The organism is Mangrovihabitans endophyticus (assembly GCF_014646155.1).
Classification (GTDB): domain Bacteria; phylum Actinomycetota; class Actinomycetes; order Mycobacteriales; family Micromonosporaceae; genus Actinoplanes; species Actinoplanes endophyticus.
The window spans coordinates 1-115,343 of sequence record NZ_BMMX01000009.1; the positions used below are offsets into that span (position 1 = coordinate 1).

The window sequence follows — 115,343 nt, forward strand, 5'->3', positions numbered from 1 at the left end:
CGCCCGCCCCGCCCCGCGCCGCGCCCGCCCCGCGCCGCGCCGTCGCGTCGTGTCCGCTCGTCCGCCCCGTTGCCCGCCACACCGCCTGCCACGCCGCGTCGCGCCGCGCCGGTTCGTCCGCCCCGCCGATCTTGAACTTTGGTGGCCCGAATAGTCCCTTCCACACCTTCTGTCGGCACGCAAATCTCAAGATCGGCGCGGGGCGCCCGGCGCGGGGGCGTTCGGCGCGGGGGTGCCCGGCGCGGGGGGTGCCCGGCGCCGGGGCGCGGGTGCGGGTGGATCGGCCGTGGTGTGCGGCTGTCATCGGTGCCGCGTGACGTCCGTGGGCTACGGCTGGCTGGGCGCGGTGTCCGTTCGCCACCTGTCAGCCGTCGATCTTGGTATTTCGGTGGCCGGAATACCACGCTTCGCCCAGTTATGCGCACACACTAAGTCCAAGATCGACGGGGTGGGTGGGGCCGGGCGGCCGGGCGGGGCGGGGGCGGCCGGACGGGGCGGGACGGGCGGGTGGGGCGGCGGCGGGGTGGGGCGGGGCGGGGCGGTTACCGGTAGTCGGCGGTGATGCGCTGCCTCGCGCCGTCCACGGTGATCGTGCCGCCGTGTGGCAGGATCCACTGGGGACGGGTGTGGCCGAAGGGTACGCCGACGCACACCACCGCCTCCGGATTGTACTGGTTTATCACCTCGGCCACCGTGTCCCGCTGCTCGGTGCGTAGGCGCTCGCGTTCCGCCGCGTCCGGGTGCCGGGTGTGGTCGGACACCGGTGGCCGGGCCACCAGCACCGCGTCGACCGCGCTCAGGATGCCGCGTTCGCCCAGCGCGCGGACGATCCACCCGACGGCGCGGGCGGGCAGCAACTCCTCCGACGTCTCGAGCAGCAGGACGCCGCCCCGCAGCGCGTCCGGCTCGTGCCGGAACCGGCCCGCCGTCAGGATCCACTGAATCACCTCCACGCAGCCGCCCCAGGTGCGGCCGGTGACCGACCGGCTCGGCCCGTACCAGCTCCACGGCCGGGTCGGCGCGCGCCGCCCGTACGATTCGAGCGCCCGCGGGTCTGCCCAGTCGATCCCGATGTCCTCCGACTCGCCCGGTTCGGTGACCTCAAGCCGTTCGCCGGTCAGCAGGGCCGCCCGCAGCGACCGCGCATGGATGTCGTCCACGCCCGGTCCGGGGCCGAGGTGCACCTGCGACGAACCACCGTAGAAGCTTGCCACCCCGGCGTCCCACAGCCAGTGGTGCAGGTTCGTGTTGTCGCTGGTGCCCAGGAACGGTTTCGGGTCGGCGCGGGCCAGCTCCTGGTCCAGGTGCGGGATGACGGTGATCTGGTCCTCGCCGCCGATCACCGCGAGCAGGGCGCGGATGCCGGGGTCGGCCAGGGCGGCGTTGATGTCCGCCGCTCGTTCTCGCGCGGTGGCGCCGATCTTGCGGGTGGTCGGATACTCGACCGGCACCAGGCCGGTCACTTCGGTCAGCCGTGTCATCGCCTGCTCGTGCACCCGCGGGTACGCTCCGGCCGCCGCGAACGACGGGGACAGCACCGCGACGCGGTCGCCGGGGCGGGCCTTGGCGGGCGGGACGAGTTCGCGTGTCATGCGCTGATGACACCAGGGCGCGCCCGGCGAGCGCATCCGCATTACCGGCGCGGGCGAGCGTTCCGGCGCGGGCCAAGCGTTCCGGCGCGGGCCAAGCGTTCCAGCGCGGGCCAAGCGTTCCAGCGCGGGCCGAGTGTTCCGGCGCGGGCGGGTGCCCGGCCTACCATCGGGCATGGTGACGTCAGCAGGGAACAGGGGCGCGTTCGCCGAGTCGATGCGGCGGGCCGCGGCGCGGCTCGTTCCCGGGGACGTGCTCTGGTACGTCGACACGGACGCGCCCCGGTTCGCCCTGACCTTCGACGACGGACCGGACCCACACACCACGCCCGGCCTGCTCGGTGTGCTCGCGCGGCACCGGGCACGGGCCACGTTCTTCCTGATCGGCGAGCGCGTCGCGGCGCACCCCGACCTGGCGCGCGCGATCGCCGGCGCGGGACATGAACTCGGCAACCATCTGCTGCGCGACGAGCGGTCGGCCCAGTCACCGCCGGAGAGGTTCGCCCGGGAGCTGGCGCGGACCGGCGCGCTGCTCGGAGCGTACGGCCCGGTGCGATGGTTCCGGCCTGGCGGGGGATGGTTCACGCCCGGCATGCTGCGCACGGCCGCCCGGCAGGACCTGCGCGCGGTGCTGGGCACGTGGGCGGCGGCGCACGACGGCGGGCCCGGCGACGCGCGGATCGCGGACCGTCTGGCGCCCGGGGTGTGCCCGGGGTCGATCGTGGTGCTGCACGAGGGCACCGCGGCCCGCCGCGGGGTGGTGGCGACGACCGACGACCTGCTGACCCGGCTCGCCGGGCGTGGCCTGTCCAGCGTGACCGTGTCGGAACTGGCGGCGTCCGCCCACCGCTGACGCCCGCCGGCTCAGGCCGGTGCGGCCCGGTCCACGATCGCCGCGGTGTCCGCCCGCGCGCCCAGCGTGCCGAACGCGTGACCCCAGTCGCCGCCCAGACGACTGGCGCAGAACGCGTCCGACACCGGCGCCGGCGCGTGCCGCACCAGCAGCGACGCCTGCAGCACCAGCGCCATCCGTTCCGCCGCACGCCGGGCCTGGCCCTCGCCGATCTCGCCGGTCAGCTCGCCCTTGAGCGCGGTGATCGCGTCGTCCAGGTGCCGGTCCGCGCCGGCGGCCGCGCCCGCCTCGGCCAGGAACGCGTCCCGGCTGTCCGGTTCGCGGCGCAGCGTGCGCAGCACGTCCAGGGCCTGCACGTTGCCCGAACCCTCCCAGATCGAGTTCAGTGGCGCGTCCCGGTACAGCCGGGGCATCCCGGACTCCTCCACGTATCCGTTGCCGCCCAGGCATTCCAGCGCCTCACCCACCACCGCAGGCTGCCGCTTGCACACCCAGAACTTGCCCACCGCGATCGCCAGCCGCGCCAGCGCACGCTCGTCGCGGTCCACCGCACCGGCCAGCCGCACCGCCAGCGCGGTCGCCGCCTCCGATTCCAGCGCCAGGTCGGCCAGCACCTGACGCATGGCGGCCTTGCCCGCCAGCGGGCCGCCGAACGCGTGCCGGTGCCGGGCGTGGTGGATCGCCTGCGTCAGCGCGGCCCGCATGCCCGCCGCGGAGCCGATCACACAGTCCAGCCGGGTCATCGCCACCATCTCGATGATGGTGCGCACGCCCTCGCCCTCGGTGCCGACCAGCCAGGCGTACGTGTCGTCGAACTCCGGCTCGCCGCTGGCGTTGCTGCGGTTGCCCAGCTTGTCCTTCAGGCGCTGGATCCGGAACGGGTTGCGGGCGCCGTCCGGGAGTATCCGCGGCACCAGGAAGCAGGACAGCCCGCCCGGCGCCTGGGCCAGCACCAGGAACAGGTCGCACATCGGGGCGCTGGTGAACCACTTGTGGCCGCGCAGCCGGTAGTCGCCGTCGCGCGACGGCGTCGCCGTGGTGGTGTTCGCGCGTACGTCGGAGCCGCCCTGCTTCTCCGTCATGCCCATCCCGGCGAGCAGCCCCCGCTTGGCCGGCGGGGGCCGCAGCCCCGGATCGTACGCGCGGGCGGCCAGCTTCGGCTCGAACTGCGCGGCCAGGTCGGGCGCATGCCGCAGCGCGGGCACCACCGCGTACGTCATGGAGACCGGGCAGGTGTGCCCGGCTTCGACCTGGCTCCACACGAACAGACCGGCCGCGCGGGCCACATGCGCCCCGGCCCGTGGCTCGCGCCACGGCGCACCGGCCAGCCCCGCGGACACCGCCGTGTCCATCAGCGCATGCCACGCCGGCCCGAACTCGACCTCGTCCACGCGGTGGCCGTACCGGTCGTGGGTGCGCAGCCGGGGCACGTCCCGGTTGGCGTCCTGCGCCCACCGCTGCGCCTGCTCGCCGCCGCCCAGCAGGCCGAGCCGGTGCAGGTCGCCGACCGCCCAGCCGGCGCCCTCCCGGGACACCGCCGCCAGCAGCGCGGCGTCCTGCGCGACATCATGTCCCACCAGCGGCGGCGGCTGGTTGCGGACCTCGTGCGTGCCGGTCATCCGTTCAACGTACGCGTTCTGGCCGGTACCAGGCGCAGGGCGTGCAGCTCGCGGTAGAACGGTTCATGGTGGGCGGCGAACGCGGCGAGTTTCTCGTTGTTCAGCGTCGTCTGCTCGTACGCGGAACTCTCCTGCGAGAAGCCGGACGTGCGCGCCACCTCGTCGTGCCACCCGGTGGTCTGCACCCATTCCTGGCGGGCGCCCGGCTGCCACGTCAGGGTGCGCTCGTCGAAGGGCAGGCCCACCGCGGCGCAGTACGCGGACACCATCGCCGTCGGGTTCGCCACCAGGTCCTGCGAGTCGATCACCACCGGTGCGGCGCCCAGGGCGGCCACCGTGGCGTGCATCTCGTGCAGGTTCTCCAGGCCGACGTCCTCGGCGATCATTCCCGGCTCGCGGGCGTAGAACGACGCCGCGATCTCGTCCGGGCGGCGGATGAGGAAGGTGTGCGCCATCTCCTTGAGCAGGTCGTCGTCGTCGAGCACCTGCGGGTGCCGCCGGTCGGTGGTGTCCTTGAAGAAGACGGTGTGGTCGGTGGCCAGGTCCCGGATCGCGGCGATGAGATCGGGGGTGCTGCGCACGGTGCGCCCGTGCACGTCGGTGTGCCCGTAATCCTGCATGTTCCGGAACGGCTCGTGCAGTGCCAACAGGTCGTCGCGCTCCACCATGCTGCGGAAAAAGGCGGTGGACCGCGATCGCGGCGCCGCCCACAGGGCAATGATCCGGTTGTTCGCCATGCCCCCACCGTACGGACTGACGGCGTCCCGGTTCCACCGTCGTTGCTGATCTCGCGTCGTCTCCGACGAGAGCGGCGCGCCGAGAGGGACGGTCGGCGCGGCGGTCGGAACGCAACGTCATGGCGCTGCCGTCGGCGCCGGCCCTATGGTGAGCCGGAGCCGACGGAGAGGCACCGCAGAGGGCATGCATGAGTGACCGGGAGCAGTCGGAGTCGCGCGGCGCGAAGCCGTGGGCGATCCTGGTGGACATCGACGGCACCATGGCGCTGATGTCCGGGCGTCGGCCACACGACTGGTCGCGCGTCGGCGAGGACCGGCCCAACACCGCGGTGATCGCGGCCGTCCGCGCGATGCACGCGGCCGGCAATGCGATCATTTTCTGCTCCGGACGGGACGAGAGCTGCCGGGACCAGACCGAGGAATGGCTGGCGGAGTTCGCCGGTGTCGACCATCACGCCCTGTTCCTGCGTCCCCGCGGTGATCAGCGCCGGGACACCGAGATCAAACGCGAGATCTTTGACCGCCACGTCCGTGATCACTGGCGGATCGCTGCCGTCTTCGAGGACCGCAGCCAGGTGGTGCGGATGTGGCGCGCCCTGGGGCTCACCGTCTTCCAGGTCGCCGACGGCGACTTCTGACGAAGGCTCAGGCCGCCAATTGCCGGTATTGCTTCGGCGCGCGGCCGGTCACTCTTTTGAAGGCGCGGCTGAATGTGCTGTCCGCGCTGTACCCGAATTGAGCGGCAACGGAACTCACCGTCCGGTCGGTCGACTGGAGCACTGCGGCGGCGCTGCGAATCCGCCACATCTCCAGATATTCCAGCGGCGGCATGCCGACGGCGGTCCGGAACCGCGCCGCGAAGACGCTCCGGGACATGTGCGCCGCCGCGGCGAGATTGGCGACCGTCCACCTTTTCGAGGGTTGCCGGTGAATGAGGTCGAGCGCGCATCGGATGCGCTCGTCCATCCGGGTGAGAAGCCGGTCGGGCGGCGCGGCGGCGCAACCGTCGGCGGTGCGCAGCGCGGTCCGGACGAGCTGGATCAGCAGGATCCGCGACAGATGCAGACGCATCAGATCCGCGTCGGGGATCTCCCAGGCATTCTCCCGGCTGAGCAGTTCGAGAATCGGCCGCGCCACCTGCGAGCGGTACGAACTGGACTTCATCTCCACGTATCCGGGGATCCGCGAGCGCAGCAGCGGCTCCGTGGCCTGATCGAGCCCCAACGAGCCGGTGAGCACGACACTGCTGATCGCGGCCGGATCCGCAGCCGCGGACCGCGCCGTCTCCAAGCCGCCGGTCTCCGCCGTCTCCGCGTCGCCGTCCGAGGCGGGCGCCGTCAGGTCCGAACCGATGACGTGCGGTTTGCCGTCGCCCAGCAGGTAACAGTCTCCTTCGGAGAGTCTGCGCGGTGCGCCGCCGTCGACGCGAAGCCATATGTCGCCGCGTAGAACGGCTCCGATCCGGAATTGCTGATATTCGTCGAAACGCACTGCCCATGACCCGGTCTTCTCGATCCGTGAAGGAGCTCCCATCTCGGCGTCGAGAATCGTGAGCATATTGTTCAGTGGGTCCACTGGTGACCTCTCCTCCACGAGGGCAGGCCATCATCGTGGAAGCGAACTTTTCGGCGAGTATCGGTACTCGCCGCCGTTACGTCCGGCAACGCGACTTTTGATGCGCGTGCGGTGCCCCAGGACACCGCACAAGCCGTAACGTCGGCGATCGCTGATGATCCGCCGAGTTCCGCGGGACGCCCGCGCCGCGAGATCGTCACCGCGATCAGCTTCCTGGTCCGCTACCGCTGTCCCTGCGTGGAGGGCCAGGTCAGGCACCCGATTCACGGAAATCTGAGTGACCCGCGATGCATCGTGCCCGGACGCTGGGCCAACGCATCGAGACGATCTGGCATGGGCTCAGCGATGCCGACGGCTCTTAGATTGGCTCAAACGTCTACGCATCAACAATTGAACTTCAACGTGGCGAGTCCGGCGGGTGCCGCCGCTGGGCAGCGGAGCAACGCCGACGGGCTTGATGCCAGGTTGAAGGTTCATTGCGGTGCTCATTCGGCTTCCCGCAACAATCGGCCACGACTTTACGCAGGTGCACGACACGGGCTGTGCCGATCCAACGGGGCTGCGCCGATCCGAGCGGCGGTCCTGGCGTTCGGATCGTTCGTGGCTGACGGAACTCACCCGGAGGACGGTGCTCGCATGATGGACAAAGTGCCTCAGCTGACCACGGACAACATGCCTTCGCGGAACGCGGCGGTGGGGTCGGACGGCGTGGATCTGCCGGGCGCGGCGATTCACTGTACGGATGCCGAGCCGTCCCTCAAGTCCATGATCACCAAGGTGGCACGGGGTCCTGAGGTCAATGTCGGTGGTCGCGCACCGGTTCTGCGGATGCTGCAGTCCGTGGCCCGGTCAAGCAGCCCCTATCTGTTCGTCGAGGACGCCTGCCACGACTGGCCGGGTGACGCGGCGGCGATCCGGACGGCCTGGAACACCGGAATGTTCAGCTCATTTCTCGCGGAGACTGCGGACCCGGACTTCATCAGTTTCGATCAGCGGTTGGGTTTGTTGCACGTGCGCGGCGCGCCCCTGCACACCGCCCTGGCGCGCACCGACTGGGATGAGGTCGAACGTCAATTTCCCCACCTGAACCTGTCGCAGGACTTCGTCTACGACGTGGCGGTATCGTTCGCGAAGGAGGAACGCCCTTACATCGAACTTCTGTTCGCCGGCCTCGTCCGGCTCGGGCACCCGGTGTTCTACGACTTCAACGAGCAGGACCGTCTCCTGGGATCGCGGTGCGACGATTATCTGGAGAGAGCCTTCCTACAGCAGAGCCGTTTCGTCGTGGTCATGCCGACGATCACCTATGGCACGCGTCGCTCGCACTTGTACGAGGTGGAGCTCTTCCGGGAGAAGCTCCCGCGAGATCGGCTTCTCCCCATCTTCGACATCTCCAAGCCACGCGGTCCGTTCGACAGCCTGTTCGACCAGGGGCATCTCTGGCTGGAACCGGACCAGGAACTGGCCCCGCAGGCGGCCCATCATGCCGAAGTGATTTCGAAGAAGATCGGCTCCGACGTCGCGGCGGTTCTCCGCCGCGGGCGCTGATCGACGGCGAGGGCGGGGAGCAGTGAACGAACTGGCGGAATACCGCAGCGGATCGCACAGCGGGCGCGCTAGCGGCACCGGACGATGCGCGTTCTGCAGCAACGACTTCCCGGCCGGGCAACGCTTGAACAGCATCGGCGATCTCAACGTCATGTCGCCGTTGGGCCAGGTCGTACCCCGGAGCCTGGTGGCCTTCCACTTCCCGACCACCGCTGAGGCAGATCGGTGCTTCGCGCCGTGCTCGCCGCAGCATGCCACCGACCTGGTGCGCTTCGAGCAAATCGCGGACGCCTTTCACCGCTCGCTCGGCGGCCGGATCACGATGTTCTACGAACAGGGCCGCGCCGGTGGCGGACGGGTTCTCGACCGTACTGGGTTCCGGCATCACGCGCATTACTGTTCCTGGCCCGCGACGGTGGACACCGTCGGCGCAATCCGCGGCCTCACTGCCGGTATCGACGTGGTGGATCTGGATGACCTGGCCTGCCTGGGGACGGCCGTGGACGGACGCCCATACGTGCTGGCGCGTACCTACAGCAACGGGCGGTGCGTGGAATCGCGGCTGGTGCTGCCCACCTCCGGCGCGGCATGGACCATGCTGGAGGACTTTCGCCTGAAATATCCGCTGGCCCAACAGTTGGGATACGGCGACTTCCGCGATTGGCGGACCCGGATGCCCGAGCGCACCCACCAGACGGCGCGCGAGTTTCGAGCTTTCGTGGCAGCGAGCGCTGCCTGCCCAGCGGGTGCCGGCGCGGTGATGTCGTCGACGCGTTCACCGTCGGGAGACGCATGATGGAGAAGTCCCTGCGGCCGTTTCTGGAAAGCATCGCCGATCGTGTCTTCCCGCCAGACGAATTGGGGCCGGGCGGATGCGATATCGGAGCCGCCGAGTACGTCCGGCGGCGGCTAGCAGGCCCGCGATCCGCCGACCGGCTCGCGGTGGCCGCCCTGCAGGACCACCTGGACGCCTCGGCGCGGGAGCACTGGGGCGCGCCCTTCTGTGACGTGGGCGCGCCGCACCAGGAACGGCTGATCGAGGCCATCCTCGCCGACGATGCCCAAGCCGACGTGGAAACGGTGGCGACCCTGCGGCTGTTGATCGACATGACGGTCGAGGGCCTGTTCGCCGACCCCGGTCACGGTGGAAACCGGAACGAAGCCGGCTGGCGGCTGCTGGCCGGGATGGCCTATCCACCGCGAGCCCGTTGATGCGCGAGGAAGCGGATGTGGTGCTCGTCGGGCTGGGAGCGGCCGGCGGTATCGCCGCTCACGTGCTGACGTCGGCCGGGCTCACGGTGCACGCAGTGGAAGCGGGGGAGTGGCTCCGAAACGAGGACTTCCGCGCGGACGAGATCAACGGCTCGTTCTACGACAACATCCGGGGACAGAAGTTCCGTCGGGAAACGCCGAACTGGGTCCACCCCGACGGCAGCACACAACGGGCGACGGCCTCACCCATCGGTCAGATGGTCAACGCGGTTGGCGGCTCAAGTCTGCATTTTGCGGGATGGTCGCGTCGCTTTCAGGCCGACGATTTCCGGGCGCGCTCGAACACGATCGATGCCTACGGTGCGCGAGCGGTCTCCGAGGATTGCACGATTGCCGACTGGCCGGTCGGCTACGACGAATTGGAGCCCTACTACACGAAGACCGAGAACCTGATCGGGGTCTCGGGTGTGGCTCACCACGTCGCGGGCCTGGGCCCGGCGGATGCCGGGAATCCCTTCGAGGGCGTCCGAGCCGGACAGTACCCGCTGCCGCCGATGCGCCCGTTCGCCTTCGGGGAGAGGTTCGCCGACGCCGCCAAGAGTCTCGGCTATCACCCGTATCCGCCGCCGGTGGCCATTCTGTCGGATGACTTCGACGGTCGTCCCGGCTGTAGCTACTGCGGCTGGTGTCTGGGGCAGGCCTGTCGATACGGCTCCAAGAGCAGCACCCTGGTCACCGCGATCCCGAAGGCATTCGCCACCGGTCGCCTCGTCATCCACAGCAACAAGCGGGTGACCCGGGTGCTTGTCGACGGCGACCGCGCCGTCGGAGTCCGATACGTCGATGCCGAGGGCCACGAATCGATGATCGAAGCCCGCACGGTCATGCTCGGCGCGTACACCTTCGAGAACATCCGGCTTCTCTTCCTGTCGCGTGACGGCCGTCATCCCGACGGGTTGGGCAACCGGTACGGACAGCTAGGCCGGAATTTCATCTGCCGCCAGGCCATCGAGGTTTCGGGCTTCTTCCCGGGCGAGGATCTGCAACTGGTCGACGGGCCAGCCGGGCAGGCGATGTGCGTCGATGACCTCAACGGCGACAACTTCGACCATCGGGGGCTTGGTTTCGTCCGCGGCGGCACGGTGGCGGTGGAGAACGAGCTGACACCGATCCGGGCGGCGAAGACGCTTCCCCCGTGGATTCCGCGCTGGGGACGCGAGTACAAGAAGTTCCTCCTGCGGCACTGGTCCGCGATCGGCGGCCTCCGGGCGATGCCCGAGGCCCTGCCCTACCGGGGCAACGCGCTCGAGGTGGACTGGTCCAGCAAGGAGGACGGACCCCTGGGGCTGCCCCGGTTGGCGGTGCGGTATTCGATGCGCGACAACGAGCGCCGGATGCGTGCGTTCCTGGCCGAACGGATGCTCGAACTGACCCGCGAAATGGGCGCGGCAGCGAGTTGGCGAGGGGATCTCGGTTTCAACGTCCTGTCGGCACACGATGTCGGCGGCGCTCGCATGGGCCGCGACCCGGTCACGTCGGTCGTTGACGAGTTCGGTCGCGTACACGATGTCGTCGACCTGTACGTCCTGGGTGGCGCCACCTTTCCGACCGCCACCGGAATCAATCCGACGCTTACCATCCAGGCCCTGGCCTGGCGTACCGCCGAGCATGTCGCCGGCGGAAAGTGAGACACGAGACCGTACCGCGGGAAGGAGAAACCATGCCATCACCTCGACCGATGGCCTACCCGGACGAGGTGCGCCGACGCGCGGAGGCCTGCCTTGTCTCCGGCGTGTCGCGAGGCTTCAACTTCCTTCCGGAATTCGGGCCGCTCTACTTCTCCTCCGGTACCGGATCACGCCTGCGCGACGTCGGGGGACACGACTATCTCGACCTGGTGATGGGCTGGGGCTCACTGCTACTCGGTCACAACCCTCCGGTCATCGCGGATGCCCTGCGACAAGCGGTCGAGACGGGGTCACTGTTCCAGCACGAGACCGTCGCGCACATCGAACTCGCCGAGTTCGTGGCCCGGCATGTTCCATGTGCGGAAAAGGTCCGGTTCACCGGATCCGGGCTGGAGGCCACGCTCTACGCGACGCGCGTCGCCCGGGCGCACACCGGGCGACGCAAGATTCTGAAGTTCGAGGGCCATTTCCACGGCATGCACGACGCCACGACGCTCGGGTTGAGCTCATCACCCCTGGGAGAACGGCGTCTGGACGGCACCGTGGAGCCGACAGCCGGATCCGCGGGCGTGCCCGACGTCGTCGCCGACCTGACGCTGGTAGTGCCGTACAACGATCTCTCGGCGCTGGAGTCCGCGTTCCGCGCCCACCGCGGCGACATCGCGGCCGTCATCATGGAGCCGATCGCCATGAACATGGGGTGTATCGCCCCGGCACCGGGTTATCTCGCCGGAGTCCGGCAGATCTGCGCTCAGGACGGCGCTGTGCTCATCTTCGACGAGGTGCTGACCGGCTTCCGGGTCGGGCTCGGCGGCGCGCAGGCCAAATACGGCGTGACCCCGGATCTGGCCTGTTTCAGCAAGGCATTCGGCTGCGGGCTGCCGATTGCGGCACTGGCGGGCCGAGCCGACCTGATGGCGCTGCTCGGTCCGCCCGGTCCGGTGCCGATGAGCGGTACCAACTCGGCGCGTCTGCTGGTCGTCGCCGGCGCGCTCGCTGCGATGCGGGAACTCGCACAGCCGGGCTTCTACGACGGGCTGGAGAAGCGTGGTCAGCAGATGGCGCAGGGGCTCGCCACGGTCGCGGCCGACGCCGGCATCGCGGCTTCGGCGGTGAGCTTCGGCGGTCGCACGTCGATCTTCTTCGGCTGCCCCGAACCGCCCGCGAATCTCCGCGATGTGGCTTCTGGCTGGGACGCGGACTTCCACACCCGCGTCTATCGCGAGCTGATGACGAGTCAGCACGTCTACGGCTTCATCCCGCTGCCGAACGCGCCGGACCCGATCAATGTGACCGCGGCGCACAGCGAAGCGGACATCGAGGAGGCCCTGGACAAGTTCGCCACGGCGGTCAGCAGTGCCCGGCGGAATCCCACGTGACGGTGAGGAGGGACGGTCCCCGGAACACCCGGCCCATCTTCCACGGCACATCGTCCGGTTCGACGGCCAGGCGCAGTCCGGGCAAGCGGCGCACCACGGTGGACACCGCCACCTGAAGCTCCATCTGGGCGAGCCTGGCGCCGAGGCATCGGTGGACGCCGTGCCCGTACCCGACATGGGGATTGACCTCGCGGGTGATGTCGAACAGATCCGGGTCGGCGAACACCCGGGGATCGCGGTTGGCAGCGATGAAATCGACGAAGACCGCGTCCCCGGCCCGGATCAGCACCCCGCCGAACTCCATGTCCTCAAGCGCGATGCGTGGATGATTGGCCGAAGCGCCGATCGGGACGTGCCGGGTGAGTTCCTCGACGGCCGACCCGATGAGCTCGGGCCGGTCGCGCAGCTTCGCCAGCTCATCGGGATGGGTCAGCAGGGTGTAGACGAAGTTGCCGAGCTGATTGGCCGGCGTCTCAAGACCGGCCATGAGAATTCCGAGGCTGAGTTCGACGAGTTCCTGGGCCGTGAGGCGATCGTCGTCGAAGCGAGCGCGGATCAGCGCCGAGATGATGTCGTCGTCGAGGCGCTCCTGTCGCTCGGTGACCAGGGCGGCGACGCCATCGCGCAGGTCGAGCCGGGCCTGGCGGATCTCGTCGGGCGGGAAAGCGTCGCGGCCGACGGACACGTCGATGAGACCGCGCAGTCTCGACCGTCGATGCGGCGGAATGCCGAGAACGTCGCAGATCACCGCGACCGAGAACGGCCAGCAGACCGTCTCCATGAGATCTGCCGGAGCCCCGGCGGCCAGGATGCCGTCGAGGAATTCGTCGATGATGCGCTGTACCTGAGGCCGGATCCGCTCCACGCGCGCGGTGGAGAAGGCCATCGAGACGAGGCGGCGCAGTCTGGTGTGCTCCGGGGGGTCCAGGTCCATCGTGCCGGGCTCGTCCCGGATCAACGGATGGGCGCGCGGAACGTCACGCCCGAAGGCCGCCTGGCGGCTGAACCGCGGGTCGGTCAGGACCTGCCGGACGTCGGTGTAGCGGCGCGCGAGCCAGCCGTCGCCGCCGAACGGCAGCCGCACCCGGACCAACGGCTCCCCCTCGCCCAGGCCGGAGCGCTGAGCGGTCACCCGCATTCCGTCGTACGCCTCGAAGGGGTAGGCGATTGCCTCGCCAGCAGCGGCCATGAGTCCAGAATCGGCGCCCCGCCGACCACCCCGCTACCGTGGCCGCCGTCGTTACAACCGTGCTCAGCCGGTGGGACTGCCCGCGCCGCGGCGTAACGGTGGCGGACCCAGACGCGGCGGATGCCGTTGCGCCGCGATACTGCCGGGATCGTGGCCGGTGCAGAGGAGGTCCCGTTGCCGCAGTTGCTGCCGTACGACCACATCGTCTTCATCTCCCTTGACACGTTGCGCAGCGACGGGATAGCCGCCAACCCGTGCAAGCTGTGGCCCGAACGCTATCCGGGTCTCTGCCCCCCGCGGACCGACGTGCTCGACCGGTTGTCCGCGGCGGGGGCCTTCTTCCCGAATGCGATCAGCAGCGCGCCGTACACGTCCGCCTCGCACGCCACGATCCTGTCCGGGTTGTATCCCCTGCGGCACGGGCTGCACGCCTTCTACGGCGGGCGGCTGCGGGCTCCGACGGTCTTCACCCACGCCCGGCGGCTCGGATTCCGGACCATTATGAAGGTCGATTTTCCGGTCATTCTCGGCACCGAACTCGGCTTCACCCGTGACATCGATTCGTATCTCGTCGAGGACGACGACGCATTCATCGCCGAGGTGACCGCCGCCGAGCGGTCGGTGTCAATGGCGCATTTCGCCGGTCTCCACCTGCCCTACGGTTTTCACAAGCTCAAGTTCGGCGGGGATGACTACCGGGCCAAGGTCGCCGAGCTGGAGGGGAGTCTTCCTCCGGACATGCCCCGATTCGTCGACGATCTCACCGAGACGCATCGGGATGGAGAGGACTACCAGCTGTTCCATCGCTACAAGCAGGCTGTCGGACATCTCTACGAGTCCCGGCGGTACGCGGAGCTCTTCCAGCTATATCTGGACGGCATCGAGTACTTCCTCGAACATCGGTTCGGGCCCTTCGTCGACACGCTGATGCAGCGTTCGAGAACACAGGGCAAGTCGGTGTTGCTGGTGATCTTCGGAGATCACGGCTACCAGTTCGAGGACGACTCGTGGGGCAACTTCAATTCGCTCGCCGAGGGCGTGCTGCGCGTACCCCTCCTCTTTCTCGGCGACGGCATCGCACCCGGCTTGCACAAGCACCGGGTCAGGACCGTGGACATCGCGCCCACCGTCCTCGATCTCGCCGGCTTCAGCGTCGCACACGGCGCCGGCCTGGACGGCATCTCGCTCGCCCCGGTGGCACGCGGAGATTCCTCGCTGCACATCGATGCGCCCGCCCTGGTGCAGGCGTACACGGCTGATCCGCGAACCTTCACCGAGTTCCAGCGCCGTCAGCGAGCGGGACAGGATCCGGGCCATCTGCCCCACGTTCTGCTCGGTGAGGCGGCCTACCTGGGCGACCGCAGACTCGTGCATCTGTTCCACCGATATACCGAGGGCATGTCGACGATGGTCGAGATCGACGAGGCGTCGGTGGAACGATTCGATGACCACCTCGTTCCGCGGCCCGACGACGGCGCCGCCCGTGACGATCTTGAGGCCCTCCTGGCCGATTACAACGCCCTCACCGCGGCCGTGCCGGGCGCGACCGCGCCGGAGGAAGTCCGGCAGGGGTTGCGCAATATCGGATACCCCGTGTGATGAGCCGACCGCGGGAACGTCCGTGGCCGCAGCCGGCAAGCCTCCGCGGAGGAACGGCAGGTATGCAGCGGGCGGTGCGGACCTTCGGCGTGGAACCGGTCGAGGTCACCCCGGTAGAGCGTGGCTACACCAACAACCGGAGATGGGTCGTGCGGGCGGCGGACGGCAAGTCCGTGTTCGTCAAGCAGGCGGTCGACGAGCAGACCGCGTGGTGGCTGCGGACCGAGCGGTTGCGCTACAGACAGATCCCCGCCGGCTGCCGCCCCCGCGTGCTCGGCTGGTCCGACGACGGCGCCGAGCCCATCCTGCTGCTGGAGGATCTGTCCGGCTGCCGGTGGCCACCGCCGTGGTGCCCCGCAGATGTGGAAGCCGTCCTCGGCATGCTGCACGAGCTGAGCGCCGCACCGGCACCGCCCGGCCTGCCCCCGGTCGCCGCCTCCTGGCTCGCCACCGGCGGATGGCCGGAGGTCGCGGCGCATCCGGACCGCTTCCTGGCGCTCGGGCTGTGCACCGCGGGCTGGCTCGACCGGACCCTGCCGGAGCTGATCGAGGCGGCGCGTTTCGATTGCCTGAACGGCGGGTCCACGGTGCACCTCGACGTCCGCAGCGACAACATCTGTTTCCGGGACGGCCGGGCGATGCTTGTCGACTGGAACCTCGCCGCGCTCGGCAATCCCGACGTCGACATCGCGTTCTGGCTGCCAAGCCTGCGCCTGGAGAACGGACCGGCGCCGGACCGCGTCTACCGCGGCGACCCGCGCATCGTCGCGGTAATTGCCGGGTTCTTTGCGGCCCAGGCCGGACGGCCGCCGCTCCCGCAGGCGCCGCGCGTCCGCCGGCTGCAGCGGCGGCAGCTCACGGTCGCCCTGCCGTGGGCGCTGCGCACGCTCGGCCTGCCTCCGCCGGACCTGATCCGCGGTGCCGGCGAGGATCCGCGGTGACGACGTCGTAGGGAGGCGGCCCCGGGCGGCGCCCCCTCGCCCATCGATCGCACGAGGAGTTCGTCGTGGTTCCAGCGTCGTTCGCGCAGCAGCGGATGTGGTTCGTCGAGCAGCTCCGCGGCCCGAACCCGGCCAACCTGATCGTGGAGACGGTGGAACTCACCGGCGCGATTCGGGTGGCCGCGTTGCGGACCGCGATGGCAGACGTGGTGGAGCGGCACGCCGTGCTGCGGACGAGGCTGACCAGTGTGGAGGGCGAACCACACCAGCAGGTCGTGCCGACGGCCGAGGCCGGCGATCTGATGGCGGTGGTGCCGGCTCCGCCCGGCGGCGCCGAAGCGGTGGCCGACAGCTTGTGCGGTGACGGTTTCGACCTGGCGGTGGACCTGCCGCTGCGGGCGGCGTTGATGACCGCGGGGCCGGACGCCCATGTCCTGGTGGTGGTGGTGCATCACATCGCGGCCGACGGATGGTCGATCGGCACGCTGTGGCGGGACCTCGCGGTGGCCTACGAGGCGCGGTGCGCCGGTGCGGCGCCGGGGTGGGCGCCGTTGCCGGTGCAGTACGCGGACTTCGCCGTCTGGCAACGGGAACTGCTGGGCGAGACGGCTGATCCGGACAGCCTGATGGCCCGTCAGGTGGAGTTCTGGCGGGGACGGCTGGCGGGAGCGCCGGAGGAGCTGGTGCTGCCGCGGGACCGGCCACGCCCGGCGGCGGCGTCCCACCGGGCCGCGGCGCAGCGGTTCGAGCTCGACGAGCAGGTGCACACCGGTCTGGTGCGGCTGGCTCGTGAGCAGGGCGTGACGCTGTTCATGGTGGTCCGGGCCGCGGTGGCGGTGACGCTGTCGCGTCTGGGCGCCGGCCGCGACGTGGTCATGGGCACCCCGGTTGCCGGGCGGCTGGACGAGGCGCTCGACGACCTGATCGGCTTCTTCGTCAACACGGTGGTGTTGCGCACGGACCTCTCGGGCGATCCGTCCTTCGCCGAGTTGCTCCACCGGGTGCGGGAGAGCGACCTCACGGCCCTCGAACACCAGGAGGTGCCGTTCGAGCGGTTGGTGGAGGAGCTGGCTCCGCAACGGTCGACCAGCCGCCAGCCGCTGTTCCAGGTGAGTGTGACGGTGGACGAGACGGCGCCGCGGCCGGGGAGGTGGGCGGGGCTGACGGCGCGCTGGCGTGAACCGCGGGTGCGGGCCTCGAAGTTCGACCTGGAGTTCGGGCTGCACGGCCGGCGCGGCGCCTTGGTCTACGCCAGCGAGCTGTTCGACCCGGCCACCGCGCGGACACTCGTGGACTGTCTGCTCCGGGTGCTGGCGGTGGTAGCGGCGCGAGGGTCGGTGCGGGTGCACCGGATTCCGTTGGTGGAGACCGCCGAGCGCGCTCGGCTGGTGGCCCCGTCCCACCCGCCGGTGCGGTGGGGCCGGTCGCTGGTGCACGTGTTCACCGATCGGCTGCGGGCCGGGCCGGACCTGATCGCCGTGGTGGCCGGCGAGGACGCCCTGACCTATCGCGAGCTGGCCGCCCTGTCGGACCGGTGGGCGGCCTGGCTCGCCGCTCGGGGGGTGCGCCGCGGTGACCTGGTCGCGGTGCGGCTGCCGCACTCACCGCTGCTGGTCGCGGCGCTGCTGGGCATCTGGAAATGTGGTGCGGCGTATCTCCCGGTGGATTCGCGAGCTCCCGAGGAGCGCGTACGGACCATTCTCACCGATGCGGAGCCGGTGCTGGTGGTGGACGATGCGGTGGAGCTGCCGCCGAGCGGTCCGCCGGTGGACGGGATGCCGGTGGAGGGGACACCGGCGGGCGTTCACGACACGGCGTACGTGATTTACACGTCGGGTTCGACGGGGCGGCCGAAGGGCGTCGTCGTCTCCCACGGTCAGGTGCTGGACCTGCTCGCTTCCGCGTTCGCCCGGTTCGCCTTCGACGGGCCTCAGGTGTTCTCGTGGTTCCATTCGGCTGCCTTCGACTTCTCGGTGTGGGAGATCTGGGGCGCCCTGCTGTCCGGTGGACGTCTCGTGGTGATCGCGGAAGAGGACGTGGGTTCGCCGGAACAGGTGGTGCGGGTGCTGGCCGTCCGGCAGGTCACGGTGGTCAGCCAGACTCCGTCGGCGTTGTCCACCCTCAGCCCGCACTGGGCGCGGCACGGACTGCCGCGGGTGCGCACGGTGGTCGTGGGTGGTGAGGCCTTCGACACCGCACGGCTCGACCCGGGCTGGGCCCGCAACGCGCCGATGGTGGTGAACATGTACGGCATCACCGAGACCACCGTGCATGTGAGCTGGCACTCCGTCGACATGAGCCGGGCCGGGCACGCGCCGATCGGGCAGCCGCTGCCCGGACTGACGGTACTGATTCTCGACACCGCGCTGCAGCCGGTTCCGGCCGGTGTGGTGGGAGACCTTTACGTGCTCGGCGGGCAGGTCGCCGACGGCTATCGGCGACGTCCGGGGCTGACGGCGCAACGGTTCGTGGCCTGTCCGTTCGCCGATGGAGCGCGCATGTACCGGTCGGGGGATCGCGCCCGCTGGAACCGCCAGGGGATTTTGGAATATGCCGGGCGCGGGGACGAGCAGGTGAAGATTCGCGGGTTTCGTGTCGAGCCGGGTGAGGTTGAGGCGGTGTTGTTGCGGCACGCGGCGGTGGGTCAGGCGGTGGTGGTGGTTCGGGCGGGGCCGTCGGGTGGGCAGTTGGTGGCTTATGTGGCTGCGCGGGGTGTGGAGGGTGCGCGGTTGCGGGAGTTTGTGGCGCGGAGTGTGCCGGATTATATGGTGCCGGCGGTGGTGGTGGTGTTGGAGGCGTTGCCGTTGACGGTGAACGGGAAGGTTGATCGTCGGGCGTTGCCGGTGCCGCGGTTCGGGTCGGTGGTGGGTGAGGGTCCGTCGACGGTGCGGGAGGAGGTTCTGTGTCAGGTTTTCGCGCGGGTGCTGGGGTTGTCGCGGGTGGGTGTGCGGGACAACTTCTTCGATCTGGGTGGTCATTCGCTGCTGGCCGTGCGGCTGGTGAGCCGGATCCGCACGGTGCTGGGCCTGGAGATGCCGGTGCGGGCGGTCTTCGACACACCGACGGTGTCCGGACTGGCCGGGCTTGCCGATCGGGCCCCGGCGCGGCCCCGGATCGAGCCGGCGCCGCGCGGCGGGCCGCTGCTGTTGTCGTTCGCGCAGCGACGGATGTGGTTCACCGAACAATGGGACCTGCCCGGTGCGGTCAACAACATCCCGTACGTGTCCTGGCTGCACGGCCCGGCCGAGCATGACGCGCTGCGCCAGGCGCTGGCCGACGTGGTGGCCCGGCACGAGGTGCTGCGCACCCGGTTCGTGAGTGTGGACGGTGAACCGCAGCCGGTGATGCCGCCGGCCGGACCGGAACTGGTCGTGGAGCCGGTGGCGGATTCGGCGGTGGACCGGCGCATCGCCGATCTGGTATCCGAGGGTTTCGATCTGGCGGAACAGCCCCCGCTACGGGCACGTCTGCTGACCGTGACGTCGGTGCGGGCGGTGCTGGTGATCGTGGTGCACCACATCGCGGCCGACGGATGGTCGATGGGGCTGCTGTGGCGGGACCTTGCGGCGGCGTACCAGGCTCGGCGCGCCGGGACCGCACCCGGGTGGGCGCCGTTGCCGGTGCAGTACGCGGACTTCGCGGTGTGGCAGCGCGCGTTGCTGGGCGATGTCGGGGATCCGGGGAGTCTGGTGGCCCGTCAGGTGGAGTTCTGGCGGACAACCCTGGCGGGAGCGCCGGAGCAACTGACCCTGCCGTACGACCGGCCGCGGCCCGCGGTGGCTTCGCACGACGGCGGGTTCGTTCCCCTGCGGGTGCCGGCGGATCTGCACGCCCGGCTGACCGCACTGGCGGCGCAGCAGAGCGTGACGATGTTCATGGTGTGGCAGGCAGCGCTGGCGGTGGTGCTGTCGCGTCTGGGGGCGGGCCGGGACATCCCGATCGGCTTCCCGGTGGCGGGGCGGTCGGACGAGGCCGTGGAAGGCATGGTCGGCCTCTTCGTCAACACCTTGGTCCTGCGCACCGATCTGTCCGGTGATCCCGGCTTCGGGGAGGTTCTGGCGCGGGTACGGCGGGCGGTGCTGGGCGCGTTGGATCACCAGGACGTGCCTTTCGAACGGCTGGTGGAGGAACTGGCCCCGGTCCGTTCCCTGTCCCGTCAACCGTTGTTCCAGGTGATGCTGACGGTGCAGAACGCGCCCGCGCCGGAGCTGAGCCTGTCCGGCCTGCGCGTGAAGCCGGTCGACGCCGGTGCGCCGGCGGCCAAGTTCGACCTGGACGTCCACGTCGGCGAGCGGTTCGACACGACAGGCGGCCCGGCCGGCCTGGAGGGCGGGATCGTCTTCGCTGCGGACCTTTTCGATCAGAACACGGTGCAGCACCTCGCGCAGCGCCTGATCCGGTTGCTGGAGGCGGTTGCTGCCCACCCGCAGGCGCCGGTCCGGCAGATCGATCTGCTGGCTCCGGCCGAGCGCGCGCGAATCCTACGGGGCTGGAACGACACGGCCCGGCCGGTGCCCGCGGTCACGCTGCCGGACCTGTTCGCGAGCCAGGTGGCGCGTACGCCCGACGCGGTGGCGGTGACAGGCGAGGGCGTCACCTGGTCCTACGCCCAGTTGGACGGCCGTGCCAACCGGCTGGCTCGCCACCTGATCGGGCTGGGGGTGTGCGTGGAATCGCTGGTGGCGGTCGCGATGGAGCGGTCACCGGAGCTGATCGCGGTGGTCTGGGCGGTGCTGAAGGCCGGTGGCGCCTATGTGCCGGTGGAGCCTGGCCTGCCCGCCGCGCGCATCCAGCACGTTCTGCGGGCGTCCGCGCCCGTGGTCGTGGTCACCGCGGCCGGTGTGGAGGTGGCCGGGGGCGGTGCCGGCCGGGTGGTGGTGGACGATCCGTCCACCCGGGAGGCGGTGTCCTCATGGGACGCCGCCGCGATCACCGATGCCGACCGGCTCGCCTGCCTGCGCCCCGATCATCCCGCCTATGTGATGCACACGTCGGGGTCCACCGGAGCTCCCAAGGGCGTCGCCGTCACGCACGCCGGTGTGGTGAACCAGGTGCGGTGGATGCGGGAGCAATACAGGTTGGGCGCGGACGACCGGGTGCTGCACAAGACACCGTTCGGGTTCGACGTGTCGGTGTGGGAACTGGTGTGGCCGCTGCTGGAAGGTGCCGTCGTGGTGGTGGCCAAGCCGGACGGGCATCGCGACCCGGCCTACCTGGCGGACGTCATCGACCGGGAACGCGTGACGACGGTGCAGTTCGTGCCCTCGATGCTGGCGGCGTTCGTGCGGCAGGCGCCGTCTGGGCGGTGCGCGAGCCTGCGCCGGGTGCTCTGCATCGGGGAGGCGTTGCCGGCGGCGTTGGCGGCCCGGACGCACCAGCGCCTGGGCACCGCGCCGCACAACCTGTACGGGCCGACGGAAGCGTCGATCGCTGTCACGTTCCAGCCGTACTCCGCCTGTCCCGAGGGCGACCCGGCACCCGCCGACGCCACCGTCGCGATCGGGCGCCCGATGGCGAACACACGGGTCTTCGTCCTGGACGAGTGGTTGCAGCCGGTGGCGGTGGGAGTGGCGGGTGAGTTGTACGTGGCGGGCGCCGGCCTGGCGCGAGGATACCGGGGGCAGCCGGGACTGACGGGTGAGCGGTTCGTGGCATGCCCGTTCGCGGTGACGCCGGGCGAGCGGATGTACCGGACCGGGGATGTGGTCCGCTGGGACGACGACGGCCGGCTCGTGTTCCTGGGCCGGACCGACGAGCAGGTGAAGATTCGCGGGTTTCGTGTCGAGCCGGGTGAGGTTGAGGCGGTGTTGTTGCGGCACGCGGCGGTGGGTCAGGCGGTGGTGGTGGTTCGGGCGGGGCCGTCGGGTGGGCAGTTGGTGGCTTATGTGGCTGCGCGGGGTGTGGAGGGTGCGCGGTTGCGGGAGTTTGTGGCGCGGAGTGTGCCGGATTATATGGTGCCGGCGGTGGTGGTGGTGTTGGAGGCGTTGCCGTTGACGGTGAACGGGAAGGTTGATCGTCGGGCGTTGCCGGTGCCGCGGTTCGGGTCGGTGGTGGGTGAGGGTCCGTCGACGGTGCGGGAGGAGGTTCTGTGTCAGGTTTTCGCGCGGGTGCTGGGGTTGTCGCGGGTGGGTGTGCGGGACAACTTCTTCGATCTGGGTGGTCATTCGCTGCTGGCCGTGCGGCTGGTGGAACGGTTACGGGCGCGCGGGGTGCCGATCGACCTGCGGAGCCTGTTCACCGACCCGACGCCGCGGCGGCTGGCAGCGGTTGCGGAGCAGACGACGGTGGCGGTGCCGCCCTGCCGGATCCCCGCGGACCCCGACGCGATCACCGCGGACATGGTGCCGCTGTCCGGGCTGACCGACGAAGACCTCGCCACGGTGGCGGCTGCCGTGCCCGGGGGCGCCGCCAACGTCGCGGACGTCTATCCGCTCGCGCCGTTGCAGGAGGGATTGTTCTTCCACTACCGGATGGGCAGCCACGACCCGTACCTGCAGCGGTCGGTCCTGCGTTTCGCGACCCGCCCGTTGCTGGACCGGTTCCTGGCGGCGTGGCAAGCGGTGGTCGACCGGCACGACGTGCTGCGGTCGGCGATCGTGTGGGAGGGCATCGACCATCCCGTGCAGGTGGTGTGCCGGCACGCGACGCTGCGTGCCATCGAGGTGCCGGCGCCGGCTTCGGTGGCGGAGTTCTGGTCGCGCGTGCCCGGCGAGATGGATCTGCGCCGGGCGCCGTTGCTGGACGTGCACGTGGCACCGATGGACGAGCGCTGGCTGCTCGGCTTCCGGATGCACCACATCATCGCCGACCACACCACGATCGATGTGCTGCTGAACGAGATCCGGCTGGTGAGCGAGGGACGCGCTGACGAACTGCCGCCGCCGCTGCCGTACCGCGACTTCGTGGCGCACTCGCTGTTCGGCGTGCCGAGGGCGCAGCACGAGGCGTACTTCCGCGGGCTGCTGGCGGATGTGACGGAGCCGACTGCGGCGCACGGGGTCCTCGACGTGCACGGGGACGGGCGCGACGTCGCCGAGGTCCGGCTGCCGCTGCCGGCAGACCTGGCGGGGCGGGTCCGTGAGCAGGCGCGCCGGTGGCAGGTGAGCCCGGCCACGCTGTTCCACGTGGTCTTCTCGCAGGTGCTGGCGGCGGTCTCCGGCCGTGACGACGTGGTGTTCGGCACCGTGCTGCTCGGCCGGGCCGGTTCGGGCCGGGGGGCCGACCGGGCGCCCGGCTTGTTCATCAACACCCTGCCGGTGCGGCTGCGGCTGGGCGGGCTCGGCGTCGGCGAGGCGACGCACCGGATGCGGGAGCATCTGATCGAGCTCATGATCCACGAGCATGCCTCGCTCGCGCTGGCGCAGCGGGTGAGCGGGGTGGCGCCGCCCGCCCCGCTGTTCACCGCGCTGTTCAACTACCGGCACAACGCCGGCGATGGCTCGGCAGGCGGCGACTCGGCGGCTGACGGCGGCTCCGCGGGCATGGAGTTCCTGCTCGGGCGGGAACGCAGCAATTATCCCCTGGTCGTCAGCGTCGACGACGTCGGCGTCGAGTTCGGGATCACGGTGCAGGCGGTCGCGCCGATCGACCCGGCGTGGGTGGGCGCGACGCTTCGGAGCGCCACCGGGCAGGTGGCCGACGCGCTGGAGCACGACCCGGACCGGCCGCTGACAGCCTTGCTGACCGCACCGCGGTCCGGCCGGTCTCCCGGCACCGACCGGGAGCGGTTCCTCTGTGCGGTCTTCGCCGACCTGCTGGGCCGGCCCACGGTGGCCGCGGACGACGGCTTCTTCGATCTGGGGGGCTCCTCCCTGCTGGCAGAGCGACTCGTCCGCCGCATCCGCAGCGAGCTCGGCGCGGAGCTGTCGATCCGGGCGGTGTTCGAGAGTGGAACCCCGGAGAGGCTCGCCGCCACGCTGGAGTCCGCGCAGCGCGCCCGGCCCCGGCTGCGTCGGATGGCTCGACCGTCCTGACCGGGGCATCCCGGCGCCCGGCATAACGGTGGCCAACGCCGATGAACCCGGTCAGCGCCCCCGCGAGTCTGAGCATGGGACACCGTGCGTCCCGAGTCCTCTGGAGGTTGGCATGATATGGGGCGCCGCACGGCACATGACGTCCGACATCGCTCGGGAGCGGCTGCACCCCAGCGTCTCGGACCCGGTGCTGGACGTGATGAACTTCCTCAACGAAGTCACCTCGCGCTATCCGGACGCCATCTCGTTCGCCCCGGGACGTCCGTACGACGGGTTCTTCGACGCCACCGCCGTCGCCGGGTACCTGGACCGCTATCTCGCGCACCTCGCCGCGAGGGGAATGCCGCCCGAGCAGGTCCGCGCGGCCGTCTTCCAGTACGGGCCGACGGCCGGGAGCATCCGGGAGATCATCGCGGAGGCGCTGCGCCGCGACGAGGGCATCGACGTCGCGGCGGAGTCGATCGTCGTCACCGTCGGGGCTCAGGAAGCCATGGTTCTGACACTGCGAGCGCTGATGGCGTCGAGTAGGGACGTCCTGGTCGTGCCGTCGCCGTGCTATGTGGGCATCACCGGAGCGGCGAGGCTGCTGAACGTGCCGGTTGCCGGGGTCCGTGAGGGCCCCGGCGGGTTGTGCGGCGCCGACGTCGAGGCGGTCCTGCTCGCCGAACGGGACCGTGGACGCTGCCCCCGTGCCCTCTACGTGATCACCGACCACTCCAACCCGCTGGGCAGCACCCTGGGCCTGCACACCCGGCACGCGCTCCTGGAGATCGCCGAACGGCACGACCTGCTCGTCATCGAGGACAGCCCGTACCGGCTGGTGAGCACGGGGCCGAGGTTGCCCACCCTGAAGGCGCTGGACCGCGGGCGTCGCGTCGTGCACGTCGGATCGTTCTCCAAGACGTTGTTTCCGGGCGCGCGGGTCGGATTCGCGGTGGCCGACCAGATCGTCGGCCACGGCGACGACGGGCGCACCGGTTTGCTCGCAGACGAACTTTCCAAGATCAAGAGCATGATCACGGTGAACACCTCGTCGCTGAGCCAGGCGGTGGTGGCCGGCATGCTGCTGAGCTCCTCCGGCGGCGTGACCACGCTGAACGACCGGCCCGCGGCGTACTACGAGCACACCATGACGGCGACGCTGCGGGAGCTCGACCGCCGGTTCCCCGCCGCGGTGCGCGATCAGCTCGGCGTGCGGTGGACACCACCGGGCGGGGGGTTCTTCATCGCCATGACCGTGCCGTTCCGCGCTGACGAGTCCGCCTTGGAACGGTCCGCCCGCGACCACGGCGTGATCTGGACTCCGATGTCGCAGTTCTATTCACTCGGGGGCGGCGACACCGCGCTGAGGCTGTCCTGCAGCTACCTGAACGACGAGGAGATCGTCGAGGGCGTCGCCCGGCTCGCGCGTTTCGTCGCGCAGGAGGCGCGGAACGCGTGACGGCCGGGTCACTCGCCGAAGAACTCCAGCAGCGTGGAGTTCACCTCGTCCGGGCGTTCCAGCATGCCGATGTGCCCGGCGCGGCCGACCTCCACGAAGGAAGCTCCCGGGATCGCCCGAGCGAGTTCGCGCCCGGCTGCCGGCGGCGCGAGCATGTCGTCGGTGAAGGAGACGACGAGGCATTCGCAGGTGATGCGCGCGTAATCGGCGCGCCGGTCGCAGTCCCAGTCCACCGTGCTCTGCGCCTTGCGTCCGGCGTCGTGCGGGTCCCGCGGCGTGAGCTCGAACAAGTCGAGCCACGTGGACACCTCGGCGTCGTCGGCCAGCGTGTGCGGGGACAGGTTGAGAGCCGCGCGGACGACGGCGTCGTAGGCGGCGGGGATCTCGGGCGCGGCGTCGTGCAGGGCGCGTTCCGCCGCGGCCAGCCGCGCCGAGAAGGCGTCCGGCCGGGCCCGGCTGGCGAAGAGCGCCGCCTGGGTCACCGGGGGACCGGCGCAGAGGTGTTCCTGAACGACGTACGCGCCCATCGAGTGGCCCACGAGCCGGTACGGCTCGTCGAACAAGCGCTTCGCCACGTCCCGGACATCGGTCAGCAGATCCGTGACGGTCAGCCGCGGTGGCACCGGACCGCTGCGGCCGGACCCGCGGTTGTCCATGGTCACCGCCCGGTATCCGGCGGCGACGAGCGCATGCACCTGTTCGGTCCAGGTGTGCCCGCGCGCACCGGTGCCCGGCACCAGCAGCACCGGAGGTCCCGCGCCGGTGTCCTCCACATAGATGCGGCGATCTTCGAGATCGACGAACGGCATATGATCGAGGGTGGTACGGCCGCCGGCAAAAGACAACCCGTCGCGGACCCGGGCGGCCGTAACTGTGGTGGTCGCGCTGATCGGGCTCCGGCGCGCCTCGGCACGATCACCACAACGACGCGCACCGGCCGCGCTCATCGACAAAGGACGGTCTCGTGAACCCTTTCGACGACCCTGACGGTGAGTTCTTCGTCCTGATGAACGACGAGGGGCAGTATTCGTTGTGGCCGACCTTCGCCGACGTTCCGGACGGCTGGCAGGTCGTGCACGACCGCGACACGAGGGAAGCCTGCCTGCGCCACGTCGAGGAGAACTGGACCGACATGCGCCCCAAGAGCCTCATCGAGGCGATGGGGGAGTGAGTGCGACGGCGGAGTTCGGGGACACACCGAGCTTGCCGTGCTCCATCCGGATGCGCAGGTCCTCGACCGTGCCGAAGTGGTCGGCGCCGCCCCGGCCGCCGGTGTGCGCGCGCTCGAACGGCTCGATGTCCTGCGCCAGTCGCAAGCCGTGCAACTCCAGGGCGATGTCGGTGGTGTAACGCATCGCCCGGTCGAGCACCTCGCCGTCGATTCGGGTGGCGTTGAGGTCGACGTTGCCGGAGACCACCGGCTGGATCAGGTCGAAGGCGAGCTGAAAGTTCTCGCTGGTGACGCCCGGCAGGACGATGGCGCGCTGGTCGCGCAGTTGCCGGTAGAAGCCGGCCACGGTCACGATGAGCCTGGTGTACGCCTTGGACAAGCACCGATGGTGGAAGCGTTCCAGCACGGGCGCCGGCAGGTCGGCGTTGACCTCGGAGCAGATCGTCGCGGCTGCGCTCAGCGCCCCGAGAAACGCCATGTGCACGCCGGTGGAGAACAGCGGGTCGATGAAGCCGGCGGCGTCGCCCGCGAGCCGGAAACCGGGGCCGCAGTAGCGATCGGCGAAGTAGGAGTAGTCGCGCCAGACGCGGACCTTTTCGATGCGTTCGGCGCGGCGCACCAGCCCGGTGATGTCCGGCGCGGCCAGGAGCAACGCGTCGAAGGTGGCCTCCGGCGATCCCGACTCTGCCCGGCGGGCGGTGAACACGTCGCGGTGCATGACGATGCCCACGCTGAGCCGGTCACCCCGCAACGGGATGGCCCAGGCCCAGCCGCTGCCGTCGGTGAGCGCTTCCATGAAGAAGGCGCCCGGCCGCGGCCGGCCGTCACGGTCGCGGTACGGCGCGGCGCCGCGGAAGTAGGTGCCGACCGCGACATTGGCGAACGCCTCCTCGGCTCGCCGGTTGCGCAGGCACTGCGCGGACAACAGCCCGCTCTGCCCGCTCGCATCGATGAGATGGTCGAAGCTGATGGTCGACGCTCCGCCGTTCGCGGACCTCACCGTCGCCGCCACTGGACGGTCACCGTCGAAGTCGACGCCGGTGACCGTGGTCTGCTCCCGCACATGGGCGCCGCAGCGCGCGGCGTGCCGCAGCAGAATCTCGTCGAACTCGGCTCGGTCGACCTGATAGCTGTAGGCGTACTTGCTGCGTACCCGGAAGTCGACGTGTCCGGGATGCTCGTCGCGCTTGACGCGGAAGAATCCATCGTATTTCTTGACGAAACCGTGCCGTTCCACCTCGGGCAGGACACCGACGAAGTCGAGCATCGGGATCGCCGACGTGACAAGCGATTCTCCGATGTGATAGCGGGGAAACCTCTCGCGCTCGGCGAGCGTCACCTCGATTCCCTCCCGGGCCAGCAGCGTCGCGGCCATCGATCCGGCCGGCCCGCCGCCGATCACCAGCACCCGGGTGTCCGCCGGCACCGCGCTCACCTCCACCAGGTCGGGGTCCGCCTCACTGTCGGGCAGCGCCGCGCCGGGGGCCATCGGCGGATACCCCCGTTACACCGGCCGGCGAGCCCCGCGCGTAACTGCGGTGACCGCTGATCTGTCGCGCGGCGGCGCGTGCCGACGATTGAGGGCAACCGACGGATGGATCAGGGACATCATGACCGCACTCAGGACCCAGCCCGGTGCGACGGCGACCCAGCCCGGCGCCACGGCGGACCGGTACGGCGCGGCGGCGGCCGGTGCGACGGCGGTGCGGGCCGGGGAACCGGCGAGCGTGAAGGCCACTCCGCAGATGATCGGCGTCGGATCCGCCGTGACGCCGCGTTCGTACACCCAGTCGGAGCTTCTGGACTACTTCGACGTCACCGATCGCCGGACCCGGTTGCTGTTCCACAACAGCGCGATCGAGCGGCGCCACCTCACCCTGCCGCCGCCCGGCCCGGATGGTCGGCCGGTCGCCGAGTCGCAGGGCGAACTGCTGCGCAAGCACGCTGCGGTCGCCACGAGCATCGGCGCTCAGGCGCTGCGACGGTGCCTGGACGACGCCGGGCTGAGCCTGTCCGATGTGGACTATCTGTGTGCCGTCACTACCACCGGCATGCTCGCGCCGAGTCTCAGCGCCCTGCTCGTCGCCGAGCTGGGGCTGCGTCCGGGCATCGGCCGGCTGGACGTGGTGGGCATGGGATGCAGCGCGGGAGTCAGCGCGCTGCGCACGGTGGCCGGATGGAGCGCGGGCAATCCCGGCAAGGTGGCCGTGATGGTGTGCGCCGAGGTCTGCTCCGCGATCTACGTCTTCGACGACAGCATCCGCACGGCGGTGGTGAACAGCCTGTTCGGCGATGGGGCTGCGGCCGTCGCAATCCGCACCCCGGACCGTCCGCCGCCGACGGCCGGGGGCCGCCCGTCCGGCCCGGAACTGCTCACGTTCGCCGGGACCGTCCTGCCGGAGCACAGCGACTCCATTCGCTTCGACTGGGACGACGGCGTCGGCAAGTACAACTTCTACCTCAGCCCGGACATCCCCTACATCGTCGGCGCCCACGTCGATGACCTGGTCGACTCGCTGCTCGACGGCACGGGCGTGCGGCGCGAGGACATCGCGCACTGGGTGGTGCACTCGGGCGGCAAGAAGGTCATCGACTCCGTCCGCGTGAACCTCGGACTGAGCCGCCACGACCTGCGCCACACGTCGACCACGCTGCGCGACTTCGGCAACCTCTCCAGCGGCTCCTTCCTGTTCGCCTACGAGCGTCTGTTGCAGGAACGCGTGGCGCGTCCCGGTGAGTACGGCGTCATGATGGCGATGGGCCCCGGCCCCACCATCGAGACGGCCCTGATCGTGTTCTGATGGGAGGCGGCACATGGTGGTGGTTTCGGAGGCGTCCGCAGCGACGACGCGGATCCGCGTGGACCCGTCCCGCACGCTCTCCGCGACCATGGTGGACGAGGTCACCATGGTGGGCGAGGGAGGGGCGCTCGGCGGCGGACCGGCTCCGGTGGTGGTGTTGTGGCTCGCCGGTGGGCACGCCGCCGCCGACGCGTGGCCGGGTCCGGCCGCCGCGTCGACGATCGAGGCATGGGAGCACGCGCTGCGCCGCATCGAGCGGCTGCCCGCGATCACGGTCGGGGTGCTCGACGGCCGGTGCGGTGCCGCCGCCCTGGAACTCCTGCTCACGGCGGACTACCGGATGGCGACCCGCGGAGCTTCGGTGAGCCTGCCGGCGCCCGGCGAGGCGTGGCCCGGCATGCTGCTGCACCGCTTCGTGCAGCAGTGCGGCCTGATCGCCGCCCGGCGCGTGATCCTGCTCGGCGGTGATGCCGACGCCGAGGCGTTGACCGCGTGCGACGCCGTCGACCGGGTGTCGCAGGATCCGGCCGGTGAGATCGACGCGATCGTCGCCCGGGCCGCGGGCGTGGACGGGCGTGACGTGGCGCTGCGCCGTCAATTGCTGTTCGACGCGGTCACCGTGGACTTCGAGGAGGCGCTCGGCACCCACCTGGCGGCGTGCGACCGTGTGCTGCGCCGCGCCGCCGGGACCGGCCGGTGACCAGGTGCGTGCGGTACGAGAAGGACGGCCGGGTGGCACATGTCTGCCTGGACCGTCCCGAGGTGCTCAACGCCATGAATCTCGCCATGCACGCCGAACTGGCCGACGTGTGGGACGACTTCGAACGCGACGACGGGCTGTGGATCGCCGTGCTCACCGGTGCCGGTGAGCGGTCCTTCTCCGTCGGGCAGGATCTCACCGAACTGGTCGCCCGCACCCGCTCGCAGGTCGCCCGGCCGTCGACGTTCGGCAGCCGCGGCAAGCCCGGGTGGCCCCGGCTGACCGAGCGGTTCGACCTGGTCAAGCCGGTGATCGCCCGGGTCAACGGCTACGCGTACGGCGGGGGGTTCGAACTCGCGCTGGCCTGCGACATCATCGTTGCCGCCGAGGACGCGTCGTTCGCGATGACGGAGGCGCGGCTCGGGCTGATACCCGGCGCCGGCGGCGTTTTCCGGCTGAGCCGGCAGACCGGCACCAAAATCGCCATGGGCCACCTGCTGACCGGGCGGCCGATGACCGCGCGACGAGCGTACGAGGTCGGTCTGGTGAACGAGGTCGTCGCGGCGGCCGACCTGGACGCTTGTGTGCGGCGATGGACCGATGACGTGCTCGCCTGCGCCCCGCTGTCCGCGCGATCCATCAAACAGGTCGTCGGCCGGTCCGCGCGGCTGCCGCTGTCCGAGGCATTCACCGCCGAGTACCCGGCCGAGACGATCCGGATGCACAGCAACGATGCTCGGGAAGGCCCGGCGGCGTTCGTCGAGAAGCGCCCGCCGCGCTGGACGGCGACCTGAGCGAGGCAGCGGCCGGTCCGTCACGCCTCCGGACCGCGGCGGCGCGTGGCGGCGACCGCCGCCGCGGCCAGCGCCAGCGACACGAGCAGGATCACGACACCGGGCGTCGCGGTGTGCCGCGCGCCGCCGAGCGCGGCAGCGAGAAGCGGCCCGAAGCTGGCGATCGTGGCGCCGAGCTGGTAGGTCACCGCCAACGCCGAATAGCGGTGACGCGCGGGGAACATCGCGACCAGATGTGCGGCGATGCCGCCGTACACCGCGGCGTGCCCGACGCCCATCGCCAGGACGAAGGCGAACGCCGCGAGCCATCCGGAGCCCGAGGTCGTCCAGTGCACGGCCGGAATCACGACGACCGCGCAGACCGCGTAGCCGAACAGGATCACAGGGGCGCACCCCAGCCGGTCGGCGAGCCTTCCGAACACCGGCAGCATGACCGCCTCGGCGAGCGCGCCAGCGACCAGGCCGTGCAGCACCTGAGCCCGGGGGACGGGTGCGGTCGAGGCGTAGGCGATCAGATAGACCGAGAAGATGCTGACGACCATCGCGAGGCCCAGGGCCGCCGCGGCGCCCTTGAGAACGTCGGTACGCCGCTGCCGCACCACCTCGGCGATGGGCACCCGGACGAGCCCGCCGGCGCGGCGCGCGCGCAGGAACTCCGGCGTCTCGGCGACGCCCAGACGCACGGCGATGCCGACCGCCACCAGGACGGCGGACAGCAGAAACGGCAGACGCCAGCCCCACGTCAGCAAGTCGTCCTCGGGCAGGAGCACCACGAGGGAGAACATGGCCGTGCTGGCGGCCAGGCCGAGGGGGAAGCCCGCGGCGGGGAAGCTGCTGAAGAAGGCCCGGCGGTGTGCGGGCGCGTGCTCGGTCGCCATCAGGACGCCGCCGCCCCACTCACCGCCGATGCCCACGCCCTGCGCCACCCGCAACAGCACGAGCAGGATCGGAGCCCAGATGCCGGCCTGAGCGTAGGTCGGCAGCACCCCGACGAGAACCGTTGCCATCCCCATGACCAGCAGCGTCAGCACGAGCATGGACTTGCGTCCGACACGGTCACCGAAGTGGCCGATGACGGCGCCGCCGATCGGGCGGGCGACGAAACCCGCAGCATACGTCGCGAAGGACGCCAGTGTCGCGGCGGCCGGCGATCGTTGCGGGAAGAACAGCGGCCCCAGCACGAGCGCCGACGCCGTGGAATACAGATAGAAGTCGTACCACTCGATGGTCGTGCCGATCGTGGCGGCGATCAGGGCGGTGCGTCCCGGCGAGCGAACCGGTGACCGGGCCTGCTCGACGCTCTCCGGCGCCACGGTCGTGGCGGACGGGGCCGCAGCGGTGGGAATGTGTTCCACGACGGAATACCAGTCGTTGCCCGGACCCGCCGGCATCGGCGGCCGCCGCCGTTACACCAGGCCGGAGCGGGCAACGGCGTAACTGCGGCACGCGCCGATTCAGCGTGTCGCGGCCGGTGGCCATGATGACGAGGTCGTAGGGCTGCGGTGGAATCCGACATCCGACCGAGAAGGGCATTATGCTGTGAGGGTCGTGATCGTATTTCCGCATGTCGGTTACTGCACCGGCTGGCGTCCTCATCTGGCGACCGCCGTCAAGAACGGATCGACATATCACATCGCGCAGGCGCTGACCTATTTGTACAGCATCGCGCGCCACTACACCGACGACGTGATCGTCGTCGACTTCAACTTCGGTGAGCACGACGACAACCTGGCACGGGTGCTGGACTACCGGCCGGACGCGGTGCTCATCTCCTCGACCGTCAACTCGTACGACAGCACGAAGCAGATCGCGGCGGAGGTCGACGCGAACAGCGGAGCGCGTCTGTTCATCGGTGGGCCAGCGGTCAGCTCGAACCACTTCTTGCGACCCGAACTGCTCGAAGTCGGCGTGCCCTGCGAATTCGTGGTGACGAACAAGAACATCTTCGACTGGGTCGGCAAGGTTTTCGGGAACGAAGACAAGAGCCTGCAGTTCCGGACCTTCGTGCCGGACAACAGGTGGCTGTCGGAGACTTATCCGGCCGAGGTCCGGGAAAAACTTCGATACACCGTGATCACGAGCATCGGGTGCACGTACAAATGCCACTTCTGTCTCAACCCGATGGTCTACAAAATCAATTACAAGGATCCGGAGATCCTGCGTGGCGAGCTGGAATTCCTCGCCGCGGAACTGGGTGCCGGGTCGGTGTCGGTGGCGGATCCGTTCTTCTTCATGCGCCAGGCGCACTCGAACGAGATCATGGACGTCTTCGCCGACCTGGGCATGCCCTGGTCGCAGCAGACGTGCCTGGTCACGCTCACCGACGAGAACCTCGACCGGATGGCGGAGACGCGCTGCACGTCGGTGCTGGTCGGGATCGAGAACTTCTCCAGCGGTGAGATCAACAAACCGGTCGAAGTGAGCCAGTTCGAGGACCGCGTGCTGCGTGCCAAGAGCCTCGGCATCGCGGTCAAACCGAGCTTCATCTCGGGTCTGCTGGACATCGACTACGAGACCGACGTCGCCCAGATCGAGTACATCGAGAGCATCATCGCCCGCGACCTGGTCGGGAACCACCAGATCCAGTCCAACATCTACTCGCCGTACATCCCCGACGCGCGGGACCGCCTGCTCGACGTCCCGTTCCGCTTCTGGGGCGTGATGCCGGTGACCGCCGCGGACGAGGACCACTGGCGGCGCAACCTGGCCCTGTGCGATCTGATCTACGACAGGGTCTTCCCGGAGACCCGGGAGCGTTACCAGGAGGTCCGCGCCGAATATCTCGACTACCTGGCGGGCCGCGAGACCATGTGGCTCAAGCACCGCCCGGTGCCGCAGGTGCCGCTGGACAAGCGGGTCTTCGTGCTGACCTCGGGCACGGTACGTGCGTGACGGCACCCGCGACGCCGCCGATCCGCCACGTCGTCTGGGACTGGAACGGCACGCTTCTGGACGACTTCGCCATCACCGTCGCCGCCGCCAGCGCCGCCTGCGAGGCGGCCGGCGGGGCCGGAGTCGACGCGGCGACGTACCGCCTGAGGTTCACCCGGCCCGTGCGGCTGTTCTACGAACGCCTGCTGGAACGCGCTCTGGAGGATGACGAGTGGGTCCGCCTGGCCGACGACTATCACGACCGGTACCGGACGCTGATGACGTCCGCCCGGCCGCGCCCGGAAAGCGTTGAGGCGATCGCCCGGGTGGCGCGCCTGGGGCTGACCCAGTCCGTGCTGTCCATGGGGGAGCACGACGCGCTGATCGAGACCGTGCCCCGGCACCTGCCGGCACACCGGTTCGTGCTGGTGGAAGGGTCCCGGCGCGCGGAGCGTACGGACAGCAAACGCCAGGCGCTGGAGCAGCACCTGCGCCGGGTCGGCGACATCACCGGCGCGTCGCTGGCTCCCGAACAGGTGTTGCTGGTCGGCGACACGCTCGACGACGCGATGGCCGCCGCGTCCATCGGGGCGCGGATCGTGCTGCTGGCCGACGGCGCGTACGACCGGGAGGAACTCGCCGCCACCCTGAGCGAGGAGGCCGTGTTCGCCGAGTGCCTGAGCAGCGCGCTGCGCGCCGGACTGGGGCCGATGGATCACGAAGGGATGCTGTGACCGAGGCGGACGAGGACCTGTTCCCGCTGACCGGCGCTCAGGAGGGCCTCTGGTTCGCCAACCGCCTCGCGGCGTACAGCAGCTTCCACCGCGGCGCCGAGATCCTCCAGATCCGGGGCCCGATCGACGTCTCGCTGTTCCGCGCGGCGGTCCGGCGGGTGCTGCACGAGGCGGAGACGGCGCGCCTGCGCATCCTGCAGACGCCGGAGGGTTTGCGGCAGTACCTCGGTCCGGACGAGCCGCTGCAGGTCGTCGACCTCGGCGCCGAACCGCATCCCGAGGCCGCCGTCCGGACCTGGTTCGACGCCGACCAGACACGTCCGGTGGACCTGGAGAACGGCCCGAACCACACCGTCGCGCTGTTTCGCGCCTCGGGCGACCGCCATTTCTGGGTGCAGGCGTTCCACCACTGCCTGATGGACGGCTACGGCAACGCGATGGTCGCCGCGCGGCTGGCGGCGATCTACACGGCGCTGGTCGAGGGCACCCCGGTGGCGCCCAATCCCTTCCCCCCGATGCGGCGGCTGGTGGATCTGGACCAGGCGTACCAAGGATCGGCGCAGTTCGCGGCCGACCGGGACCATTGGCGTGAGGTGCTGCGCGACCGGCCCGAACCGGTGACCCTCGCCGCCGGTGCCGGCACCGGGTCCACCACCAACCTGCGCGCCGTCGAGGTGATCCCCGCGGCGCAGGCGGCGGTGTTGCGAGCGGCGGCGGAGCGCCTGGGCGTGCGCTGGTCGGCGTTCGCGTTCGCGGCCACCGCTGCGTACCTGCACCGCTGGACGGGCGTCGGAGACATCGTGCTCGGCATGGCGGTGAAGGGCCGCAACTTCCCCGAGGCCCGCACCGCCGCCGGGATGTTCTCCAACGTGGTGCCGCTGCGGCTGCGCGTCGACCACACGACGACCGTGCGTCGACTGTGCGCCCAGACCCGCGCGGGCATGTCGGACGCACTGGCACACCAACGGTACGGATTCGACCGGATCCGCCGTGACGTCGGTGTGGTCGGCGGCGAACACCGGCTGTTCCGGTTCATCGTCAACATCCTGTCGTTCCATCCCTCGGTGACGTTCGCCGGAGTCCCCGCCGTTGTCGAGGACCCGACCAACTTCCCGGTCGACGACATGACCTTCCTGATTCACAGCCACCCGTCGGCGGGCGAGCAGATGCGGCTGCTGGTCGACGGGAACGCCGCTCTGTACCGCCCCGAGGACGTCCGGGCGCACGCCGGGCGCTTCGTGGGCTTCCTGCGCGCGCTGGCGGATGCGGACCCCGACGCGCCGGTGGACGCGGTGCCGGTGCTGGCCGCCGCGGAGCGCCGGCGTGTGCTGGCCGACTGGAACGCCACGTCGGCACCGGCGCCGCACGCCACGGTGGCGGACATGCTCCGTGCCGGCCCCGGCCCCGGCCCCGGTGCGGGTGGGGTGGCGGTGGTGGGGGAGGGGGTGTGTTTGTCGTATGGGGAGTTGGAGGTGGCGTCGAATCGGTTGGCGCGGTTGTTGGTGGAGCGGGGGGTGGGTGCGGAGTCGTTGGTGGCGGTGGTGGTGCCGCGGTCGGTGGAGTTGGTGGTGGCTCTGGTGGCGGTGGTGAAGGCCGGTGGTGCGTATGTGCCGGTGGATCCGGAGTATCCGCGGGAGCGGGTGCGGCAGGTGTTGGGGGATGCGGATCCGGTGGTGGTGGTGACGACGTCGCGGGTGGGTGTGTTCGCGGGGTGGTCGTCGGTGGTGGTGGATGAGGTGGATTGGGGTCGGTGGTCGGGGGATCCGGTGGTGCCGGTGCGGGTGGTGGGTCCGGATTCTGCGTTGTATGTGGTGTATACGTCGGGGTCGACGGGGCGTGCCAAGGGTGTGGTGGTGACGCATCGTGCGGTGGTGAATTTGTTGTGGTGGATGCAGGGGCGTTATGGGTTGGGGGTTGCTGATCGGGTGTTGCAGCGGTCTCCGGCCAGTTTCGACGCCTCCGTGCCGGAGTTGTGGTGGCCGCTGGTCCACGGCGCGTGCATCGTGCTGGCGCGTGCGGGTGGGCATCGGGATCCGGACTATCTGGCCGGGTTGATCCGTGACCAGCGGGTCACCGTCGCCCAGTTCGTGCCGTCGATGCTCGCCGTCTTCCTGAACGCCGACGGTGTCGAGCGCTGCCGGACGCTGCGGCTGGTCATCGTCGGCGGCGAAACCGTGACCCGGCGGTTGCGCGACGACTTCCACGCGAAACTCGGCATCCCGCTGCAGAACACGTACGGGGCGACCGAACTCGCCGTCTCCACCTCGATCTGGTCCTGCGATCCCGGGACCGACGGGCCGTTCATCCCGGTGGGGCCGCCCGCGCGCAACGTCCGGGCGTACGTGCTCGACGACAGGATGCGCCCGGTGCCGGCCGGGATGACCGGTCATCTGTACGTCGCCGGTGACCAGTTGGCCCGCGGCTACCTGGGCGCACCGGGTCTGACCGCCGCGAAGTTCGTCGCGAACCCGTTCGAGCCCGGCGGCCGCATGTACCGGACCGGGGACCTGCTGCGGTGGACGTCCGACGGCAACATGGAGTTCGCCGGGCGCGCCGACGACCAGGTCAAGATCCGGGGATTCCGGGTGGAGCCCGGGGAGATCGCGAGCGCGGTGACCGCGCATCCCGCGGTGGGCGCGGCGACCGTGGTGGCTCGCACCGAGGGGGCCGGCGACGTGCGCCTGGTCGCCTATGTGGTGCCGGCGGACGGCCCCACGGAGGCGCTCCCACTCGCCGGCCTCCGGGCGTTCGTGACGAGCCGGCTCCCCGCGTACATGGTGCCCGCCGCCTTCGTCGCGCTGCCCGGCCTGCCGATGACGGCCAACGACAAGGTCGACGCCGACCGTCTGCCGGCCCCGGACTACGCGGCGCTCAGTGGCCACGGACGTGGCCCGCTCACGTTGCGCGAGGAGACACTGTGCGCCGCGTTCGGCGAGGTTCTCGGCGTCGAGGTCACCGATGTGCAGGAGAGCTTCTTCGACCTCGGCGGCCACTCGCTGCTCGCCGTCAAGCTGGTCGAGCTGCTGCGCACCCGTAACGTGGCGATCGACATCCGGACCCTGTTCGACGCGCCCACGGTGGCCCGTCTCGCGGCGGCCACCGGGCGCGCGGAGGTCGAGGTTCCGCCCGTCCGCATCCCCGCCGGCGCCGAACGGATCACCGCCGAGATGGTCCCGCTCGCCGCCCTGACCACGCCGGAGCTCGCCCGTGCCGTCGCATCGGTACCCGGCGGGGCCGCCGAAGTCGCCGACATCTATCCGCTGGGGCCGCTGCAAGAGGGCCTGCTGTTCCACCATCTGGCCGCGGACGTCACCGGCGCCGACCCGTACGTGTCGCCGTTCGTCTGGATCCTCCCCGGCCGCGCCGAGGCCGAGAGCTTCCTCGCGGCCTGGCAGGCCGTCGTGGACCGGCACGACGTGTTGCGCAGCGGGCTCGCCTGGGAAGGGCTGAGCCACCCCGTGCAGATCGTGCGCCGCCGCGCCGTGCTGCCGGTGACCGAACTGACCGTGGCCGAGGCGGGCGGCACCGGGGCGACGGTGACGGAGCTGCTCGACCGGTGCGACCGGCCGATGGACCTGCGGCAGGCCCCGATGATGGAGGCGTTCCTGGCGGCGGAGCCGACCGGGCAGCGGTGGTTCGTGGTGTTGCGCTCCAGCCACATCGTCATGGACCACGCCGCGCTCGACGTGCTGCTGACCGAGGTGGCGGCCATCCGCTCGGGGCAGGCGGACACGTTGCCGGAGCCGTTGCCGTACCGGACGTTCGTCGCGCAAGCGGTCCTCGGCGGCTCCCGCGCCGAGCACCGCCGGCACTTCGCGGACCTGCTCGGTGACGTCACCGAGCCGACGGCGCCGTTCGGTGTGCTGGAGGTGCACGGCGACGGGCGGGACGTCGCCGAGGTGCGGCAGACCCTCGGCGACGAACTTTCCCAGCGGCTGCGCGAGGAAGCCCGCAGGTGCGGCGTCACACCCGCGACGGTGTGGCATGTGGTGTGGTCGCGGGTGCTGATGTCGCTGTCCGGCCGCAGCGACGTGGTGTTCGGCACCGTGCTGCTGGGCCGGATGCAGGGCGGATTCGGCAGCGACCGGGTGCCGGGCCTGTTCATGAACACCCTGCCGGTGCGCTCCCGCGGGAGCCGGCTCACCGTACGTGGTGCGGTGCGCGGGATGCAGGCCCAGCTCGCGGGCCTGATGGCACACGAACATGCGACCCTGCCGACGGCGCAGCAGGCGAGCGGGCTGCCGTCCGGCGCCCCCTTGTTCACCAGTGTCTTCAATTACCGGCACGTCAGCGAGCCGGACGACGCCCGGCAGGGGCGGTGGCCCTCCTACTGGCGGGACCGCACCAACTATCCGCTGGTCACCGCGGTCAACGACGGGGGGCCCGGCACGCCGTTCGTGGTCGCGGTGCAGTCGGTGCCCGGTATCGACGCCGCCCTGGTGTGCGACCTCGTGCGGGCCACCGCCGGGCATGTGGCCGACGCGCTGCGGGACCGTCCCGGCACGGCCCTGGGCGCGATGCCCGTGCTGAGCGCCGAGAAATCGGAGCGGACGCTCGGGTGGAACCCCCCTGCGGAGCACCTCGCCGACGCGACGGTGGGCGACCTGCTGACCCCCGGTGCGGGTGGGGTGGCGGTGGTGGGGGAGGGGGTGTGTTTGTCGTATGGGGAGTTGGAGGTGGCGTCGAATCGGTTGGCGCGGTTGTTGGTGGAGCGGGGGGTGGGTGCGGAGTCGTTGGTGGCGGTGGTGGTGCCGCGGTCGGTGGAGTTGGTGGTGGCTCTGGTGGCGGTGGTGAAGGCCGGTGGTGCGTATGTGCCGGTGGATCCGGAGTATCCGCGGGAGCGGGTGCGGCAGGTGTTGGGGGATGCGGATCCGGTGGTGGTGGTGACGACGTCGCGGGTGGGTGTGTTCGCGGGGTGGTCGTCGGTGGTGGTGGATGAGGTGGATTGGGGTCGGTGGTCGGGGGATCCGGTGGTGCCGGTGCGGGTGGTGGGTCCGGATTCTGCGTTGTATGTGGTGTATACGTCGGGGTCGACGGGGCGTGCCAAGGGTGTGGTGGTGACGCATCGTGCGGTGGTGAATTTGTTGTGGTGGATGCAGGGGCGTTATGGGTTGGGGGTTGCTGATCGGGTGTTGCAGCGGTCTCCGGCCAGTTTCGACGCCTCGGTCTGGGAGTTGTGGTGGCCGCTGGTCCACGGCGCGTGCATCGTGCTGGCGCGTGCGGGTGGGCATCGGGATCCGGATTATCTGGCCGGGTTGATCCGTGACCAGCGGGTCACCGTCGCCCAGTTCGCCCCGTCGGCGCTCGAAGCCTTCCTCACCGCCGGAGCCGCCGCCGGCTGCACCAGCCTGCGCCTCGTCTTCGCGGGTGGGGAGCTGTTCACCCCGGCGCTGGCCCGTGCCGCGCTGAACGCCCTGCCCGCCGAAATCGTCAACCTGTACGGCCCCACCGAGACGGTCGTGCAGATGACCGCCCGCACCGTCGCCGACCCGGACGACGTCCGCATCGGGCGGTCCGCGCCCAACACCCGCGTCTACGTGCTCGACGACGACCTGCAACTCGTGCCCGCCGGGGTCGCGGGGGAACTGTACGTCGGGGGCGTCCAGCAGGCCCGCGGCTACCTCTCGCGCCCGGACCTGACCGCCCAGAGGTTCGTCGCGAACCCGTTCGAGCCGGGCGAGCGGATGTACCGGACCGGCGACCTGATGCGCTGGTCGCCGGAGGGTGAACTGTCCTTCGTCGGGCGCGCCGACGACCAGGTGAAAATCCGCGGCTACCGGGTCGAGCCGGCCGAGGTGGAGAACACCCTCGCCGGTCATCCCGGCGTGCACCGCGCGGTCGTCACGGTGGGCGCGGACCCGGCGGGCGGCAAGCGGCTCCTCGCGTACGTGACCGGTGACGCGCTGACCGGCGGCGCGGTGCTCGCGTGGGCGCGTGAGCGGCTGCCCGAGCACATGGTCCCGTCCCGGGTGTCGGTGCTCGACACGATGCCGCTGACGCACAACGGCAAGGTCGATCGCCGGGGGCTGCCCGAACCAGAAGAGGCGCCGACCGACCGGCCGGTCGGGCGTCCACCGGCGTCGCCGCGCGAGGAGCTGCTCTGTCAAGTGTTCGCCGACGTGCTGGGCGGTCCCGTGCCGGGCCCCGATGAGAGCTTCTTCGACCTGGGCGGCCATTCGCTGCTGGCGACCCGCCTGGTCAGCCGGCTGCGGACGGTGCTGGGCGTGGAGGTGACGCTGCGCACGGTGTTCCAGGAACCGACCGCCGCGCGCCTCGCTGGTTCGCTCGGCTCGGGTACCGCGCCGGTCCGGCCGCCCGTGCGGCCCGCGCCGCGTCCGGAGGTGGCGCCCCTGTCGTACGCGCAGCGGCGGTTGTGGTTCCTGGACCAGTTGCACGGGCCGTCCACCACCTACGTCATCCCCTCGGTGCTGCGCCTGCGGGGCGACGTGGACGCCGCCGCCCTCGCCGCCGCCGTCACCGACGTGGTGACCCGGCACGAGGCGTTGCGGACGGTGGTGGCGACCGTCGACGGGGAGCCCTGCCAGAGGGTGATTCCGGCTGCGGAGCTGCCGTCGGTGATCACCGTGCAGCGAGTCGGACCGGGGGCCACGGATGCCGCCGTCACCCGCCTGTCGCAGCGCCCGTTCGACCTGGCGACCGAACCGCCGCTGCGCGCCGCCGTCCTGATCACCGGCGACGGCGAGGCGCTCCTGGTCGTGGTGACGCACCACATCGCCGGTGACATGTGGTCGCTCGGGCCGTTCTGGCGTGACGTCTCCGAGGCCTACCGGGCGCGCCACGCCGGCCGTCCCGCGGTGTGGCCGCCGCTGCCGGTGCAGTACATCGACTACACGTTGTGGCAGCGGCGTCTGCTGGGCGCCGCGGACGACGAGCGGAGCCTGATGGCGCGCCAAGTCGCGTACTGGCGTGGCGCGCTCGCCGGGGTGCCCGAGGAACTGGCCCTGCCCGTCGACCACCCCCGAGCGGCTGTCGCATCGCACCGTGGCGGGGTCGTCCCGCTGGAGGTCGCCGCGGAACTGCACGAACGTCTGCTCGATCTGGCCCGCAAGTGCGGCGTGACGCTGGTGATGGTGATGCAGGCAGCGCTGGCGGTGTCCCTGTCGCGCTCCGGCGCCGGGCCCGACGTCACGATCGGCTGTCCGGTCGCGGGGCGCAACGACGAGGCGCTCGACGACCTGGTGGGCATCTTCGTGAACACGCTGGTGCTGCGAGCCGACCTCACCGGCGACCCGAACTTCGCGACCCTCCTGCACCGCGTACGGGAGGCGGGGCTCGCCGCCTTCGAGCACCAGGACGTGCCGTTCGAGCGGCTGGTGGAAGAACTCGCGCCCGCCCGGTCACAGGCGCGGCACCCGCTGTTCCAGGTGAGCCTGAACGTGCAGAACGGCCGGCCGCCGGTGCCGTCGCTGCCGGGCGTCCAGGTCGAACCCGTGTCCGCGCCGGGCCCGTTGCCGGTCCGCTTCGACCTGGACATCAGCCTGACCGAGCACGTCGACGACGGCCGTCCGGCGGGCCTGGAGGGCGTCCTGGTCTACGCCACCGACCTGTTCGAACCCGAGACCGCGCGGGCCCTGGGGCGGCGCCTGGTGACGGTGCTGGAGGCGGTCACGACCGACCCCGCGCTCCGGGTCTCCCGGATACCGCTGCCGGAGGCGCAGGAGCAGCGACGAGTTCTCCGGCACGGTGCGCGAACCGTGGCCGAGCGACCCGAGCGGACCGTGCCGGAGATGTTCGCCGCGCAGGCGGCGCGGACACCCGACGAGGTGGCGGTCACCGACGCGGCCGGCGCGATGTCCTACGGCGAGCTGGAACGGCGGGCGAACGGGCTGGCGCGGCGGCTGGCCCGTCACGGGGTGGGACCGGAATCCCTGGTGGCGGTGATGATGGACCGCGGCGCGCCGGCGATCGTGGCGATGCTCGCGGTGCTGAAGGCCGGCGGTGCCTATGCGCCGATCGACCCCGCCTACCCACCGGCCCGCATCCGTGAGTTGCTCGCGCATGTCCGGCCGGCGCTGGTGCTCACCGCGGACCCGGCGGCGGCGCACCTGCCGCGGGACGCCGGTGCGCCGCCCTACCTGCTGCTCGGCACGGCACCGGCCGCAGACGACGAAACCGCCGCATTCGGCGACGCCGACCGGCGGCGGCCCCTGCTTCCCGCCCATCCCGCCTACGTCATCTTCACCTCGGGATCGACCGGCCGGCCCAAGGGCGTCGTGGTGTCGCACGGCAACGTCCGATGGCTGCTGGAGGCGGCCTGGCCGCAGGTCGGGACGACGGCCGGGCGTGACGTCTGGTCCTGGACCCACTCGTACGCCTTCGACTTCGCGGTCTGGGAGATCTGGGGGGCGTTGCTGCGCGGCGACCGGCTGGTCGCGGTGCCCGCCATGGTGAGCCGGTCGGCGCACGAGCTGCTGCGGCTGCTCGCCCGGGAACGGGTGACCGTCCTGAATCAGACACCCTCGGCCTTCTCCGAGCTGGTGGTGGCCGACCGCGACGATCCGGCGACCGGCGACCGCCTCGCGTTGCGGACCATCGTGTTCGGCGGCGAAACGCTGCAACTGTCGCGTCTGCGCGACTGGTCACGGCGGCGCCCCGGCGTGACAACGGCACTGATCAACATGTACGGCATCACCGAGACCACGGTTCACGTCACCGCCCACCACCTGGACGCCGATCACCCCGGCCGGCGTGTCGGCTCTCCCCTCGGGCGAGGGCTGCCGGCCACCGGGGCCCTGGTGCTGGACGCCGCGCTGCAGCCGGTGCCACCCGGCGTGGCGGGTGAGCTGTACGTCAGCGGCGCCGGACTGGCTCGTGGCTATCTGCGCGGGCCGGAGCTCACCGCGTCGCGCTTCGTGGCCCTCCCCGGCGGCCGGGGTGAGCGCATGTACCGTACCGGCGACGTGGTGCGCTGGTGCGGCGACGGGACGCTGGAGCACCTGGGCCGGGCCGACGATCAGGTGAAGATTCGCGGATACCGGATCGAGCCGGCCGAGGTCGCCGCGGTGCTGTGCGGGATGGCCGGCGTCACCGCGGCGGCGGTGATCGTCCGTGAGGACGTGCCGGGCGACCGGCGACTTGTCGCGTACGTCGTGCCGGAGGGCGACGCGCCGGACGCGCAGGCGATCCGGGAACACGCCGCCCTCCGCCTGCCCGGCCACATGGTGCCCGCCGACGTGGTCGCGGTGCCCGAACTGCCCCGGACGGTCAACGGCAAGCTGGACCGGCACGCGCTGCCGGCACCGGCGCGGCGCGGCTGCCCCTCCCGGCCACCGTCCAGCGACACCGAACGGGTGCTGTGCGACGTGTACGCCGAGGTGCTCAAGGTTCCCGAGGTGGGCGTCGACGACGACTTCTTCGAGCTGGGCGGCCATTCGCTGCTGGCGACTCGGCTGATCAGCCGCGTGCGCACCCTCGTGCGGGTGGAGGTGTCCCTGCGATGGGTGTTCGACAGCCCCACACCGGCCGGCCTCGCCCGGCGGATCGAAGCCGCCGCCGTGCCCGCGCGACCACCGCTGCGCCGCGTGGTGCCGCCACGGTGAACCGCCCGGCCCCCGGGCCACCGCCGTGGGGCCGGCTCCGCGGCTGAATCAGTCCACCGACAACACGTAGAGGTACGAGTGGGGTGCCCCGAACGGCACCACCCGCTGCGTGCGCAGACCCGCCTCGGCGAACAGCTCGTCGTACGTCTCCTTGGGGTGCACCGGCACGCCCATGAGCGCGTGGGCGAGCTCGAAGCCGGCGGAGAAGACCGGCAGGGTGGTTGGGTTGTCGCGGCGCGGCCGGGCCATCGTGTCGGCCAGCACGAAGGTGTGCGCCGCGGGGAAGGCGGCGCGCATCGCGGTGAGGACGATGTGCCGGGTCTCCGGCGGCGCCAGCAGGTCGTGCAGGAGGAAGAAGCTGAGGACGGTGTCGGCCTGCGCGGTCTGTTCGCGCAGCTCCTTGCGCAGGATCACGTCCAAGGCGTCGGCGCGGAACACCTGCAACCGATCGTCCAGCCCGGCCTGGTGGATGCTCCGCCGTGCCAGCTCCGTCGCCGGTTCGCTGATGTCGATGCCCAGGCCGGTGACGCCGGCTCGCTGGGACAGGATCCGGCACAGGCGTGCCGCGGTGCCACACCCCAGGTCCACCAGGGAGTCGAAGCGCAGGTCGGCCAGCACCGCATCGAGAATGTCCGCGAAGATGAACTCGTCGCACTGCGCCGATCCCAGCGCCGCCATCGCCTCGTCGCGGTGCACATCGTGCCCGTAGGCGACGGAGCCGTCCGCCAGCGCGCCGGCGGCGGAGAAGACCGAGCCGTACCCGCCGACGGCCCAGGTGAAGAACCCGCGCTTGTCCATGATCTCGCGGCCCGCGGGTGTGACGGTGATGTTCGCGCCGTCCAGCGACAGGTGGCCCATCTCGGCGGCCAGGCGCACCAGCCGCAGCGCCACCGCCGGGTCGCCCGGCAGGGGCGCGGTGAACTGCCCGGCCGTCGTGGCGCCGGTGGCGGCGAGCATCCGGAACAATCCGAGCCGATCCAGCGCGAAGACGACGTGCGCGCCGACAAAGCCGTTGAACACGGTGTCGGCGTCCAAGGGTGTGGTCGCCAGGCCCTGCCATGCCGCCGGTGGCTCGGTGTCGTGCCACGCGAGGCTCTGGGTGTCGCTGGGCGTAGTGGTCATGCTCCTCGCCTTTCCTCATCGCTCAGGTCCATCGCCGCTCCGTGCGGTATCCGAGGTTCGCGGCCAGCTCCCGCGTTCCGTCCACCGCGTCGACGGCCGCACGGATGGCTTGTGCCCGCGCGCGCCACCGCGCCGGAGCCGGCGGTGCGGTCGCCACGACCGGCGGGATTCCGGTGTGCGCGGCGTGCAACAAGGCGTCGCCGGGCCTGACGGCGAGCCACCGCGTGATGCGGAGAACCTGCGCGACCCGCATCCGCGGGTCTCCGGTCAGATCCTCGAACCGGACCCGCAGGTAGTCCTCGTCGGCAAGGCGCTCCCGGTGGGCGAGCACGCTCTGGTGGCTGGTGCGCCACTGGAACGCGCAGACCTCCATCAGCGAGCGGTCCCGCATGTCCTGCCAGCCGGGCGGCAGATCGAACTTCCACCAGCACCGGTCGAGCGGGCGGTCGTCGCTGTAGCCGCGGATGCTCATCGGGACCGGCATCTCATGGGCATGGAACCCGTGATGCCGCCAGCCGTCGTAGAGCCCGTTGATCGCCGCGGCGGGGTTGCGAGTCAGATGCAGCACCATGATCCGGGCCTGCGGGAAGAGCGCGCGCAGAAAGTCCATCCGGTACGCGTTGCTGGGCGTCTTGACGACCAGAGCCTTCGTGCGGATGTCTTCCTCGCGGGCACGCCGCCACGCCTGCGGGAGGACGAACGGCGGCTCCTCGACGACGCGGGTTCCGGGCGGACCGGCCGGGGGGCGGCATCCGGTCAGATCCGGCAGCGTGTGCCGTGGCAGGTCGTAGTACCAGGGATCGACGGGCCGTCCCCAGATGCGCAGCATCGCCGCGAGAAAACCGATCGGCTCGGGAAGGGCGGTCCGGGGTGAGCCGGGAGTCCGGCGCAGCCGGTGCAGAGTGTCGTGCGCCGTGGCCATCCACCGTGGGGTCTCGATGTGCCGCTCGGGCCACTGGATCCCGAAACGCCATGCGGCGTCCAGCGCGAACTCGTCGTCGTCGGCGATGGCCCCGGCGGGCCGGCCGGCGTCCAGCGCGAGCTCCGCGTCGAGCACCCGTCGGCCGTCCTCGCCGAGGGCGTGGACGTGCTCCGCGGTGAGTTCGTCCGAGCCGGTTCCGCTGTCCGGGAAGCCGAGCCCCGCCAGGCGCAGGAACGGGTTGAACTCGCCGCGCAGGTGCAGCAGCGCGTCGCAGTGCCGCAGCAGCTCCGTCACCATGCTCGACCCGCCCCGCGAGCTGGAGGCCACGACGACGAGCCGGCGCACCCGCCGGGTGAAGTCGCTGACGTACGGGCCGCGCAAGCCGCGCAGCAGGGCGAGGCGCGCGCCGAGGGGGTCCGGCGGCGCCCCGCCGGTCAGGCGAGCGGCTTGCGAAGGGAGTAGACGCACCAGCGCCACCTGTCTCGAACGGAGCCGTCGGCGGCCACTTCGAACGGATGCACCGCGCGTACCTGCGCCGGCGCGTCGTAGAAGAGGCGGTAGATCTGCCGCCGATGGGTCGGGGTGGTCTCATGGGTGTCGATCCAGCGGTCGATCGACTCCCACAGGAAGTACTCGTCGGTCCGCAGGCCGGTGAACCCCGCACCGAGCAGCAGCCGCCGGAAGTCCTCCTCGCGGAACATCTGCGCGAGCAACGGCTGCTTCTTCTTGAAGATGCGGAACATCCAGAAGGCATCCTCGTCGCCGTACGGCATGATCTGACCGACGATGAACTGGCCGCCGGGCCGCAGCACACGGTAGATCTCAGCGAGCGGACGTTCCGGTTGCGGCAGCAGATGCAACACCTCGCGGTTCACCACCAGGTCGAAGCTGGCGTCGTCGAACGGCAGGTCGTAGACGGTTCCCTGGTAGACCCGGTCCAGACGCTGCGAGGCGAGCCGCACCATCTCCGGCGTGATGTCGAGACCGATCATCTCGCCGACCTTGCCGCGAAAGGCGTCGCCGACCACCCCGCTGCCGCAGCACACGTCGAGCATCCGGGCGCCGGCCGGCACCTCGCACAGCGCGGCGTGCCGCCCCAGCAGTTCCGCATCGGTGAGCCAGGAGCAGGAGTCGTGCCAGTTCTGGGACCGGATGCCGAACTGGCGCTGGTACACCGAGTAGTCGATGTCCACGGCGCGGCGCTGGAATCGCGCGGTGCGCCCGGCGAGGCGAGCGGCGGACCTCGCCCGGGTGCTGTCCAGGATCCGGTTCACGACGGCACGGGCGAGCTCCGGGTCGTCGGCGAAGCGGCGCAGCGTGGCCTGCTCGACCGCCTCCGCGACGAACCGGTTCACCCGCTCGCTCTGCAAGCGCTGTTTGGTCTGCCCGTCGAACTCGGGACGCTCCATCCGGATCGCCACCGCGGCGGTGAGCCCTTCGAGGACGTCCATCGCGGTGATCCGGTCCGCGGTCGCCCGATCGGTCAGGCCGTGCCGGGCGATGTGCTGGTTGACGGCCGCGACCAGACCCGTGCGGAGCCCGTCGACGTGGGCGCCGCCCGCCGCGGTGCGGATGGTGTTGACAAACGCGGAGATTCCTTCGGTGTAGGCCTCGGTCCAGCGCACCGCGGCCGTCAGCAGCAGGTCGCCGTCCTCGCGGGCGATCTCGACCGGCTCGGCGTGGACCGTGGTCGCGGCGGCGTACCGGTGCATGAGCAGTGCCCGCACGCCGCCGGAGCCGCGCAGGGTCTCGGTGCGTCCGTCGCGGTCGTCCCGGAAGGTGACGGTGAGTCCGGGGTTCAGGAACGCGATCTCTTCGAGCCGGGGCAGCAGCACGTCCGGGGCGAACGGTGTGGCCGCCATGACGGTGAAGTCCGGCAGGAAGGTGATCCGAGTGCCGTGGTCCGGCCCGGCGGCGGCCTGCTGCGCCGGCCCGTCGGCGACGCCCTGCCGGAACGACTGGTGGAAGTGCCCGCCGTCGCGCCACACGTCAAGACGCAACCAGGCGGACAGGGCATTGACCGCGGCCAGACCCACGCCGTGCAAGCCGGCCGACGTCCGGTAGACGTCGCCGTTGAACTTCCCGCCCGAGTGCAGGGTCGTCAGCAGCACCTCGGCCGTCGGCCCGCCGGTCGCCGGATGCGGATCGACCGGGATGCCGCGGCCGTCGTCGCGCACCGACAGGGCGCCGTCGGCGTGCAGGACCACCTCGACGGCGGTGCCATGCCCCGCGGCGAACTCGTCGACGGCGTTGTCGAGCAATTCGAAGGCGAGGTGGTGCACACCCTCGCCGCCGGAGGAGCCGACGTACATGCCGGGGTTGCGGCGTACCGCCTCCAGGTCGGAGAGCACGACGATCGACGACGCGTCATAGCGGGTCGCGGTGGCTGCCGGCGCCGCGCCGGCGTCGGGGGTGATCATGGTGCCTCGCCCTCGGGGGTGACGGTTGCCAGGGCCTGCTCCAGCCGGGCCGTGTGCGCCTTCTTCAGGGCGACGAGCGTCTCGAACCAGCTCGCGACGTCGGCGAGGCCGGTGTCGTGCGCCGCGGTGGCGAGCCGCGGATACAGACGGGTCGTCTCGTCGAGCTCACCCGCGAGGGCGCACGCCGCGTTCGATCCGGTGCCGCCCATCGGCAGGTCGGTCGCCGGATCCACCACCTCCTGCAGCAGATCCAGATGCCCGCGGGCGACGCAGGCGGTGGTGGCGCACAGCTTCTGGAACAACTCCGCCAGCGCGAGGTGACCCTCGATGCCGGCCACCTCCGCGAAGTGCGCGTACCGCTGAACGTTCATCGATTCGGTCAGGAACGCCGCGCGCAGCTCCGCGAGCATCTCGCCGTTCAGCTCGGTCATCGCGGACCGCCCGCGATCGGCTTGCGGCCCACCGCCACGACGAACAGCATGTTGTCGATGATCCGGCCGTTGTCCTGCCGCACGGCGTGCAGGCGCAGGAACTCGGGCGAACCCCGCCGGTACACCTCCCGGATGGCTTCGCGGTCGGCCTCGTCGATCGCGCCGTTGTCCGACCACACGTCCACGTCCTCCGCCGAGACGTACCGTTCGGTGCGGACCTCGGCGCAGCCGGCCGACCGCAACAGGTCGCCGAGATCGCCGGGGCGGAAGAAACTCCGGCGCACCGGGTTGCGCAGGCGCAGCACCTCGAAGTATTCGGCGCTGTCCGCGTCGCCGTACGCGCACAGGTGGACCAGCACCACGCGACCGCCGGGACGGGTCACCCGCACCATTTCCCGCACAGCATCCGGCAAGGTCATGAACTGCACGCCCTGGCGGCACACCACGGTGTCGAAGCTGTCCGACGGGAACGGCATGTTCTCGGCGGGCGCGATCACCAGCTCGTCGAGGAACGTCTGGGCCTGCGCCGCCATGTCCGTGGTGATGTCGACGCCGACGACGCGTGCGACCCGGCCGTGAAAGAGCCGGGAGACGAGGCCGGTGCCGCACGCGACATCCAGCACCCGGTCCGTCGGCTCCGGCGGCACCAGGGTGAGAACCAGCGCGCCGAGCGCCTCGTCCGTGCACCACGAGCTCGAGGTGTCGTACGTGGGCGCGCGGGACGTGAAGTGAGCGACGACGTCCTGGTGATCAACGGGCATGCTCGTCCTTCCTGACGCGGCTGATGACGGTGCGGGCGACGGCCTTGACGCGGAGCCACCGCACCGTGGCGTCGCGCCGCAGACGCCGGGCGCCGTTGCGGTCGTGCAGCAGGGACCGGGCTTCGACCCTCAGGTGCTGGGCCAGGTCCTCGATGCGGATGCGCAGCCGGGACGGGACCGCCACCGGCGGCCCGGGGGCAGCCGGCACGTATCCCAGCCGGAGCATCGCCTCCCCGGCCGCCGACTCGACGAGCCGGCGGTCACGAGCCGACAGTTCGGTGCGATGGCGGCCGACGCTGTCCGCGTTGATCGCCGCATCGGTGCCGGCCCACGACTGCGACAGGCTCGCGGTCAGGCGCGCCTCGGCGGACTCCTGGTGGCGCAGCATGTGCGGCTCCCAGGCGATGCCGAGGAAGGCACAGACCGAACGCAGCACGGTTTCCGGCCGGGCGACCAGCTCCTCGTATCGCACCAGCCGGACCGTCTCCGTGCCCCATCGCTCCAGTGCGGCCCGGCCCATCTGCTGCTGACCGGCCCACAGCCGGCCGGTGAGGTAGGGGTGGAAGGGCCCGAACACCGACTGCCGGGCGGAAACGGCCACGTCGCGCGGGTCGCGTACGAGCCAGAGGAACCGGGCGTCGGGGTAGAGGTCGAGCACGTCTTCGACGTATCCGACCATGAAGGTGCTCTTGCATCCCCACCGGCTCTTCCCGGCGGCCCGGCGGTATCGCTCGTAGAACGCCGCTACCACACCGAACACGGACGGCGCGGCGTCCGCGAGCACGTCGGCGACGCGGACGGGCTCGGGCCAGGAATGGATGTGCCGGCGCAGCAACAGGTTCGCGTCGCACACGAGAGCGCGCCGGTTGCGTTCCAGGCTCAGGTCACCGTACGACCCGGCGAGCGGCGCCAGGTACCGCATGAAATGCGGCGGGTGCGGAATCGCGATGTCCGGGTGCCGATTGAGAATCAGCCGGAGCAGGTTGGAACCGGAACGCTCGGTGCCGATGATGAGCACCGGGCTGCCCGCGCGGACCGTCGAGGCACGGCCCGCACCCTGGTGGTCGACGGGCATCGTGGCTCACACGACGGGCGCCAGCGGTGCCAGCCTCTTCGCGCCACACGTCTCGAGGCTGCTACCCGCGGACGCCACCTCGGGGCTTGCGATCTTGTCGAGGGTGAATCGTTCGGACCCGGGCACGAGCCGCGGTCCCGCGGAGCTGAACGACGACCGCCACCCCGGGCCGGCGTAGTCGACCGACCGGGCCAGCCCGTCGTCGGGCTGGGGGTAGAAATACTGGAAGGTCTCCGGGAAGTGCTGGAAATCCATCACCGGGCCGGGGGAGTACGCGTCGTAAATGCGGCGGTAGGCGTCGCGGCACGCCGCCTCCGGCAGCCCGCTGACGTTGAGGAACTCGTCCTCGTGCAGCGCCTGCTCGATCGACAGCCAGTTGAGGTGGTCGACCTCGCTGCGCATCAGGCCGCCGTCGATCGCCTGCCGGTACACCGTGGTGCCGGGCATCGCGGACAGGTACTTCACGCGGGTGACGTGGTGATACTTCTCGGCGAACTCCACCATGTGGCCGAGGGACTCCTCACTTTCGTTCGGCAGCCCGACGATCAGCAGGGAGCCGAACCGCACGCCGCCGTCGAACGTGGTGCGCATCGCGCGGACGGTCAGGTTCTCCGAGTTGCCCTTGCGCGCCTCGCGCAGCACCTCCGAGCCGAGCGACTCCACCCCGTACAGGATGATGTCCGCCCCCGCCCCGCGCATCGCGTCGATGCGCGGCTTGTCCATGTCGGCGCATCGGGTCAGGCAGGTCCAGCGCAGGTCGAAATCCTTGATCACGTCGCACATCTCAAGGGTCTGGCGTCGGTGCGAGCTGAAGGTGAGATCGACGAAGAAGCAGAAGTCGATGTTGTACCGGGTCTTGAGCCAGTCGAGGTCGCGGGCCATCTTCTCCGGGCTCTTGGCACGCACCTGCGGCGTCGTCCGGTAACAGAAGGAGCAGTCCATCTTGCAGCCGCGGCTGTAGGACGAGATGATCTGCGGCTGCAGGCCCATCGGACTCTGCGACTGCGGCCACAGGTCGAGCCGCATCCGTGGCAGCGAGTCGAGGTCCATCATCTGGCCGCGGGGACGGGTGCGACGGGTGGCACCGTCCGCGCCGCGGTAGCAGATGCCGCGGATCGTGGGCAGATCCTTGTCCCACCGTCCCGCGGTGCAACTCTCCATCAGCTCCAGGATGGTGATCTCGCCTTCGCTGATCACCGCGATGTCGCACGCGGTGGACTCCATGAACACGTGCGGCACCGAAGTGACCAGCGAGCCGCCACAGATGATCGGGATGTCCGGGCGTGCGCCCTTGACCAGATCCATCAGCTCCCGGCAGAACGGGAAGTTGTCCTCGAAGGTGCACACGCCCAGCACGTCGGTGCCCGCCATGATCTGCCGGTAGGCGTCCCGCACCGGGTCGGCGGAGTAGCGCACGTCGACGATCCGGACCGGGTAGCCCGCGTTGTGCAGCACGGTGGAGATGTACGACGCTCCCTCGTACGGCGAAGTCAGGAAGAACTCCCAGCCGCGCATCATGGTGAACGGTGACGGTCCCACCACGAGCGTGAAGCGGGGCTTCGAAGGGTCCGTCGGCACGGGCGTCAGGTCCTGCTCCCGCATCTGCGTCATGAAGCGGTGGTCGACCGGCTGGTCCGAGTCCGTGTACAGCTCGAGAGCGAGCGAAAGCTGGCGCGGCATGTCTCTCCGATCTTGCGGCTTCACTGCGCGGGGTAGACAGTCGGATCGTTGAGGGGGATGTTGAGCCACGCGATCATCTGACGTAGCTGGTCGTAGGCGGCGAGCCGGGCGGCGTCCGTGCCGTCCGCCTCAGCCCTGGCGATCGGCTCCCAGAGCCGCCGGGTCATGACGGGTCCCAGCTCCAGCAGACCGCCGCTGCCGCCGGTGGCCCACTTGGCGATGACATACCGGGCCAGCGCCCCCACGGGGATGCCGAGGTTCGCCGACATGCCGCGGAGCGTCGTGAGCGGGTCCAGCAATCCGTAGTCGCGGACTTCGGCCTTGAAGTTGGCATGCGGGTCGTCGTCGGTCCACTGCGCGTGCCACCGCGTCAGGGTCACCGTCGGTTCGTGGTCCTGGCCGGCGTGCTCGTCCTGCGACACCATCACGATGAGATTCCTCGGCTACCTCGCGGTGCTCGTTCACGTCGAAGGCGTGCATCCCGTTCGCCTCAAGGCAACGTTAGGGCGGTCCGGCCGGGCCCCTCCATGACAGATCGTCCTGATGCCCGGCCCGACCGTCCGCGAGACAGCGCGGGTGACGAGGGGTTGTGTAACTAGGGCTTCCGCCGATGCCGCCGCCGTCGGTGCTGCCGCACGGTCACCGCGGGACTTGCCGTCCCGCCGCCACGTCCGTCACGGCTGAGGAGATCTCTGCGTGGTTCCTGCCTCGTACGCCCAGCAGGGGTGGTGGTTCACGAGCCCGGAGGATGCCGGATCGGCGACACTGTCCGCGGCGGTCTGTCTGCGCGGCGAGCTGGACGTGGGCGCGCTGCGCGCCGCGGTGCGGGACGTGGTCGGCCGGCACGAGATCCTGCGTACGCGGTGGGTGGTGGAGGGGTCGCGCCTGTACCACGAGCCGGTGCCGACGGAGCGGGTGACGGACGTCTTCGAGCGCGCGCCGAGCTCCGCCGGGGACCCGGCGCCCCCGGCGGTCGATCCCCGGGCGGGCGTGGTGCTGCGCGTGCGGCTGACCGAGACCGGGCCGTCCGCATGGCTGCTGACAACGGTGTTTCACCGCCTGGTCGCGGACGCCTGGTCGGTGCGGATCTGGTGGCGCGACCTGTCGTCGGCGTACCAGGCCCGGGTGCGCGGCGAACGGCCGGACTGGAAGCCGCTGCCCGTGCAGTACGCCGACTTCGCGCTGTGGCAGCGTGAAACCCTCGGCGAACCCGACGACCCGGGCAGTGGCGCCGCTCGCCAGCTCGCCTACTGGCGGCGGGCCCTCGCCGGCCTGCCCACGAAGCGGACGCCGTCCGTCGACCGGCCGCGCCCGGCCGGGCACGGCCGGGGCGCCGGGGCACCGTCGGCGGCGGGTTCCGGGGCGCCGTTCGCGGTGGACGCCGCGGCGCGGGCGGGGCTCGCGGATCTGGCCCGCGAGCATGGCGTGACCCCGTTCATGGTGCTGCAGGCGGCCGTCGCGCTCGTGCTGTCCGGCCTCGGCGCCGGCGCCGACGTCCCCGTCGGCGTGGTGAGCGCCGGCCGGGCGGAGGAAGATCTGGACGACCTGATCGGGCTGTTCGCGGTCACCCTCGTCCTGCGCGTCGACCTGTCGGGCGATCCGTCCTTCGCGGAGGTGCTCGGCCGGGTCCGGGAGACCGCCCTGTCGGCATGGGAGCACCGGGACGTGCCCGCCGGCCGGTCCGGCGCCGTGCCGGTGCTGGTGTCGATGCCCGGTGAACCGGTTCCGGTGCCCGAGCTGCCGGGGGTGCTCGCCGAGGAGGCCGATCCGCCCGGCCGGGCGGTCGGCGCCGATCTGGAGATCGCCGTGGACGAGCAGTGGCGCGGCACGGTGTTCTCGCAAGGGGCCGTCCTCGACCGCGGCGCCGTTCGGGACATCGCCGACCGTCTCACCGCGTTGCTGGAAACGGTCGCGGGTGACGCCGGCATCCCGGCGTCCCGGTTCGCCGCGGCGCTGCCCGGCGCGCAGCAGCAGCACCGGCGGCTGCTGCGTGCGGGGATCGGCGCGGCGCGGCCGGTGCCCGCGACGACGGTGCCGGAGATGTTCGCCGTGCAGGCGGCCCGGACGCCGGACGCGGTGGCGGTGCGCGACGGCGACGCGACGATGTCGTTCCGCACCCTGGACGAGCGGTCGAACCGGCTTGCCCGGCTGCTGTGCCGTCGCGGGGTGCGGGTGGACGAAGCGGTCGGAGTGGCGATGCTCCGCGCCGCGGACCTGGTGGTCACCCTGCTGGCGATCGCGAAAGCGGGGGGTGCGTACGCGCCGGTGGACGCGCGGGCGCCGGAGACACGCGCCCGGTCGGCGCTGCGTGCCTGCGGCGTCCGCCTTCTGGTGGTGGACCGGTGGTGGGCGCGGCAGCCGCTGGCAGCGGACCCGTTCGACGTGATCGAGGTGTCCGGCGACGTGGGCGGGGACGCGAGCCCGATGCCTGCGCGCGCCCGGCCGGGCAACGTGGCGTACGTCATGTTCACCTCCGGTTCCACCGGGGAGCCCAAGGGTGTCGTGATCACCCATCGGGGTGTGGTGGACCTGGTGACCGACCGGTGCTGGCATTCGCCGGACCCCATCCGCGGCATGGCGCGGGCGCCGCACTCGTTCGACGCCTCGACCTATGAGATCTGGGTTCCCCTGCTGCACGGCGGCGAGATCGCTCTCGTTCCGGAGGGACCGTTCGACGCCGCGGTGCTGCGGGCCACCGTACGCGCGAGGAACCTGACCCACGTCCATCTCACCGCCGCGGTGTTCAACGCGGTGGCGGACGAGGATCCGGAGGCGTTCGCCGGGCTGCGCGAGGTGAGCACCGGCGGTGACGTCGTCTCCGCCGCCGCGGTGCGCCGGATCCTACGCGCGGTGCCGGGCATCGTGGTGCGCAACACGTACGGGCCGACCGAGGTGACGATGTGCGCCACCCAGGTCGCCGTCACGGACGCCTCCGAGGTGCCGGCGGCGATGCCGGTCGGTCGTCCGCTCGACAACACCCGGGTGTACGTGCTGGACGCGCGCCTGCGGCCGGCGCCCGCCGGCGTCACCGGCGAGGTGTACCTGGCCGGAGCGGGACTCGCCCGTGGATACGCCGGCCTGGCGGCGCGCACGGTGGAGCGGTTCGTGGCGGATCCGCACGGCCCGGCCGGAAGCCGCATGTATCGCACCGGAGACCTCGCCCGGTGGACGGACGACGGTCTGCTGGAGTTCGCCGGGCGGGCCGACGATCAAGTCAAGATCCGCGGTTTCCGGGTGGAGCCCACCGAGGTCGAGGTCGCACTGACCGCGCATCCCGCGGTGACGGCGGCGGTGGTTCTCGCCCGCGAGGACAACCCGGGGGACAAGCGCCTGGTCGCCTACGTCACCGGTGACGGGGTGACGGAGGCCGGTCTGCGGAGCTTCGCCGGTGACCGGCTCGCCGACTACATGGTGCCGTCGGCGGTCGTGGTGCTCGACGCGTTGCCGGTCACGGCGCACGGCAAGGTCGACCGCGCGGCGTTGCCGGCTCCCGCGCTCACCGCCCGTGCTCCGGATGGCGGGGAACCCTCGACGCCGGCGCAGACGCTGATCCGCGACGTCTTCGCCAACGTGCTCGGCGTGGCGTCGGTGGGCGTCCGGGACAGCTTCTTCGACCTGGGCGGCCATTCCGTGCTCGTGATGCGTCTCACCGAACGGTTGCGCAGGCGGGGCGTCGAGGTGGATGTGCGGGACGTGTACGTCGCGCCGACGGTGGCCGCGCTGGCGCAGGTGGCGCTCGCTCGTGCGGGCACGACCCGCCGGCTGGTCGTGCGCCGCGAACGCGCCGACTATCCGCTCACGGTGTTGCAGGAGAAGCTCTTCCGCAATGAGCAGGAGGATCCGCGCCAGCGGCACATCAACGTGCTCGCCTACCACCTCGGCCTGACCGGGCCGGTGGACGTCGCGGGGTTGGAGCGGGCGCTGCGGCGCATGATCGAGGTGCACGACGGCCTGCGAACCGTCGTGGTGCCCGGCGACGACGGCCAGCCGCGGCAGGCCCTGACCGGACATGCCCGGTTCGCCCTGCCGGTCACCCGGCTCGCCGAGGACGGGTCCACGGTGGATCGCTGGCTCGACCACGTCGAGCGTCCGTTCGACACCGGTGATGCGCTGTCCCGGTTCGCCGTGGCCCGGCTCGGCCCGCAACGGCATGTGCTGAGTCTGGTGTTCCACCACGCCGTGATGGACGGCGCCTCCCTGGACATCTTCGTGCGCGACCTCGCCCACGCGTATGCGGCCCGGATCGCCGCCCGGCCCGACGATCTCGTGTCGGGTCCGATCCGGATGGTGGACTACGCCCAGTGGCAGCGGGAGGAGTACGCCGACCGGGGCTCGCCGCAGCACCGCTACTGGCGCGACCATCTGTCCCGGGCCGAACCGCTCGACGTCGACTTCGTCACGCCGCCTCCGGATCGTCCGCGGGGCAGCGCCATGCGCGGTGACGTGATCACCGTCGAGGTGGACGAACGGCTGACCGCGACCCTGCGTGCGGTGCAGCAGGCGCGCAAGGTCTCCGCGAACGTGCTGGTGCTGTGCGCGTACCTGGTGGCGTTGCGACGGCACGCCGGGACCGACCGGATCAGCATCTCGACGAGCTCGTCGGGTCGCGAGCGCGCCGAACTGGCCGGGCTGATCGGCTTCCTGAGCAGCGCCCGGACGGTCACGGTGGACTTCTCCGGCCGGCCCTCCCGGGGTGAGTGCCTCGACCGGGTGCGCGACGCCGTGCTGGAGGCGGCCCGGTCGCAGGAGCTGACCCTCTACGAATACCTGCACCTGGCCGGGCTTCCCCAGGAGCGGAACCCGTGGTTCTCGATGGATTTTGTGGAGGCTTCCACGCGGCTGCCACGCCTGGGCGACGCGGAGATCGCGCCCGTGTCCCGGCACCGGGACGCTCGCGTGAACCGGCACATCGTCCTGCGCGTGCATGACCTCGGATCACATTTTCGCTTGTCGTGTCACTACTCTCTCGACAGCATCCGAGCCGCCGACATGGCGATGTTCGCCGAGCAGGTGGGCGCCGAGTTGCGCGCCCTGGCCGATCACACCAGCGGAACGGAGCTGTGACGAGCGGCCCACGCCGCCATGTGCGCGCGAGACCGCAGCCCGACCACGGTCCGGATGTTGCGGATGTGGCTCTCCACGGTCCGTACCGACAGATTCATCCGCTGGGCGATCTGCTGGTTCCCCAGGCCCCGCATCACCCACTGGATGACTTCCCACTCGCGGGGGCTGAGCGATTCGGCGCCGGGCGCAGCCCAGGCGCCGGCGGCGTCCTCGCCGAGCGCCAGCGTGACGCTGCGGTGCAGGCCGAGGCCCTGGCCGAAGCGCGTGGCGGCGCTTGCCCGGCCCGCGGGCATCTCGCGCGCCACGTCGTCGTGTGCCTGCGCGAGTTCGGCGGTCCAGTGCGGGAAGAGACCGAGTCTGGTCGCGGCGAGTTCGTCGTCCTCGGCGAGGGCAGTCAGTTGCAGGAACCGTTCGAGGTCGCCGGTGCGGTACGCGGCGAGGGCGAGCCCGATGACGCTGTCGTGCGCGCCGACCGGGTTGCTGAAGGCGAAGCCGAGCCGCTCGGAGAACCGCTGTTCGGCGCTGCCGGGGTCGCCCTCGGCCAGCGCGACGGCCCCGGCGGTGTTGAGGATGAGGCCCAGATGCTCCGGGGAGGCGATGGCACGGGCCTCCGGCAGGGCCGCCGACATCGCCGCGTCGGCCGCGGCCACGCCGCCCTCGCGCAGCAGGTGCCGGGCCAGGTGAGCGGAGGCGAGCGCGACGATCGGCTCGGATCCGAGGCGCCGGCCGATCTCCAGGGCGGCCTGAGCGTCGGCGCGGCCGGCGTCGACCCAGCCGTACCGTTCGCGAGCCAGGGCGGCGTTGAGCAGGGCCTGGGCGAGGTGCGACTCGGGGTCGGTGCGCCGGATCAGGCTCACCGCTTCATGCGCCAGCTCCAGTGCCCGTTGCCGCGAGCCGTACCAACAGCTCAGCGACAACGCGCCGGCCACGGCCACGGCGCGGTGCGCGGTGGTGGGGTGCGCGGCGTCGATCACCCGCAGCACCTCGACGCGGTCTGCTCGCCGCTGCTCGGCGGTCGTCCCGGCGACGGCGAGCACGGCGGCCAGGAAGAGCCCCCGACCGTCCCCGGCGGGCAGCCAGGTCAGCACCTTGCGGATGGTGTCCCGTTCGACCGACAACCGCCGCCGGTCGCCGATGCCGATGACGTGGTGCGGGCCGTGCCGTCCGGTCCAGGCCATCAGGTTGTCCGCAAGCCGGTTCATGACCTCGTCGAGTTCCGCTGCGTGCCGCAGCATGCGATGCGCGAAGTGCTGGATGGCTGTGGGCATGGAGAACCGCGCCGACGCCGCTTCGGTGCGCACCTCGGCGTTGATCAGCGACTTCGCCTCCAGACTCACCAGCCGTGCCGGCACCGCAGCGGCGGGGGCGTGCTCGTCGGCGCCCACCATCGCGGCGCTGTCACGGCTGAAGTTCTTCGGGAGTACGGAAAGCCTGCGCAGCAGGGCCTGTTCCGCCACGGACAGCGATGCGTAGCTCCAGTCGACGGCTGCGGACCAGCCGCGGTGGCGGTGATCCGTGCCCATGCCGGGCCCGGTGTCGAGGATGTCGAAGCCCTTGCCCAGCTCCGCGCGGATCTGGCCGACCGTGTGGGTCGCCGCCAGCCGCCCGGCCAGCGCCAGCAGCAGCGGCAGACCGTCGAGGCGGTCGCAGATCCACGCCACGTCCCCGGCGGCGTCCGGGCCCGGCTCGATGCCCCGCGACGCCGCGGCGCAGTGCTCGGCGAACAGACGCGCGGCATCATGGCGCGCCGCGGGCGAGGTGGTCAATCCCGCAATGCGGTAGACGACCTCACCGGGTAGGCGCCACGGCTCGCGGCTGGTGGTGAGCACCCGCAGTGACGGAAGGCGGCCCAGCAGACCGAGCAGGAGGGGGCCGCCGGCGGCCAGCACCCGGTCACAATTGTCCAGCAGGAGGATCCGGTCGCGTGCGTCGCGGGCGGCGGCGGCGGTGTCCGCGGCGATCGCGGCCTCGACGTCGGCGAATACCGCGGTCAGAGCTGCGGCGTCCATCCGTTCGGCGGCGATGGCGGCCAGGTCCACCGTTGTGGCGGGGCGGCTGCCGCCGGCGGATTCGAGCGTGGCGACGGCGGTCGCCAGACGCGACTTGCCGGCGCCGGGAGATCCGGTGATCGTGACCAGCCGCATGCCGCGGAGCCTGCGGCGCAGCTCCGCGACGTCGTCGGCACGCCCGACCGGCATGTCCGTCGCCGATGCAGTGTCCGGGGACCGGCCTTCGTCGATCATCACGCACCTCACAGGGAGAATGGGAGCGACTCGCGCGCTGCACCGGTGGGTGCGAAGGCCATTGTTGCGAGGTAATAAAGTGAGATCAAGTTCCTGAGTGGACGGTTTTGAAATTCTGGTGAGTTTCTTTCTGGCGTTAGGGAAAATGAGTGTGGGCGGGTCCTGGACCTGCCGAAACGTTGGCTGGCTTGCTCGCTGTCAGGATTTCCTTACCATTTTCCGGGTACCGCGCGCTCTTCTATGCACAGAAGCCCGGCGATGGCTGCGCATTCACGCGTGTCGCCGCGACGGCAACGACATGGCCGTCATGACGGGGCGTGCTCATCCCGCGCCCGCCCGGTCGCGCAGCAGGATCCCGGTGGCGCACGCCAGGCCGCCACCGCACCTGATCAGAGATTCGGCCGGCACCGTGGCGTGCACCTCGATACCCGCCGCGGCCAGCAGTTGCGACATGGCGGGACGGTCCCGCGGGATGACCACCGTCCGGGCGTCGAGCGTGACCAGGTTCATCGCCTGTCCGCAGACGATTTCGGGATGCTCGGGCACCTCGACGACCCGGATCGCCGACGCGGTCAGCGCCGCCTCGATCCGGCCGCTGGGATCGTGCTGCTTGCGGAGCAGGGCGAGGTCCGGGCCGACCACCTGCACGATGCCGAGCAGGTGCTGCACCGCGGAGGGAACCGGGACCACGGTGGCCTCGGCGCCCAGATCGCGGGCGACCGCGGCGACCTGGCGCGCACCCTCGGCGTCGGTGCGCCGGCCCTGCCCGATCAGCAAGCGGCCGGGCCTGACCCACAGGGCGTCCGCCGCCTCGAAGCAGCCGCCGCTGATCGTTCGGAGCACCGGGTGCCCCTGCGCGGTCAGCCGTGCGCTGATCAGGCGTTCCTCGCCGCGGCGGCACGTGCTCGCCATCCGGGCGACGACGGCGCCCGCATAGGTGGCCAGAAACTGGTCGCGCGCGAAGACGGCGTTGTAGTGCGGTCCGTCCGCCGGCGCCTGCTGGACGTCGATCTGCACGCCGCAGCCGGCGAGCAGGTCGGCGTACGCGCTCAGCTCGCGATGCAGGTCGCCGAAGGCCACCGGAGCCAGGTACTGGATCGCGTTCCAGTCGGCGGGCGGCGACCACCGCGGGTCCGGCAGGGTGAGCATGACGCGCCGCAGCGGCGCCCACTCCGAATCGGCGCCGGTGCGCGCCCAGACCTCTCCGTGCGCGACATCGTCCTGATGCGTGCGCGTGCGCACCGACCATCCCGGACCGTGGTACGCCGCCGGCACGCCCGGATCCGGCCTGGCGGTCACGTCTGGGGCGGGGGAGCCGCGTCGCCGAGCCGGCCCGGCGGCGTCACCAGACGTTCCGGGGCGACCTCGAGGGGATCCGTGACGAGGTTGTAGACGTCGACCTCGGTGGACGCCGGACGCCAGATCAGTTTTCGCCGCCCGGTCTTGTCAGCGACGCGGACCGCCGCCAGCGCGAGCAGATCGGGGAACCCGCCTGCGGCCCGCTTCTCCTCGGGGAAGTAGGTCTCGCAATAGGCGGCGCGGTCCGAGCCCGTTCCGGTCCGCAGCATCGGCCCCAGGCTCTCCCCGTCCGACGCGGGGGCGTCGGCGCCCAGCAGGTCCAGGGTTGTCGGCATGATGTCGACGAGGCGGACCTGCTCGGTGTGCTCGACGCCGCGCGGCACGCCGGGACCGCTGATCATCAGTGGGACCCGCTGTGTGGCGTCGAACAGCAGGCACCCGTGTCCCTCCTCGTACGGGTGCCCGCGCTCACCGGCGTGGTCGTTGGGATAGGCGCCACCGAGGTCTTCGCCGTGGTCGGAGAAGCAGACCGTCAACGTCGTCGCGGGATCGTGTCCGAGCCGCTCCAGCCCGTCGAGAAGAGTTCCCAGATAGTGGTCGCTGTAGGCGATCTCCCCTTCGTACGGGTTGCCGACCGGCACGCCGACGTCCTCCGGCGGCTCGTAGGGCCAGTGCGCATCGAAGAAGTGAGCGAACAGGAAGAACGGTCCGGTCTGCTCCGCCGCCCAGCGTAGAGCCCGCTCGGCCACCAGCGGCGCCCGCTTGAGGGCCAGACCCCGCATTTTGACGTCGTTCACGGTCAGCGGATCCCGGCCGTCGGGCAGCAGGGGGATCTCGTCGTCGTAGAAGTCGAATCCGCGGTCGATGCCGTACCACTTGTTGAGCCCCGGGCACGACACCACCGCGCCGGTCGCGTAACCGGCGTCCCGGAGCCGTTCGGCGAGGGTGGGAACGTCGGTGCGTAGCTGTTCCCGCATCAGATGCCGGATGCCGTGCCGGGGCGGTTGCAGACCGGTGAAGACCGTGGCGTGGCTCACCGGCGTCAGCGGGCACGAGGAGATCGTTTCCAGGAACGTCGTGCCGCCCTGGCGGATCCGCTCGATGGTGGGGAAACGTCCCGAGTACGCCACGTCGGCCCGCACGGTATCGAGCGAGATGAAGAGAATGTTCGGCCGGCTCACGGAACCTCCGTCACATCGTGGTTGACTCACAAGGGTTTGTGCACGCGGGAGTCGCGGAATCGTGCGCACCGCGAGCGCCGCAGGTCCACGATGGAGTAGCAGCGGCGCAGCCACCGGTCCGTGCCGTCATGCGCCGGCCGGTACGCCGTGCGGCCGTGCGCAGCCAGGCGGTTGTCGATGATCAGCAAGTCCCCCGGGTGCAGGTCGGCGCCGCACAGATCACTCAGAGTGAGCTCGACGAGAGCGTCCAGGGCCTGCTCTCCGGCGCGATCCAGCGCCTGCATCCCGTGCAGGTCCAGGCACCAATCGGGATCCTCGTCGGGCCCGCTGAGCACGGGCATGGGCAACGAGTACCGCGGTGCGTCGCCGGCGGCGAACGAGGACGACAAGCGCACCCGGAAGCATGGCCGCCGCAACGCCTCCCGGTGCCGTTCCGGCAGGGCGGGCAGCACACGCCGGGCACTGGTGAAGATGGTGAAAGCCTGCCCGGCGGGGTCGGCGCGGAGGCAGTAGAGGCTCAGGAAGTCCGGTCGGTGCGGGTGGAATCCGTCCTCGGTGTGCAACTCGAGCAGGGAGCTGCCGCTGTTCTCCTGCCGCTGCTCGGCGCCGGCGACGGGGCAGACGTCTTGGATCAGACGGCCGCGCTTCTCGTCGGCGTAGGAGATCACGTCACCGAGCATGCTCATCACCGCGAGCTGGACGGCGGAGGTGACGAACAGTTCCCGCCACGGCCCCTGGTGAGCGCCCTGCGGCGGGGTGTGCGGCAGGGGGTCGTCCACGGGAAGCCCGCGCACCAGCAGAATTCCCGAGGTGCTCGCGTCGCGCCGGAATCGCAACAGGCGGGTGGTCAGGACGGAGGGCATCGCGGGGGCCGCCACGGCGATCGCGTCCAGGAACGCCGGGTCGTCGAAACGGCGATCGCCGCCGGCCGCGGCCAGCGTGGCCGCCCAGTCCCGGGCCAGGCCGGTCGCGAGGTCGCGAAGCCGTCCGGCGTCCGCCGCGGTGAGCGACACGACGTCCGCGTCGGTCACCGGCGCGAGCCGCGCGAGGGACGCGGTCCGGGCTGCTGTCATAAGCCGCAGAGTGCGGGACCGCCGCGATGCCGGACAACAACGACGACCACAGTTACGCCCGGAGGTCACCCCGTAACGGCGGTTATCACGAATGCGGCCCCCGCGATTGAAGGATACGTGCGATGCCTCCTCACGGCAGAATGCGGATTCATCACCGTCTTTCCGTGTTGCCCTTGGTGAGCTGTGGTTTCTCCGCTTCGGGGCGGTGCTGGCCGCCGACTCACCGCTTGTCATGTTCGTGGGGGATATGCATGATTGATCGAGTCAGCCCATGTGCCGGGAATTGACGGCGTGTGGAATGATTCCGGCCTAGTTCAGGTGGAGTCTGTCCGTGGCAGATCAGGCTTTCTGTGCGTCCTGCGGTACGTTGTTGTCGGCCCAGCGAACAGCGAGCCGGAATGCCGCGGCAACCCGGTACTGCTCCAGCGCATGCCGGCAGCGTGCCTACCGTGACCGCGTCAAGAACGGGCCGTCGCACCCGACGACCCGGGTCATCTATCTGACCAGCTTCGTCGGCCGCACCCGGGAGCTGTCGGAACTGGCCGCCCACCGCGCCGGGACCCGCATGTTGACCCTCGTCGGACCACCCGGCGTCGGCAAGTCCCGGCTCGCCGCCGAGGTCATCGCCAAGGAGCAGAACCTCAGCCACCGCGAATCGGTGATCATGGACCTGAGCTCGGTCCCGGACGGATGCACGACCGCCCGGGCCGTGACCATGCTGCGGGCCTCGGTCCGCCAGGGCTTGGGCGCGGCACCCCGGGCCGGGTCGCAGCGGCGCGGTCAACTGCTGCTGCTGGACAATTGCGAACGGGTGCTGCCGGCATTCCGCCCGGCGGTCACCAGCCTGCTCGACGACCTTCCCTCGTTGCGCCTCATCACGACCAGCCGGGAGACCTGGGGACTGCCCGGTGAGACCGCCTACTCCGTCAACGGACTGTCCCAGCCGGACATCTGTTCCGGGGACGCGGTGAGCTGGTATCTCGGTGCCGACTCCGTGCGTCTGTTCGTGCACCGGTGTGCCGCGGTCTCGCCGGACTTCCAGCTAACCGACTGCAACGCCGGCGACGTCGCGGACATCTGCCGCATGCTCGACGGCATCCCGCTCGCTCTGGAACTCGCCGCCCAACTGATCCGGGCGTTGTCCGTGCGCGACATCAAGGAGTTGCTGCGCGAGCAGCCCGACATCCTCAGCACCGGCTGGCGCACCGCCCAGCCGCGGCACCAGAGCTGGGCGGCCAGCCTGCGCTGGAGCTACGACACGCTGCAGCCGGCCCAGCAGGCGCTGTTCCGGAGGCTGTCGGTGTTCTCCGGTTCGTTCAGCGGTGCCGCGGCGGTCGCGGCGTACGGCGGTCGGGAATCGCCGGATACCACCATGCGGATGATTCACAACCTGCTGGAGAAGTCGCTGGTCACCCTCGACTTCGACACCTCGGGCCCGGCACGGTTCCGGATGCTGGAGTCGATCCGTGGTTTCGGCCTGCAAGAGCTCCGGTCGGCCGCCGAGGAACCCGTGGTGGTCCGCAGACTCGTGGACTGGTTCTTGCGAGAACACACGCGACTGCTGCGCGCCCCGCTCGGCGCCTGGGAGACCGTCCGCGAACTGCGCGGGGAGCGGCACAATATCGAGAGCCTGCTCCGCCGGCTGGCGGACCACGACGAGGAACGGTCGCTGGCGCTCACGGCGCTCCTGGCGATGATCGATCTGCATGTCGGCGACGCGCCCCGGGCGCTGCGGGCGCTTCACCGGTCCCTTCGCGAGGCGAGCACCGAGTCGCCGCACCGGGCGGCGGCCGCCGAGGCCGCCGTGGCGCTGGCCTGCTGGCTGGGCAAGGCGGAGCTTGCCCTCGAGCTCGCGCCCGACGCCGTGCGGGCGGCGCAGCACGGCGACGCCGAGGCGCAACGCGTGCGGGTCCTGCTGCTGGTGGGCCTCAGTTACGAGATGCACGGCGACCGGGCCAGCGCGCTGTCCACCCTGGTCACCTGCGCGGACCTCAGCGAACGACACGGTTCGTCGGCGTTGGCGGCGCTGTGCCGGGCGCACCTCAGCCGGCACCTGCTGCACGAGGGCCGGTACGACGATGCCGTGCGGGTTCTGCGGGAGACGCTGCCGGTGGTGCGAACGAGCGCGTCGCCGGAGCACGTGCGCGCCATCTTCAACAGCGCCGGTGCGGTCGCGCTCGCCACCGACGACGTCGCCCGCGCCAGCCGGCTGTTCCGGAGCGCCATCACGACCGGGGAGTCGGCGGTCGGGCTCTGCGACAGCGTCCTCGGACTGGCGCTGAGCGCCTATCGCGACAACCGGTTCCAGCACGCCTTCAAGCTCCTCACGGCCATCGGTGGCCGGCCGCTGCTGGCGCCTCGCCTGTTTCCCGGGTGGCGCGACGAGATCGCCGACGCGCGCAGCATCGCCACCCGGCTGCTGCCCTCGGCCGTCACCGAGAACATCCGCCGGTCCGGCGGGCTCGGCCTGCGGGATCTCACCATGCTCGCGCTCGGCCGCGACGAGGAGCCGGGGCAGGAGGCGGCGCCCGACGAAGGGGATGACGTGCTGAGCTCCCGCGAGTGGGACGTCATCGCGCTGGTGATGCGGGGGCTGCCGAACCGGCAGATCGCCCAGCAGATGCACCTGTCGGTGCGCACCGTGGAAAACCATGTTCGCAACATCCGCAGGCTGCTGGGCCTGCGCTCGCGGGCCCATGTGGCGGCTTGGGCGGCGCGCCGCAGCTCGGCGACCATCAGCTAGCGCGGCCGGCCGCGCCGGCGGTCTGCCGGCGGGTCTTGCGCAGCACGTCGTCACTGTAGGCCCGCAATGCCTGCTGGACGGCGAACTCCGCGAGGTAGCGCCGGAACTGCTCGCCGGACTCCTCCGCGAGGCACAGCATGCGCCGGTTGGCCGCGACGGCGGGATCGTCCAGATCACGCGCCGCGGCCCGTACCGCCGCGTCCATCCGGGCCGGCTCCACCACGTCGTCGAAGACGAGACCGGAGTCCGGCTCCGTGGCCTGGATCTTCCGGCCGCCGAGAATCACCCGCCGCGACCCGCGGGCGCCGAGGAACCGGGTCAGGCGGAGATTGGCGACACCGGGGACGATGCCCTCGCGGGCGGCGGGCAGGCTGAAATAGGCATCGCTCGCCGCGATGACCCGGTCGCAGGTCAGCAGGATCTGCGCGCCGCCGCCGATGGCGAAGGTGTCGACGGCCGCGAGCCACGGTTTGTGCACCGTGCCGTGCGGCCATGGTGCCTCGGGCATGCGCAGCCCGCGCATCATCTTGCTCAGGTATCCGAGTTCCCGGCGCAGCAGAAAATCGACGAAGGAGATGCGGCCGGCCGCCAGGTCCTTCAGGTTGATGCCCGCGCTGAAGACCCGGCGGCCCCGATAGCGGGGGTGGTTCATCACTCCGCCGCGCAGCACACCGACGTGGACGGCGGGGTCCAGCAGAACGAGGTCGACGAGCGTCTCCATGTCGGCGACGTGGCGGTTGTCCTCGGCGTTGAGACAGTGCGCATTCGTGATGGTGAGGTGCCCCGTGCTGCCCTCGCGCCGCAGGGCGGCGGCCTCCAGCACCGTCTCACCGGTGCGCCGGAACTCGTCGAGCAGGGTGCGCGCCCGCGTCGTCGGGAGCAGCATGGTCTCCGTCAGATGACGGCCGGCGCGGTCCGCCGCCAGCAGGCCGCCGAACAGAATGCCCTGGTCGATCTCTCGCCCCTCGCGTTCGCTCTGGGCGCGCCGGGACTCCGCCGCCATCTGCGCGGCCGAGGGCGCGAGCCCGGGGAAGGCCTGTGCGACCGCGGTGGCGAGATCGGCGAGGGGGAGCGCCCGCGTCCGGTTCGCGGTCACCTCGTCGTACACCGCGTTCGCATGCCACCCGAGGAAGCGGTGGCGCAGGTCGCGTGCGGCGCCGTGCAGCGCGTGGGCGTGACGCCTCCGCGCGTCGTCGCGTGCCGCCGGAGCAGGCAGGGCCGCCAGTTCTTGGTCGACGCCGGTGAGATGGTCGCAGACGGCCTTGCGGTCGGCGGTGAGGTCGCCGGACAGGGCGAGGGCGCGGGTGCTCACGCCGCGCCCGTGAACGGACCCGTCGCCGGCAGGGCGCGCCGTGACGCGTGCTGAGCGGGACGGACCGCCGGGTCGTCCGCGCCGACGACGTCCAGAATCCCGGCGGCCAGGAGGGCATCGGCGGACAACTCGCCCGGCAGCAGGGTCAGCCGCCGTGCTCGGGCGAGCCCGGCCTGGCGGACCAGGCGGTGCAGCAGCATGCCGGGCCAGCCGCCGCCCGGCGGCGCACCCCAGCCGATCACCGCGCCGGGCGCGGCCGTACGCCAGTCCACGGTCAGCAGCAGCTCCAGCGCGGCGGTGGTGCAGCGACCCTCGATCCGCGCCGCGGTCGGCGCGTCCACGCCCGCCAGCCGTCGTAGCGCGTTCTCCCACTTGCTGACAACGTGCACGCTGACCGGGCCGGGCCAGTCCGGGACCGGTCCGCTGCCGCCGGTGAGCCGCACCGACAGGGCAGCGCCCGGATGCGCGGCGACCAGTGTCGGCAGACCGTCCACGCCAGCCACCAGGGCCGGGTTGAGTGGCTGTGACATGTCGAGCGTGGCGACGACCGTGTGCTGCGGCATCGGTGTCCTCCCCGCGTCGCTGGGCGTCACCATCGCACCGGCAGCCGAGTCAGGCCGTACACGATGGTCGGCAGGCGGTTCGCCGTCGGCGGTGCATCCGAGGCGAGGCTCAGACGCGGGAAGCGCCGGGCCACGCGGGCCAGCAGCAGCCGGAGCTGGAGCCGGGCGAGCGACTGTCCGAGGCACTGATGCGGGCCGAATCCGAAGGCGAGGTTCGCGTGCGCCCGGCGACCCGGGTCGAAGATCTCGGCGTCGGCGCCGAACTCCGCCCGGTCGCGGTCGGCGACGGCCAGCATCACGAAGACGCCGTCACCGGCCCGCACCTGGTGGCCGCCGACCTCGACGTCGCGGAGGGCGAGCCGCGGTGTCCCGAGCCGGATGACCGTCAGGTACCTCAGCAGTTCCTCCAGCACCGGTTCGACGGACGCGGGGTCGGTGCGCAACGCCGCAAAGTGCTCCGGGTGCCGCAGCAGCAGGAGCGTGGACAGGCTGATCATGTCGGCGGTGGTTTCGTGGCCGGCGACCTGTAGCTGCAAGATCAGACCGGTCAGATCCTCGATGTCCGCCTGCCCGGTGTCGAGCCGGTCGGCGACGAGCCGGCCCAGCATGGTGTCCGAGCGCGTCGCCGCGGCGCTCTCGGCGCGGATCAGCGATCCCAGATGTTCACGGAGTTCCGCACGCGCGGCGAGCGCCCGCTCCGGCGGCGTGCTCCAGCCGAGCATCTGCTCTCCGCGGCGCTGGAAGAAGTCACGATCCGCGCGGGGGACGCCGAGCACGTCGCAGAGCGTCAGCGACGGCATCGGCAGGGAGACGTGACGGACGAGGTCGGCGTCCGGGCCGGCGGCCTCGAACACGTCGAGGACTTCGTCCACGGTGCCGGCGATCAGGTGCTCGACGCGGCGGACGCTCTTCATCACGAACTCGCCCGCGATCAGCCGGCGCTGGCCGGCATGCCGCCGGCCGTCCATCCAGACGAGCGCGCCGCGGCGCCAGTCCGGCGTGTCCGGCGGCGGTCCCATCGGGAGCGGGAAGCCGGGCGCGAAGACGTCCGAACTGAACGCGTCGGACCGCAGGATCTCCTTGGCGTCCTGGTAGCGGGTGAAGAGCCAGACCTGTCTGCCGGTGGGCAACCGCGCGGGAACCACCGGCGCGGCGAGCGCTGCGCGGTCCGCCGGGCCGAAGAGGCAGAACGGATCGCCTGGCGGTGACCGGAACGGGTAGCGCGCAAGGTCCTCCGAACCGGGTGTCCTGACCGGCAACGCGCTCGGGGGAACCTCCTCGGTCGGAGATGTCACCGTGACTCCCTGGCGGCTCGTCGACGTGTGACCCTCATCGTCACGACGATCCGGAAGCGGGCGAAGCGCGCAACCCGCCGTTACGCCACGCCTCGAATGCCCACGCCGGCGAGTCCCGCTGGTGGCCGGATCACCCCGGGGCGATCTCCTCCAGGGTGGCCCGCGCACCCTTGTGGTGCAGCGAAGCCAGCATCGACGTGTACGTCGCGACGAACCGCTCGTTGTCCGCCAGGTCGCCGAACAGGTCCCGGTTCTCGATGAACGCCGCCGGGTTCGCCCGCTGCCGCCGCGCCGTCTGGATCAGCGTGTCCTTGAGTCGGTCCACCACCTCGATGGGTTCGCCGTGCTCGTCGGTGCCTTCCGCGTACCGCGCCCAGGACGCGACCACCGCGGTCGCCCGCTGGATCTCGCCGCCGGAGTCCAGGTTGTGCCGGATCACCGGCAGCAGCCACTTCGGGATGCGGTCCGAGCTTTCCGCGCACAACCGCGCCACGGTGTCCTTCACCTGCGCGTTGGAGAACCGTTCGATCAGCTCGTGCCGGTACGCGTCCAGGTCGATGCCGGGCACCGGGGCCAGCGTGGGGGTGGCTTCGCGTTCCATGTACGCCAGCAGGAACCGCTCGAACAACGGGTCCTGCGCGACGTCGTGCACGAGCCGGTACCCGGCCAGGTAACCGAAGTAGCACAGCGCCTGGTGACCGGCGTTGAGCAGGCGCAGCTTCATCAGCTCGTACGGCTCGACGTCGGCGACCACCTGCACGCCCGCGTCGTCCAGCGGGGGCCGGCCGGCGGTGAACGAGTCCTCCAGCGCCCACTGGGTGAACGGCTCGCAGACCACCGGCCACGCGTCGTCCACGCCGAAGTGCTTGCGCACGTCCTCGCGGTCGTCGTCGGTGGTGACCGGGGTGATCCGGTCCACCATGCTGTTCGGGAACCGCACCGAGGATTGCACCCAGCGTCCCAGCTCGGGGTCGCGCAGCGTGGCGAAGGCCACGAAGCTGCGCCGGGCGGCGTGCCCGTTGCCCTGAATGTTGTCGCAGCTCATGATGGTGAACGGGGGCAGGCCGCGGGCGCGGCGCCGGGCCAGCGCCTCGATGATCAGCCCGAACGTGGTGACCGGGGTGTTGCCCGGCTGCAGGTCGTGCCGCACGTCGGGGTGGTCGGCGACGAACTCGCCGGTCACCGCGTTGATGTTGTAGCCGCCCTCGGTGACGGTCAGCGACACGATCCGTACGTCCGGGCCGGCCATCTTCTCGATGACCGCCTCCGGGTCGTCCGGGGCGAACAGGTATTCGGCGATGGAGCCGATGACCCGCGGCTCCAGGGCGCCGTCGGGGTGCTTGACCACCAGCGTGTAGAGCCCGTCCTGGGCGTCCATCGCCTGCTGCATGCGCCGGTCCGCGGGCATCACGCCGACGCCGCAGATCGCCCAGTCCAGCGCCTCGCCCTTGGTCATCAGGCGGTCCAGGTACATCGCCTGATGCGCGCGATGGAAACCACCGACCCCGAAATGCACGATGCCGACGCGCAACCGGGTGCGGTCGTACGCGGGGACCGGAAGGTCCTCCGGCAGGGATGCGAGGTTTCGGGCGTTCAGCGGCAGCACAGCGGTCCTCCCAGCGGTGTCCTGTGGGTGTGGCCCCCAGCATCGCATCCTCCGGCGTCACACGTCGGAAACGTGGCGTCCGTCTCTAGGAAGATCACCAAACGGGGCGCCCGGCAACCGCCGGGCGCCCCGGCAACCGCCGGTGGCCGCGTGGTCAGGCGGCGACCACCCGCCGGGTGGCCGGCCGGGCGCCGCCCGCGGCCGCCGTGAGATGCCGCAGATAAGCGGGCAGGGTCAGGAACTCCGGGCACACCCGTTCCGACACCAGCAGGGTGAGCAGGGTGCGCGCCTGCCCGAAGCGCCGGGCCGCGTCCTCGTCCAGCGCCCCGGTGGCGGCCAGCACGTCCATCTCCTCGCGCAGCATCCGGGCGATCAGGCCGGCGGTGATCGGCACCCCGTAACCGGTGGGCGTGGCCGTGGCGACCCACTGCCAGAGCTGCGCCCGGCAGATCTCGGCGGTCGCGGCGTCCTCCATCAGGCCGTCCAGCGCCACCGCGCCCTGGCCGCCCAGCCACGCGGCCAGATAGCGCAGGGCGACGCTTGCCGAGGTGCGCAGCGCGACCTCGCTGACCCCGCCGGTGGCCGGCTTGACGGCCAGCAGGTCGGCGGCGGTGACCCGCACGTCGTCACGACGCCGCACGATCTGGTGGGGTTCGTCGCCGAGCCACTGGTCGAACACCTCGCGGCAGGTCTCCACCAGCGCCGGGTGCGCCACCCAGGACCCGTCGAAGCCGTCGCCGACCTCGCGCCGCTTGTCCTGGCGGACCTGGTTCAGCGCGCGCCGGGCGGCGACCGGGTCGCGCCCGGGGACCACCGCGGCCATCCCGCCGATCGCGTGGGCGCGGCGGCGGTGGGCGGTGTGCACCAGCAGTTCCGTGTACGCGCGCAGGAACGGTGCCGTCATGGTCAGCCGGGACCGTTCGGGCAGCACCACGTCCGGCCGATTCTTGATCATGCTGAACAGGTAGTCCCACCGGCCGGCGTTCAGCCCCGCGGAATGCTCCCGCAGCTCGTACAGGATCTCGTCCATCTCGAACGCCGCGGTGACCGTCTCGATCAGCACGGTGGCCCGGATGGTGCCGCGAGGGATGCCCAGCCGAAGCTGTGCGTACCCGAAGACGTCGTTCCACAGCCGGGCCTCCAGGTGCGACTCCAGCTTGGGCAGGTAGAAGTAGGGGCCGCTGCCGCGCTCGATCTGGGTGCGCCCGCAATGGAACAGGTACATGCCGAAGTCGAACAGCGACGCCGAGACGGCCCGCCCGCCGATGCGCAGGTGGCTCTCCGGCAGGTGCCAGCCGCGCGGCCGCACCATGATCGTCGGCAGCGGGCCGCGCACCTCGTACGCCCGGCCGTCCGCGGCGGTGAAGTCCAGCTCACCGGACAGCGCGGCCCGCAGCACCTGCTGGCCGCCGACGACGTTGTCCCATGTGGGCGCGGTGGCGTCCGCGAAGTCGGCCATCCACACCCGGGCGCCGGAGTTCAGCGCGTGCACGGCCGTCGTGCGCTGCGGCGGGCCGGTGATCTCCACCCGCCGGTCCCGCAGGCCGGGGGCGGGCGGGGCCACGGTCCACGACTCGTCCGCGCGGATCGCCGCGGTGCTCGCCAGGAAGTCCAGGTCTGCGGTGCGGGTCACGCGCCGGCGGCGGCGCCGGTCGAGCAGTTGCACGCGACGGGCGCCGAATTCGCGGTCCAGGGCGACGACGAAGTCCACCGCCTCGGGGGTGAGGATCCCGGCGTACCGGGACGGGGTGACGGTGACGGTCTCCATGTCAGAACTGCTCCGCTTCGGTCGAGCCGGTCAGGGCGGTGGTGGATCCGGCCGGGTTGAGCGCGCCGGCCACCGCGTCGAAGTAGCCGGTGCCGACCTCGGCCTGGTGGCGCGTCGCGGTGTAGCCGTCCGCCTCGGCGGCGAACTCGGCCTGCTGCAGCGCGACGTACGCGCTCATGCCCTCGGCGGCGTACCCGCGGGCGAGCCGGAACATGGAGTGGTTCAGGGCGTGGAAGCCGGCCAGCGTGACAAACTGGAACTTGTATCCCATCGCGCCCAGTTCCTTCTGGAAACGGGCGATGGTGTCGTCGTCCAGGTTGCGTTTCCAGTTGAACGACGGCGAGCAGTTGTAGGCCAGCATCTTGTCCGGGTGCCGCGCGTGTACCGCGTCGGCGAACGACTTGGCGAACTCCAGGTCCGGGGTGCCGGTCTCCACCCAGAGCAGATCGGCGTAGTCCGCGTAGGCGACGCCGCGCTCGATCGCCGCCTGCGGGCCGCTGCGCACCCGGAAGAAGCCCTCCGCGGTGCGTTCCCCGGTGAGGAACGGCCTGTCGCGCTCGTCCACGTCGCTGGTCAGCAGGTCGGCCGCCAGCGCGTCGGTGCGGGCGATGACCACCGCGGGCACGCCCGCCACGTCGGCGGCCAGCCGTGCCGCGTTCAGCGTCCGGATGTGCTGCCCGGTCGGCACCAGCACCTTGCCGCCCAGGTGGCCGCACTTCTTCTCGGATGCCAACTGATCCTCCCAGTGCACCCCCGCCGCGCCGGCCGCGATCATCGCCTTCATCAGCTCGAACGCGTTCAGCGGCCCGCCGAAACCGGCCTCCGCGTCGGCCACGATCGGCGCCAGCCAGTCGCGCTCCTGCCGGTCGGCCGCGGTGTCGATCTGGTCGGCCCGCAGCAGGGCGTTGTTGATCCGGCGCACCACGGCGGGCACCGAGTTGGCCGGGTACAGGCTCTGATCCGGGTAGGTGTGACCGGCCAGGTTGGCGTCCGCGGCGACCTGCCAGCCGGACAGGTAGATCGCCCTCAGCCCGGCCCGCACCATCTGCACCGCCTGGCCGCCGGTGAGCGCGCCCAGCGCGGCCACGTACTCCTCGTCGTGCAGCATCGCCCAGAGCCGGGCGGAGCCCCGCTCGGCGAGGGTGTGCCGCTCCTGGACGGTGCCGCGCAGACGCACCACGTCCTGCGCGGTGTAGTCACGGCGCACGCTCAGCCATCGCGGATCGCCGGCCCAGGCCCGAGTGAGGTCCGCTGCGGTACCGCCCCTGACGTCGGTCAGCTGATCTGTCATCGCCCCATGCCTCCCTGCATACGGTCGGTGGAAGAACTCGACTCTTGCGCGTCGAGGGGTGCTCGATGAAGGCGAATGTGAGCAGAAGAAGCGCAAAAATTCTGCTAGCGTGAAGTGCCGTGACAGCTTCCCCGCAACCGGCCTCCCCACAACCGGCTTCCCCGCAACTGGCCTCCCCAGCCCCGGACGGCATCGATCTCGTCACCCTCGGCCAGCGCCTGCGGCACCTGCGCCGCGCCCAGGGCATGACGCTCGACCAGCTCGGCGCCGCGGTCGGTCGCGCTCCCTCGCAGCTTTCGGTCATCGAGAACGGCAAGCGTGAGCCCCGGCTCGGCATGCTGCAGGCGCTGGCCGGCGCGCTCGGCGTGTCCATGCAGGACCTGCTGCGCCCGGAGGCGCCGTCGCGGCGCGCCGGGATGGAGATCGAGCTGGCCCACCTGCAGGCCGCACCGGCATACGCGGCGCTCGGCCTGCCCGCGGTGCGGACCGGGCGGCGGCTGCCCGCGGACGCGCTGGAGTCGCTGATCGGGCTGCACCGCGAGCTCCACCGGCGGCTCGCCGAGCAGAGCGCCACGCCCGAGGTGGCACGCCGGGCCAACCAGCGGCTGCGCACCGAGATGCGCGAGCGGGACAACTACTTCGCCGAGATCGAGCAGGCCGCCGCGCGGGTGCTCACCTCGGTGCGGCACAGCACCGGGCCGCTGTCGCAGCGCGGCATCCTGGACATCGCCGCCCAGCTCGGGTTCACCCTGCACTACGTGCCCGACCTACCCAGCTCCACCCGGTCGGTGACCGATCTGCGCCGGCGGCGCATCTACCTGCCGCAGATCGCCAGCAACAAGGGCCACGACCCGCGCGCGGTGGTGCTGCAGACGCTGGGCCACTTCGTGCTGGGCCACGCGGACCCGGCCGACTACGGCGACTTCCTGCGTCAGCGGGTGGAGGCGAACTATTTCGCGGCGGCGCTGCTGATGCCGGAGAAGTTCGCCACCGGGTTCCTGCGCGAGGCCAAGGCCGACCGGGCGCTGGCCATCGACGATTTCCGCGACGCCTTCGGCGTGTCCTACGAAACCGCGGCGCACCGGTTCACCAACCTGGTGACCCACCACTTCGGCATCCCGGTGCACTTCTGCCGGGTGCACGAGAGCGGCACCGTCTACAAGGCGTACGAGAACGACAACGTCCGCTTCCCGTCGGACGTCACCGGGGCGATCGAGGGGCAGCCGGTGTGCCGCCACTGGGCGTCCCGCACGGTGTTCGCCGCCGCCGACCCGTACTCGTCGTTCTACCAGTTCACCGACACCACGGCGGGCACCTACTGGTGCACCGTGCACGTGGAGTCGACCCGATCCGGGGAGTTCTCGGTCACCGTCGGCACGCCGTACCAGCACGCCCGGTGGTTCCGCGGCGGGGACACCACCCGGCGTACCGTCTCCCGCTGCCCCGACCCGGACTGCTGCCGCCGCCCGCCCGCGGACCTGGTGGAACGCTGGTCCGGGCACGCCTGGCCGAGCGCGCGGGTGCATTCGCACCTGCTGGCCGCGTTGCCGCCGGGCACCTTCCCCGGCGTGGACGCGCAGGACGTCTACGAGTTCCTGGACCGCCGCGCCGGCGCGTGAGCGCCGGCGGCGGGATTCAGACGCAGGTGGAGCAGAACGGGGTGGGGAAGTCCGTCAGCACGGTGAGCGTCGCGCCGGTGAAGCGGGTGTCGGCGGGGGAGACCCGCACCGCCGCCTCCACGCCGTCCACCTCGCCCATGCCGATGCAGGCGACGCGGCTGCCGAGGCCCTGGTTCGGCGTGTCACGCACCGGCGAGATGTAGTTCAGCACGCAGACCGCCCACGTGCCGTACGGCGCCGGGCCGTCCACCGCCAGCGGCGTGCCGGTGGGCTCGGTGGCATAGGGCTGCGCCCGCCACGCCAGGCCGCCGGCCGGCCGGTATGCGGCGAGCGCCCATCGGCCCTGCGCACCGTCGGAGCCCGCGCACGGGCGCACCGTGGCGCGCAGATGGACGTCGATCTCCAGCGCGTCCAGGCGCGTCATCGCGTAGTCGCCGAACTCGACCTCGGTGCACACGACCGGCCAGGACCACAGGTCGTTGATCACGATCGCCGAGGCCGGCACCGGGGCGGCGAAGACGCCGGCCAGCACGGTCGCGACGACGGCGAGCAGACGGCGTGGTCTCATCGGTTCTCCTCCGCGGGCGGGGTTCGTGGTGACCGTGGTCCGGCGGCTCCCGCCGCGCCGAGGGCCAGGCCGAGCTGGAAACGGTTCTCCACGCCGACGCGGTCCATCAAGCCGCGCATGATGTTGGTGACCGACCGGGAGCTGATGCGCAGGTGCTCGGCGGCGGTGACGTCGGTGTGGCCTTGGGCGAGCAGGGCGATCAGCTCGCGCTCCCGGTCGGACAACAGGATGTGCGGCATTCCGTGCTCCCGCGGGTCGGCGGCCGACGCCCAGTGCCGGTCGAACAGGGCGACCAGCGAGCGGACCATGGTGGGCTGGGAGACCTCCAGGTAGCCGCGTTCCAGGTCGCGCGGGTCGGCCGGGAACAGGGCGATGCGGCGGTCGATGACCAGCAGTTTCAGCGGCACCTCGTCGGCCTCCCGATAGGCGCATCGCGGCACGTCGAGCATCTGCGGGTCGACGTGCAGATCGCGATCCGCCGGCGGCAGGCCGATCACCCGGATGCGGACTCCGCGCGCGGCGAGGACACGGTCCAGCGGCGCGGCGGCCCGGGTGGACTCCGCGTCGAACGCCTGCTCGGTGTTCATCGCCAGATGCTCGTGCCGTTCCACCGCGACCAGGTCGGCGAGCCGCGCCCGGGTGGCCGCGCGGCTGGGCAGATGCCGGACGCTGGAGCCGGCCGGGTGGCCACCGTCGGCCACCAGGGCGAGCGTGCGGCGGTGCGCCGACGCCTGCGCCTCGCGGTCGGCGATCTGCATCCGGCGCTCGCGCAGCCGCGCCACCACGTCGTCGCACGGCCTGCTGGCCCACACGGGGCGCCGGGGCGAGGGCCGGTCGGGGCGGCGCGCCGCGGCGCCGGCCTCGTGCAGCTCGGCCAGCGCGGCGTGCACGCGCCGGGGTGGCAGGCCCAGCTCGGCGGACAGTTGCGGCGCCGACCGCGCGCCGAACGTGGCCATGGTCCGATAGACCAGGTCCGCGTCGACCGACAGCCCCCACCGGGCCAGCGACGGTGTCGCCGTCGCGTGGGGCAGGGTGCCGGTCTCCTCCTGGCTCATGGTCCCCCCGTTTCGTCCGTCGAGCCTGCGCGACCTGCCTGGTGCCGCATCGATGGAAGCACATGCGCGCGTACGCGCGGAGCAGGTGTCCGTTTTGCTGACCGAAAATGCGGGATACCGCATCGCGGAAGGGATAATCCGGGCGCATGCTTCCCGTGCCGGGCGGTCTGCTGTTGTTCTGGATTCAGCACGGACGGGGGGTCACCGGGGCGCTGCAAGGGCGCCGCGGTGGCTGCGCCGCGTGGTGTGTCCCGCATGCGGCGACGTCGCGGTGGCGGCCGGCGCAACGACGTGAGTTAATGCCTCACGCCGGAGTCGCCGCGCCCGCCGCAGTGGCGGGATTCTTCAGGAGCAGGCCCGGCCCGCCGATGGCGAGGGGGTGGCGGACCTGCATGCGATCATCGACGAGCGCGCGGTGACCACGGTGTTGCAGCCGCTGGTGGAGCTCGCCGGTGGGCGCCTTGTCGGATACGAGGCGCTCAGCCGGGGCCCGCACGGCAGTCCGTGGGAGAAGCCCGCCGCGTTGTTCGCCGCCGCCCGCGCGGCCGGCCGGGACGGCGAACTCGACTGGGTGTGCCGCGCCTCGGCGTACCGGGCCGCGGCCGGGCTGGATCCGCGGCTGGCGCTGTTCGTCAACATGGAACCGGCGGCGGCGCGTGTCCCCTGTCCACCCGACCTGGCGCCGGCGATCGAGCAGGGCGGCACGCTGCGCGTGGTCACCGAGATGACCGAGCGTGCCATCGCCCGCGACCCGGCGGCGCTGCTGGCGGCCACCAGCGCCTGCCGCGCGGCGGGCCGCGGCGTGGCCCTGGACGACGTCGGCGCCGACCCCGGCTCCCTGGCGTTGATGCCGTTCGTGCGCCCGGACGTGGTGAAACTCGACATGGATCTGCTGCGCCGGCCGGGCGATCCGGGCACCGCGCGCATCGTGGCGGCCGTCTCGGCGTACGCCGAAAGCAGCGCCGCGGTGGTGCTCGCCGAGGGCATCGAGACGCCACGGCAGTGCGACGTCGCGCGCACGATGGGTGCCGCGTACGGGCAGGGATGGTTGTTCGGCCGTCCCGGCACCAGCCCGCCGCGCGACATCGTGGAGTTGCCGCTGCCGATGGCCGGGCCGGAACCGGGCGACGGCACACCGTTCGAGATCGTGACCCGACGCCGCCGTCCCACCCGCGCGAGCAAGGCGGACCTGTTGCCGCTCAGCCGGCACCTGGAGGCGCTGGCCACCGACGGGCCGCTCCCGCCGGTGCTGCTCGCGTGTTTCCAGCACTCGCGGCATTTCGGCCCGGTGACCGCACGCCGCTACGCGCGGATCGCGCGGACCAGTCCGCTGGTGGCGGCGCTCGGCGTGGGCCTGAGCGCGGAACCGGCGCCGGGCGTGCGCGGCGCGCGTCTGTCCGCCGACGACCGGCTGGGCGGCGAATGGAACGTGCTGGTGGTCGGCCCGCATCAGGCGGCGGCCCTGGTGGCGCGGGACCTGGCGGAGACCGGTGTGCCGGACGCCGACCGCCGCTTCGACTTCGTCCTCACCCACGACCGGGACCTGGTGATCGCCGCGGCACGCCCCCTGCTCCGCTTCATCACCCCCACCCCATAACCCTCACCCTCACCCCCACCACCCCCGCGGCCCCGCCCCCCACCAACCCACCCCCCGTGCGCTCTCGCCCCCGCGACGCCCGTCGATCTTGAAGGTCCGGTCGGACAAGACGCGATATATCACCTTGAAACGGGAACGATAAGTCCAAGATCGGCCGATGGGGCGGGGGAGAGAGACGGCCGACGGGGCCGGGGGAGACGGCCGACGGGGCCGGGGAGACGGCCGACGGGGCCGGGGAGACGGCCGACGGGGCCGGGGAGACGGGGGCGGGGAACGGGGGGGCGGGGACGGGGTGGGTTCAGTGGCCGGCGCGGCTGCGTACCACCAGGACGAGTCCGATCAGCCAGGGGATCACGGCGATCACCGCGCCCTTGATGCCTCCGAACGTGATGAGGGCGGCCGCGGTCAGGCAGAGCGCCACCCCGACGACCAGGCGCAGCCGTGCCCGGCGGCGCTGGCTGGTGTCGCGGCGCAGATTCTCGACGATGCGCTCGAAGGCGAGACGCTCGGACTCGTCGGCCACGCAGGTCACGCTACGCCGATCCGGGCACGCTCGGGGCGGCGTCGTTCAACACATCGAAAAACTTCGCTGTAAGTCTTTATTGTTAACAAGGCTTTGGATTATGTTGAGGCGAACAGCCGACGGGACCCGCGCGCACCGCCGGGCGGGCCCCGGACCCGTCCCCCGGGCAGGCCGGGACGTCCCCCACCCGGCCTGCCGATCCCCCTCGACGAGGAGTCCGTCATGAGACGCCGGGTTGTTCTTCCTGCGCTGACCGCCGCCGCGGTCACCACCTCGTTCTTCGTCGCTGTCGCGCCCGCATCGGCGCACGGCTACATCTCGTCACCGCCGAGCCGGCAGGCCAACTGCGCCAGCGGCGCGGTGTCCGGATGCGGTGACATCGTCTGGGAGCCGCAGAGCGTCGAGGCGCCCAAGGGCTCGTTCCTGTGCAACGGCGGCGGCAGCCGGTTCGCGGTGCTCAACGACGACAGCAAGAACTGGCCGGCCGCCTCGGTGGGCTCCACCGTGACGTTCCACTGGGTGCTCACCGCGCGCCACGCCACGAGCACCTGGCAGTACTTCATCGGCACCACGAAACTGGCCGAGTTCAACGACGGCGGCGCCCAGCCCGGCTCCACCAAGTCGCACACGGTCAGCATGGGCGGGTTCACCGGGCGGCGGACGGTGCTGGCGCGGTGGAACATCGCGGACACCCAGAATGCGTTCTACTCCTGCGTGGACGTGAACATCGGCGGTGGTGGCGGAGGCGGCAGCACCCCGCCGCCGACGACTGCGCCGCCGACCACCCCGCCGACGACCCGGCCCCCGACCACGCCACCGACGACGCAGCCTCCGGCGGGCGGGACCTGGGCGGCGGGCACCGCGTACGCGGTGGGCGACGTGGTGACGTACAGCGGCGCGACCTACCGGTGCCGGCAGGCGCACACCGCGCTGGCCGGCTGGGAGCCGCCGAACGTGCCCGCGTTGTGGGAGCGCCTCTGACCCGGCCTCAGGCCCGGGCGGCTGGGCGCGGTGTCTCGTCTCCCGGCGCGGGTCGCGCCTCGTCGCCGGGCGGGCGTTGCACCACGGGACCGAGCGCAGATCCCGGGCGGCCTCCGGGCCGCCGAGGGTCGTCTCCCGCCGGCCACCAGCGGGGCCGGCGACGGGCCGCCAGGTCTTCCGCCCACCCGAAGGCCAGCACCGCCCCCGCCGTCAGCACCAGCGCGGTGACCAGGTCCACCGGGCCGCCCCACGGGCCGCTCAGGTCATCCAGGTGGACCACCGCGAGCACCGGCCACACCGCCGCGATGGCGATGTTGTGCCACAGATAGACGGTCACCGCCCGGTTGTTCACCAGGGTGACCGCCGCCCGCAACGGGGCGTTGCGGGCCACCGGGTCCCGGCGCGGCTGCCAGCGCAGCACCACCAGCACCACCGCCAGGGACCACAACGCCTGCGCCTCGGGCACATCGTTGACGTCCCATCCGTCGTCGGCCGCGTGCCACACCAGCCACCACGCCGCCGCCGCGCCGAGCGCCACCACGATCGGCAGCAGCAGCGCCGGGCGCAACCGGGCGAGCCTCCCGTCATGGTGGGCGAAGCCGGCCAGCCAGCACGCCCCGTAGGTGGCCGCGTCCCACATCGCCGGGTCCGCCGGTCCGGGCAGCGCCACGCCGGTGCGGTCCAGCACCGCGATCAGCAGCAGGGGCGCCGCGACAAGCCACCACCCCAGCCGCCGGAACAGCGGGTACAGCAACGGTGAGAGCAGCACGAACCACAGATACGCGCGGATGTACCAGAGCGGCTCCCACACGTCGACGCCACGGTCGCTGCCCGGCGGGTCGAACACCGGCAGCACCCAGAACGCCAGGCGTGTCACGTCGAAGGGGTGCTCGCCGTCCTCGGCCCGCCATCCGCCAACGATCATCAGGGGCACCGCTATCGCGCCGAGCAGCCACAGCGGCGGTAGCAGCCGTCGCAGCCGTGCGAACACCACCGCGCCGGCCGGGCGCCGGTCCAGCGAGGCGGCGGTCAGCGACCCGGCGAGGGCGAACATCACCCCCATGGCGGGCAGCAGCAGAGACAGCCACGGCCACCCGAAGAGGTGGTAGACGATCACCCGCGCGATGGCCGCGGCGCGGAGCAGATCCAGGTAGCGGTTGCGCACCGCGACAACGTATCGACGTGCGGCGGTGCCGCGGCACAGCCGCGCAGTCCGGGCGTACGGCCCGCGCGGACGACCCCGGACGGGGGAGACGGCCGTCACCCCGGGCGGGAAAGTCTCAAGCGGGGGTGTCCGCGGCCGATCGGCTGACGTGTCGCGGCGCAGCCCTCAGCAGCTTCGCGACCGTCACGGAGCCTCCCGGGCGGTCGCCTACCTCCTGATGGCCGCCGCCCCGTACGTCTTCGTCACCGGTGTCTTCCTGACCCCCGCCATCGGACCGGCGGGGATCGTCGCGGTGATCGTCACCTCGGTGACCGTCGCCGTCGTCGGGGCGCTGTGCTGGTTCCGGCCGGAGGCGTTGCCGGGCTGGTTCTGGCTGTCCGCGCCGCACATCGCCACGGTGTTCATCACCGGCATCAACCTGGCCACCGCCGACGCCAGCACCGGGGCGCAGCTCTTCTACATGTGGCCGGTGCTGTACGCGGCCAACTTCCTGCGCCGTCGCCAGGTCGCGGGGAGCGTCGCCCTGGCCGTGGCGGGCGATGCGGCCTGCACCTTCGGGCTCCTGGACCCGGGGCGGGCGATGGCCGACTGGACCGCGATGACGCTGGCCATGGTGATGCTGTCGGTCGTGGTGGTGCCGTTGCGTGAACGCGCCGAGCAACTGATGCGCCGGCTGGAGTCGCAGGCGCTCGCGGATCCGCTCACCGCACTGGCCAACCGCCGATCCTTCGACGACGCGCTGGCCGCGGCGGGCGCCTGGGCGCAGCGCACCGGACGCCCCCTCGCCCTGCTGACCGTCGACCTCGACCATTTCAAGACCATCAACGACACGTACGGGCATGCGGTCGGCGACGACGCGCTGCGGGCCGTGGCGGACGCGATGCGGGCGGTCGCCGAGGAGGACGATGTGGTCGCCCGGCTCGGCGGCGACGAGTTCGCCCTGCTGATCCGGACCGACCGGCGCGGCGCCCTGCACACCGGCGAAGGGCTGCGGGCGCGGGTTGCCGCGATCGACACCCTGCCCGGTGGCGCGCCCGGCATCAGCATCGGCCTGGCGGTGCTGCCGGACGACGCGGACAGCACCGCGGGCCTGCAGGCGGCCTCGGACGCCGCCCTGTACGTGGCCAAGACGCACGGGCGTGGGCGGGTGGCCGCGGCGGGCGGGCATCCGGCCCCGGGCCCGCAGCCGGTGCTCAGTCCGCAGCCGGCTCGATGATCTCCTTGCGCAGCCGGGGGTACGGTCCCCAGCCGTCGCGCAGCACGTGGATGTAGACCGCCTCCAGCGACACGTCGATGCGTTTCGCCAAGTCCACGTCGTCGGACCGGCCCAGCCGCACCGCCCGCGCGAAATGGTCCAGTGCCTCCATGTGACGACCCTGGTCGAAGCAGCACCGTCCGGCGTACTCGTGCACCAGACTGCGCAGCGTGGACGGTGCCTCCGAGCTGGCCGCCTCCTCGAACAGCCGGTCCGCCTCGGCGACGTCGCCGCGCAGCCGCAGCACGTGCGCCAGTTCCGCCTGGGCGATCACCACGGCGGACACCTCGCCCGCCGATTCGGCGTGCGCCAGCGCCAGCCTGCTCGCCGCGGCAGCCATGCCCAGCTCGCCGAGTAGGCGGAACACCTCGGCGCGGGCGCTGAGCAGCCCGGCGAGCGTCATGTCGTCCTTCTCGCATGCGAGCGGTTCGTCCAGCCGCGCGCCCAGCTCCAGCAACGGCTCCCGGTCGTCCACCACCTCGCGCAGGGTGCCGCCGTCCAGCCGCCACCGCATCTGCCGCAGGTCCTCGCCGGACAACGGGCGCGACGGATCCGCCGGCGCGGGACCGGCCGCGGGCGGGTGCGTGGCGCCGCGCACCGGTGCTCCGGCGGCCGGCGGTGCGGAGGTGGGTTGCGCCGCCGGATTGCGGGGCACCACCAGTGCCTGTTCCGCGGTCACCCCGAAACCCCGGAACAGGCCGGAGATGTCCAGGTCGATGGTCACCCCGCTGTCCGCGCCGTCGTCGCCGTTCCCGGCCGGTACGCCCGCCGGGTCCCGCAACGCCGCCGTCGCACGCCCGGACTCCGCGGCGTCGCCGGCGGGCCCCGTGCCGGCCCCGGTGGTGACGCCGCCCGTCGGTGCGGCACCGGACGCGCCGCCGCCGGCGGGGTTGTCGCCGCCGGCCGGGCTGCTGTCGGCCGGGCTGCTGTCGGCCGGGCCGGTGCCGTCCGCGCCGGTGCCGTCCGCGCTGGTGCTGGCGGGGTAGGCGTCGGCGGGGTCGGCCGTCTTCGGGCCGGCGGTGAACCAGGTGGGACCCAGATCGGCGTCCGCGTACCGGCGTACCGCGGTGTCCGGCCCGGAGATGACCAGGCGGCCGATCGGTGCGGTGGGCCCGTCCGCGTGTCTGTCCGTCGGGACCCCGTCCGTCGGGACCCCGGCCGCCGGGCCGCCGGGGCCGCCGGACGTGGCTGCACCGGACGTGGCTGCACCGGATGCGGGCCGGACGGCGGTGGGTGGGGCGTCGCTGGGCGCGGGCGCCGGGGCATGGACGGCGAAGAACCCGGGCTGGTCCGCTCCGGCGGCCGGAGTCCCCGGTTCCGTCCGTGGGGGCCGTGCGGCCGGGGCACCCGTCGGTTCCGCCGCCGGTGCTGCCGCCGATGTGTCTGCCGCCGTCGCGTCTGCGGTCGCTGGTGCTGGTGGAGGCGCGTCTGCCATCGTCGGCGGGGGCGCCGGTGTGCGGGCGGGTGCCGGTGGAGGTGGCGGGGGCGCCGGTGTGCGGGCGGGTGCCGGCGCGGGCGCCGGCGGGAAGGGCGTCTGCGGGGACGGCACCGGCCGGGCCACGGGCGGCCCGGTGACCGGCGGCCCGGCGACGGGACGGTCCACGACCGGCGGCCCGGCCACGGGCGGCCCGGAGATCTGCGCCGGTTCGGCGAATGAGGACGCGCCGGTTCCGCGCGCCGCCGGTTCCGGCCTGTCTTGTTCCGGCCTGTCTTGTCCCCCTGCCGTCTGTCCGGGCGCCGCCGGGTGCGCTGTGGCGGGTTGCGGTGTGACCGGTGGGGGCGTGGTGGCCGGTGGGGGCGTGCCGGGCGTACCCGGATCTCCCGCTGGTCCGTCCGCCACCACACGCAGCGGCGGCGGGGTCTGCTGGCCCACCACCCGCGGCGTCGCCGGAGGCTCGGCCCGGCGCACGACCTTGGGCTGCGCGGGAGGCTCCGGCATGCGCACGGCCCGCGGCGGCACCGGCGCGGTGCGGTCGAGCACCCGGGGCGCGTCGTCGGCGCGTGCCGCGCCGGAGCCCGGACGCTCGGTCCCGGCGGCCTGCCGGGCGGGGCGCAGGTCCTCGGTGGGGCCGCGCGGGTGGCCGGCCTGCCGGGCGGGGCGCAGGTCCTCGGTGGGCGCCGGCGGGGGACTGGCCTGCCGGGCGGGGCGCAGGTCCTCGGTGGGCGCGTCACCCGGCGCGGTGGTGCCGCGACGGTCCCGGGGTGGACGGTAGAGATCCAGCGGGTCGCCGGTGCCGACCGGCGGGGCCGCGGGGTCCATCGCGTCTCCGGCCGGTGCCCCGGCCCACGCGGCGCCGTCCGGGGCGGGCGACGCCCACCTCGCCTCGGCGGGCGGGCCGGCCGGTGGGGCGCCGGGCTGACCGGTCGCGGCGCCGTCGGACACCGGGCGCTGACCGTCGCGTCCGGCCGCCCCCGGGCTGCGCCGGTTGCGTCGGCCGCCCGGCGGCCGGATCGGCCCGCCGAGGTCGTCGTCCGTGCCGAAGCTGACCCCGTCGGCGGCGAAGGCGGCGCCACCCGCGGCGAGGGCGGCGTCCTCCGCCGGGCGGGTGGCGTCGTCCGTGCGGAATCCGGGATGGTCGGCGTGGTGCACCGGAACGGCCACGCCGTCGGCGGACACCGGGGCGTGCGCCGGGGAGACGTGTGCGGGCGAGACCGGCCCGGCGGCTGGCGACGTCGGTCCGTTTCCCGGCGTGACCGGCCCCTGCGGGTGGCCGCGGCCCGGCGTTTCCGTGGTGAACGCCGCGGCCGCGTCGCCGGCGACGGGCGGCACGCCCCCCACGCCGGGCTCCGGCCCCTCGTAGGTGACGGGCCCCTCGTAGGTGACGCGGGTGACGCCGGTACGGCGCGGCGGCACACCCGTCGGACGCGTGACCGGCTGGCCCGGCTGGCCCGGATACGCGCCGGGCCGTCCGGGGCGCATGATCGGCTGACCCGGACGCATGGCCGGCGGTCGCGGGCCGGGCCGCGTGCGGGGCGCCTCCGGCGCGTCGCGCCGGGCGGCGGGCGGCTGCTCCGGCGCCGCACGAGGGCCGCGCGGTTCGGGCCGGCCGGGCGACGGCAGGTCACGCCGACCGTTGCGGTCCGGCGTGGGCATCTCGGGCCGGTCCGGAGAGGGGGTCTCGCGCCGGGCGGGGGAGGGCGTGCTGTCGAGGTCGAACTCCGGCTGGTCGAAGTCCGCGCCCAGCTCCGGGCGGTTGAAGTCGAGCACCGCCGACTCCGGGCCGGCCAGATCCGGGCCGGACATGTCCGGCGCCACGAAGTCCGGGTCGTCCAGCCAGCTCGGCCGCACCGTGTCGAAGCCGGACTGCGGGTCGATCTCCGGGCCGGGGACCGATCCCGATGACCGTGTGTAGCCGGATTCGCGACGGCGCCGGCGTGCGGCGAGCTCGTCAATCCCCGTGACGGGTGACGGGCGACGGGTGGGGAGAACCGGTTCCGGTGCCGCAGCGCGGCGGACCACATAGCGTTCCCGGGCCGTGGCGCCGGATTGATCGCCGTATTCTTCTTCCCAGTACTCGTCGTCCTCGAAGCTCACCGGTCGATCACCTCGGGGCGGGGGCCGCCGCGCGCGCAGATCCGCATCGGTGTCCCCCCAATCGTTCGCCGCCGCGCCTCGCCACGCCCGCCGAACGCCTCGTCACGTGGCCGATGTGGAAGGTTAATCATGGATTTGCGCGGGGCGCCACCACCGGATGCGGCCACCGTGCGAGTCCGGTGGGACGCCCCGCGTCGACAGACAGTACGGACGGTGGGTCGCGAAGGTTCACCGGTGACCGAGAAATGCGGGCTCAGGGCCCCGTGATCGGCGCAACGGTCAACGTGCGGACACGCTGCGCACCATTCGGACGCGGAAAATGCGTGTGTCCACTTAAGCAATTCTTAATGCCACGCTGAGGCGGAGAACAATAAATCTTCCATTTACTGACGGTGATCCTCCGCCGCGGCGAGGGCACGCGACGCATCCCCCCGCCCCTCCCTGGGCGGGGTGGGCGAGCGGGCGTGCGCCCTAGAGGCGGCCGTCCGCGGTGAACGGGCCCACCGCCGCGGGCAGCACGAGTCCCGCGCCGGACAGGTCGCGCAGCAGCCCGCCCAGTTCCTCGCGGGTCAGCGCGCCCGGCAGCTCCGGCTCCCGGTGTGGCACGTCCAGCGCCCGCGCCGCCTCCAGCGCCCGGGCGCCGATCGCCGCCTCGACCGCCCACAGTCGATGTGCCCGCATCGCCAGGTGCGCCGAGGCGGTGAGTTCGTCGTGCAGCCGCAACAACCGGCGCAGATCGCAGGCCAGTTTCTCGATCGGTGGCCCGTACGGCACCGGCTCGCTCGGCTGCCGCCGTGACCAGAGCGCGGCAGCCCAGGCGCACCATCGCGGTGCTTGCAGCGCGATCGCTCCGACGGCGGTCGGGGTCACGGCGATCAGGATGAGCTTTCCCACATCGAGGTAGTTCACGGCCTGCTCCTTGCGCGAGCGGGTACCTCTCGACGATCCGCCGCGAACCGGGCACCGTCAAGCCGGGACGGTGCGACATCGCCGGTCCTGCGGAGGCCGATGGGCGTGTGTACCGTGTCGTCTCGGTGCCGCGACGGCGCCGCCCGAGAGGAGAGGTTCACCGTGCCCCGCCCCGCCCGCCTCGCCGCCGCCGGCGCGCTTGTCGCACTGCTCGCCACCGTGGTCGGCTGCGACTCGGATCCCGCCAGCCGCACCGCCGCGCCCGCCGCGTCGCAGAGCGGTCCGGCGCCCGCGACCACCAGCCCGTCCCCGACGCCGACCCCGCCGCCGCAGTTGCCGCTGGGCGGACGCGAGATCTTCCCCGAGTACCGGGTGGTGGCCTATTACGGCACGGCGGGCACCGCCAGCCTGGGCGTGCTGGGCGAGGGTAAGCCGGACACGATGCTGCCGAAGCTGCGCAAGGCCGCCGCCGGGTTCGCCGGCGACCGCACGGTGCAGGTGGCGTACGAGCTGATCGCCACCGTCGCCCAGGCCGGTGCCGGCAAGGACGGCGACTACAGCCAGATGATCCCGGAAGACAAGATCCGGCAGTACGTGGATCAGGCGCGCGCGAACAAGGTGATGGTCATCCTCGACCTGCAGCCGGGCCGGGGCAGTTTCGTGCCGCAGGCCAAGCGGCTGGAGAAGTTCCTGTTGCAGCCGCACGTCGGGCTCGCGCTCGACCCGGAGTGGCGGATGCCTGCGGGCAAGGTCCCCGGCCGCACCATCGGGCGGGTGAAGGCGTCCGAGGTGAACGAGGTCTCGCAGTACCTGTCCGATCTGGTGACCGCGCACGATCTGCCGGAGAAGCTGTTCGTGGTGCACCAGTTCCGCACCTCCATGCTGCCCGACGTGGACAAGATCGCCGAGCGGCCCGGCCTGGCGATGGTGCAGCATGTGGACGGTTTCGGCACCCGCTCGGAGAAGGACGCCACCTGGCAGCGGCTGCGCCGCCCGCAGCAGTTCCACATGGGTTACAAGCTGTTCTACGACGAGGACGTGCACCGCTACAAGGCGGCCGACGTGCTCGGCTTCGACCCGGTGCCGGAGCTGATCAGCTTCCAGTGACCGGTGCGGGCGCGGCCGAGTCCAGCGGGCCCGAGTCCAGCCCGGCCGAGCCCAGCACACGGGTGACCCGCACCTCGATCACCACACGGCTCGGGTTCGGTCGCGGCGTGCGGTAGCGCTGCGCGTACCGCCGTTCGGCCTCGGCCACCGACTGCGGATCGTCGCGGACCACCGCCGTACCCTCCACGGTGCTCCATCGCCGGCCGTCCACCTGGCAGACCGCCACCCGGTGCTGCCCGGCGCGGACGTGCCGGGCCTTGGCCGACGTCGCCGAGCAGATCACCCGCAGCAGGCCGGCCGGCGCGTCGAGGGTGGCGCCGACCGCGGTGACATGCGGCGAGCCGTCGCGGCGCAGCGTGGTCAGCGTGCACAGGTGCCGTTCCGCCCAGAAGGCCCGCAGCCCGGCTGCGTCCAGGGCGATCACGCCGGCTCGGCGGGTAGTAGCCCGCGGCGCACCGCCTGCACCAGCAGGGCGTGGTCGGCCTCGACCTGATCGGCGTACGCGCGGGCGAACCGGCAGAACGCGCCGCCCAGCTTGCGACCCTTCCCGATGTACCCGGCGATCATGGAGGCGCCGCTGGTCCGGGCGTGGCTCTTGGCCAGCAGATAGCCGCAGATGCCGGCGTAGTCGGCCAGCGCCTTGGCGCTCATGCCCTCGACCACGACCGCGCCCTTCATGTCCCGGAACTGGCGCACGTAATATTGCAGCTCGCCGACCGTGGTCCAGCCCAGCAACGGGTCGCTGACGGTCTGCAGCGCCTGCTGATACTCCACCACCCGCTGGCCCTGGTGCCGGTGCCAGGCCGACTCGCCGTGCAGATGCCGCGCCACCACCGACCGGCGGGCCTGCTTGAGTTGCAGGAACACCACGTCGTCCGGGCTGCTGCCCTCGCACAGCGCGACGTACGCCCGCAGGCCCACCGATCCGACCCCGACCACCTTGTGCGCGATGTCCACGATCCGGTATCCGGCCAGGATGCGCGCCCAGTGCGGCGGCAGCGTCGCCAGGTAGTCGTCCAGTGCCGCGGCCAGTTGCTCGCGCTCGGCGTCGCTGGGCCGGGTGATCAGCGGCGGCTCCTCGACCAGTCGCGCGGTGTCGGCACGCTGCTCGGTGAACCGCGGCAGCGCCCGGTCACTGGTGCGGCGGCGGGCCCGCCGGGCGGCCCGGTCGATCTCCTGCCGGAAACTCGACTTGCTGGCCACCGCGCGCAGCCGGTCCACGTCCAGCCGCTCGTACGAGCGGGCCAGCAGCGCCTGCTCGGCCAGGTGCGCCACCTGCTCGCGGTACTCGTCGACGCAGTGCCGCACCGCGTCGCCGCAGGCCGGCTCGGAGAAGCCGTTCTGCCGTCCGGCCACGTGCACGCTGGTGGTGAGCCGTCGCAGGTCCCACTCCCAGGCGCCCGGATGCGCCTCGTCGAAGTCGTTGAGGTCGAACACGAGCTGGCGTTCCGGCGAGGCGTAGAAACCGAAGTTACCCAGGTGGGCGTCGCCGCAGATGACCGGCGTGATGCCGGTGTGCGGAAGGGTGGCGAAGTCGTCGGCCATGATGTTCGCCGAACCGCGCAGGAACGCGTACGGCGAGGCGATCATGCGTCCCACGCGCACCGGGATCAGCCACGGCTGCCGGCCCACGTGGGCCTCGATGATCTGCTGCACCGGATCGGCCCGGCGCTCCTGCGGCGTCCAGCGGGCCAGGCCCGAGCGGGGCGAGTCGCGGCGCAGGGAACGGCCCAGACGATAGCGCTCCGGGCGGGGCCGGGCGGGGCGGCGCAGCGAGGCGAAGCCGTCGTCGGCGGACGCCCGGCCGGCGGCTGAGCTGATCACGACGTGATCGGTGCGCGATCGTTCCATCGCCCTCACCTTAATGAATCGCGGTGGTCCGCGACGCGGTGGTCCGCCGTGCGATCCGGCGGCGGAGTTCCGGTGCCGCGGCGACGGACGTACGCTCGTGTCGTGGATCACATCGACGCGATACGTACCCCGGCGTCCTGGGTCGTGGTGGGCCTGGACAACGGTGGCACCTGCAACAACGCCACGGTGCTGGACGCGACCGGGCAGTTTCTGGTCGACCACCTGGTGGAGAACCCCAGCCTGGTGCTGGACGGCCCGGAGGCGGCGATCGAGCAGCTAGCCGCGGCGCTGACCGGCATCCTGGAGCTGACCCGCACACCGCGCACGCTGGTGCGCGCGGTGGGACTGGACACGCCGGGGCCGGCCAGCGCCGCGGGCGTCATCTCGTCGAAGGGCGCGACCAACTTCTCCCAGCCGGACTGGCACGGCTTCGACATCCGCGGCGCGCTGGAGGAGCGCATCGGCCTGCCGGTGGTCTACAACAACGACGCCAACGCCGCCGCGCTGTACGCCCACCACCGGCACTTCGGCGCCGACGCGATGGAACGCTCGTCGGTGTCCGCCATCGTCGGCACCGGCCTGGGCGGCGGGGTGGTCGAGGCCGGGCGGGTGATCAGCGGCGCCGCCGGGATGGCCGGCGAGCTGGGGCACGTGCAGATCCCGTTGCAGGACGTGCTGGAGCAGGGGCAGCCGGTGCCGCGCTGCAACTGCGGCTTTGCCGGCGACGTGGAGAGCGTCGCGTCGCTCACCGGCATCCGCAACAACCTGCTGCCCTACTGGCTCACCCGGTTCCCCGGCCACCCGCTGGCGGCCGAGCCGGTGTCCGCCGCGGCCAAGGCGCTGCGCTCGTACGGGGAGAAGGAAGACCCGCTCGCCCTGTCGGTTTTCGGTCAGCAGGCGGCGGCGATCGGCAAACTGTTCACCATCGCGGCGAACTTCACCGACCCGGCGATGTACTTCCTCGGTGGCGGGGTGGTCGAGGCCGCGCCACGATTCCGCGAATGGTTCCTGCAGCGGGTGCGGGAGAACACCGACCTGCGCCGCGAACAGGCCGAGGTGGCCGGATTCGCCCTCGTCCCGGACCTCGACATGGCGGGTGCGCGCGGCGCCGCGGTGGCCGCGCTGGACAGCGTCTCCACGGCCGCGCTGCGCTGACCGGTGCGGACGCGGGATCATCGACGGCACTAGATATTGATCAACCCCTTCAGTAGCGTCGCGGGTGCCGTCCGCGGCGGGGGCCCGGACGGGTCGAAGGGGGATCATTGATGCGACGCAGCATCGCGGCCGCCGGAGCGCTCATGCTCGGTCTGGTCGCGTTCACACCGGTCGGCGCGTCCGCCGCCGGCGGCAAGGCCGGCCCCGGTCTGAGCCCGGCCGAGCAGGCGAGGCTGGCCAGCGGCGAGCAGCTCGCGCCGAAAGCCGCGCCGGGTGCCAAGCCCGCCGGGCCGAATCCGTATCTGTCGCTTCTGCCGGACGCCCGCACGGCGGACTACGCCGGCTGGACGGCGTACATGAAGCAGCAGTCGAAGGCCCGCGCGGCCGCCCGCCTCAAGGCCCTGGGGCTGACCGCGGACCAGGCCAAGGCCGCCGACACACCCCCGGTGGTGGTCGACGAGGACGAAATCGACGGCACCCGCGGGGCCAACGACAACCCCGCGCTGGCGCAGCGCATCCCCGACTTCGGCACGGGGGACAAGAAGACCTTCGCCAAGATGCGCATCCTGGGCAGCCTGGACCCGGAGCCGGTCAGCCCCACCACGCAGCCGGCCACGCCCGAGGACGACGGCGCCATCCCGTTGGCCGGCTCAACCTCGATCGGCTCGCTGCGCTCCGGCGTCACCGTCTCCGCCGAGATCGGCGACGGCCCGCACGGCTCGGCCGGTACGGACACCGGCGACTTCGACTTCTATGAGCTCACCGCGGCCGCCGGCAAGGTGATCACGGTGCAGACCTCGACGCCGACCGGCGACCTGGACACCTACGTGCGCCTGTACGACGCGGACGGCACCATCGTGGCGTTCAACGACGACGCCGACGGCCTGGACAGCAAGCTGCAATACTCGGTGCCCGCCGACGGCACCTACTACGCGATGGTGGCCTCCTACGCCAGCCTGCCCAGCGACCCGTTCGACCCGGCCAGCGGCCCGGGGGCGAACACCGAAGGGCCGTACACGGTGACCATCACCTCGGCGGCCGACGACACCGACTTCTACGCGATCCGGCTGCGTCCCGGCGACGTGCTGGGCGCGCGGGTGACCGGCTCCGCCGGATACCTGACGGTGTACGACACGCAGCCGCGCGAGGTGCACGGCTCCAGCCAGGACGCCTCGTTCATCTACCCGATGGACTCGCCGCTGCCCGGCGGCGGCAACGCGGTGACCGACTACGTGGCCACCAAGGCGGGCTGGCACTACGTGGGCGTGGCCAACGGCGACGGGGCGTATGACATCACCGTCGAGGCGTACCGTCCGGGTCTGCAGGGTCAGCGCCCGGTGCAGACGCTCTACCTCGACTTCGACGGCGCCCGGGTGAACACGTACGTGGTCGGTGGCGGCAACGGCAACGTCGACCTCAGCCCGCTGGCGGCGTTCCTGGGCAACTGGGGCCTGACCCGCGCCGACGAGAACGCGCTGATCGACAAGGTCGTGGCCGAGGTGACGGAGAATCTCCAGCAGGACATGATCGAGAGCGGTCTCAACCAGCGCTTCGCGCTGAAGGTGCGCAACAGCAAGGACAACCCGGACGTCTGGGGTCAGGAGAACGTCAGCCGGGTCGTGGTCGGCGGCACCATCGAAGAGTCCGGGATCAACACCATCGGCATCGCGCAGAGCATCGACCCGGGTAACTTCGGCACCGAGGAGACGGCCCTGGTGCTGCTCGACGTGCTGAGCTCGCCGCCCGGAGGGGTGGCGTCGCTGAACACCTACATGACGCCGGCGAGTGACCGGCTGGCGTTCGTCGGACAGGCGCTGGGCAACGTGATCTCGCACGAGGCCGGGCACTTCTTCGGCAACTTCCACACCGACAACGCCGACGCCACGGCGAACCTGATGGACGCCGGCGGCACCGGCTTCGGCACCCTGTTCGGCGTGGGCCCGGACGGCATCGGCGGCACGGCGGACGACGCGGACGTCGACTTCGGCGAGGACCAGTTCATCCCGTCCGAGGGCTTCTCCGGCACCGAGAACACGCTCGGCCGGGTGGCGTTCGGCCTGACGAGCTGATTTCCGGTACGCACGACGGGCGGGCCCCGGAACCGGTTGGTTCCGGGGCCCGTCGGCATCAGTCGCTGACCGGCGTCAGTCGGCCAGCGCCGCGTCCACGTCCGCGAACACCTGCAGGTAGTCGGTCAGCCCGAGGGTTTCCAGCAACCGTCGCAGGAAACCCGACGGGGCCGCCAGGCGCACCCATCCGCCCCGCTCCTGGGCCCGGCCGTGCGCGGTCACCAGCACGCCGACGCCCATCGAGTCGCAGAAGTCCAGCCCCGCCACATCGACCACCACGCGCGGCGCCGGCCGCTCCACCAGGCGGCTCAGGTTCGCCTTCAGGGAGGCCGCGGTGTCGATGTCGAGGGAACCGCGCAGCACGAGGACGGCCGTGTTCGGCGGGCGGTGCGCGACCGAGACCTGCATGGCTTTGTATCGCTTTCGGTCATGGGGGAGGGAAAGGGGGCGGGTGCGAGGGTCGTTGACCTTCCGTTAACACCCTAGGCGAGAACCCGCCCATCTCCCGAATCCGCTCCGAAAGCGGTGTGTTGATCTTCTGCCCGAACGCCTACAACTCGTTGCGCCACCGGCGCCCGCTGCGACCGATCAGGCGGTCCGCGTCCGCGGGACCCCAGGAGGCCGCCTCATAGGTCGGGATGGGGGAGCGGTCCTCCGCCCAGTGCTCGATGATCGGGTCCACGATGCGCCAGCACTGTTCCACCTCGTCGGTGCGGATGAACAGCGTGGGGTCGCCCAGCAGCGCGTCCAGCAGCAGCCGCTCGTACGCCTCCGGGGACTCCTCGCGGAACGTCCGGTCGTACGAGAAATCCATGCTCGCCGTGCGCACCCGGAAGGAATGACCGGGCACCTTCGCGCCGAAGCGCAGCGAAATGCCCTCGTTGGGCTGGATGCGCAGGATCAGCGCGTCGGCCTCCAGCTCGGTGAGCTGGGTGGTCGGGATCGGCAGGTGCGGTGGCCGCTGGAACTGCAGCGCCACCTCAGTCACCCGGGCCGGGAGCCGCTTGCCGGTACGGACGTAGAACGGCACCCCGGCCCACCGCCAGTTGTCCACGTTCAGGCGCATCGCGGCGTACGTCTCGGTGCGCGACAGCGGGTCGACGCCCTGCTCGTCGCGGTATCCGGGCATGAGTTCCTCGCGGGTCCCGCCGCGGGTGTACTGCCCCCGCACGGCCAGGTCGGCGATGTCCCGGTTGGTGGGCAGCCGGATCGCCTGCAGAAGCTTCACCTTCTCGTTGCGCAGGCCCTCGGCGTCGAAGCTGGCCGGCGGCTCCATCAGGGCCAGCGCCAGCACCTGCAGCACGTGGTTCTGCACGATGTCGCGCATCGCGCCGGCGTGCTCGTAGAAGCCGCCGCGGCTGCCCACGCCCAGCGTCTCGGCCACCGTGATCTGCACGTGGTCGACCCAGGACCGGTTCCAGATCGGCTGGAATATGGCGTTGGCGAATCGCAGGGCCAGGACGTTCTGCACGGTGTCCTTGCCCAGGTAGTGGTCGATGCGGAAGACCTGCGGCTCGTCGAACGCGGCGTGCACCACCTGGTCCAGTTCCCGCGCGGTGGCCAGGTCCCGGCCGTACGGCTTCTCGATCACCAGCCGGGAGAACGCGCCCTCGCGGGCCCGGTTGAGACCCGAGGCGGCCAGCCCGTTGATCACCGGCTGGAACGCCTCGGCGGGGGTGGACAGGTAGAACAGCCGGCTGCCCGCGGTGCCGCGCTGGTGGTCCAGCTCGTCGAGCACCTCGGCGAGCCGCTTGTACGTCTCCGGGTCGTCGTAGCCGCCGGAGACGTATCGGATCCCGCCCTCCATCTGCGGCATGTTCGACAGGCCACGCTCGCCCAGCGCGCCGGCCACGAACTGCTCGTCGGACATCGCCGTGCGGGCGACGCCGACCAGGGCGAACTCGGCTGGCAGCCGCTGGTGCCGGGCCAGGCTCTCCACGGCCGGCAGCAGCTTGCGGCGGGTGAGGTCACCGGAGGCGCCGAAGATCACCAGGGTGGCCGGCGGGGCGGAGCGCTCCTGATTCAACTGAGCGACGTTGTCCATGGGTCCGTTTCGTCCTTCGACTCAGAGGCGGAACCGTCTGACTGCACCTTACGCAGGGCAGCACGGCGGGGGATCGGTCCGGTATGTCGTTGCGGCCAAGCGCGTACGACAAAAGTGGCAAACTAGAAATAATGGCCCGGCGACAGGAGGCGACCCGACGTGAAACACCGGCTGGTCACGCGCAGTGACTTCGACGGCCTGGTCTGCGCCGTGCTGCTCCGGCATCTGGACATGATCGACGAGATCAGCTTCGTGCATCCCAAGGACGTCCAGGACGGCACGGTCGAGGTCACCGGACGTGACATCCTCACCAACCTGCCGTACGCGCAAGCCGCTCACCTGGTCTTCGACCACCACCACTCGGAGACGCTGCGCACCGGCGGCGACAAGCCGAACCACATCATCGACCCGGACGCCCCGTCCGCGGCGCGGGTCATCTACCGGCACTACGGCGGCGCGCAACGGTTCCCGCAGGTCTCCGACGACCTGATGCACGCGGTCGACCAGGCCGACTCGGCCGCGTACACGCTGCCGGACATCCTGCATCCGACCGGCTGGACGCTGCTCAACTTCCTCATGGACAGCCGCACCGGGCTGGGCCGCTTCCGCGAGTTCCGGATCTCCAACTACCATCTGATGATGCAGCTCATCGACGCCTGCATCGACCACCAGGACGTCGAGCAGATCCTCGCGCTGCCGGACGTCGCGGAGCGCGCCGACCTGTACGAGAACTGCTCCGAGCTGTTCCGTGAGCAACTGCACCGGGTCTGCCGGATGGACGGCGACGTGGTGATCGTCGACCTGCGCAACGAGGACACCATCCACGCCGGCAACCGGTTCATGGTGTACGCGCTGTTCCCCGAGGCCCGGGTCTCGGTGCACGCCCTCTGGGGCCGCAACAAGCAGAACACCGTGTTCGCCTGCGGCAAATCGATTCTCGATCGCAGTTCCCCGGCCGACGTGGGCGCCGTCATGCTGCGGTACGGCGGAGGCGGTCACGTGGCGGCGGGCACCTGCCAGGTCGCGCACGAGGACGCGGAACGTGTGCTGGACGAGATCGTGGGAGAGTTGCGCACACCCCGTGCGGTAACCGTCTGAGTGGTGTGCCCGGGGCGTGCAGCGGGGCGGGAGGGCCGACCCTCCCGCCCCGCACGCCGCAGGTCGTGGGCCTTGCCCTTGGCCCCACCCGCCCGTCGTGCTCCGCACCCCACGCGCGTCCGCACGACATGCCCGCGCCCACCTGCGCGGGATGTCCCTCACTGGTCCCGATAGCTCCAGGCATTGACCTTCGGTCCACCGGCGCCGACCAGCGAATCGTCACCGGCGTCCGCGGTGGTCCCGGCCGCCGTGCCCTTGTCGTCGGCTTCCGCCTTGTCGTCCGCGGTCGTGTCGTCGTCTGCCGTGGTGTCGTCGCCGGTCGCCGTCGTCGCGGCCCGGCGTCCGCGCAGCAGCACCACCACCGCCCCGGCCCCGGCCAGCAACGCCAGCACCCAGCCGGCGATCGACCAGAACCCCGGCCCCTGCTCGGCCTGCGCCACCACGGCGGCGAACGCCGCGTCCTCGCCGTCGCCCTGCGTCGCCTCCGTCCCGGAAGCGCCCGAACCGTGCCCGGCGTGACCCGGCATCTCCTGACCGGGCTTGGCGGGGGCGAGACCGACCGTGGCGGGCGGCAGCGCCGGCGTGGAGGACCCGTCCGCGTACGTCGGCACCACCCGGAAGGCGATCGAGCTCACCTGCGGCATCGGCCCGATCGCGATGCGCACGTCGCCCGTGGCCCCGGGCGCCAGTTCCCGCCCCGGCGCGGCCGTCCACGTGATGTCCTTGACCGCCTCGGTGACCGGGGTGCCACCATGGATGCTGTTCAGCGGCACCGCCAGGGTGCGATGCTCGATCTGCGGCGCCCAGTCGTCCACCGACAACGGATACACCTCGGCCACCGGGGTGTCCTCAGGGATCACCACGGTCAGCCGTTTGATCGCTTCGGTGCCCTCGTTGGTCACGGTGAACGTGAGGTTCACCCCGCCGCCCTGAATCGCGTTCGGCGGGCTGACGGTGACATCGGCGGCGGCGGGAACGGCCGTGGCGAGCACGCCGGCCGTGGCAAGGCCGGTCAGAATGCCCACGCGGCGAAGGCGGTGAAGTCGGCGCACGATCGGTAGTTCGGATGCCGGACGCCGATGGTTCAACGCGCCGCAAAATTTTCCGTCCCGCCTCCCGCCCGCCCCCCACGCCGCCCGCCCGTCCCCGCCCGCCCGTCCCCGTCCCGCCCCGCCCGCCCCGCCCCAACGGATCGATCTTGGTATTAGTGGGGCACCAAACCGCCCTCAATATCGCAATTCCGGCCCACTAACTCCAAGATCGGCGGTGCGGGGCGGCGCGGGGCGGCGCGGGGCGGCGCGGGGCGGCGCGGGCGGGGACGGGCGGGGACGGGACGGGGAGGGGTGCGGGGCGGGGCGGCGCGGACAATGGCCGGATGCGAGACGTGCCGATCGGCGGAGAAATGATCAGACTCGGTCAGTTCCTCAAACTGGCGGACCTCATCGACACGGGTGGCGAGGGCAAGGTCCTGATCGCCTCGGGTGACGTGTCGGTGAACGGCGAGGTGGATCGCCGCCGCGGGCGTCAGCTACACCCGGGCGACGTCGTGGCGGTGCTCGGGCGGCAGGCGCGCGTGGCCTGACCGTGCCCGGGCGTGGCGGCGGGACCCGCGCCGGGCGTCGTCGTCGGGAGGGGCGTCGTCTGGCGGGAAGGCATCCGTGCGCCGGCCCCTGCGCCCGTGGCCGATGACGGTGCGCATCGGCGCTGTCCACAGTGCGTACCGTCGGTGACGGGGTGTGAGCGGTTGACACCACATTGATCGTGGGCATGTACTGATGACCGATGTGTTACCGGCTGCCTACGCGCCGGTGACGTCCGTCGCCTCGACGAGGAGGCCGCATGTCCCGTGCCCGCGTGTTCCCGGCCGTGACCGCCGCCACGCTGACCCTCGCCGCCGGCCTCTGCGGCTGCGCCGGCTGGGGCGGGAACGCCGCCGGTGACGGCGGCGCCAACAGCATCAACGTGCTGATGGTGAACAACCCGCAGATGATCGACCTGCAACGCCTGACCGCGGCGAACTTCACCCGGGAGACCGGCATCGGCGTGAACTTCACGGTGCTGCCCGAGAACGACGTCCGCGACAAGATCAGTCAGGAGTTCTCCAGCCAGGCCGGACAGTACGATGTCGCGTCACTGTCCAACTTCGAGATCCCGATCTACGCCACGTCGCACTGGATCGCGCCGCTGGACCGGTATGTCGCCGCCGACCGGCGATTCGACCAGGCGGACATCCTCCCGTCGATGACGAAATCGCTCACCGCCGACGACGGCAAGCTCTACGGTGAGCCGTTCTACGGCGAGTCGTCGTTCCTCATGTACCGCAAGGACGTGCTGGAGAAGCAGGGCATCACGATGCCCAGCCATCCGACGTGGCCGCAGGTCGCCCGCATCGCCGCGCAAGTGGACGGCAAGGAACCCGGCATGCGCGGCATCTGCCTGCGCGGCCAGCCCGGCTGGGGTCAGGTCATGGCGCCGCTGACCACGGTGGTGAACACGTTCGGCGGCACCTGGTTCGACAAGGACTGGACGCCGCGGGTGGACGCGCCCGGCTTCACCGCGGCCACCCGGTTCTACGTCAACCTGGTACGGACGCACGGGGAGGCCGGCGCCCCGCAAGCCGGCTTCACCGAGTGCCTGAACAACACGGTGCAGGGCAACGTGGCGATGTGGTACGACGCGACGAGCGCGGCCGGGTCGCTGGAGGCGTCCGACTCGCCGGTCAAGGACAAGATGGGCTACGTCGCCGCGCCGGTGGTGCACACCGAACGCTCCGGCTGGCTGTACGCGTGGTCGTGGGGCATCCAGCAGGCCAGCGCCAAAAAGGACAACGCCTGGAAGTTCATCTCCTGGGCGTCCAGCCGACGGTACGAGGAACTGGTGGGCGAGAAGATCGGATGGTCCAGCGTCCCGGCCGGCAAGCGGGCCTCCACGTACGAGAATCCGGATTATCTGACGGTGGCGTCCGCGTTCGCCGAGCCGACCCGCGACGCCATCGCCGACGCCGACCCGCGCAATCCGGGGGTGCAGCCGCGGCCGGCCATCGGCATCCAGTTCGTCGACATCCCGGAGTTCACCGACCTGGGCACACAGGTGTCGCAGAACATCAGCTCGGCCATCGCCGGGCAGATGAGCGTGGACGAGGCCCTGGACCGCAGCCAGCGGCTGGCCGAGGACGTCGCCGAGCGATACCAGTCCCGGCAGGAGGGGTGAACGGCGATGACATCCGTGGCCGAACAGACGTCCCGGGGCCGGACCGACGCTGCCTCCCGGGCCGGGGGCGCCCCGCGCCGGGCCGCCGGGTGGGCGCGCCGGGCTCCGCTGCTCCCCGCGCTCATCTTCATGATCGTGGTGACCCAGTTGCCGTTCGTGGCCACGCTGGTGATCTCGTTCATGGACTGGAACGCCTACTATCCCGACGAGCGCGGGTTCGCCGGGGTGGACAACTTCCGGCGGGTCTTCACCGACATCAACATGCGCGAGGCGGTGTGGACCACCATCCTGCTGACCGCCGGTGTGGTGCTGATCAGCCTGCTGCTCGGGCTGGGCATCGCGCTGCTGCTGGACCGCAAGTTCCGCGGGCGCGGCGCGGTCCGCACCATGATGATCGCGCCGTTCCTGGTGGTGCCGGTGGCCGCGGCCCTGCTCTGGAAGCACGCCCTGTACAACCCGGAATACGGGCTGTTCAACGGTGCCCTCACCGGGGTGTGGAACCTGTTCGGCGCGGACCGGCCGCCGCAACCGGACTGGATCAGCACCATGCCGCTGTGGGCGGTCATCTTCGCGCTGGTCTGGCAGTGGACCCCGTTCATGATGCTGATCCTGCTGGCCGGGCTGCAGGGACGCCCGCTGGATGTGGTGGAGGCGGCCCGCATCGACGGGGCGAACACCTGGCAGATCTTCCGCACCATGACGCTGCCGCACCTGCGGCAGTACCTGGAACTGGGTGCGCTGCTCGGGTCGATCTACATCGTGCAGAACTTCGACGCGGTCTTCACCATCACCTCCGGCGGCCTGGGCACCGCGAACCTGCCCTACACGATCTACACCATCTTCTACAACGCCCACGACTACGGCCGTGCCTCGGCGGCGGCCGTCGTGGTGGTCATCGGCACGATCATCATCGCGACCTTCGCGCTGCGGACCGTGTCGTCGCTGTTCAAGCAGGAGCCCGGGCGATGAGTGGAGGACCAGCATGAGTGTCACCGAGACCGGGCCCGTGACCGCCACCCGCGGCGAGCGCGGCGAGCGGATCCACCATCGCCGGGACCGGGCCGGCGTGTGGTTCTCCCTGCTCGCCTGGGTGGTCGGCATCCTGTTCGTGCTGCCGGTGCTGTGGATGGTGCTGACGTCCTTGCACAGCGAGGCGGACGCCGCGACCAACCCGCCGTCGGTGTTCGCGCCGGTCACCCTGGAGGGCTACCGGGAGTTCTTCACCGCGGGCGCCAGTCCGTGGCCGCCGCTGCTGAACTCGCTCACCGCGAGCATCGTGTCCACCGCGCTGGTGCTGCTGTTGTCCATCCCGGCCGCGTACGCGCTGTCCATCCGTGCGGTGAAACGCTGGACCGACGTGCTGTTCTTCTTCCTGTCCACCAAGATGCTGCCGGTGGTGGCCGGGCTGCTGCCGATCTACCTGTTCGCGCAGAACACCGGCCTGCTGGACAACATCTGGCTGCTGATCCTGTTCTACACGTCGATGAACCTGCCGATCGCGGTGTGGATGATGCGCTCGTTCCTGTCCGAGGTGCCGGTGGAGATGCTGGAGGCGGCGGCGGTGGACGGCGCCGGGCTCGGCCGGATCATGCGGGCCGTGATCGCTCCGGTGGTCATGCCGGGGATCGCCGCCACCGCGCTGATCTGCTTCATCTTTAGCTGGAACGAGCTGCTGTTCGCCCGGGTGCTGACGGCGACCGTGGCGGAGACCGCACCGGTGTTCCTGACCAGTTTCGTGACCAGCCAGGGGCTGTTCCTGGCGCAGTTGTGCGCCGCCGCGTTCGTGGTGTCGCTGCCGGTGCTGGTGGCCGGGTTCGCCGCCCAGGACAAGCTCGTTCAGGGCCTGTCCCTGGGCAGCGTGAAGTAGTCTCCGAATCAAGATCCACGCGGCCGGCCTCGCGGATGGCGGGGCTGGCCGTCTCCGTGCTGAGCTGGAGGAACACCATGGCGACCATGACGGGTGTGATGTTGCCCGGAGACCGCACGGTGCGGCACGTGGAGCGGGAGGTGCCGCAGCCCGGCCCCGGCCAGGTGCTGCTCGCGGTCAAGGCGTCCAGCATCTGCGGCAGCGACATCCGGGCGATCTACCGCGAGCACCTGGGACACGGCCCGGAGGCGTACCAGAACGTGATCGCCGGGCACGAGCCGGCCGGCCAGGTCGTCGCGGTGGGTCCGGGCTGCCGCCGGCTCGCCGAGGGGGACCGGGTCGCGGTCTACCACATCGCCGGCTGCGGGGTGTGCGACGAGTGCCGGGCCGGATACATGATCGGTTGCACGTCGCCGCACCGCGCCGCGTACGGCTGGCAGCGCGACGGCGGCCACGCACCGTACCTGCTCGCCGAGGAACGCACCTGCCTGCCGTTGCCGGAGCCGCTGTCATACCTGGACGGGGCGCTGGTGTCCTGCGGGTTCGGCACCGCGTACGAGTCGCTGCTGCGCCTGCGGGTCTCCGGCCGTGACGCCCTGCTGGTCACCGGGCTGGGGCCGGTCGGGCTGGCGGCGGCGATGCTGGGGCGGGCGCTGGGCGCCGGGCCGGTGATCGGCACCGACATCGCGCCCGAGCGGCTGGCGGTGGCCCGCCGGCTGGGCCTGGTCGACCACGCGGTGCCGGCCGGTGACGGCGCGGCCGAGGCGATCGCGGAACTGACCGGCGGTCAGGGGTGCTCGGCGTCGGTGGACTGCTCCGGCAGCGCCGCCGCGCGGCTGCTCGCGCTGCGCAGCACCCGCACCTGGGGCCGGTGCGCGTTCGTGGGGGAGGGCGGCCAGGTGACGCTGGACGTGTCGCAGGAGCTGATCCACCGCCAGATCACCCTGCACGGGTCGTGGGTGACCTCACTGCGGCACATGTCCGAGCTGCTGGAGAACCTGGTCCGCTGGGAGCTGCGCCCGGACGTCACGGTGACCGACCGGTTTGCGCTGGCCGACGCCGGCCGGGCGTACGAACTGGCGGACGCGGGCACCGCGGGCAAGATCGCCATCGTCGCCGGCTGACGGGCGCGGCATGAGAAATCCGTCGATCGGCGGGAACCGTAGGGGCCGGGCCACCGTCGTAGCCCCCATGACTGTGATCCGCGGCATCTGGACAGCCGCCGCTGCGATGACCCTGTTCCTGATCACCGCCTGCGCCAACGGCACCCCCACCGGGGCGTCCGGCAGCTCCAGCGCGGGCCCGAGTTCCGCACCCGCCGCGCCGGCCGGCGACGGGCTGGTTCTGCGGGTGACCCGGGCCGGCGGGTTCGTGCCCGCCGACGTGATGCTCGGCCGGCTGCCCGTGGTCAGCGTGTACGCCGACGGGCGAATCATCACCGAAGGACCGCAGATCGCCATCTATCCCGCCCCGGCGCTGCCCAACCTGCAGGTGCAGCAGGTCTCCCCGGAGACCGTCGACGCCCTGGTGAAGCAGGCGCTGGACGCAGGGGTGCGCTCCGGTGACGCGTTCGGCAAGCCGGGCATGGCCGACGCGCCGACCACGGTGGTCACGGTGGTCACCGGCGGCACCACCTACTCGGTGTCGGTGGTCGGCCTGGGCGAGGCGTCCCCGGACGACCCGCGGTTGTCCGACGCCGAGAAGAAGGCCCGCGCCAAGCTGTCGGAGTTCATCGGCAAGCTGACCGGGCTGCCCGGCGCCAAGGGACTGCCGGAGCCGCAGCCGTACCGGGCCGATGCGGTGGCGGCGCTCGCCGGGCCGTACCAGACGCCGGCCGCCAGCGAGCTGCCCAGCCCCCCGCCCGCGATCACCTGGCCGGGGCCGGAACTGCCCGGTGACACGCTGCCCAGCGGGCGCCCGTGCGTGGCCGCGACCGGCGCCCAGGCGGACGCCGTGCTGGCCGCGGCCAAGGACGCCAAGGCCACCACGCCGTGGGTCTCCGGCGGGGAGAAGTACCAGGTGACGCTGCGGCCCCTGCTGCCGGACGAGACCGGCTGCGGCGATCTCGCGGGCACCCGGTGACCCCGCTCGGCGACCCGTTCGGGGATCCGTCCGGCCGCGGGCGTCCACGGCCGGGCCCGGTGCCCGCCCGTCCGCAGGGCCTGGTGCCCTGCCGGACGGGCGGGCACCCGCGGCTCAGCGCACGCCGAGCAGATCCACCACGAAGATGAGCGTCTCGTTCGGCTTGATGACACCTCCGGCGCCCTGCGCGCCGTAGCCCAGCGCCGGGGGGATGGTCAGCTTGCGGCGGCCCCCGACGCGCATGCCGGTCACCCCACGGTCCCAGCCCGCGATGACCTGACCCGCGCCCAGGGAGAACTCCAGCGGCTGGTTGCGGTTGTACGACGCGTCGAACTCGGCGCCGGTGGAATGCGCGACACCCACATAGTGCACGGCGACGGAACTGCCCGGCTTCGCCTCGTCTCCGTCACCGACGGTGATGTCCTCGATCAGCAGTTCGGCGGGCGGCTCCGCGGCGATGGGTCCGACGTCCGGCTTGGTCATACTCGATCCTTCCTCATCAAGCGGCCCGCACGCCCCTGTCGGCGAGCGGGCCGTGGGTCATGCAATCACAGCACGGTGCCCGAACGGGCATCACCGCGCGCGCGGGTGAACGACCCGCCCTCGCAGTCCGTACCGTCTCCGCGGGGGTCCGGCACGCCGCGGCCCCGACCGCACCGCCGCGCCAGGACCACCCGAGGAGACCAGCATGACCGTCGTACGCCGGACCGCCGCCGCGCTGGCCGCCGGTGGTCTCGCCGCCGCGGCGGGTCTCCCGGGCGCCGCCCCGGCGTCCGCGCACGGCGCCACCACCACCCCGCTGAGCCGCACCGCGGCCTGCGCGGCGGGAGGCGACAAAGCCGGCTCGGCGGCGTGCCGCGCCGCGCTGGCCGCCAATGGGCGCCCGTTCGGCGACTTCGACAACCTGCGGGTGCCCGGCGTGGCCGGCAAGGACCGGCAGTACATCCGGGACGGCCACCTGTGCAGCGCGGACCTGCCCGAGTTCGCCGGCCTCGACCTCGCCCGGACCGACTGGCCGTCCACCACGCTCACCGCCGGCGGGAAGCTGACCGTGCGGTACCGCACCACCATCCCGCACGAGGGCACCTTCCGGGTCTATCTGACACGGCAGGGTTACGACCCGGCGCAGGCGCTGAGCTGGGCCGACCTGGACACCGACCCGCTGATCACGGCGACCGACCCGCCGCTGCGCTCCGGCGCCTACCGGATGAGCGGCACGCTGCCGGCCGGCCGCACCGGGCATCACCTGCTCTACGTGGTGTGGCAGAACTCCAGCACCCCGGACACCTACTATTCGTGCTCCGACCTGGTGCTGCGGGCGCCCGAACCGTCGCCGTCGCGCACCACGGCGGCGTCCCCGTCGCCCGAGCTCGCGACCGACTCCGCCGTGGGCGGCCCGGCGTCGCGCTCGCCGGAACCCGGGGCGGTGGCGGTGCCGCCGCAGACCCGTGACCCGCAGGACACCGCCGCCACACAGACGTGGCTGGCCCGCTCCGCCGGCGACGACCGGGCCGACCTCGGGCGCCAGCTCGTCGCCGCCGCCCTGGTGGTGCTGTGCGGCGTCACCGCCGCGATGGCGATGCTGCGGATGCGGCGCGCCCGCGCCGCCCGTGGCCCGCGGCATTTCGGCGGCCGCTGAACCCGCGCCGCGCGGCGCTTGCCGCAACAGCATCGGATCTCGTTGAACCGCAACGGATCGGCCTTCGTACTGATGGGCGTCGACGACACCGAACGCTCTGAAACCTCGACGAAAGGCCGAGCATGAGTCGTGTCCACTACGGCAACCGCCGCCGGACCGGCGGTCGCCTGAGCCGCCGCCGGGTCCTGGCCGTCGCCGCCACCGTCGGCGTCGGCGCCGCCACGGCCGGCGTCGCGGGCCTGAGCCTCGCCGGCGAGAACGGCTCCGCGGACGCCGAGCCGCTGGTGCTGTCCCTGCGCGACGCCGGGAAAGGCACCTTCGACCTGTTCTCCGGCGGATCGAAGGTGACGATCACCGACAAGGACCTCGCCGCCCGCCTGCTCGAAGCCGCCCGCGGCTGAGCCGCCGAAAGGACCCCGACCCATGTCTTCGCACCGTGAAGCGCCGGAGATCAGCAAGGATCCGGTCGCGGACAGCTCCGACCTGTACGCGTTCGTCAGCCCCGACAAGCCGGACACGGTCACCGTCATCGCCAACTACGTGCCGCTGCAGCCGCCGGCCAGCGGGCCTAACTTCTTCGAGTTCGGCGACGACGTCCTGTACGAGATCCACGTCGACTCCAACGGCGACGCCCGCCCCGACCTGACCTACCAGTTCCGCTTCCGCACCGAGCTGCGTAACGACCGGACCTTCCTCTACAACACCGGGCCGATCGAGTCGCTGGACTCGGAGAACTGGAACCGGCGGCAGTTCTACTCGGTCACCCGGGTCGACGCGACCGGCAAACACACCCTGCTGGCGAAGAACCTGCCGTGCCCGCCGTGCAACGTGGGGCCGCTGTCCATCCCGGACTACGACGGCCTGGCCGCCGACGCCGTGCACAAGCTGCCCGGCGGCGAGAAGGTGTTCGCCGGTCAGCGGGCCGACGCGTTCTTCGTCGACCTGGGCGCCATCTTCGACCTGGCCACGTTGCGTCCATTCCAGGACAAGCACCTGGTGGGACAGAAGCTGTTCAACTACGCCGGCAAGGCGGTCAACGCCACCGACCGCACCAATGTGCACAGCATCGCGATCCAGTTGCCGCTGCACGCCGTACGGCGCGACGGCAAGAAGAAGGTCCGCGGCCGCGACCCCGGCGCGGTGATCGGCGTGTGGACGTCGGCCGGCCGGCGGCAGGTGCAGGTCCGTCAGGGCGAGAAGTCCGGCGACGAGGTGCAGGTGGGCCCGCAGGTGCAGGTATCCCGGCTGGGCAACCCGCTGTTCAACGAGGTCATCGTGCCGATGGCGCAGAAGGACCGGTGGAACAGCCTGCCGCCGAGCGAGGACAAGCGGTTCGCCGAATTCGTCGAGCAACCCGAACTGGCCGGCCTGCTGCCGGTGCTCTATCCGGGCCTGTTCGACAACCTGGCCGCGCTGAACGACGCCGGCACACCGCGCGCCGACCTGCTCGCGATTCTGCTCACCGGCATCCCGGACGGGCTGATCGACAACTTCCAGAACAGCACCGGCACCACACAGGCGGACATGCTGCGGCTCAATACGGCCGTACCGCCGTCCGACGAACCGAACCCGTTCGGCCTGCTCGGCGCCGACCTGGCCGGCTTCCCCAACGGGCGGCGCATCGTCGACGACGTGGTGTCCATCTCGCTGCGCGCCATCGCCGGCGCGACGGTGCCGCTGGTCGACGAGACGTTCACCCCCGACGACGCGGCGAGCCTGGTCGAGCAGGGACTGAGCATCAAGGACGTGAGCGCCAAACAGCTCAAGCACTTCCCCTACCTGGGCACCCCCTTCGACGGTTTCGGTAACCCGTCATGAGCCATCACACCTTCGCGCCCTCCGGTCAGGGCACCGTGGTGCTCAACATCGGCGCGGACATCGGCGCGCTGGTCATCCACACCCCCGGGCGGCTGCGCGGGCACGAGATCGAGGTGAGCCCGCGCGCCGACGCCGGCCGGCGGACCCACGCCGCGGTGCGGGCCCGGTACGTCCGGTCGGGTGTGCGGTGGAGCGTGGTGCTGGACAGCCTGCACGCCGGCCGGTACGTGATCTGGCGCGACCCGGCGACACCGCTGGCCGAGGTCGACGTGCGCGGCGGCGCGGTCACCGAGTTCGAATGGCCGGAGCGGGAACCGCACGACTGACATCGGTCCGCGCTTCGCCCGTGCGGGACTACAGTGTGCGGCATGCACGGGTCACCCGGCCCGGCGGCGCCCGGCGCCGGCCGCCAGGTCCTGCACACCACCGATCCGGGGCAGGCGCAGGAGTTCTGCCGGAGTTTGTGCCTGCGGCCGGTGCGGATCCGGCCGCTCGGCGACGCCGCGGACTTCGCCTTCCGGGGCGACGTGGTGCGGCTGGGCGGTGTCACCGTCACCCGGATCGCCTGCGACGCCGACGCCTGCGTGTGGGTCGGTGAGGTGGGGGCGGCCTACCACGTGCTGGTGCCGCTGCACGGGACGATGCTGTCGCGTCACGGCGGCACCGAGGTGACCGCCGGACCACACCGGGCCGCCGTGCACCGGCCGGTGGGCGACGTCGAGGTGCGGCTCGCCGGGCAGTGCCGGCTGTTCAGCGTCCGGCTCGACCGCCCGGTGTTGGAACACGAGATGACCATGACGTTCGGGCGGCAGCTCGCCTCGCCGCTACCATTGGGCGCGAGCTTCGACCTCACCGCCGGGCCGGGCCGCACCTGGGCGGCGCTGGTCCGGTTGCTGCACGCGGATCTGGCCGGAGCGGGTGACCCGGCGACGGCCCCGATGGCTCGCCGGTGGCGCGCGCTGGTGCTGCGCGGGCTCGCCCTGACGGTGCCGTTCCCGTCCGCCGACCCGTCCGCCCCGGTCCGCGAATTGCGGCCCCGGCCGGTGAAACGCACCATGGACGCCATGCATGCGGCGCCGGCCCATCCGTTCACCGCCGCCGAGCTGGCCGGCATCGCCGGGGTGGGCGTCCGGGTGCTGCAGGAGTCGTTCCGCCGGCACGTCGGCATGCCACCGCTGGCGTACCTGCGACGGCTGCGCCTGGACGGCGTGCACGGCGAGCTGACCCGCTCGGAGCCGTGGCAGGCGAGCGTGAGCGAGGTGGCCTGCCGGTGGGGGTTCACCCATCTGGGACGGTTCGCGGGCGCCTACCGCGAGCGGTACGGGGTGTCGCCGTCGCACACCCTGCACGATCACTGAGCGTGCGGGCCGGTAGCCTCGACGGGTGCGCGTCACCAAGCGGAACCCCACCGGTTCTGCCGTGGGTGCGGTTCCAGCCGGTTCTGCCGTGGGTGCGGTCCTGGTTGGTTCCGCCGCGGGTCTCGCTCTGGGGCTGCTGACTGCGCTGGTCAACGACGTGCCGGGGATGCTCGGCGAGGTGGGCCAGGCGCACAGCCAGGACAGCGCCGCGACGTGGGCGGCGATCTACCTCAGCCAGCTACTCGACTCGGGGTGGGCGTGGGCGGTCACCGGGTTTGGCATCGGGTGGCTGGTCGCCGGTCCGGCATCGCCGCTGCGGCGGGTGCCGGCAGCGGCCGGCGCGGCGGTGCTCGGGCTGGTCCTGGCGACGCTTGCCTTCTATGTGGTGAAGCTGCCGATCGGTGATGCGATGACCGGACCGTCCACCGTCTACTGGCTGGTCCGCGCGGTGGTGTTCGGCCTTCCGCTGGGCGCCGCCGGCGCATGGGCGCGGCGCCCCGGCGTGGTAGGGCTGCTCGCCGCCTTGACCGCTCCGGCCTGCGCGGTGGCGAACATGCTGTTGTTTCCGATCTGGCCGACCCTGCCCGGGGAGAGCCCCGCGCGAGCGTGGGCTGCGGTGACCGTGTGGGTGCTGGCCGCAGCCGGCGTCGCGCTGCTGACCGCACGGTTCCTGGCCGGTCGGCGGCCCAGCGCCACCCCGACCCCGGCCACCCCGACCCCGGCCGCCCCGACCCCGGCCACCCCGATCCCGGCCGGTGCGAGCGGGGCCGGTGCGAGCGGGGCCGGTGCGGGCCTGAGCGGGGCCGGCGCAGGGTCGGCGGACGTTACTGCGGGGCCCGGCACAGGGCGAAGATCTGACTCTCCGTCGGGCCGTTCGCCGGAGTGAAGTCGACCGTGGCGATGTCCAGCACCGTGAAGCCCGCGGCCTCCAACGCCGCTGCCAGTCCCGGCTCGGGGTAACCGGACACGGTGACCGGCACGCCGAGGAACTCCACCGGCAGGCTGTCACCGTCCAGGTTGACCATGCCGATGCCGAGGTAGCCGCCTGGCTTCAGCCAGCCCACCGTCCGCGACAGGGTTCGTTCGATGTCCGCCTTGCTGAGCATGAGCAGCGAGAAGAAGGCGGTGACGGCGTCGAAGGGGCCCTGCTCGTCGGGCAGGTCCACGATGTTGGCGTGCACGAATTCGGCGCCGGGCACCTGCCGGCGGGCGAGTTTCAGCATGCCCTCGGAGACGTCCACGCCGACCACCCGGTGTCCCGCCTCGGTCAGCATGCGGGCGGTGGGCACACCGGTGCCGCAGCCCAGGTCCAGCACCGCCGACCCCGGTCCGATCAGCGAGCCGATCCGTCCAACGAGGGCGGTCTGGTGGGGATTGGTGCTGTGCTCGCCTTGGTAGAGCTCGGCGAGTTGATCGAAGACCTCCATGATCTGCGAACGTACCGGACCGGGTGCGAGCTCCGCTGTGGACGTTCAGCCATGCTTCGCTGTGCGTGCGGGCGGTTGCGGCCCCGCCCGTCCCGGTCCAGTCCGCCCCGTGGGGCCCGCCCGTGTCGTGGGGCCCGTCCGTGTCGTGGGGCCTGTCCGTGTAGTGGGGCCTGTCCGTGTCGTGGGGCCCGCCCGTCGTGTCGTGGGGCCCGTCCGTGTCGTGGGGCCCGCCCGTCGTGTCGTGGGGCCCGTCCGTGTCGTGGGGCCCGCCCGTCGCGTCGTGCAGCCCGTCCGTGTCGTCGATCTTGAGCTTTGTGTGCCCGATTACAGGCGACATGCCCGACCTATCCGACCGATAACTCCAAGATCGGCGCGGAGGTCGAGTCGATCTTGGACATTGTGTGGGGGATTTGGTGCTCTATACCCGACTTGTCGGACCGAAAAGTGCAAGATCGGCGCGGCGCATGGCCGGGGCGCGGCGGATGGCGGGGCGCGGCGCATGGCCGGGGCGCGGCGTGAGGTCGGTGCGGGTGCGGGTGCGGGTGCGGGTGCGGGTGCGGGTGCGGGGCGTCGTCAGGCTACGGTGAATCCGCCGTCCAGCGGGAGTTCGGCTCCGTTGATCATGGCGGCGGCGTCCGAGCTGAGCCACACTACCGCGTCGGCCACGTCGGCCGGCACGCCGAAGCGGCCCAGGGGAATGCGGGCCAGCATCGGCGCGGCCTTCTCCCGCGCACCCCACACCTGCTGGCCCATTTCGGTCAGGACCACGGTGGGGCAGACGACGTTGGCGCGTACCCCGCGCGGCCCCAGCTCCAGCGCCAGCACCTTGGTCGCCATGATCAGTGCCGCCTTGCTGGCGGAGTACGCGTAGTGCTCGGCGAGGGCCCGCAGCCCGGCCAGCGAGGCGACGTTCACGATGCTGCCCGAGCCCTGGGCGGCCATCGCCGCGCCGATGCGCGCGCCGAGCAGGGCGGGGGCCCGCAGGTTGACGGCCATGGTGGCGTCCCAGGCGGCGACGCTCAGGCCGGCGACCGTCTCCGGGAAGGTCACGCCGGCGTTGTTGACCAGGATGTCGAGGCCGTCGAAGACGGACAGCGCGGTATCGGCGAGATGTTCCACGGCGGCGCCGTCGGCCAGATCGGCGGCGACCACGGCGGTGCGCGTGCCGGGCAGCGTGGCGGCCACGTCGCGCAGCGCCTGCTCGTCGCGCCCGCTGAGGACCACGTCCGCGCCGGCTGCGGCCAGACCGGCGGCGACCGCGGCGCCGATGCCGCGGGACGCCCCGGTGACCAGGGCGCGCCGTCCCGCCAACGGGCGCGCGGCCCGGTCCGGTGCGTCCCCGGCAGACGGGGTGGATTCGGCAGACGGGGTGGATTCGGCAGACGGGATGGATCCGGCGGACCGGATGGATCCGGCAGACCGGGTGGATCCGGCAGCGGTGGAGCGGGCAGCCGTGGTCCCGGCGGGCGTGGCGGTGGTCATGCCGTCTCCGATGCTGCCGTGGTGGCCGCCGCGACCAGCGCCTTCGCCGTCGGCACATCGGTCACCAACTGGTTGAAGTATCCGGCGCGGGCACCCGCCGCGATGGCCGGCACCTTCACCTCGCCGGCCGCCACCGCGATGCTCGCCGGGATCCGGCGCAGCAGTTCCACGCTGGTGGCGATGAGCCGGTCGCCGCCGGGGAACGGGACGTCGTTGCCGTCCCGGTCGAAGAAGTGGTTGCAGACGTCGCCGACCGCCGAGGCGACCGCGCCGATCGGCACGAACGCGGGGATGGACGACCGGGTGGCCGGCGGAGCGCCGACGCCGAGCAGGGCGCAGCGGGCGTTCTCCCACAGCCGGGTGACGCGGCGGATCGACGGGTCCGCCAGGAGAAGCTGGTGCAGGTCCGGGCCGGGCAGCGCGGGAGCGTACAGAAACGTGGGTGTGCCACCGATCTTGGCCGCGACCATCCGGGTGATCTCGTTGGTCTGATACCAGGCGTTGGGGTCGTCCTGGCCGCCGACGGTCGGAGTGACCTGCACGCCGGGCAGGGCCGGGAGGTCCGCCTGGGCGACCTCGAAGACGGTGCGTCCACTGGAGACGATGAGCACGTCGCCGGGGTCGAGCCCGATGCGGGATAGGGCGGTGGCGACCGCCGGGCCGAGCGCGCCGGGGGTCGAGCTGCCCATGGTGGACAGATGGACGGCGCTCAGGCCCAGCGCCTCGGCGGTCTGCGCGGCCAGTGTCGAGACGTCGTCCTCGACCGGCTCCACCACCTCGATCTTGACGATGCCGAGCCGGCGTGCCTCGGACAGCAGCCGGCTCACCGTGGCCCGGCTGGTCCCGAGCTGGTCGGCGATCTCCGCCTGGGTCGCGTCCTGCACGTAGTAGAGCTTCGCGGCGCGGTAGAGCAGCTGGGGGGAGAACCTGGGCCCTTCGGGAGTCACGGCCAGCCGATCGCGCATGAGAGCCAGGTTATCCATTCGCCCACTCCGCTCTGCGACCCCGTGACCCGGACCGTCTCACTGTAACGGACAGATGAGCGGCTGTGCAGAAACTTGTTTCAGATTCCTGATCAGATGCTCTGGACATATGTTCACGCGGCTTCATACAGTGACCTGAGTTACACCCCCTGAGCCGACGCGGGTCACACCGCCTTCCCCTGAAGGACTCACCGTGTCTGAAACCATGCAGGCAGTTGTGTGCCATGGGCCGCGCGACTACCGACTCGAAGAGATTCCCCGTCCCGTCCCCGGCCGGGGCGAAGCGCTGGTTCGTGTGGAAGCCGTGGGCATCTGCGCCAGCGATCTGAAGTGCTACCACGGCGCCGCCAAGTTCTGGGGCGACGAGAACCGCCCGGCCTGGGCGCAGACCCAGGTGGTGCCCGGACACGAGTTCACCGGCGAGGTGGTCCAGCTCGACGAGGAGGCGGCCGCCCGCTGGGGCGTCGCGGTCGGTGACCGGGTCGTGTCCGAGCAGATCGTGCCGTGCTGGAAGTGCCGTTACTGCCTGGACGGCGACTACCACATGTGCCAGGTGCACGAGCTGTACGGCTTCAAGCGCCGCACGCCGGGCGCCATGGCGGAGTACATGGTGTTCCCGGTCGAGGCGCTGGTCTACCGGGTGTCCAAGGACATCCCGGCGGCCCACGCGGCGTTCACCGAGCCGCTGTCCTGCGCGCTGCACGCGGTGGAACGCGCCCAGATCACCTTCGACGACGTGGTCGTGGTGGCCGGGTGCGGCCCGATCGGCCTGGGCATGGTGGCCGGGGCGGCGGCCAAGTCGCCGGCCAGGGTGATCGCCCTGGACGTGGCGCAGAACAAGCTCGAACTGGCGAAGCTGTGCGGCGCCGACCTGACCCTGAACATCGCGGACACCGATGTGGTGGCCGCGATCAAGGACCTCACCGGCGGGTACGGCGCCGACGTCTACCTGGAGGGCACCGGCCACCCGTCGGCCGTGCCGCAGGGCCTGAACCTGCTGCGCAAGCTGGGCCGGTTCGTCGAGTACAGCGTCTTCAAGGACAACGTCACCGTCGACTGGTCGATCATCAGCGACGACAAGGAACTCGACGTGCGCGGCGCGCATCTGGGCCCGCACTGCTGGCCGGCGGCCATCCGCATGATCGAGTCCGGCCGGCTCCCGATGGACCGCATCTGCACCCACCAACTGCCCCTCGCGGATTTCCAGCACGGCCTCGACCTGGTGGCCGAGGGCAGCAAGTCGATCAAGGTTTCGCTCATCCCGGGAGGCACCAAGTGACCACGAGGAACACCAGCCGGCGCAACTTCCTGCTCGGCGGCGCCGCGGCCGCGAGCGTCCCCCTGCTGAACGCCTGCGGGGTGGGCGGCAGCACGGCCGACAACAGCGGCGCCGCCGCCAACGACGTGACCGGCGGCTTCGACTGGAAGAAGGCCAGCGGTACGAAGATCAAAATTCTTCAGACGCCGCACCCGTACCAGCAGAGCTTCCAGCCGCTGCTCTCCGAGTTCACCGAGCTCACCGGCATCGAGGTGCAGGCCGACCTGGTGGCCGAGGCGGACTACTTCACCAAGCTGAACACCGAGCTGGCCGGCGGCACCGGGGCGCACGACGTGTTCATGACCGGGGCCTACTTCATCTGGCAGTACGGCCCGCCCGGGTGGATGGAAGACCTGGACCCGTGGCTCAAGAACACCTCGGCCACCAGCCCGGACTACGACTTCGAGGACATCTACGAGGGTCTGCGCACCTCCACCCGGTGGGACTTCAAGCCGGGCAGCCCACTGGGCACCGGCGGCCAGTGGGCCATCCCGTGGGGCTTCGAGACCAACGTCATCGCGTACAACAAGCGGTTGTTCGCCTCCCGCGGGGTGAAGCCGGCGGAAACCTTCGACGACCTGATCCAGCTCGCCACCGACCTCACCGACCGGTCCAAGAACCAGTACGGCATCGCCTTCCGCGGCTCCAAGAGCTGGGCCACCATCCACCCCGGGTTCATGACCCAGTACAGCCGGATGGGCTGCAAGGACTACACCTCCGAGGGCGGCAAGCTGGTCGCCGCGATGAACTCGCCGGAGGCGGTCGACTTCACCGCCAAATGGGTGCAGCTCGCCAAGGCGGCCGGCCCGACGAGCTGGACCACGTACGAATACCCGGACTGCACCCGCGACCTGGGCAACGGCAACGCGGCGATGGTGTACGACGCGGACAGCGCCACGTACCCGAAGAACAAGCCGGGCGCCAGCAAGGAAGCCGGCAACCTGGCCTGGCACCCGGGCCCGGCAGGCCCGGACGGCAGCTACGCCACCAACCTGTGGACGTGGTCGCTGGCGATGAACGCCGCCTCCAAGCAGAAGCTGGCCGCCTGGCTGTTCATCCAGTGGGCCACCGGCAAGGACGCGATGAGCAAGGCCACCAAGGCCGCGTTCGCCGACCCGACCCGCAAGTCGGTGTTCGACGGCGCCTTCAAGCAGACCCTGGGCGCGTTCCCCGGCTACCTGGAGACCTTCGAGAAGGTCATCGACTCCACGAAGATCCAGTTCAGCCCGCAGACCAAGTTCTTCGAGACCACCGAGGACTGGGCGGTCGCGTTGCAGGACATCTACGCCGGGCAGAACGCCAAGTCGCGGCTGGACGCGCTGGCCGATTCGAACACCCGGAAGCTCGCGTCGTGACCACCACCGTCACCGGCCCGCACCGCGAGGGCCCGCGGCAGGAACGGGAGGCCCCGCCGCCGCTGCCCACCGTCCCGGCGTGGCGGCGCCGCCTGCGGCCGTACCTGCTGTCGGTGCCCGCGGTGGCCATCATCATCGGCATCCTGTACCCGTTCGTGCTGGGCGTGTACTACTCCTTCCTCAACTACGCCGCGGTGAACCCGAACCCGGTGTGGGTGGGCCTGCGCAACTTCAAGGCGGTGCTCACCGCCCCGGAGTTCTGGCACAGCGTGCAGGTCACCCTCGTGTACGCGGTGAGCGCCACCGCGATCGAGACGGTGCTCGGCATCGGCATCGCGCTGCTGCTCAACCGCAGCAGCATCATCGGCAAGATCTTCGAGAAGGTGCTGATCCTGCCGCTGATGATCGCCCCGGTCATCGCCGCGGTGATCTGGAAGCTGATGTTCAACC

The 115,343-nt window shown here is 71.6% G+C and carries 84 protein-coding genes (1 of these 84 running past the window's edge); 43 read left to right on the forward strand and 41 right to left on the reverse strand.

The features are described 5' to 3' along the window. Nucleotides 1-542: 542 nt before the first annotated feature. Nucleotides 543-1,592: an LD-carboxypeptidase gene (locus IEY73_RS12865; RefSeq protein WP_189079416.1), complete on the reverse strand. Its 1,050-nt coding sequence runs from the start codon at nucleotides 1,590-1,592 to the stop codon at nucleotides 543-545. 175 nt (nucleotides 1,593-1,767) lie between these two features. Here IEY73_RS12865 and IEY73_RS12870 point away from each other — a divergent pair, with 175 nt between their 5' ends. Then, nucleotides 1,768-2,442, forward strand: a complete 675-nt coding sequence (locus IEY73_RS12870; RefSeq protein ID WP_189079417.1) for a polysaccharide deacetylase family protein — start codon at nucleotides 1,768-1,770, stop codon at nucleotides 2,440-2,442. 11 nt (nucleotides 2,443-2,453) lie between these two features. Here IEY73_RS12870 and IEY73_RS12875 read toward each other — a convergent pair whose 3' ends face one another. Further along, a complete protein-coding gene (locus IEY73_RS12875) occupies nucleotides 2,454-4,061 on the reverse strand; it encodes an acyl-CoA dehydrogenase family protein (RefSeq protein ID WP_189079418.1) in 1,608 nt (535 codons plus the stop codon). Beyond that, complete coding sequence (locus tag IEY73_RS12880) at nucleotides 4,058-4,798, reverse strand: sulfotransferase-like domain-containing protein (RefSeq protein WP_189079419.1); 741 nt, start codon at nucleotides 4,796-4,798, stop codon at nucleotides 4,058-4,060. The genes IEY73_RS12875 and IEY73_RS12880 overlap by 4 nt, the downstream gene beginning before the upstream one ends. A gap of 188 nt (nucleotides 4,799-4,986) precedes the next feature. Between IEY73_RS12880 and IEY73_RS12885 the strand changes: the two genes are divergently transcribed. Then, nucleotides 4,987-5,436 carry a phosphatase domain-containing protein gene (locus IEY73_RS12885; RefSeq protein WP_189079420.1) on the forward strand — a complete coding sequence of 150 codons (450 nt, stop codon included), beginning with the start codon at nucleotides 4,987-4,989 and terminating at the stop codon, nucleotides 5,434-5,436. A gap of 7 nt (nucleotides 5,437-5,443) precedes the next feature. Here IEY73_RS12885 and IEY73_RS12890 read toward each other — a convergent pair whose 3' ends face one another. Further along, nucleotides 5,444-6,391, reverse strand: a complete 948-nt coding sequence (locus IEY73_RS12890) for an AraC family transcriptional regulator (RefSeq protein WP_306661482.1) — start codon at nucleotides 6,389-6,391, stop codon at nucleotides 5,444-5,446. Nucleotides 6,392-7,009: 618 nt separating this feature from the next. Between IEY73_RS12890 and IEY73_RS12895 the strand changes: the two genes are divergently transcribed. The 5 genes from IEY73_RS12895 (at nucleotide 7,010) to IEY73_RS12915 (ending at nucleotide 12,200) form a co-directional block, all read left to right on the forward strand. After that, nucleotides 7,010-7,921 carry a toll/interleukin-1 receptor domain-containing protein gene (locus IEY73_RS12895; protein WP_189079422.1) on the forward strand — a complete coding sequence of 304 codons (912 nt, stop codon included), beginning with the start codon at nucleotides 7,010-7,012 and terminating at the stop codon, nucleotides 7,919-7,921. Between the two features lie 124 nt (nucleotides 7,922-8,045). Continuing rightward, nucleotides 8,046-8,717: a hypothetical protein gene (locus tag IEY73_RS12900; RefSeq protein ID WP_189079423.1), complete on the forward strand. Its 672-nt coding sequence runs from the start codon at nucleotides 8,046-8,048 to the stop codon at nucleotides 8,715-8,717. Further along, nucleotides 8,714-9,133 (forward strand): gluconate 2-dehydrogenase subunit 3 family protein, encoded by a 420-nt coding sequence (locus IEY73_RS12905; RefSeq protein ID WP_194505935.1) that lies wholly within the window; start codon nucleotides 8,714-8,716, stop codon nucleotides 9,131-9,133. Before IEY73_RS12900 ends, IEY73_RS12905 begins: the two co-directional genes overlap by 4 nt. Then, nucleotides 9,133-10,821: a GMC family oxidoreductase gene (locus IEY73_RS12910; protein ID WP_189079425.1), complete on the forward strand. Its 1,689-nt coding sequence runs from the start codon at nucleotides 9,133-9,135 to the stop codon at nucleotides 10,819-10,821. Before IEY73_RS12905 ends, IEY73_RS12910 begins: the two co-directional genes overlap by 1 nt. Nucleotides 10,822-10,853: 32 nt before the next feature. After that, nucleotides 10,854-12,200, forward strand: coding sequence for an aspartate aminotransferase family protein (locus IEY73_RS12915; protein ID WP_189079426.1), 1,347 nt, complete (start codon nucleotides 10,854-10,856; stop codon nucleotides 12,198-12,200). Here IEY73_RS12915 and IEY73_RS12920 read toward each other — a convergent pair. Then, nucleotides 12,172-13,389 carry a cytochrome P450 gene (locus IEY73_RS12920; RefSeq protein WP_189079427.1) on the reverse strand — a complete coding sequence of 406 codons (1,218 nt, stop codon included), beginning with the start codon at nucleotides 13,387-13,389 and terminating at the stop codon, nucleotides 12,172-12,174. The genes IEY73_RS12915 and IEY73_RS12920 overlap by 29 nt on opposite strands. A gap of 150 nt (nucleotides 13,390-13,539) precedes the next feature. On the opposite strand from IEY73_RS12920, the gene IEY73_RS12925 reads away from it, so the two are divergent. The 4 genes from IEY73_RS12925 (at nucleotide 13,540) to IEY73_RS12940 (ending at nucleotide 25,343) form a co-directional block, all read left to right on the forward strand. Beyond that, a complete protein-coding gene (locus IEY73_RS12925) occupies nucleotides 13,540-14,988 on the forward strand; it encodes a sulfatase-like hydrolase/transferase (RefSeq protein ID WP_189079428.1) in 1,449 nt (482 codons plus the stop codon). Nucleotides 14,989-15,050: 62 nt separating this feature from the next. After that, nucleotides 15,051-15,929 carry a phosphotransferase gene (locus tag IEY73_RS12930; protein ID WP_189079429.1) on the forward strand — a complete coding sequence of 293 codons (879 nt, stop codon included), beginning with the start codon at nucleotides 15,051-15,053 and terminating at the stop codon, nucleotides 15,927-15,929. A 65-nt stretch (nucleotides 15,930-15,994) separates the two neighbouring features. Next, complete coding sequence (locus IEY73_RS12935) at nucleotides 15,995-23,902, forward strand: non-ribosomal peptide synthetase (protein ID WP_189079430.1); 7,908 nt, start codon at nucleotides 15,995-15,997, stop codon at nucleotides 23,900-23,902. A 136-nt stretch (nucleotides 23,903-24,038) separates the two neighbouring features. After that, a complete protein-coding gene (locus IEY73_RS12940; RefSeq protein ID WP_229715792.1) occupies nucleotides 24,039-25,343 on the forward strand; it encodes an aminotransferase-like domain-containing protein in 1,305 nt (434 codons plus the stop codon). A gap of 8 nt (nucleotides 25,344-25,351) precedes the next feature. On the opposite strand, the gene IEY73_RS12945 is transcribed toward IEY73_RS12940, so the two are convergent. After that, entirely contained in the window at nucleotides 25,352-26,152 is an 801-nt protein-coding gene (locus IEY73_RS12945; RefSeq protein ID WP_189079431.1) for an alpha/beta fold hydrolase, read from the reverse strand. A gap of 155 nt (nucleotides 26,153-26,307) precedes the next feature. On the opposite strand from IEY73_RS12945, the gene IEY73_RS12950 reads away from it, so the two are divergent. Further along, nucleotides 26,308-26,514 carry an MbtH family protein gene (locus IEY73_RS12950; protein WP_268240445.1) on the forward strand — a complete coding sequence of 69 codons (207 nt, stop codon included), beginning with the start codon at nucleotides 26,308-26,310 and terminating at the stop codon, nucleotides 26,512-26,514. Here IEY73_RS12950 and IEY73_RS12955 read toward each other — a convergent pair. Then, on the reverse strand, nucleotides 26,492-28,003 hold the full coding sequence (locus IEY73_RS12955; RefSeq protein WP_189079432.1) for an NAD(P)/FAD-dependent oxidoreductase: 1,512 nt from the start codon (nucleotides 28,001-28,003) through the stop codon (nucleotides 26,492-26,494). The two genes, IEY73_RS12950 and IEY73_RS12955, sit on opposite strands and share 23 nt — an antisense overlap. A 121-nt stretch (nucleotides 28,004-28,124) precedes the next feature. Here IEY73_RS12955 and dpgA point away from each other — a divergent pair, with 121 nt between their 5' ends. Genes dpgA through dpgD form a run of 3 tightly spaced genes read left to right on the forward strand, consistent with a single transcriptional unit; the run spans nucleotide 28,125 to nucleotide 30,809 of the window. Next, nucleotides 28,125-29,315, forward strand: a complete 1,191-nt coding sequence (gene dpgA, locus IEY73_RS12960) for a 3,5-dihydroxyphenylacetyl-CoA synthase DpgA (RefSeq protein WP_229715793.1) — start codon at nucleotides 28,125-28,127, stop codon at nucleotides 29,313-29,315. 13 nt (nucleotides 29,316-29,328) lie between these two features. Then, nucleotides 29,329-30,015 carry an enoyl-CoA-hydratase DpgB gene (dpgB, locus tag IEY73_RS12965; protein ID WP_189079433.1) on the forward strand — a complete coding sequence of 229 codons (687 nt, stop codon included), beginning with the start codon at nucleotides 29,329-29,331 and terminating at the stop codon, nucleotides 30,013-30,015. Next, nucleotides 30,012-30,809, forward strand: coding sequence for an enoyl-CoA-hydratase DpgD (dpgD, locus tag IEY73_RS12970; protein ID WP_189079434.1), 798 nt, complete (start codon nucleotides 30,012-30,014; stop codon nucleotides 30,807-30,809). The genes dpgB and dpgD overlap by 4 nt, the downstream gene beginning before the upstream one ends. Nucleotides 30,810-30,829: 20 nt before the next feature. Here the strand turns inward: dpgD and IEY73_RS12975 are convergent, their stop codons facing one another. Further along, nucleotides 30,830-32,164: an MFS transporter gene (locus tag IEY73_RS12975; RefSeq protein ID WP_229715794.1), complete on the reverse strand. Its 1,335-nt coding sequence runs from the start codon at nucleotides 32,162-32,164 to the stop codon at nucleotides 30,830-30,832. A gap of 193 nt (nucleotides 32,165-32,357) precedes the next feature. On the opposite strand from IEY73_RS12975, the gene IEY73_RS12980 reads away from it, so the two are divergent. The 3 genes from IEY73_RS12980 to IEY73_RS12990 are packed head-to-tail and all read left to right on the forward strand — an operon-like array spanning nucleotide 32,358 to nucleotide 43,974. Further along, entirely contained in the window at nucleotides 32,358-33,701 is a 1,344-nt protein-coding gene (locus tag IEY73_RS12980; protein WP_189079436.1) for a B12-binding domain-containing radical SAM protein, read from the forward strand. Beyond that, entirely contained in the window at nucleotides 33,698-34,414 is a 717-nt protein-coding gene (locus tag IEY73_RS12985; RefSeq protein WP_229715795.1) for an HAD family hydrolase, read from the forward strand. Before IEY73_RS12980 ends, IEY73_RS12985 begins: the two co-directional genes overlap by 4 nt. Further along, complete coding sequence (locus IEY73_RS12990) at nucleotides 34,411-43,974, forward strand: non-ribosomal peptide synthetase (protein ID WP_189079437.1); 9,564 nt, start codon at nucleotides 34,411-34,413, stop codon at nucleotides 43,972-43,974. Before IEY73_RS12985 ends, IEY73_RS12990 begins: the two co-directional genes overlap by 4 nt. A 48-nt stretch (nucleotides 43,975-44,022) precedes the next feature. Here IEY73_RS12990 and IEY73_RS12995 read toward each other — a convergent pair whose 3' ends face one another. From IEY73_RS12995 to IEY73_RS13030, 8 genes are read right to left on the reverse strand one after another with little or no spacing between them, the layout of a single operon-like run. Next, nucleotides 44,023-45,096 (reverse strand): class I SAM-dependent methyltransferase, encoded by a 1,074-nt coding sequence (locus IEY73_RS12995; protein WP_189079438.1) that lies wholly within the window; start codon nucleotides 45,094-45,096, stop codon nucleotides 44,023-44,025. Between the two features lie 22 nt (nucleotides 45,097-45,118). Next, the gene (locus IEY73_RS13000; RefSeq protein ID WP_229715796.1) at nucleotides 45,119-46,486 is read right to left on the reverse strand and encodes a sulfotransferase family protein; all 1,368 of its coding nucleotides are present in this window, start codon (nucleotides 46,484-46,486) and stop codon (nucleotides 45,119-45,121) included. Next, on the reverse strand, nucleotides 46,453-48,438 hold the full coding sequence (locus IEY73_RS13005) for a methyltransferase domain-containing protein (RefSeq protein WP_189079439.1): 1,986 nt from the start codon (nucleotides 48,436-48,438) through the stop codon (nucleotides 46,453-46,455). Before IEY73_RS13005 ends, IEY73_RS13000 begins: the two co-directional genes overlap by 34 nt. Continuing rightward, nucleotides 48,435-48,869 carry a ferritin family protein gene (locus tag IEY73_RS13010; RefSeq protein ID WP_229715797.1) on the reverse strand — a complete coding sequence of 145 codons (435 nt, stop codon included), beginning with the start codon at nucleotides 48,867-48,869 and terminating at the stop codon, nucleotides 48,435-48,437. The genes IEY73_RS13005 and IEY73_RS13010 overlap by 4 nt, the downstream gene beginning before the upstream one ends. Continuing rightward, nucleotides 48,866-49,630 carry a class I SAM-dependent methyltransferase gene (locus IEY73_RS13015; RefSeq protein WP_189079440.1) on the reverse strand — a complete coding sequence of 255 codons (765 nt, stop codon included), beginning with the start codon at nucleotides 49,628-49,630 and terminating at the stop codon, nucleotides 48,866-48,868. The genes IEY73_RS13010 and IEY73_RS13015 overlap by 4 nt, the downstream gene beginning before the upstream one ends. Beyond that, nucleotides 49,620-50,705 (reverse strand): sulfotransferase family protein, encoded by a 1,086-nt coding sequence (locus IEY73_RS13020; RefSeq protein WP_189079441.1) that lies wholly within the window; start codon nucleotides 50,703-50,705, stop codon nucleotides 49,620-49,622. The genes IEY73_RS13015 and IEY73_RS13020 overlap by 11 nt, the downstream gene beginning before the upstream one ends. Nucleotides 50,706-50,711: 6 nt before the next feature. After that, nucleotides 50,712-52,385 (reverse strand): B12-binding domain-containing radical SAM protein, encoded by a 1,674-nt coding sequence (locus tag IEY73_RS13025; RefSeq protein ID WP_189079442.1) that lies wholly within the window; start codon nucleotides 52,383-52,385, stop codon nucleotides 50,712-50,714. A 20-nt stretch (nucleotides 52,386-52,405) separates the two neighbouring features. Further along, the gene (locus tag IEY73_RS13030; RefSeq protein WP_189079541.1) at nucleotides 52,406-52,810 is read right to left on the reverse strand and encodes a DUF6027 family protein; all 405 of its coding nucleotides are present in this window, start codon (nucleotides 52,808-52,810) and stop codon (nucleotides 52,406-52,408) included. Nucleotides 52,811-53,081: 271 nt separating this feature from the next. Here IEY73_RS13030 and IEY73_RS13035 point away from each other — a divergent pair, with 271 nt between their 5' ends. Next, complete coding sequence (locus tag IEY73_RS13035; protein ID WP_189079443.1) at nucleotides 53,082-57,449, forward strand: non-ribosomal peptide synthetase; 4,368 nt, start codon at nucleotides 53,082-53,084, stop codon at nucleotides 57,447-57,449. Here the strand turns inward: IEY73_RS13035 and IEY73_RS13040 are convergent. The 4 genes from IEY73_RS13040 to IEY73_RS13055 all read right to left on the reverse strand — a co-directional run bounded on the left by IEY73_RS13040 (nucleotide 57,425) and on the right by IEY73_RS13055 (nucleotide 63,245). Continuing rightward, entirely contained in the window at nucleotides 57,425-59,692 is a 2,268-nt protein-coding gene (locus tag IEY73_RS13040) for an ATP-binding protein (RefSeq protein WP_189079444.1), read from the reverse strand. The two genes, IEY73_RS13035 and IEY73_RS13040, sit on opposite strands and share 25 nt — an antisense overlap. Nucleotides 59,693-60,013: 321 nt before the next feature. Then, entirely contained in the window at nucleotides 60,014-60,991 is a 978-nt protein-coding gene (locus tag IEY73_RS13045; RefSeq protein WP_229715798.1) for a dimethylarginine dimethylaminohydrolase family protein, read from the reverse strand. Continuing rightward, entirely contained in the window at nucleotides 60,988-62,172 is a 1,185-nt protein-coding gene (locus IEY73_RS13050; RefSeq protein WP_189079446.1) for a sulfatase, read from the reverse strand. Before IEY73_RS13050 ends, IEY73_RS13045 begins: the two co-directional genes overlap by 4 nt. Nucleotides 62,173-62,198: 26 nt before the next feature. Beyond that, a complete protein-coding gene (locus IEY73_RS13055) occupies nucleotides 62,199-63,245 on the reverse strand; it encodes a TauD/TfdA family dioxygenase (protein WP_189079447.1) in 1,047 nt (348 codons plus the stop codon). A 331-nt stretch (nucleotides 63,246-63,576) separates the two neighbouring features. On the opposite strand from IEY73_RS13055, the gene IEY73_RS13060 reads away from it, so the two are divergent. Further along, the gene (locus IEY73_RS13060) at nucleotides 63,577-65,988 is read left to right on the forward strand and encodes an ATP-binding protein (RefSeq protein ID WP_189079448.1); all 2,412 of its coding nucleotides are present in this window, start codon (nucleotides 63,577-63,579) and stop codon (nucleotides 65,986-65,988) included. Here the strand turns inward: IEY73_RS13060 and dpgC are convergent. From dpgC to aceA, 6 genes are all read right to left on the reverse strand, one after another. After that, entirely contained in the window at nucleotides 65,981-67,300 is a 1,320-nt protein-coding gene (gene dpgC, locus IEY73_RS13065; RefSeq protein WP_189079449.1) for a (3,5-dihydroxyphenyl)acetyl-CoA 1,2-dioxygenase DpgC, read from the reverse strand. The genes IEY73_RS13060 and dpgC overlap by 8 nt on opposite strands. Next, entirely contained in the window at nucleotides 67,297-67,863 is a 567-nt protein-coding gene (locus IEY73_RS13070) for an enoyl-CoA hydratase-related protein (protein ID WP_189079450.1), read from the reverse strand. Before IEY73_RS13070 ends, dpgC begins: the two co-directional genes overlap by 4 nt. 26 nt (nucleotides 67,864-67,889) lie before the next feature. Beyond that, the gene (locus IEY73_RS13075) at nucleotides 67,890-69,158 is read right to left on the reverse strand and encodes a cytochrome P450 (RefSeq protein ID WP_189079451.1); all 1,269 of its coding nucleotides are present in this window, start codon (nucleotides 69,156-69,158) and stop codon (nucleotides 67,890-67,892) included. A 130-nt stretch (nucleotides 69,159-69,288) separates the two neighbouring features. Then, complete coding sequence (locus IEY73_RS13080; RefSeq protein WP_229715799.1) at nucleotides 69,289-70,764, reverse strand: mannitol dehydrogenase family protein; 1,476 nt, start codon at nucleotides 70,762-70,764, stop codon at nucleotides 69,289-69,291. A 154-nt stretch (nucleotides 70,765-70,918) separates the two neighbouring features. After that, nucleotides 70,919-72,532, reverse strand: coding sequence for a malate synthase A (gene aceB / locus IEY73_RS13085; RefSeq protein ID WP_189079453.1), 1,614 nt, complete (start codon nucleotides 72,530-72,532; stop codon nucleotides 70,919-70,921). Between the two features lies 1 nt (nucleotide 72,533). Then, nucleotides 72,534-73,823, reverse strand: a complete 1,290-nt coding sequence (aceA, locus tag IEY73_RS13090) for an isocitrate lyase (RefSeq protein WP_189079454.1) — start codon at nucleotides 73,821-73,823, stop codon at nucleotides 72,534-72,536. Between the two features lie 119 nt (nucleotides 73,824-73,942). On the opposite strand from aceA, the gene IEY73_RS13095 reads away from it, so the two are divergent. Further along, a complete protein-coding gene (locus tag IEY73_RS13095; protein WP_189079455.1) occupies nucleotides 73,943-75,442 on the forward strand; it encodes a helix-turn-helix domain-containing protein in 1,500 nt (499 codons plus the stop codon). A 16-nt stretch (nucleotides 75,443-75,458) separates the two neighbouring features. Here IEY73_RS13095 and IEY73_RS13100 read toward each other — a convergent pair whose 3' ends face one another. Beyond that, nucleotides 75,459-76,010, reverse strand: coding sequence for a hypothetical protein (locus IEY73_RS13100; protein ID WP_189079456.1), 552 nt, complete (start codon nucleotides 76,008-76,010; stop codon nucleotides 75,459-75,461). Next, a complete protein-coding gene (locus tag IEY73_RS13105) occupies nucleotides 76,007-77,065 on the reverse strand; it encodes a helix-turn-helix domain-containing protein (protein WP_189079457.1) in 1,059 nt (352 codons plus the stop codon). The genes IEY73_RS13100 and IEY73_RS13105 overlap by 4 nt, the downstream gene beginning before the upstream one ends. Nucleotides 77,066-77,444: 379 nt before the next feature. On the opposite strand from IEY73_RS13105, the gene IEY73_RS13110 reads away from it, so the two are divergent. Beyond that, complete coding sequence (locus IEY73_RS13110; protein ID WP_189079458.1) at nucleotides 77,445-78,662, forward strand: sensor domain-containing phosphodiesterase; 1,218 nt, start codon at nucleotides 77,445-77,447, stop codon at nucleotides 78,660-78,662. Nucleotides 78,663-78,960: 298 nt separating this feature from the next. Here the strand turns inward: IEY73_RS13110 and IEY73_RS13115 are convergent, their stop codons facing one another. After that, a complete protein-coding gene (locus IEY73_RS13115) occupies nucleotides 78,961-79,185 on the reverse strand; it encodes a hypothetical protein (protein WP_189079459.1) in 225 nt (74 codons plus the stop codon). Between the two features lie 222 nt (nucleotides 79,186-79,407). Here IEY73_RS13115 and IEY73_RS13120 point away from each other — a divergent pair, with 222 nt between their 5' ends. Beyond that, complete coding sequence (locus IEY73_RS13120; RefSeq protein ID WP_189079460.1) at nucleotides 79,408-80,166, forward strand: lytic polysaccharide monooxygenase; 759 nt, start codon at nucleotides 79,408-79,410, stop codon at nucleotides 80,164-80,166. A gap of 7 nt (nucleotides 80,167-80,173) precedes the next feature. On the opposite strand, the gene IEY73_RS13125 is transcribed toward IEY73_RS13120, so the two are convergent. Then, nucleotides 80,174-81,331 (reverse strand): acyltransferase family protein, encoded by a 1,158-nt coding sequence (locus IEY73_RS13125; RefSeq protein ID WP_189079461.1) that lies wholly within the window; start codon nucleotides 81,329-81,331, stop codon nucleotides 80,174-80,176. A 217-nt stretch (nucleotides 81,332-81,548) separates the two neighbouring features. On the opposite strand from IEY73_RS13125, the gene IEY73_RS13130 reads away from it, so the two are divergent. Continuing rightward, nucleotides 81,549-82,547 (forward strand): GGDEF domain-containing protein, encoded by a 999-nt coding sequence (locus tag IEY73_RS13130; RefSeq protein WP_189079462.1) that lies wholly within the window; start codon nucleotides 81,549-81,551, stop codon nucleotides 82,545-82,547. Here IEY73_RS13130 and IEY73_RS13135 read toward each other — a convergent pair. Further along, nucleotides 82,525-86,121, reverse strand: a complete 3,597-nt coding sequence (locus IEY73_RS13135; RefSeq protein WP_189079463.1) for a hypothetical protein — start codon at nucleotides 86,119-86,121, stop codon at nucleotides 82,525-82,527. The genes IEY73_RS13130 and IEY73_RS13135 overlap by 23 nt on opposite strands. Before the next feature lie 471 nt (nucleotides 86,122-86,592). Then, nucleotides 86,593-87,030 carry a hypothetical protein gene (locus IEY73_RS13140; RefSeq protein ID WP_189079464.1) on the reverse strand — a complete coding sequence of 146 codons (438 nt, stop codon included), beginning with the start codon at nucleotides 87,028-87,030 and terminating at the stop codon, nucleotides 86,593-86,595. Nucleotides 87,031-87,192: 162 nt separating this feature from the next. Here IEY73_RS13140 and IEY73_RS13145 point away from each other — a divergent pair, with 162 nt between their 5' ends. Continuing rightward, on the forward strand, nucleotides 87,193-88,137 hold the full coding sequence (locus IEY73_RS13145; RefSeq protein ID WP_229715800.1) for a hypothetical protein: 945 nt from the start codon (nucleotides 87,193-87,195) through the stop codon (nucleotides 88,135-88,137). Here the strand turns inward: IEY73_RS13145 and IEY73_RS13150 are convergent. Both IEY73_RS13150 and IEY73_RS13155 read right to left on the reverse strand, forming a co-directional pair. Then, nucleotides 88,124-88,561: a pyridoxamine 5'-phosphate oxidase family protein gene (locus IEY73_RS13150; RefSeq protein WP_189079465.1), complete on the reverse strand. Its 438-nt coding sequence runs from the start codon at nucleotides 88,559-88,561 to the stop codon at nucleotides 88,124-88,126. The two genes, IEY73_RS13145 and IEY73_RS13150, sit on opposite strands and share 14 nt — an antisense overlap. After that, complete coding sequence (locus IEY73_RS13155) at nucleotides 88,558-89,988, reverse strand: DUF2252 domain-containing protein (protein ID WP_189079466.1); 1,431 nt, start codon at nucleotides 89,986-89,988, stop codon at nucleotides 88,558-88,560. Before IEY73_RS13155 ends, IEY73_RS13150 begins: the two co-directional genes overlap by 4 nt. 102 nt (nucleotides 89,989-90,090) lie before the next feature. Here IEY73_RS13155 and IEY73_RS13160 point away from each other — a divergent pair, with 102 nt between their 5' ends. Next, entirely contained in the window at nucleotides 90,091-91,143 is a 1,053-nt protein-coding gene (locus IEY73_RS13160) for an ROK family protein (protein ID WP_229715801.1), read from the forward strand. A 110-nt stretch (nucleotides 91,144-91,253) separates the two neighbouring features. After that, nucleotides 91,254-93,212, forward strand: coding sequence for a PPC domain-containing protein (locus IEY73_RS13165; protein WP_189079467.1), 1,959 nt, complete (start codon nucleotides 91,254-91,256; stop codon nucleotides 93,210-93,212). A 75-nt stretch (nucleotides 93,213-93,287) separates the two neighbouring features. On the opposite strand, the gene IEY73_RS13170 is transcribed toward IEY73_RS13165, so the two are convergent. Both IEY73_RS13170 and zwf read right to left on the reverse strand, forming a co-directional pair. Further along, complete coding sequence (locus IEY73_RS13170) at nucleotides 93,288-93,620, reverse strand: STAS domain-containing protein (protein ID WP_189079468.1); 333 nt, start codon at nucleotides 93,618-93,620, stop codon at nucleotides 93,288-93,290. A gap of 142 nt (nucleotides 93,621-93,762) precedes the next feature. Then, nucleotides 93,763-95,256, reverse strand: coding sequence for a glucose-6-phosphate dehydrogenase (gene zwf, locus IEY73_RS13175; protein WP_189079469.1), 1,494 nt, complete (start codon nucleotides 95,254-95,256; stop codon nucleotides 93,763-93,765). A 159-nt stretch (nucleotides 95,257-95,415) separates the two neighbouring features. Here zwf and IEY73_RS13180 point away from each other — a divergent pair, with 159 nt between their 5' ends. Beyond that, entirely contained in the window at nucleotides 95,416-96,354 is a 939-nt protein-coding gene (locus tag IEY73_RS13180; RefSeq protein ID WP_189079470.1) for a DHH family phosphoesterase, read from the forward strand. A gap of 158 nt (nucleotides 96,355-96,512) precedes the next feature. Here IEY73_RS13180 and IEY73_RS13185 read toward each other — a convergent pair whose 3' ends face one another. Next, nucleotides 96,513-97,379, reverse strand: coding sequence for a DUF1775 domain-containing protein (locus IEY73_RS13185; RefSeq protein ID WP_189079471.1), 867 nt, complete (start codon nucleotides 97,377-97,379; stop codon nucleotides 96,513-96,515). A 350-nt stretch (nucleotides 97,380-97,729) separates the two neighbouring features. On the opposite strand from IEY73_RS13185, the gene IEY73_RS13190 reads away from it, so the two are divergent. The 6 genes from IEY73_RS13190 to IEY73_RS13215 all read left to right on the forward strand — a co-directional run bounded on the left by IEY73_RS13190 (nucleotide 97,730) and on the right by IEY73_RS13215 (nucleotide 103,513). Next, nucleotides 97,730-97,936, forward strand: a complete 207-nt coding sequence (locus tag IEY73_RS13190; RefSeq protein WP_189079472.1) for an RNA-binding S4 domain-containing protein — start codon at nucleotides 97,730-97,732, stop codon at nucleotides 97,934-97,936. A gap of 257 nt (nucleotides 97,937-98,193) precedes the next feature. Beyond that, a complete protein-coding gene (locus tag IEY73_RS13195; protein WP_189079473.1) occupies nucleotides 98,194-99,564 on the forward strand; it encodes an ABC transporter substrate-binding protein in 1,371 nt (456 codons plus the stop codon). 6 nt (nucleotides 99,565-99,570) lie between these two features. Then, nucleotides 99,571-100,533 carry a carbohydrate ABC transporter permease gene (locus tag IEY73_RS13200; protein WP_189079474.1) on the forward strand — a complete coding sequence of 321 codons (963 nt, stop codon included), beginning with the start codon at nucleotides 99,571-99,573 and terminating at the stop codon, nucleotides 100,531-100,533. 13 nt (nucleotides 100,534-100,546) lie between these two features. Then, the gene (locus IEY73_RS13205) at nucleotides 100,547-101,431 is read left to right on the forward strand and encodes a carbohydrate ABC transporter permease (RefSeq protein ID WP_189079475.1); all 885 of its coding nucleotides are present in this window, start codon (nucleotides 100,547-100,549) and stop codon (nucleotides 101,429-101,431) included. A gap of 86 nt (nucleotides 101,432-101,517) precedes the next feature. Beyond that, entirely contained in the window at nucleotides 101,518-102,555 is a 1,038-nt protein-coding gene (locus IEY73_RS13210; protein ID WP_189079476.1) for a zinc-dependent alcohol dehydrogenase family protein, read from the forward strand. 67 nt (nucleotides 102,556-102,622) lie between these two features. Continuing rightward, nucleotides 102,623-103,513 (forward strand): hypothetical protein, encoded by an 891-nt coding sequence (locus IEY73_RS13215; RefSeq protein ID WP_189079477.1) that lies wholly within the window; start codon nucleotides 102,623-102,625, stop codon nucleotides 103,511-103,513. 114 nt (nucleotides 103,514-103,627) lie between these two features. On the opposite strand, the gene IEY73_RS13220 is transcribed toward IEY73_RS13215, so the two are convergent. Further along, entirely contained in the window at nucleotides 103,628-103,996 is a 369-nt protein-coding gene (locus IEY73_RS13220) for an FKBP-type peptidyl-prolyl cis-trans isomerase (protein WP_189079478.1), read from the reverse strand. Between the two features lie 205 nt (nucleotides 103,997-104,201). On the opposite strand from IEY73_RS13220, the gene IEY73_RS13225 reads away from it, so the two are divergent. From IEY73_RS13225 to IEY73_RS13250, 6 genes are all read left to right on the forward strand, one after another. After that, nucleotides 104,202-105,152, forward strand: a complete 951-nt coding sequence (locus tag IEY73_RS13225) for a lytic polysaccharide monooxygenase (RefSeq protein WP_189079479.1) — start codon at nucleotides 104,202-104,204, stop codon at nucleotides 105,150-105,152. 122 nt (nucleotides 105,153-105,274) lie between these two features. Further along, nucleotides 105,275-105,553, forward strand: a complete 279-nt coding sequence (locus IEY73_RS13230; RefSeq protein WP_189079480.1) for a hypothetical protein — start codon at nucleotides 105,275-105,277, stop codon at nucleotides 105,551-105,553. 22 nt (nucleotides 105,554-105,575) lie between these two features. Then, on the forward strand, nucleotides 105,576-106,970 hold the full coding sequence (locus IEY73_RS13235) for a DUF4331 domain-containing protein (protein WP_189079481.1): 1,395 nt from the start codon (nucleotides 105,576-105,578) through the stop codon (nucleotides 106,968-106,970). Then, entirely contained in the window at nucleotides 106,967-107,296 is a 330-nt protein-coding gene (locus tag IEY73_RS13240) for a phospholipase (protein WP_189079482.1), read from the forward strand. The genes IEY73_RS13235 and IEY73_RS13240 overlap by 4 nt, the downstream gene beginning before the upstream one ends. A gap of 42 nt (nucleotides 107,297-107,338) precedes the next feature. Then, the gene (locus tag IEY73_RS13245; RefSeq protein WP_189079483.1) at nucleotides 107,339-108,328 is read left to right on the forward strand and encodes an AraC family transcriptional regulator; all 990 of its coding nucleotides are present in this window, start codon (nucleotides 107,339-107,341) and stop codon (nucleotides 108,326-108,328) included. 25 nt (nucleotides 108,329-108,353) lie between these two features. Next, complete coding sequence (locus IEY73_RS13250) at nucleotides 108,354-109,214, forward strand: hypothetical protein (RefSeq protein ID WP_189079484.1); 861 nt, start codon at nucleotides 108,354-108,356, stop codon at nucleotides 109,212-109,214. On the opposite strand, the gene IEY73_RS13255 is transcribed toward IEY73_RS13250, so the two are convergent. The 3 genes from IEY73_RS13255 to IEY73_RS13265 form a co-directional block, all read right to left on the reverse strand. Then, on the reverse strand, nucleotides 109,153-109,755 hold the full coding sequence (locus IEY73_RS13255; protein ID WP_189079485.1) for a class I SAM-dependent methyltransferase: 603 nt from the start codon (nucleotides 109,753-109,755) through the stop codon (nucleotides 109,153-109,155). The two genes, IEY73_RS13250 and IEY73_RS13255, sit on opposite strands and share 62 nt — an antisense overlap. A gap of 573 nt (nucleotides 109,756-110,328) precedes the next feature. Continuing rightward, a complete protein-coding gene (locus tag IEY73_RS13260; protein WP_189079486.1) occupies nucleotides 110,329-111,237 on the reverse strand; it encodes an SDR family NAD(P)-dependent oxidoreductase in 909 nt (302 codons plus the stop codon). Then, nucleotides 111,234-112,202 (reverse strand): sugar-binding transcriptional regulator, encoded by a 969-nt coding sequence (locus IEY73_RS13265; protein WP_229715802.1) that lies wholly within the window; start codon nucleotides 112,200-112,202, stop codon nucleotides 111,234-111,236. Before IEY73_RS13265 ends, IEY73_RS13260 begins: the two co-directional genes overlap by 4 nt. Nucleotides 112,203-112,425: 223 nt before the next feature. Here IEY73_RS13265 and IEY73_RS13270 point away from each other — a divergent pair, with 223 nt between their 5' ends. The 3 genes in view from IEY73_RS13270 to IEY73_RS13280 are tightly spaced (each overlapping or abutting the next) and all read left to right on the forward strand, a layout consistent with a single transcriptional unit that may run on beyond the window. Continuing rightward, the gene (locus IEY73_RS13270) at nucleotides 112,426-113,499 is read left to right on the forward strand and encodes an alcohol dehydrogenase catalytic domain-containing protein (RefSeq protein ID WP_189079544.1); all 1,074 of its coding nucleotides are present in this window, start codon (nucleotides 112,426-112,428) and stop codon (nucleotides 113,497-113,499) included. Continuing rightward, nucleotides 113,496-114,893, forward strand: a complete 1,398-nt coding sequence (locus IEY73_RS13275) for an ABC transporter substrate-binding protein (RefSeq protein ID WP_189079488.1) — start codon at nucleotides 113,496-113,498, stop codon at nucleotides 114,891-114,893. Before IEY73_RS13270 ends, IEY73_RS13275 begins: the two co-directional genes overlap by 4 nt. Further along, a protein-coding gene (locus IEY73_RS13280) for a carbohydrate ABC transporter permease (RefSeq protein WP_189079489.1) crosses the window boundary here: on the forward strand, nucleotides 114,890-115,343 show its beginning. The gene runs 500 nt beyond the window's last position; the window shows 454 of its 954 coding nt (coding positions 1-454); the start codon lies at nucleotides 114,890-114,892; the stop codon falls past the right edge of the window. The genes IEY73_RS13275 and IEY73_RS13280 overlap by 4 nt, the downstream gene beginning before the upstream one ends.

Coding starts and splice junctions, on each gene's coding strand:
- IEY73_RS13220 (WP_189079478.1), bottom strand. CDS start 103,996: ATGACCAAGCCGGACGTCGGACCCATCGCCGCGGAGCCGCCCGCCGAA.
- IEY73_RS13040 (WP_189079444.1), bottom strand. CDS start 59,692: ATGATCGACGAAGGCCGGTCCCCGGACACTGCATCGGCGACGGACATG.
- IEY73_RS12930 (WP_189079429.1), top strand. CDS start 15,051: ATGCAGCGGGCGGTGCGGACCTTCGGCGTGGAACCGGTCGAGGTCACC.
- aceA (WP_189079454.1), bottom strand. CDS start 73,823: ATGACAGATCAGCTGACCGACGTCAGGGGCGGTACCGCAGCGGACCTC.
- IEY73_RS12915 (WP_189079426.1), top strand. CDS start 10,854: ATGCCATCACCTCGACCGATGGCCTACCCGGACGAGGTGCGCCGACGC.
- IEY73_RS12875 (WP_189079418.1), bottom strand. CDS start 4,061: ATGACCGGCACGCACGAGGTCCGCAACCAGCCGCCGCCGCTGGTGGGA.
- IEY73_RS13010 (WP_229715797.1), bottom strand. CDS start 48,869: ATGACCGAGCTGAACGGCGAGATGCTCGCGGAGCTGCGCGCGGCGTTC.
- IEY73_RS13165 (WP_189079467.1), top strand. CDS start 91,254: ATGCGACGCAGCATCGCGGCCGCCGGAGCGCTCATGCTCGGTCTGGTC.
- IEY73_RS13200 (WP_189079474.1), top strand. CDS start 99,571: ATGACATCCGTGGCCGAACAGACGTCCCGGGGCCGGACCGACGCTGCC.
- IEY73_RS13265 (WP_229715802.1), bottom strand. CDS start 112,202: ATGCGCGATCGGCTGGCCGTGACTCCCGAAGGGCCCAGGTTCTCCCCC.
- IEY73_RS12865 (WP_189079416.1), bottom strand. CDS start 1,592: ATGACACGCGAACTCGTCCCGCCCGCCAAGGCCCGCCCCGGCGACCGC.
- IEY73_RS13005 (WP_189079439.1), bottom strand. CDS start 48,438: ATGATCACCCCCGACGCCGGCGCGGCGCCGGCAGCCACCGCGACCCGC.
- IEY73_RS12880 (WP_189079419.1), bottom strand. CDS start 4,798: ATGGCGAACAACCGGATCATTGCCCTGTGGGCGGCGCCGCGATCGCGG.
- IEY73_RS13070 (WP_189079450.1), bottom strand. CDS start 67,863: ATGCCGCAGCACACGGTCGTCGCCACGCTCGACATGTCACAGCCACTC.
- IEY73_RS13170 (WP_189079468.1), bottom strand. CDS start 93,620: ATGCAGGTCTCGGTCGCGCACCGCCCGCCGAACACGGCCGTCCTCGTG.
- dpgB (WP_189079433.1), top strand. CDS start 29,329: ATGGTGGTGGTTTCGGAGGCGTCCGCAGCGACGACGCGGATCCGCGTG.
- IEY73_RS13025 (WP_189079442.1), bottom strand. CDS start 52,385: ATGCCGCGCCAGCTTTCGCTCGCTCTCGAGCTGTACACGGACTCGGAC.
- IEY73_RS13020 (WP_189079441.1), bottom strand. CDS start 50,705: ATGCCCGTCGACCACCAGGGTGCGGGCCGTGCCTCGACGGTCCGCGCG.
- IEY73_RS13235 (WP_189079481.1), top strand. CDS start 105,576: ATGTCTTCGCACCGTGAAGCGCCGGAGATCAGCAAGGATCCGGTCGCG.
- IEY73_RS13205 (WP_189079475.1), top strand. CDS start 100,547: ATGAGTGTCACCGAGACCGGGCCCGTGACCGCCACCCGCGGCGAGCGC.
- IEY73_RS12955 (WP_189079432.1), bottom strand. CDS start 28,003: ATGGCCCCCGGCGCGGCGCTGCCCGACAGTGAGGCGGACCCCGACCTG.
- IEY73_RS13260 (WP_189079486.1), bottom strand. CDS start 111,237: ATGACCACCGCCACGCCCGCCGGGACCACGGCTGCCCGCTCCACCGCT.
- aceB (WP_189079453.1), bottom strand. CDS start 72,532: ATGGAGACCGTCACCGTCACCCCGTCCCGGTACGCCGGGATCCTCACC.
- IEY73_RS13255 (WP_189079485.1), bottom strand. CDS start 109,755: ATGGAGGTCTTCGATCAACTCGCCGAGCTCTACCAAGGCGAGCACAGC.
- IEY73_RS13230 (WP_189079480.1), top strand. CDS start 105,275: ATGAGTCGTGTCCACTACGGCAACCGCCGCCGGACCGGCGGTCGCCTG.
- IEY73_RS13195 (WP_189079473.1), top strand. CDS start 98,194: ATGTCCCGTGCCCGCGTGTTCCCGGCCGTGACCGCCGCCACGCTGACC.
- IEY73_RS13215 (WP_189079477.1), top strand. CDS start 102,623: ATGACTGTGATCCGCGGCATCTGGACAGCCGCCGCTGCGATGACCCTG.
- zwf (WP_189079469.1), bottom strand. CDS start 95,256: ATGGACAACGTCGCTCAGTTGAATCAGGAGCGCTCCGCCCCGCCGGCC.
- IEY73_RS12895 (WP_189079422.1), top strand. CDS start 7,010: ATGATGGACAAAGTGCCTCAGCTGACCACGGACAACATGCCTTCGCGG.
- IEY73_RS12945 (WP_189079431.1), bottom strand. CDS start 26,152: ATGCCGTTCGTCGATCTCGAAGATCGCCGCATCTATGTGGAGGACACC.
- IEY73_RS13155 (WP_189079466.1), bottom strand. CDS start 89,988: ATGGAACGATCGCGCACCGATCACGTCGTGATCAGCTCAGCCGCCGGC.
- IEY73_RS12905 (WP_194505935.1), top strand. CDS start 8,714: ATGATGGAGAAGTCCCTGCGGCCGTTTCTGGAAAGCATCGCCGATCGT.
- IEY73_RS12910 (WP_189079425.1), top strand. CDS start 9,133: ATGCGCGAGGAAGCGGATGTGGTGCTCGTCGGGCTGGGAGCGGCCGGC.
- IEY73_RS13100 (WP_189079456.1), bottom strand. CDS start 76,010: ATGAGACCACGCCGTCTGCTCGCCGTCGTCGCGACCGTGCTGGCCGGC.
- IEY73_RS12940 (WP_229715792.1), top strand. CDS start 24,039: ATGACGTCCGACATCGCTCGGGAGCGGCTGCACCCCAGCGTCTCGGAC.
- IEY73_RS13130 (WP_189079462.1), top strand. CDS start 81,549: ATGGCCGCCGCCCCGTACGTCTTCGTCACCGGTGTCTTCCTGACCCCC.
- IEY73_RS13210 (WP_189079476.1), top strand. CDS start 101,518: ATGACGGGTGTGATGTTGCCCGGAGACCGCACGGTGCGGCACGTGGAG.
- IEY73_RS12885 (WP_189079420.1), top strand. CDS start 4,987: ATGAGTGACCGGGAGCAGTCGGAGTCGCGCGGCGCGAAGCCGTGGGCG.
- IEY73_RS12920 (WP_189079427.1), bottom strand. CDS start 13,389: ATGGCCGCTGCTGGCGAGGCAATCGCCTACCCCTTCGAGGCGTACGAC.
- IEY73_RS13240 (WP_189079482.1), top strand. CDS start 106,967: ATGAGCCATCACACCTTCGCGCCCTCCGGTCAGGGCACCGTGGTGCTC.
- IEY73_RS13120 (WP_189079460.1), top strand. CDS start 79,408: ATGAGACGCCGGGTTGTTCTTCCTGCGCTGACCGCCGCCGCGGTCACC.
- IEY73_RS13055 (WP_189079447.1), bottom strand. CDS start 63,245: ATGACAGCAGCCCGGACCGCGTCCCTCGCGCGGCTCGCGCCGGTGACC.
- dpgA (WP_229715793.1), top strand. CDS start 28,125: ATGACCGCACTCAGGACCCAGCCCGGTGCGACGGCGACCCAGCCCGGC.
- IEY73_RS13270 (WP_189079544.1), top strand. CDS start 112,426: ATGCAGGCAGTTGTGTGCCATGGGCCGCGCGACTACCGACTCGAAGAG.
- IEY73_RS12995 (WP_189079438.1), bottom strand. CDS start 45,096: ATGACCACTACGCCCAGCGACACCCAGAGCCTCGCGTGGCACGACACC.
- IEY73_RS13225 (WP_189079479.1), top strand. CDS start 104,202: ATGACCGTCGTACGCCGGACCGCCGCCGCGCTGGCCGCCGGTGGTCTC.
- IEY73_RS13015 (WP_189079440.1), bottom strand. CDS start 49,630: ATGCCCGTTGATCACCAGGACGTCGTCGCTCACTTCACGTCCCGCGCG.
- IEY73_RS13190 (WP_189079472.1), top strand. CDS start 97,730: ATGCGAGACGTGCCGATCGGCGGAGAAATGATCAGACTCGGTCAGTTC.
- IEY73_RS13245 (WP_189079483.1), top strand. CDS start 107,339: ATGCACGGGTCACCCGGCCCGGCGGCGCCCGGCGCCGGCCGCCAGGTC.
- IEY73_RS13030 (WP_189079541.1), bottom strand. CDS start 52,810: ATGGTGTCGCAGGACGAGCACGCCGGCCAGGACCACGAACCGACGGTG.
- IEY73_RS13105 (WP_189079457.1), bottom strand. CDS start 77,065: ATGAGCCAGGAGGAGACCGGCACCCTGCCCCACGCGACGGCGACACCG.